Here is a 95,602-nt window from a genome sequence, read left to right as displayed (position 1 = left end):
TATCGGGCACCTTGGGGGCATGAGCGCGACGCCCAAGGCCAACCACGACGCGGAAGAAGAAGTCCGCCGCCTCGCGCTCGCTGTGCTGACGCTGATGCGTCAGATCGCGCGCCTCTGCCTGGAGAAGGCGCCGGCTCTGGACCGGTTGGCCCTTCTCCAGCAGACGGCCGAGAAGGTTGCGGAGGACGTCGCGCATGTCAGTGGCCAACCGCGCCGATGAAGGCCGCAAGGAGATGCGTGCCGCCGATGCCAAGAACGGCAATTGCCGGAGCCAGCAGGCCGCTAACTGTCAGTACAAAAAGGAGATCCACCCGATGCCGCATGACTCAGGCCGCCTTCCGCTTGTCGATGGCCTCCGCCAACTCCTCGACGGTGATCGTCTTCCCAATGAGCCGCGCAGCTTCCACCACGGACAGCCAATAGGGTGCCGGAATGCGTCCCGCGCGGTTCCACTGCTTGACGCTCTCGTACGGAGCCCCGACGGCGTGAGCGAAGTCGATCAGGCGCGGCCAGAGGCGAATTGCGGCTTCATGGGTGTTCATGCCGACACGGTATAAAAGCTACCCCAAAGGCGCAAGCCATTTTTTGGCCCATGGCGCTTTCGGCTAGGTTCGCTTGCGCGACCCCGAATCAGTCAGTACATCGGTCAGTGCTTAGGTTAGAAAAGATCCCGTCAGGCTGTAGATTGGAGCCACCCGCTATGAAGCCGCGCGCAACCGCCGAGGCAAAGGAGCAGATTCGTGCCCAGAACGCGGCGATGGGCCAGCGGCTCAAGTTGGCCCGCATTCAGGCCGGCTATCTCGAAGCCAAAGACGCCGCAGATGCCTGCGGATGGAACTACAACAATTACAAGGCACACGAAGCCGGCATCAACGGCCTGCGTCTTCCCGTGGCGGAACAGTACGCATCGGCCTTTAACGTCTCGAAGCACTGGCTTCTCACCGGCGAAGGGGTAATGAACCCGGTCGGCACCCGGCCCCTGGTGCGGCAGATCGTGGCGCTTTTGGAAGAGTTGGACGAGAACGGCTTGCGCCGAGTTCTAGGCTATGTCGAGGGCTTGGCTAACGCTTCGGCCCCAGAACATCGTTGATCAAGTCTGGATACTCCTGGCGCAGCACTTCCAGGTCGCGGCGCCCTTCGAGCAACTTCCGCAGCAGCGGAACGGCTTCTTCATCATAACAAAGACCCATTTCGACGAGATGGCGCACCGCGGCGGATCGGTTGGGAATCGGCCGCCGCGCGGCGCGCCATTCATCTATGCGCGCGGCGAACGCCTCGTCACAGCGCATCTCAAAGCGTTCGGCCATCTTTCTCATGCCTCAACGTATAGAATTGTACGCGCTTCCGTACGAGCGGAAACGTGTACGCGCGGCGGACTGTACGGACAAATTAACCAAGCCACAAGCCATCAACTGTAGGATCATACTCCGGTATGCTCCTACGTTTTGGCTGCGAAATTATTGCGCTGCTTTCCTCGCCCCGATCATTTCCGATCGCCGCCTGGAGACTTCGTTGCGCGGCGATATTTCAAACTAGTTAGGCGAGAGACAAAAAGGGCGCACCATCTAGCGTTGGTAGAACAACGCTACCAATGGTGCTATAACCTCGGCGCGATTGTACGGACACGCGGACAGGCGGGACAATTGTTGGACGTTGACGGAAGCTTTGCCTTTAGGCATGCTTTCCCAGAACGAAAACGGAACACGGCGGGCAGTAGGAGTGGTGACGTGGTCGATGAGGCGGAGAGCACTGAATTGGCGGCGTACGTGGCGGAAATGCGCTCGCCAATACGCGACTGCGCCACTCTGCTGACGCGAATCACCGGATTGCTGCATCCTGAGTTTGGCATGCCCGCCGGGGAGTCCGAGGTGCATCTGGACGCCGTCGAGATCATCCAGGAATATCTGCAGCACAAAAATCTCGCGGAACCCCATTGACACCCTGACGGTATAAAAGATACCTTGCCTCTGTCGCGGCACTTCCGCGGCGTTTCCTCCTTAGACTTCCCCCTTGGCGCCACACATGGCCGCCAAGGGGGCTCTGGGGGCAACGGAACAAGTGTTCACAGAGGACTAGGCATGACTGTTCCGCCGGTCTATTACGTCAGCCCCTTCGCCACGACGGATCTGGAGCCGTCCCGCGGCTGGTATGTCGGCCGCCTGACCGACAATGGCCAGCCCAACGGTCCGTTCATCAGTCGCGAGCGGGCCGAGTCCTGGCGCGCCGACGCCGTGCACGGTCTGATGCTCGACCGGAGGGCCGCGTAATGAACCTGCGCCCCGTCAACACCGTGACCAGCCACAACACCTGGACGTTCCACCCCTTCCTGATTGACACCGTGCAGGGACCGATGGGAGTGGACTTCGGCAAGGCCCGCCGCGCCTTCGGCATTCACCGGGACGACCGCGGCTGGAATCTCACGCACCTGCCCACCGGTGCCCTGATCGGTTTGGCGCCCAGCCTCGACGACGCGATGCGCGCCGCCGACGGCATCGAGGGCGCCTGGGACTGGTCGATTGTGGGCGTGCCGCGCGCCGCCGAGCTGGCGGTGATCAAGGAGACGCTGCGCTCCTACGGCGTGGAGCATCCGGCCGACCGGCCCGCGTGGACGCCGACTCTCGCACGTGCCGCGTGACGCAGACTGTCTGAAAACTCCAATCTGCACAGGATCTCCGCTCGATGTCCGCCCTGCGCGATCTCCTCACCATCTCCACCGTCTGGGCGGTCGCTTCCGTGGGCTGGCTGGCCACGGTCCTGCCCGCGCACTGACCGCGCCTGAAACCTCCATACCTGCGCATCAGCGCGTGCCGGCCGGTATGGGTGACCCCAGCCGGCTTAAAGCATCAGGACTGGATGACTTCGCCGTTCAAGACGGTCCGTAAACGTCCACGAATGGCCCCCTCACCCCCTTACTCGCCCTGACCAGCGGGTGGGGGTTGAGGTGTCAGAGAGAGCCGCGGCGAGTCAACCCCGCGGGGAAAACTGCGCAGCGCGCAGGACCAGTGGTGGGGCATGTGGCCGGCGTCGGCGCGGAGATAGAAGCCGGCTCTCTCATCCAACGCGCATACGGGAGTCCGTCATGAAGTGACCAACGAGCCAGTGTCAGGCCGAAACAGACACCGCCCCTTCCAACCATCCCATGACGAAGGCGCATTCGCAGGATGCCAGCGGGGCTCGACACCGCCCCGCCGGCTGCCGAGAGCAGGACCGCCTGCTGTCGCCAGCCGAACACCAAGGAGAGGACCTCCTATGAGCTACGCAACGATGGACCACGCCGCGTGGGCGGAAGGCGCGATCGCCGCGGGCAAGCGGATGCTGGCGGCCAGCCGCGCGCGCAAGACCCGCAGCGACAACACCAAGGGCTACGCCGCCGCGCCCGATACACTGAGCGAATTCCAGGCCAAGGTGATGGACATCCTCGGCATGGTCGGCGGCGGCATCTACAACGCCCCGATCGCCTGGGACGCGATTCAGTGGATCGGCTGGGGTCAGGGAATGGCCGTGCCGTGGCACGAGGGGAATAGCTTCGCGACCTTCGACGGCGACCGCCTGACCAAGCTCGTCTTCCTCTGCCATGAAGCCCGCATCCGCTGCGAAATCCGCACACACGCTCCGCGCATGTTCCTGCTGTGCTTCTGGCCGCGCTTGGCGGAGGGCCGCCTGGGCGAGCGTCATCCAAACCTCGACGAAGCCGTGGCTGCGTTCCGCGATTACCTGCCGGCCGACCACCGCGTCGTTCACCGCGTCACCTCCGCTCACCCGGTCCCGGAGGCCGCGTGATGCGAGACCCCATCCATACCGACGTCATCCCAGCCGTCGTCGTGAGCATTCGCGAAGCCGGACGCGATGTCCTCGGAACCGTCTTCGTCGCCGGTCTGATCCTGGTCGCCTGCGCGGTCCTCCTGGACGACGCCAAGGCCATCGGCACCGCGGTCTTCTCTGTCCTTCCCTGAGGTGATTGTCATGACCGTCCGTGAGTTCCTGGCCGACCTCGTTGGCATCTGCGTGATCATCGTCCTCCTCGGCGCCCTGTGATCTGACCCATGTCCATCACTATTCGCTCCTCGGATCCGTTCCAGCCGCCGAAGAACCCGCCCCGCAAAGGCGCGCGCCCGACGGCGCTCGCTGTTCTGACGGAGATGCTGGCCATTATCAAAAGGCGCGGGTGGAAGCATTACAGCTTCGAAGACATCCGGGACGGCAGGGCGCAGTGGTGGCTCACCGAGGCGGAGACAACGCCGTGGCCCATTGACATGAACCACGCCATCGATCTGGCGCACCGGACCGTGTACGGCCACCCACAGGTGCCCGCGATCTACAAGTTCTGGACCCCCATCGAAAGCACTCTCGACAAGGTCGTCGGGGAGTCGCGTCTCCGGTGGGAATGCGCTCAGGGACGCACCCACGACGACGTGGTTGCGGCGATTGAGGCGGGGATCGAGTTGATGGCAGCCAACCCGCCGCGCGCCGAACGCAGACCGAAGCGAACGCGCCCCTTCGTGGCCCAGGAGATCACAAAGGCCGTCGTGCTCAAGCACCTGTCCGTGTCGCCGGCCTTTCCGGAAATCCACTTCAAGGGCGACCAGATTGGCACGTGGACCAGCACGGTGAAGCGTGAGGAGATCATGGGCTCCTTCGTCAACGTGCGGAAGTGCACCGCGACCCTGCCGGACTTCCACGGAGAGAAGGTCGTCCGCATTGCGAAGACCTTCCAGCAGATGCGCGACGACCTCGCCACCGCGGTGACAAGGATCCTGCAACGCAAGGCCAGCGGTTCCCGCCGGGAGGCTGCGTGATGTCTGGATTCGCCCGGCGCCCCAAACCGCCGCCCCTCATCGATAAGAGCGGGCTCCCCATTCAGCCCTTCACCGGCCGCGCCAACAAGCCGGACGCATGGTTCCGCAGCAAGGAGCACGGCGCGTGGATCCGGACCATGCCCTGCATGGTCTGTGGCAGAGCCAGCCATGTTGCCGGAGCCCACGTGCGCAAGGGGACCGACGGCGCCGGCGAGGAGCAGCCGTCCGATGTGTACATGAACCCGCTGTGCGACGGGTGGCTCGACAATTGGTCGTTCTATGGATGCCACAACCGGCAACACAAGATCGGCGAGGTGACGTTCTGGACTCCTCACGGAGGCGTCGAGCAGGCGGTGCATCACGCTCTGGGACTCGCACTCAAGTCACCGTGCGAGCGCACCCGGAAAGCCGCCGCGGCGATCAAGGACGGCAAACCCTGGCGCGATGCTTTCACCTGAGGACAGCAAGCCCCTGAGGGCCACGGAGATCGAACAACCAGAGTTTGATGGTGATCCACCGGCCCGCACCGCATCGCCGGGCGATCGGCAGGACGCAGAGGCCTGGTGCCGCATCGCGGTTGGCATCATCCCCTTCGCCGCGACCCTGAGCGACCTGGTCGACTGGTGGCGGGCCGACGTGACGACGGAGTGGCTGGTCGGACTGAAGCGACTCCACCCGGACCTATTCGAGCGCGTGAACCACGCGAAGGACGAACACAAGGCGGCGCTGAGCGCCCGCCACAAACGCGAGGCATGACGTGACCAGGAAACTTCCACCCAGTGCCGTGCTGCCCAACGACGCCGCCATCCACCGTGGCAAACCGCTGTCGGTTCCCGTCCGGAGCGCGCTGGACGCCGTCGAGGCCTACGGACGCTGCCCGCGCACCTTGGACCTCATCAGCCACATCACCCGCCTGAAAGAGCAGGAAGCGATGCACCATGAGTGATGAGACCGCCCCACGCTCTTTGAACGGAACGCCGCTGACCACCATGCGCGGGCCGCTCAGTCTGTCCGGTTATCCTTATGGGCTTTCGACCGCATTGGAGCGGTACGAGGATCTGCGCGCTGCCGGGAGTTACGAAAGGGCCGACCAAGCGGCACGCACGCCGGCCCTCGCCGGTCCGGAACTGACGCGCCTTATGCGCGGCATGCAGCGCCTGACCTTCCGCAGCATCCTCGCCGTGGCCCGCCGGCATTCCGGCGTCTGCCCAGTTTACGTCCGCCAGAAGACGACCGTGCTCGGAACCTTGATGGGCCTCTTCTACTGGAACGACGGGTGCGGCGAAACACGCCGTCGGCTCCTCCTGCTGGCTTGGAAAAAGGGCGTCGCCGCATGACCACCAGCCCCTTATTCCAGATGCCCGGCTACAGTCCGCACCTTCATCTACGCAACATTGCGAAGGTCTGGTGGAGCAAGGGCTGCGCCTGGGACAACGAAGCCGGGTCGCCGAGCCTTGTGCCGCAGCGGGCCGGGCTGTTCACGCGTCTCGCGTCTCGCGCACTTGGGCGGCCGGAGCCGGCGCCGATCATGCGCGAAGCGGATTGGATGCTAGGCGACAGCTGGAAAAGTCCAGCCGTCCGCGTCCTCTTCACCGGAAACGACTATTCCGAGGTCTTCGAGTACGCATCGGACGCCGAGGCTGAAGCGGCGCACGACAAGCTGCTTGCGGCCCTGCAAGCGGCCAAGACACGGCGCAGCGGTCAGGCAGCGTCGGCATCCGACCGCGACCGCAAGGTCCTAATCGCCAGCCGAGACACGTTTGGGTTTGTCCTTCAGCGCATGACCAACGACGACCGCAGCGAACCGGAAACGCCTGAACGGGCGCGATTCCTGGAACGTCATAACGCCATCCTGGAAGCCATGGACCGTATCGACACCGCCTTGGGAGGCGAACGATGACCGCCCCTCAGCCCTTCTCGTTCTCCTGGCGCAATCCCGGCCACTGGGACGTGATCGGCCGCCACAAGCGCCTGTTTCGCATCCGCGGCGAGGGGCGGCAGGTCGTCGTCATCGACGAACGCCCGGACTGCCGGCCCTATCCGGATCCGATGGAATTTCCGTCCGTCGCGGCGGCCACCGCCTGGATCACCGAAACGCTGATGGCGGAGCCCGTCCAGGATGGTTCCGCATGACCTCCAAGGCCGAAGTCCGCCGCCTGATCAAGCAGGCCACCGAGCGCAAGAACATGGCTGCAGCTCTTCTGGCGGCCGGCAAGTTCAACGATGCCCTGTGTGCGCTGTCGCACGTCTACGAGCAGGATGGCGACTTGATGCGCTGCCGCTGCTGCGGCCGGGCGATCCATGTCAGCTATGCCGGCGAGTCGCTACTGCACGGCCTTACCGATCTGGGAAGCTGCCCGTACCAGGGCGACAAGAATCCATGGGACATCCTCCTGGAGGCGGCCGCGGGCCGCCGCGCCCAGAGGCGCCAGACGTCCAGCGACGACCTGGAGGCCGCACAATGAGCCAAGACACGCTCGCCAAGGTCGGCGCGCTGATCGCCAGCCAGAACAACCGCTGCACCCATGAGCCGCTGTTTGTGGTGTTCCAGAAGCGCCGCATCTACGGCCTGGACGAGGACCACACCGACAACATCGTTTGGCTGGACACCGATGGCGATTACGCCACAGCCGACGAGCGGCAGCACCGCATCTTGGAACGGATGCACGAGCGCGGTCGCGATACCGGCCGCTGGGAGCGCGTCGGCTATGTCGATACCGACGAGTTCGTGACCGCCTGCTTCACCGAGGTCGGCGCGCAAGCCTACATCGACGCCAACGGGCACAACCTGCACCAGCCGTTCATCTTCGTAACCAGCCTGTACCGGAACGACGAGATGATCGCGCTGCGGCACCTCATGCTGAACGCCGCCCCGAAGCCGGCGGAGGCCGCATGAGAACCGTCATCGAACGCCTTGGCCACTCCATCGACCACCAAGGCATCATCCACTACGACGATCGGCCAAGCACCTACGAGAAAGCCGAGTCGGTCATCGGCAAGCGCCTGGACCGCCGGCGCAACTACGCGATCCTGCACGGCGACGGCAGGAAGGTCTGCGAGCTGGTGACGTGGTCGGCGCAGTGCAGCGGGTGTGACGGCGGCGGCTGCAAGGAGTGCGGCTATCACGGAATCATCCGTCGCGCGATGTGGCTGCCGGTGGAACTGGCCGATGCCGGCCGTGACGCACTCTGACCTTTCCGACTGGCCATGGAGGGCTGTGAAACATGCGAGTGCGCTTGACGCAGCTCGACGGGAGTCTCCCGAACCTAGCGCTGATGAAGTTGGCGCACTGGCACCGGGAGCGCGGCGACGAGGTCCACTATGTCCGCCACGCCCACCGCGACCTGATGGAGCCGGACTACGACCGTGTGTACGGCTCCGCCATCTTCGCGTTCAGCGCCGATCGCGTCGCCGAGTTCATGCGGACATGGCCGGGCGCCATCGTCGGCGGCACCGGGAGCGAGAGCAAGATGACCATCGAGGAGATCACCGGGCCGGATCATGACGGCTACGATTACAGCCTGTACCCCTGGTATGAGCCGTCGCTTGGCTTCACGCAGCGCGGCTGCCGGCTGTCCTGCAAGTTCTGCGTCGTGCCCGGCAAGGAGGGCAAGAACCGCAGCGTCAGCACCATCGCCGACATCTGGCGCGGCGAGGAGCACCCGCGGAAGATCCACCTCCTCGACAACGACTTCTTCGGCCAGCCGGAGGAGCAATGGCGGGCGCGGGTGGAGGAGATCCGGGCCGGCGGCTTCAAGGTCTGCCTGAACCAAGGAATCAACGTGCGCCTGCTGACGCCGGCCGCGGCGGAGGCTCTGGCGACCATCGAATACCGGGACGATGCCTTCAAGGAACGGCGGCTCTACACCGCTTGGGACAACCTCAAGGACGAAGGCATCTTTTTCAAGGGCATGGACATGCTGGAGGCCGCCGGCATCCCGCCCAAGCATGTTATGAGTTACATGCTGGTCGGCTTTGACAAGAACGAGACGTGGGATCGGCTGTGGCACCGCTTCAACCGCATGGTGGAGCGGGGGATCAGCCCTTATCCGATGGTCTTCGACTGCCGCGCCAGGGACGCCGATCGCTACCGGGAACTGAAGCGGTTCCAGCGGTGGGTTGTCACCGGCCTGTACCGGGCCGTGCCGTTCTCCGACTACGACGCCGGCAAGAAGGCCCAACGAAAGGAGCGAGCCGTGCAGCTCTCATTCCTCGACGCCGCCTGAACAGCGCCGCCAAACCTTCGAATGCCACGTCGCCAGCAAATTGACCGTGGCGCATTGCCTTGCTATTGATGGCTGTGGAACAACAAGGTTTGCGACGGCCGGGAAGAGTCAATGAAGGTGCTTCGACTTTCCGTGGTGGCGTTCGCGCTTGCCACCGCGGCTTTCGGATCTAAAGAAAGCAAGGCATTTGACTGCTCGAAGGCGTATCTCGCGGTCGACCACGTCATCTGCTCGGACCCCAATCTGGTGGAAAGCGTTGATCGGCTTCAGGGCGCCTGGAACACGCTGCGCAAGTCCCTCGACGAGGACCGCCGGAAGACCCTGACCGCCGAGCAGAAGCAATGGATTTCCGACTACACCCAGCGGTGCGGCGTGCCTGGACGGGGCGCTCCGACGGCGGACGTCATCGCCCGCAGCCGGGCGTGTGTCGGTGAGAATCTCGCAGCGCGCACGGCATACCTAGCCAGTCTCGGAAACTCAACATCGGCGCCCGCGGGCGGGGAAGCGGCCAGTGGCACCGTGAGCAGGCCCGCCGGTCCGCCGGCCGCATCGTCAAAGCCGCGTCCCATCATCGAGCACATCGACGACAACCATCTGACGATCATGGGCGAGCCTCCATGGCTGCCGCGGATCACGGGGACGGCGTGGCGTATCCAGTTGTTCGGCCCGATCGACGAAGACGCGGCGCGGCGCTTTTCCGCTTTCCTGGATTCCAACAACGTTCCCGACGGATCGAGCGTCATTCTTAATTCGCCTGGCGGCAACCTCGCCCAAGGAGTAGCCCTCGGGCGCGAGTTCCGGAGGCGCGGCTTCTCGACGACGATTGGTGTACGCCGGCCCACGGACAGCGGCATCAATCCCGGCTACTGTTACAGCGCCTGCGCCACCGCGTTTCTGGGAGGCAAATTCCGCAGTGTTCCTTCCGGCTCGAAGTACGGCGTCCACCGCTTCGCGTTTTCGAGATCCACAGGCCAGGACAGCGATGCCGCCCAGGTGGTGAGCGCTCTGCTGGTGTCGTACCTGGGCGAGATGGGGATCGAGCCCGGGCTCTTCCCCGTGATGACCCGGGTCGCGAGCAGCGACATCAACGTGCTCTCGCAAGAAGACCTCGAGCGCTACCACGTCGTCCATTCAGGGACCGAGCCGAAGTGGACCATCGAGTCCCTGGACTTCGGGCTGTATGTGAAGGGGCAGCAGGAAACCTGGAACGGCACCAGCAAAGCGATCTTCCTCTGCAACGAGGACAAGGAGATCAACTTCACCGCGATGTTCACGGGCGGCGAAGAGTCTTTTGATCTGGCGGCCCGGAACCCTCCGCAGACCTTGACCCTCGATCAGACGCCAATCGTCATCAAAGGATTGAAGGGTGCCCTTCTCGAGCATCGCGGAGAGTTCGTCGCCGGACATTACGTTCTACCCGCCAACGTCGCGGCGATGGTCGCCTCTTCAAACACGATTCGATACGCGTTGCAGCCGCTGAACCCGGACTTCTACTACGGATATGAGATGAAAATCACGGCCGAGGCGAGGAAAATGCTGAAGGGATTGATCGCCTCCTGCCAGAAGTAACGCGGCGAATGGCGTGGAGGATACTTCCGTGGAGCAGTCGACGCATGGAATGCCTCGCCATGGCCGACGACGTGCGGTGGAGGGCATCAGCCTGAGCCAGTGGATCTCCAAGCAGATCGAGGCCGCGCCATGACCTGCCAGGAAGCCTGATCAAGAAGGATCGCGCGTCATGAAGAGAAGCGACATCAAAGATGGCCAGACCTACCAGAATGACGATGGCTCCGCTGCCCGTCGCGTCATCTGCATTACTGACGAGCCCTCCGACCTCCCCCCACACTCGTTCCAGCGCAAGCTAAGGGGGCCGTGGGTAATTTACGAACAGGTGCGGGGTCGCGAGACTGGGAGCGGCAGCGCGTTAAACCTTCGGAGCTTTGCGCTCTGGGCGCGATCAATTGACGGCGGAACTACGCATGCAGACCTCCCTGCCCCCGACAACGAGCAGGAAGCAGAAGTTGATTATGAGCCTCTGCGTCGGGAAGCAGTCGAAGTACTGTCCAGGCTGGAGTCTATTATTGAGACGTTGAGGTCGGGCGAATCGCACAACCTTAGCCGCTGGGCTGCAAGGGTTGGATTACAGGTACGTCTCCGCACCTTGGCCAACAGCGTCTTCAAAAAGTGAGGTAAGGACATGACCGATCACCGCTCGCGGTCTAAGGGGTTTTACTTCGTGCGACTTGGACCTGATGCAGTCGGTGACGGATGGATCGTCTGTATGTGGACGGGCGATTGCTGGCTCATGCCTGGATCAGAAACCCGCGTTCCCGCTGAGCTTTTTCCCGAGATCGACGAGCGGAGAATCGTGCGGGGGGAGCCGCCCCGCTTGAAACGGTCCATCTGAGGAGGCGCGTACGTCATGGCCACCGAGGACGATGTGATCCGTCAGCGCAGGCTTCGTGGTCTTGTCTTGGATGCGCGCAGCCGGGCTAAGCGCTCGGGGCGTGCCTTCGATCTTAGCGAGGATCACGCTGAGACCATGTACCAGGCGCAGGGCGGTCGCTGCGACGTCACTGGCTTTTGGTTCAGCTGGGAAAGGTATGAGGAGGCGTTGGTCAAACACCCCTTCGCCCCCAGCATCGACCGTCGCGACTCCCAATTGGGATATACTGTCGACAACGTCCGGCTTGTATGCACGGCGGTCAACTTTGGGATGGGGCAGTGGGGACAAGAAGTCTACCTGACGCTGGCACGGGCGGCGGTGGAAAAGGACCGCACCGCACCGCGGCAGGGCGACGGGTGGGCTACAGCGCAACGGGAGAAGATTGCCGCGGCGAACGCTCTCGCCGAGCGTCTGGACGGGCAGGAACTCCTACAACAACGTAGGCGAATCGCCGCGTTGAAGCGGGCGCTGACACTTGGCCCCGAGGGGTTGAACCAAGCGGCCAAGAATGCTCAGCTGACCCGCCGGCGCTTGCCTACGATCTGAAAAAGGCTCTCTTACCCAATTCGGAAAGCGAGATAAGCATCATTTCCAACTTGCCCGGTCATGGAGATCACGCTTCCCACCGCCTTCCCAGTAAAGGTCATACTGGAGTCAATGGTTCCATTGCCATCAAAGTCCATATGCGCCGTTGCCCCCTTGTAGGCGTCGGCTCCCGCCATATCGACCCAAGTAAGCTTCGAGATGCCTTCGCGCCATCCCCAGGCAGTGGCCCACTCGTTGGCATCAAAATCGGTGACAGTAGACCATGTAATTCCCGTATTGCGTCCGTCGACGAAAAAGGTATCGGCGCCATTTCCTCCGGTCAGGAAATTCGACCCGGTACCACCGTCGAGGACATCATCGCCTGCGCCTCCACTGGCCGCATCCGTATTCCCCATGAGGTTTAGAAAATCGGCGTCGTCCGTTCCGTTCACGACCTCAGAGTCCTCGTTCCCGAGAAACTGCCACTTAATTCCGCTCACTGGCCCTTGATAGGAGTCGAAGTAGCTGTCGACCCTGATGCCCGACCTGACAATCGACACCACCTTACCGTTATCGTCATTCCGGATAATGCCCGTGGCCTTTGTCACACCAGTTGCGTTGACAAATTCATCAAAGGTCCGGAATTCAATGGTGAACTCCTCATCTGCCTCGGGAATTCTATCGCCATTGACCATGACGCTGATGGTTTTTGCGCTTTCCCCCGGTTGGAACGTAACGTATTGTCCAACATAATTTTGACTTATGTCTAACGTGTTGGACTGCCCGTTGCCGTCCACAATTTTACGGTACCACATCACACTCGTCGTGGATGTCAGGTCGCCTTCGCGAAATATCTCAAATGTGAACGGCGTCGATCCACTATTACCCTCTGGCTTGTCAGCATCCACTGCTCTAATTGAAAATTTCGGATTGAGAGATGACGGCGGCGCTGTGTTGACGTTAGATCCTGGAGGGTCATCATCTTGAATAAAGGCCATTATACTTTTCTTGTTCGCGTCGTAGTCGGCGCCGTCTACTTTATTTATTGCGATTGTAACGACTTCATCGGTTTCGTCGATGGTATCGCCAAGAATGTAGAACGGTACATCAACGAACAAAGATCCAGCAGGTATAGTAACTGCGGCTACCTGTGGAATGTAATCGTATGACGGCTGCGTCGCCAATCCCAGCGTGGAATAGCTCACCGACACCGGATTGGGAAGCGCCGCCGACAAGTTGAAACGGACAAAAAATTTACTCTCGCCGACATTACCTTCATTCACCGTAATGTAATCGGGGCCGTAGATGGGGATAATTCCAGTGCTATTTGATAAATACACGTACGCCATCGTCTCCCCCATAATTCTTTGAGCTTTTTTAGGCTTACGCGAGCAACGTCGATCAGTCAATGGTTGCATAGATCCGCCACCGGGCGTCAAGGTCGCTCGACGCGCGCGCCACCGGGATCCCCTTGGCGCGGAGTTGCCGCGCCACCTTCGCACCGCGACCTAAGGCGAACGGCTGACCGTATGTAACCTTGCCCGGCGTGCGAAATTCCTCGGGTCTGGCGAGGTACAAACGAAACCATTCGTCTGGTTCGGCCCACCAGCCCCGAGTTCGGTCGTCTGCACGATTGGCGCCTGGGGAGTTGTTCATCGTGTCACATGCCGGTATCTTTATTGATGCTCCAGCGGATTATCAGGTAAACCGCAACTAAAAGCAGGGCGTTAGCATGGACAAGGAGAATTTGTCAAAAAGTCAATATTTGTTCGGACAGATGCCCCAGGCGTGGTTACGACTGGCTTTTCAATACAAGCTTGCAGGTGATGCTGCCAAGGAGGCGTTGCAAAGAGAAATTGGAAGCTTAGCTGCAACGGCGGACGCCCACCAGCCGATTTGGCTGCTGTACGGGTATGCTTTTGAGCTGTTTGCCAAGGCATACCGATTGATGTCCAATCCATCACTTGCTCAAGACGACAAGCTTCACCGAGATCTGAGTTTCCACAATCCTCTCGTTGACTTCGAGAAATGCGGGCTCGTGTTCGACGAATCGGAGAAGAGATTACTTAGAAAGTTGGCTTACGCAGTGGAGAAGGGTCGCTATCCTGTACCGAAAAAGCATGAGGATACCATATGGATGAAAAACGACGAAGAATTCGGCATGAGGAATGGGGTCCTGCCGGATCATATGCTCTCAATGGATGGCGACTACGAGGGACTCATAACGCTTTGGGATAAGGTTGTTCATAGTTACGACGGCGCCTACCCAAGCAGCTACGGCTTCGGTCAAACGAGCGTTAATATGCAGACATATTATGGCCGCCGCTCTCTGTTTTTCGCTGGTGAAGTGTCCGCCGTAAATTCGATATCGTTGATGCAGCGCCTTTGGCTCTGGCTCCGCCAATTGTTGACCCGCATTGCCCGGATGACCTTCGGAGCTAAGTGAAACTGCACTGGAGCACCTCACCACGGCCAGAAATGGTCAGGCGCTGGTAATGTGTGCCAGACATATCGTTAGGTAAGTAGAACGGCGCGCTCCGTCTGGCCCAGACCACTAGGGGGCCGTTTCGACATCTCTCCCTCGATGATCTCGCCCCGGCAAACCGACTGATCTGCTACCTGTTTCCTGTGCCTTTGGCACGTGGAGGCGAACATGGGATCAAAGGTGGCGGATTTGGTGGCGGGGTCCGACATTGATTGCATGCACCAGTTCCCGATAGGTCACGTCGACCGCTCCGTGTGCTACGGTGCCGGGCGTTCGGCCCGGCCCTGTTGTGTCGTCTTGGTTGCAGCGCGGCATCATCGACCGGCGCGCGAGCCGGTCCGGTCGGTCGTTACCGCGCCATGCGCGCGGCCCGGCCGACCAGGATCCGGGTTCGATCCGCGCCGCACTTCGAGCACCGCCAGGGAATGCGCTCAGGCTCTGCGGCCCAGCCAAACCGCAGAATCAAGTCGCCCGGCTGCACCTCGGCAAAGTGACCGCAGGCGGTGCATTTCAGTGGGATCAGCACGCCGTGGTAGGAGAGCCGCCCGAGGCAGTCGAGGCGCTTGGTACTCATGGCAGGTCCTCGGAAACGGCCTCCAACGAGCGCGGCAGCCACGCGACCAGGTCGCCGTCCACCCGCTCCCAGCCGTCGCCGCTCTGCATCTTCCACCCGCCGCCGCTCCACCGGGAATCGGCGACGCGTCGCCGGCCCGCGAACCACGCGACGATGCGCGTGCCGTCGCGCGGCGCCTCGGCCGGGCGGCGTCCGAGAATGGCGCCCAAATCGCGCGCCGCTCCGGCTTTCCACCACCGCTGACCATCGCCGACGATGTCGACCAGGGACGCCCCGCAGTGGCACGGCCGGGCGTCCAGCCCCAGGTGCACGTGAACGGTTTCGGTGCAGGCGCTGCACCAGCCCTCCAGGTACAGGATCGGGGCGCCGCAATCGCCCTCGTCGGCGTTCGACGCCAGCGGAACGGGTCGCTGCTCCTCGTCGGTGTGCCGTTCGTCCATGCCCCCTCCTTCGCGCGCTGCCCACTGCCATGATCGATGGCGACGGTGAACGAAGGATGAACGCGAGACGGGTCGGTTGGTGCCCGCGGCGCGTCACAGCGCCAGGCCGGCGACGTTGCCTTGCCACCTATTGGACGCTACGTAGATCGACCTCTGCCTGCGCGAGTTGGCGTGCGGCGGCTTCGACCTGCTGGCGGAGCGCCACCATGGCAGCTTGGCTCTGCGCACCAATGGCCTGCAGTTCGGCTGGCCCGCGCGCAAGAGCCATCTCGATCTCCTGCTTCCTCTTCAGGATATCGGCTTCGACCTTGCTGATCTCGGCCGGATTTACGCCCTGGTTCGGATCAAAAACAAACCTGGCCGTCACAGTCTTGTGCCAAGCCATGATCCGGTTCGTGAGCGCCGGGCCGAAACCGGGAATGTTCAGAATCCTGTCCCGCTTGACGTCCGCTGCGGTTTCGATCCCGTATGACTGCAGTGTCACCTTCCGGCCGTCGCCGATGCCCGGTATGGTTGCGGCATTGATGCGGAAGCGGTCGAGGAACGCCTCGAGCTGCTTGGCACGCCGCCCGTTCTCAAGGCGATTCAGCCGCTGCCTGCGCTCCTCCGGAAGACGATCGTACTCGGCCTTCAAGCATTCCAGTTCACGGAGCTTATTGGAGAAGCGAACGTCTCCCGTTGCTTCGTACCAGCGCTGCCTCATGTCCTCGTAGACGCGTGAGGCATCGCGTTGTGCGGCGCGCAGCTTCTCGATGCCATCTGAATCGGACGAGCCAATTTTCCAGCCGATGAAGGCAGCGGCGATAACGATGAGTATCCCACCATGTTTGTCGGCCGGGCCGAGGCCGATAATGAAGCCCGCGATGGCGACTAGCCAGCCGATGAGCTGCCTGCCCCTCGCCCTGGCCCTCACAGCCCCGGCTGATGAAGACGGCTGTGCCTGGAAGCTGGACGGCGCCGCCAACGGGGGAGGCTGCGGTGGGCGAATAGCTTTGATCTGCTGCCACAGCGCCGAGACGTCGAGGTGAAGAACGGTGCCGGTAGCCTGAGCAGCCGTGATCGTGAAGAACAGGAAGCCGGACTGGCGCTCGACCGTGCACCAGGGGCAGGTCGCAAGAGTCTGCAGGTACTGGTGGGCCGGATTAGCCTGGCATTGGCCGAGCCCTTGCATCAGCGCCTGTAGGCCAACACGCCATTCAAGCGCGGTCGGCCGAAGGGGCGTGACCGCGGAGAATGCGCGCTCGAACAACGGGGCGACAGGCCCGGTCGCCTCAAGGGGGATGGTTCCTGGAGGCTGCTTCATCAGACGCGACGCTGCTCCGGGGCCGTAGGCGAAGCGCCCTCCCTTGATGGCATCCTCCAAGGGCATCTCGCCCTTCCCGAGATAGCTGCCGGAGTATGGATGCCTGCCCATGAACAGCAGCTGGAACACCATGACAGCAAGGCCGAAGGCGTCGTGGTTCGCCGTGCGTCGGGTCGTTCGGAAGGAAATGTCCTGTAGTTCCGGAGGCGTGTGCGTTGAAACGCCAACCTCACAGAGGTAATGGCGCCCGTGGGCGTGGACCTGGAAGGAATCGCAGTCGATAAACTTGACCGTTCCCTCCGCCGATACGAGGAGATTGCCGTGATTCACGTCGCCGATGACGTGCCCGTGCTCGTGCACGGCCGCGAAGGCTCTTGCCACGTTCGCCGCGGTGTGAATCAAAAATGGCCACTGAGCGTCCGGGAACTCCTTCTGGCGGCTCTTGGGCCCGTAGAGCAGATGGACGGGCTTGTGCCCGTCGACCTTGGCCATGAGGAGACCGACCGCTTTGCCACCAGGCCGATCGAACAGCACATCTGTGGGCCACGCACTCAGCTGAAGCAACGCAGGCGTTGAGATTTCGGCCATGTGGGCGAGTTTGGTAGCCTTCTCGTCGGTCAGCGGCTGGTGGTAGATTTTGGCCACGAGCTTGCGATGATCGAGCACCTCGAAAACGTTGCCCTCGCCGCCGGTTCCGAGCTTCGCTCCCAGCGGGATAGCTTGGCCGCGACGGTCGAACATCCTCATGGTCCTACGGCTTCCGCGTCCCGTCCCCCGCATCCAATGACGTTCGGTGGTTGCCGGCGGCTCGCCAGGATGAGGCTCTTGTCATCATCCGTACGACCGTTGACCCGAGGTGACGAGAGGAACTCCTCCAGCGGGTCGCTGAGATTTGCTACCGCGTCCTCCGGAGCTCCTTCTAGGGTTCCGAAGAGGGGATCGAAGAACGGCCGGAACGCGCTCCGATCGGCGAACGACAGGGCCAACATTTGGAGACCGTCGCTGAACATTGCCAAGCGGTCGATGCGTTCCTCCACGGCACGGTGGGCGATCCGGTCGCCCGCGGTCAAGTCGGTCGCGAAGAACGTTACGTTCGCGAACTCGCCCTGCTGGGGCCAGACCGCCACCTCCATGGCGTCGGGTTCCTGCGCGGTCGAGAAGACGATGGCGCCATCTCCCACCTGGAGAAACACGGCGCGGCTCTCGGAAACAACCGCTCCCAGCAGCGTGCACGCGAGTTCGCGGGGAGAGCACTCCATCGCCTCGGCGCGGACAGCGATCTCGGCGGAGAACCGGCGCAGCCAGTCACGGGTGAAGTCTGGTGTCACATCTGCGACAGAACCGCCGGTCTCAAGCAGCGCACGGAGCTCATCCACGAAGAGCGAGCAGGCGAGCCCGGACCCGATGTCAGAATGCGCCGCGCTGCCCGCGCCGTCAGAAACGACGGCGACGAGCGTCTCACAGCCCTCGTCGTCCAGGAGTGTCACGCATACACTGGCATCCTGGCAGGGACGCCCGTCGCGCAGATGGCTTGTCCCGGCTGCCGAGGTCGAAACAGACCGCCACGATAACGACATAGCCCACCCTCAGGCAGTCGATGCCCAGCCGTTCGGCGTGACAGGATTGGAAAATGCGACAACCTCAGCCGTGTCCGATCCGTTGCCCGGATTGGACCGCGAGACCGAACCAAGGGACGAGGACAGCCAGGAGAACAGGTCGCGGAACCGCACCCCTTTCAGCTTCAGCGGGTCGCGCGTGGCGATCTGCGACAGGATCTGCATGTTAGCGCCTTCGACGCCTACAGCGAAAAACATGAGCTTCTTCGTGGCCTCCCCCTCCCGGATCCGGGTGGCGGCATTCGCCCACGCATCGGTCGGTGCTCCGTCCGTCAACAGAAAGACCCAGGGACGGTAATAGGACACCCCGTTCTGCTTATACACAGCCTTGCGCGCCTCAATCATATCGAGAGCCCGCTCGATAGCAGCGCCCATAGGGGTGTCGCCGGTGGCGGAGAGATGGGGCGGCTGAAAGACATCCGCAGTTGTAAAATCAGTGACGGTCCGCACCGGCCCAAAGCCGACGATTCCCACCTCGACGCGCTTCACCGCCATAGGGTCCGCCATGAGCTCATCCTTAAACGCCACGAGACCGGCATTGAGCTCCGTAATCGGTTGGCCGCCCATCGACGCGGAGGTGTCGAGCAGCAAGACGCAGGGGCAACGCGGCTCCGGATTTTCGGCGAACTCCGCCAACGCGAAGCCTGTAGCCTGGAAAGGCACTTGCGGATCGTAGCTCATGGACCTTGGCAGGAGATGTGGCGGACATCCGGAGTATACCTCTTTCGATTTGCTCCGCCACTATCATCATCAACCTCGGATCAACAAGATGGCGCGCCGGCTGGGTATGCGCGGCCGTAGGCTCACCCCTGCCTATCGCTGCTGTCTTGCAACTATCCCAGCCCCACGGATGAGCTCATCGTGAGGTTCTGGCCATTGGTCGCGCGGATGCAGGAGGATCGGAGTATTTGGCTGCGCGTAGCGTAACCACGGGTTCTCCTCTTGGGACGGAATGCGGTGTACGCGTTGATGCTCTTCCCTTGTTACGACGCAACCCACTGCGCATCGGATGAGAAGGCGTTTCAACTCCCCTATCTGCTGCCACTCATCGCCATTCCTCAGTCTCACCCATGTTTGCTGGACAAGGCCTGGGAGATCCTCCAATCGATGGACGTGCTCGTGCTCAATCCCTATGCCTCCCCAATCCTTTCTCCCAAGAAACTGCGCAAACTCTGCAAATTGTTTTCCTTGCGCATCCCTGCCATGTGACACGCCTTCCCAGGCATTTTTTATCCGGTAGTAAGCCGCAGCGCTCCAAAATTGACACCCAACTAGCTTACCTCCAACCTCACTAGCTTTCCATCCTAGATGGCATATCAAACCACTCAGCTCTGCCCATTTTCTTCGATCGAAGTTTGCGGTTAACAGTTCTATGGCTGGAGGAGGAACATTCGTCACTCCTTCACCGACCAGAAGTCTGAGCCTGAGAATGGTGGCTATTGACCGCATATCCTCATTTCGTTCCTCTTCGCCAAACGCGCAAGCATACACATTAACCATGCTCCATCTCCCCGCCCTGTATCTCTTGAGTTTACCCTGCTCAGGCGTTGCGTTGAGACGTCTCAGCGTGTCTCGACAGGATTGTTTCTCGATATCTGAGACAATGCCATCCCAAGGTCTATCGCCGAATGGAACGTTTCATCGAATGCGAGCGGCCGTCTGCGATCGCGAGCACGGGGCATCTGATCGAGCACAAACGCACCGAATGTGAGCACGACGGCGTCACCCGCCGCAGTCAATCTGAGCAGAATTTGGTGATGATTGCGAGCGCCTGCACGTAACGAAGAGCCCCGGACACATCGCAGATCACCGTGCGACAGCCCAACGCCCTCGTCACAGCACCAGCCCCGCCACGTTGTCCTGCCAGAGCTCGGCCTCGCGGATGTAGGTGCGGGCGACGTCGGCGCTCTTGTGCCGGGTCTGCTTCATGATCTGGTGCAGTTGGGCGCCTTGCGCGGCGGCGGCGGTGGCCAGCCCGGCGCGCAGGCTGTGCCCGGAGAGCAGCGCCGGATCCAGGCCGATGCGCCAGGCCGCCGCCTTCACGACGTCGGCCACGGTGCCGGGGTGCAGGCCGCGCTCCAGCACCCGCCCGGCCTTCGAAACGGCGCGCAGCAGCGGCCCCGGGCCATCGCCGCGCACGGCGAGCCAGGCGTCGAGCGCGGCCACCGGGCAGGTCGCGGCGCTGCGCCCCTTCGGCACGGCGACCTCCTGCCCTTCCCCGCCCTGGTCGGTCTTCGAGGCGCGGATGAGCAGCAGCAGGCCGCGTTCGTCGCGACGGACGTCGGCGCGCTCGAGCGCGACCAGTTCGCTCCGCCGCAGCGCCGCGGCGAATCCCAGCAGTAACAGCGCGCGATCACGGGCACCGGCCGGCGTCCCTGGCAACGCCGCCACCATGTCCCGGAGTTGCGCCGGGCGCAGCGGGGCGGCTTGCCGCGGCCGCGAGCCGTGGACGCGGGCGACGCCGGCCAGGACGGCGCGCAGCCGGGCGTCACGGGTGTCGAGCGGCGTGCCGATGGCGCGGTGGTTCGCGGCGATCGCCGCCAGCCGCAGCCGCAACGTGCTCATCTTGCGGCCGGCGGCGGCCTCGTCGGCGAGGAACAGCGCCACCGCCGCCGGGTCGTTCGCCCACGGATCGAGGGCGCGCGCGGCGCACCAGCCGACGAAGGCGTCCCACGCGGCGCGGTAGGCGCGCGCGGTATTGGCCGCGCGGGCCTGGGCGGCGTAGGCGCGGGCCCGGTCAACGGAGCGCTCGAGAGCGCCGGACGCCGTTGGCGGCGCCGGGGGCACAGGCACCGGAAGCGTCATGCCGGCGCGTCCGCACAGTCGGCCGCCGTGGTTGGATCCCGCAACAGGGCGGCGACCCCGTGATAGCGTTCCGGGATGAGCTCGCTGGAATGGCACGCTTTTAGGCCTTCGAACACCAGGTAGACCGGGAAATCCTTGCGCAGCGCTCCATCCCGCTTCCGCGTGGTCTTCCACGTCTCGATGCGCGTCTTCACGAGGGCTTCGGCCTCGGCGACCGGCAGAAACGCCACGCGGATGTCGCCCGGCCCGCCATTCGCGACCAGCGCCACGTGCGTCGCCCGCGGTCCGGGCTTGGTGTTGAACGCGCGCCCGCCCGCCTTGGCGAAACCCTCGGAATGCGCGGCTTGCGCCATGTGCCGGTAAGCGCCCGACTTCACGGAAATGCGGTACTCGGTGCCGTCCGCCGCCCAGGCGATGATGTCGATGTTCGGGGTGTTCTGCTCGACGGCGTTGACGTTCATGCTGTGCAGACCGGCGGCGGTGAGCAGGTAGTCGACGTACTTTTCGGCGGCGCGGCCGTTCTGGGCGGTGTCTGCCATGCGGGCTCTCACGGGGGCGGGGTGGACGACGGACGCGGAGCGGCATTCTGCCAAGCTTCAGCCCCGCTGTCATCCCTCATCAGCCGCGATAATCCGCCTTGTCGCGGCTAATCCGGCGGCCGGAATTCGGGCGCGCCAGCGGTCCAACCGCCCCAAAACGGAGCCGCTCCAGCACGCCCCTCCGCTCTCGGAAGTATATTCTCCAATTTGTATCATTGGGCAATCGGCCGCGCCTCCCGCCGGCGCTTGACGCCCAGTCCCTGCCTCCCCATTGTGGAGACACACCGCACCGCCCGCGTCGGACGACGCCGGCCTGCCCAACGAAGGAGACCGAGCATGTGTTTGCTGTGCGCCATTCCCGTCCCCTGCTCCGCCGATGTTCGCAAATGGCTCGCTTGGAACAGTGTCCCGACCCATCCCGACTTCCCGTTCGGCGACTGGAAACTCGACACCGATCAATACTGGATGCATGTAACCGACCACGGTGACCGCTCCTCCCCTCACGGCTGGGAGATCGATCACATCCTTCCCCGCGCCTTGGGCGGCTCGGACAGACCCTGCAATCTGCGGGCGCGCCATTGGTACGGCAACGTGCGGGCCGGGGCTGCCGTCCGCGGCTTGCTGGACGACTGACGCGCGATACCGGGGCGCCTCGCCAAGCGCCCCGCTCTGCTGCCGCAACACGGATCCGACAGCCGCGCGACGCCCCACCTGTCGACATGTCCGAATTGCCGAGTCGCGTCCGAGTCGCTGGCGCTGCGGGCTTCGGCCCCTCCTTCTGTCCAAATGTCCGAAAAGGCCTTTTCCTGGATTCCTAAGATTCCTCTAGATTCCTAGGGAGCGATTCACGCTGTAGAATCAAGAGGCTGCGAGGCAGGTTCGGACGTTTGGTCGGGTGATTCGGACATCCCGTCAGCCTCTATCGGACAGTTGGCCAGCCACTACCGGACATCTCGTCAGGGCTCCGGCCTTTTTCGGACGTCTCGTCAGGCCGCACGGCCGTTTTCGGACATCTCGCCAGTGACATCGCATTTTCGGACATTTTGACAGGCTTTTCGGACTTGCCGAATCACCGCTTGTCCGAAGAAGATGGCGGCATGAGCGCGAACAGCCCGGTCAAATACCCCAGCCAGTTCCCCAAATCGACTGGTGCGGTGGAAATCAGCGAGCCAGAGGGCAGCCTGACCCTGGCCGACCGGCGGCTGTTCAACCACTTGCTGGCCGCGGCCTACCGCGATCTGGGCAAGGTCGACGCGCACACTGTCAAGATGTCCGAAATACGGTCGTTCGCCGCCGCGGCCCGGGACGGGATCGAGGACACGAGCAACCGGCGCATCAAGGCCAGCATCACCCGCCTGCAGCAGACCATGGTCCAGTTCAACTACCTGGATTCGTCGCGCGGTGAGGTGTGGCGGTCGTCCCAGCTGCTCGGTGAATGCGAGTTGGTTGAGCGCACGGGCGAGTTGACCTACAGCTTCCCGAAGGGGCTGGCGGAGCGGCTGATCGAGCCGGCGCTGTACTCCTACATCTCCCTGAAGGTCGTCTACCAGTTCGAGTCCAAGTACGCGCTGATCCTGTACGAGATCCTGAAGCGCTACGCCGACCGCAACGCCGAGGCGCCGTTCTGGCCTGTCAAAACGTCCGAATTGCGCGACCTGTTCGGCTGTCGCGACAAGCTGAAGGACTGGAAGGATTTCAACGTCCGGGCCATCCAGCCGGCGATCGAGGAGATCAACGATCTCGCCGAGTTCCGCGTCCGCATGTCGGAGCGCCGCGAAGGGCGCGGCCGCGGGGGCGGAAAGGTCGTCGAGGTGACATTTTGGATCGACCGCAAGGACCCCGCCGCCGCGGCAGCCGCTGCCCGTGAATTGGATAAGGCGCGCGTGCAGCGTCGCGGCGAGCGGAAGATCAAGGTCGAGGAGCAGGAGGAGGCCCGCCTGGTGCGGCTGGCCCTCGCGTGGATGCAAGGAGCCGACATTCAGACCCGCATGCGGTGGGTCAAGCACGCCGAGGCCGCGGGCGTTGCGCTGCCGAAGGGAGCGACCGCTCCTGAAAATCTCGCCAAATGGGTTCCGGTTGTCGCGGCGGCCATCGCCGAGACCGAAAACCTCCGCTGACATCCGGCTTTCCAATACGCTCGCCACCACAGGGGAGACCTTCATGCCAACGATTGCCATCGCGACCACCAAAGGCGGTGCTGGCAAAACCACGCTCACCATGTGCCTGGCCGACTATCTGCGGCGGGCCGGAGCGTCGGTGCGATGCCTGGACACCGATCCGAACAAGAACCTCTCGGCGTGGGCGCACATAGCGGGTGAGATCGAGTGCCGCGGCGTTGGCGAGGACGATGTGATCAGCGCCGTGGACGAGGCGAGCGCGGCGGTGGACTTCGTGCTGATCGACGTGGCCGGCGCGCAGGCGAAGGCCCTCGTTTACGCCATCGGCGCCGCCGATCTTGTCCTGATCCCCGTCCAGGCGGACAACAAGGATCTCGGCGAGGCCCTGCGCACCCACGGCCATGTAACGAACGCCATCGCCATGGCGCGGAAGCACAACCCCGCCGCTTCGATTGCGCACGCCGCGGTGATGATGCGCGTCAACCCACAGGCCAAGGTGACCAGCCACACCCGCGGGCAGCTCGCGGCGCTCGGCGTTCCGGTGCTCGACGCGCAGCTGCCGCAGCGTGCCGCCTACCAGGGGGCCAGCTACACGGGCTCGCCGCTGGATGACATGTCCATCCGTGAGGACGTGACGGCGGTGGTTCGGGAAGCGCTCGCGATGCTGGAGGACGCCCATGCCGCCGCGTAAGAGCCAGGCCGCGGGAATCGACGTCGACATCGTGAAAAAGGCTACGCGGAAGAAGGAGCTTCCGCCGGTGTCGAAGGCCTACCTGGAAACCGCGCTCGCGCCGCTGGCGTCGCAGATGCCGAGCCAAGCGGTGGCCGCGTCACCGGTGGCGTCCGGGGAGGTGCTGCCGCCGCAACGCGACGAAACGCCGGCTATTCCGGACAGATTTTTCAACGTTGAACAATTCGAGGAGCTGGCTGTCGACGCGTGGCAGCGCGGGAAGGCCGAGGCCGTGCGCCTCGGCAAGATCATCCGCGTTGGCCTGAACAGCTTCGAGCATGGCGCGGTGATGCAGGCGCTGGACCGTGTCGCCGCCCTGGTGGGCGAACACCCGTCCAAGCTGCGCCGGCTGATGCGCGTGGCAGAGGTGATCGACCAGAAGCTTCTGCCTGGCAAGCAGGAAGAGTGGGAGAGCGAACCCGCTAAGGCGGACGCGGCGCAACGCTTGCTGAAGAAATTGTCGGCGTTCGGCGATGAGGCTGTCGACAAAGCGGTGGCCGACGGCATTCTGAGCCCGACCGCCACCGTCAAGGCGATGGACGCCTATGGGAAGGCGCTCCGGAGCGCGACGACGGCGGTGACGGTCGGCAGCCAAGAGGACGCCGACCGCGCCGAGCTTGCCCGCCTCGAGGCGGAGCGGGCGCGCCTGGATGAGCGCATCGCGGCGCTCCGCGCCAAACTGGAGACGGTCCCGACGTAATCGGGACCGTTCCACTCATTGTGGACACCGCCATGGCCTGTGGCAGGCCGGGTGCGGCAGCCTGACGCAGGCCGTTCGGCAGGCAATTCATTTGCGTTCAAAACAATTCTCCGCTATCTGCCGGCGCATAGGCCGTGCAGGAATCACCATGTCAGAGTCACTCCTCCCCATCCCGCTCGTTGGTATTGACGCGATTGACGCCGAGCACCGCGAGTTCGTGCGGCTGCTCGACCGCTTCAACGGCGAGGGGACGCCCGACGGCGAGACCATCGGCCAAATGCTTGCCGAGACGCTGCTGTACACGGAGACCCACTTCACCAATGAAGAGATAGTGATGCAGGAGGCCGGCTATCCTCTCCACGCGGACCACAAGGCCATGCACGACCGCGCCGAAGCCGAGATGCATCGATTGGCCGAGGACAAGGCTTCCGAAGAGGAAATTCGTCACGTTCTTGGCCGTTTCATTCTGAATTGGTTCCTGCTGCACATCCGGAGCGCGGACCAGAAACTGGCGAACTGGCTCCAAGAAACTGGGACCGAGTACAGGCCGAGCGCGATGGAGCCGCTCACCACTCCGTGCATCACTCGGGTCAGGTCGGCGGCCTGATCTGGTTGGGCACTGGGCCACTCCGCTGCCGAGTGGCCCGTTGTACGACTGCCCTTTCCGGCCCGGGTAAGCTAATCACCCCGGCCACCTACGCGTCTTGGAATAGAGCCGCTCCGCCTCGTTCGCCTTCCACGCGACGAAGAGGAGGCCGGCTGCGAAGCCGATAATCAGCCCCGCAGCAATTCCAAGCGCAGTCATTTTGCCACGCCCTTGACCTTCTCGATCGTCCTGTACGCACCGATGCCGAGCATCGGGAACAGGAGGGCGAGGAGCGTCTCGGTGTCGATCTGCGGCAGGCGCGTGCCGGGCGAGTAGACCGACAGCGTCCAGCCGACCAGTGGATAGGCGATGGTCTGTACGCCCAGGCCGATCGCGCAGAGCCACCCGACGAAAGGACGCCAGCCCGACACGAACACCGACGGGTTGGCCGCCTCCGCGGCGTTCACCTGCAGCTGCGCCGCATCGCTCGCAGACAGCACGTCGATGAGCTTGGTCTGCATTTCGGCCGCCGCCTTGGCCTGGGCCTGCGGATCGGGGATGCGGCCGATCAGGTCCTGGATGATCGGCATCAGCAGGGGAAGAAGTTGGAGCATAAAGCCCTCCTTTCGGGCATGAGAAAAGCCGCCGAGCGGGCGCCGGGCGGCTGGTGGATGACGCTTGGGTGCGTTACGCTGGGACCGGTTCGCGAAGACGCTTCGGGCGTTAGTGGCGGGGGAGCTTGGCTCAGCATGCACACGCCGCGAACCGCCCCCTACGCCCCCACCAGGCCGAGCGCCATCATGGCGGCCCGGTGATACTGCTCAGGGCTATACCAGTCGGCCGGACAGTCCTGCGGGGTCCGGCCGTTCTCGTGAGTGACGATGGCGCGGGCCATACCGATCAGCGTCTCCGGAAAGCCCCAATCGACCGGTGCGTCCGGATCGACACCGAGGCGGCGGGCCACCGTGTTCACGTAGGCGTTGGTGTCGTTCTCCTTCGGCGGGGCCCAGCGGTTGATCGCCTGCCGGATGGTGACGATCCGCTTCCCCTGCTCGTCCGCCTTCCTGCGGTAATTCAGCAGCACCCGCATCAGGGCGCGCAGGCCGTAGACCGGATCGTCGAACTGGCAGAAGGCCGCATCGCCCTGGGTGGCGGACAGGCCTTGCCAGTCGTCGCCGTGGCGTAGGTTGCCGGGGTTTCTATTGCGGATTCCGCGCGGCAAAGGCTTCGGTGCGTACATTGTCGATGACCTCCTCTCGGGCATGAAAATGGCCGCACGCGGCGGCCGGGTTGATGTCTTGTCGCGGGGCGCGGGCGACGCCCTGACCGTTGGCCTATGGCTCCAAGGCCACCTTTGTCTTGACAGTCTCAGCAGACCAGCGAAGCTAGACCTCATGATTCGCTTATCCGCCCTCGCCGCTCTCATCACTCTGGCCGCCTGCACAGGCCCGCAGTCGATGCCCGCCCTGTCCGGCATGAAAGACGGCCGCCCGCTCTGGACACTGAGCGGACTGTCGGACAACAACCAGGACCAGATGCGCCGTGATGTTGACCGATACACGACCGCATCTTGCGCGACGAAGCCGGAGATCGTGAACGTATCGGCGGTGCCGAGCGGGATCACCTCGGCGTTCCTAAGGTGGAACGTGATTTACATCTGCGACACGGCCAAGGTGCCATGAACGCCGGAGCGCTGTGATTAGAGGGCGCCGGCGAGCGCGGCGCCGACGCCAAGGCCGGTCAGAAACTCGCCCCACTCCGTTGCGCAGGTCAGCCGCCAGTGGAATACTGGCAGATAAAGGCCGAGTAGGTAGGCGACTGCTGCCCACGCGCCGATGATCGGCAGCCACAGCGCGGCCGGATGCTCTGGCGCGAGGGGCAGCGCGATCAGCCACATACGCGCGGCCCAGGCCGTTGCCATATAACCCATACGCTCGGCGCGATTGATGCCAGCGAGTCCGTCGTCGACCGGACCCGACCACGCCACGGCCAGGTTTTGCCCTGCCCCATGTGGGATCACTGCCATGCCAACATAGGCGAGCGCCCCCGACGCCATGGACGGCCATGCCGCGCCGGTGAGCGCGTACGAGACAGCGCCAACGGGAAATCCCCAGAACAGCACGCGGGCCCCCGTCGTGCCGAGCCAACTGTGCCATTGGCCGCGTTCCCGGCAGGCGCAGGCCAGCAGCAACGCAACAGTGGCGATGGTGAGTGTGTTCATGCGTGTCCTCCATAAAAAATCCGCCCACCGGCGGCCAGGGAGAGCAGCTTGGCGCGGCAAATCATCCGGCGTCGGCCGCTTCGCGCGCGGGGCTCTCGTCGTCCGGATCCTCGGCCGTGGGCGCCGGCGGCACGTAGACCGGGATCACCGGCGCCGCGGCGGGCAGCACCGGCCACTCGACCGGCCCGGCCATCAGCAGGCGCGTCACCGCCGGCGGCAGCTCGTAGGCGTCGGCGAAGGCGGTGCGCTCGGAGTTGCTCAGGCTCGACAGCGCGGCGGCGGCCAGCGTGGCGATGCGGTCGCGGGCGCTGTGGCCGATCGCGGCCATCGCCACGGCCGCGTAGAGCCAGTCGCGCTTGACGGCGCCGTCGGCGTCGAGGTGGTCGCCGGCCTTGTAGGCGGTGTCGATCAGGCCGATGAGGGCGGTGCACAGGTCGGGGCTTTGCATGGCGATTCTCCTTGGGTGCGGGCGGCCGCACGATGGCGGCCGGATTGGTGTCTTGTCGCGGTGGATCAGGGCGTCAGCTTGTCCCAGCCCTCATCCTCTTCGATGTGCGTGCGGCAGTGATCCGGTTGTCCGGTCAGCAGACGGAACAGGGCGTCGACCAGCCACCGCAGCGGCGCGGTGGCGGTCCGCCAGCGCGGCCCATAGTCGCCGCGCTGCGCCTTGCCGAGACGGCTGGAAATCGTCTCGTCGGCCGCCCCGCCGGTCAGCGCGCTCGCGAGCTGGTCGACGGCGACGGCCAGGTTGAGCAGGAAGGCGCGCGGGGTCACAGCGCCGCCGCCGCGCGGAAGAAGGCGTCGACCTCCGCCGCCGTCATGCCGCGGGCCGTGCCGATGGCGACCGACAGCGGGTGAGCGCGTTCAAAGGTCGTCGCCCCACTGAGCAGCATCTCGGCGGCGAACTTCTGGTCGTCCGGCAGGGCGTCGAGGATTCCGGCGAGCGCCGCCGGAATGGCGCCGGTCTTCACCGCGGCCAGAGCCTCGGCCTGCGAGATGATGCCGACGGTCGCAAGCTGCTGGAAGAACTGGCGATCGCTGATGCTGGTGGGGACCGGCGGTGGCGCGGGCGACGCCTCGGTCGGCTGCGCCGGCCACACGACGGCGGTCGGGTCGGAGAAGGTGTCGGTGAGATCGCGGAGCTGCTGGCGGTAGGCGCGCCAAGCCTCCTTGAGCGCGGCGTCGAGCGGCGCGTCGGGCATCTGCGTCCAGTCGCAGGCGACGAGCAGCTGGTCGCGCCGGGCGCGCACGCCGCTCCAGTCGGCGGGGGCGTTGTTAATTCGCATGGATCGTGACCTCCTGGCGCTGCGCGGGAAAGGCGTCGATGACGAAGCGGTGGTCGCCCGGGTAGACGGTCGTGTATTCGAGCACGCCGTCGTCGATGACGTGGCGGCCGAGCGGTGAGTAGACGACGGTGCCCGGCGGGATGCCGCTGATCGTCGCCACGTCGGATCCGTCGGCGCGGATCGTCGTCGTGTCGACGGTGAGGTCGAGGAGCGGGCGCTCGCGCGCCTCGCCGCTCGCCGGGTCGACGTACTGCGTCGCGCTGTCAAGCACGCCCAGGTAGAGCGGCACGGTCTGGAGCGGCAGCCCGGATGGCGGCAGGGTCAGCGTGCCGAGGACGCGGCCGGTGGCCGCGTCGTAGGGGCTGACCTGGATGGTGACCTGGAGGGTTTCCGTCTCGTCGCTCATGCTCATCACCGTTTGCAGGCCATATGATAGATACCGCGATTAGAGACCCAGACGTTCGGCGAGCCGGCGCCTTTGCCCTTCGCCGCCATGATCTTGTATCGGACGGTCATGCCGGCCGGCGGGTAGTCGACGGCAACCGCCGTGAAGCAACCGGCGTTCGACGGCCAGGAGGTGCCCACCGCGAGGTTTTGCAGGAAGATCGATTGGCTGGTGATGCGCGTGATGTTGTTGCTGTCGCCCCAGTTCACGCGCTCGATCCAGCCGGCGCAGTTGTTGTTGGTCGACGACCCGCCGTCATCAATGCGCGCCACGAACGACCCGACGAGAAGGACCGGCGAGCCGTCGCTGACGAAGTCGGCCGTCGAGCCGTACCACCACGCCGCCGGGTTGTCGGTGAAGACATTGCCGACCCAAACCTCCTCCGGGTAGTAGCCGGCCGAGGGCACCGTCACCGCGTTGCCCGCCAGCTTCAGCGTGCCCAGCTCGGCGTTGCCGATCAGATTGCCGGTGATCGTGCCGGCGACGATGCGGTTGGCGTTCAACGTGCCGGTGCTGATCTGGTCGCCCAGGATGGTCGTCTGACCCGCCGGAGCCCACGGTTGCGGTCCCGTCGCGTTGATACCGCAGACGCCGAAGAAGACGTAGGCAACGAACATGTAGCTGTTCGCTTGGCCCGAGAAGGTGTTGTTCTTGCGGATCACCGGTTCCGCGTAGGCCGCGTTGCTCGGTGCGGTCCCCTTGACCCACAGCCGCTTCCACCCCGACAACAACTGCCCGCCTCCGGCTTCGGCGTTGTTGGTGCAGGCCGCCGTGAGCGCCGTGGTGCCAAGACCATTCCCCGCCGAGTCATACCAAGCGATGTAGAGGTTCCCAGAGCAGCGATGATTGCCGGTATAGGCCGAGAACTCGTAGGTCTGCCCAGGTTCGATGGGGAGCCGGGGCCACCCGGCGGCGGCGTTCGGGTGTCGGTAGTAGGCATCAAAGACACCTCCCGACGTTCCGCTCAGTTGCTCGATGTAGAGCGCGTGAGAACCGACCGGGAACCATCCGGGCAAATCAATGCCGTAGTTATGGGGAACGCCATTGTTGGTGCCAGTATACTGCCAACCCCAGGTGCCGCCCGCGAAGTCACTGTTGACCAGCATGTTCGCGGTGGCGAAGGTGGCGAGCGCCGACACGCCGAGCGAGCCGGCGGCGATGCGGTCGCCCGACATCGTCCCGGCGATGATGCGGTCGCCCTGGACGCTGTTGGCGGTGAGCTTGCCGCCGTCGATGGTGGTGCCGTTGAAGTAGCCGTCGAGGCCGTTGGTGCCACCGACCAGGATCCGGCCGGGCTCGATCGTCGTGAACGGACCGGAGCCGGTGGAAATCCCGAAGACGTTGCTGTCGCACCACAGCGTCGACACCTCGGCCGGGACGGTGCTGTTGCCATCCTTGCGCATTTCGAGGCCGTTGCCCTCGCCCAGCCCGCCCCAGCCGATCAGGGCGTAGGGGTAGCGGTTGGCGTCGGCGGTCTTGGCGGCGCTGGAGGCGCCGATGCGCTTCAGCGCGGTCAGCAGGCCGTCGTCCGCAACCCGATGGGCGTCGTAGCTGGCGATGAAGATCAGGCGGTCGCTGCCCTGGGCGTTCAGCCAGTTCATCATGTCGCCGGCAAGGCTATAGTTGCCGTAGAGGTCCCAGGAGCGGAACTCGATGAAGGCGTGCGTGCTGCGGTCGAACGCCCAGGCGTTGAGGCCGCGCGTCAGGTTCTCGCCGCGCCGCGCGTTGTTGATGTAGACGCCGTTGGTCGGGCCGGCCGTGACGTTGTTGCTGTGCCCGACGACGCGGATTGCGTCCATCTTCGCGAAGCCGAGCGCCAGGCGGTCGCCGGTGATCGTGCCGGCGGTGATCTTGTCGCCGGCGATGGTGCCGCCGGTGATCCGATCGCCGTTGATCGTGTTGGCGCCCATGTGGTTGGTGGTGATCGTCCCGTCGACGATCAGCTCGCCGCCATACAGCCGCTTGACGATGGCGCCGCCGAAGAACCACCGGCCGGTCGCCGTGCTGCCGATACGGTAGAGCAGACGGGCAAACGCCGCGTTGGCTGGAGCAACGAGCGTTGCGGCGATTTCCTGCGGGCCGGTGTTCCCCACCGACTGGTCCCAGTTGCCCGCGTTGTAAATCCACTGCCCGTCCCAGGTGAGCCAATCCACATAGATCGTCGCAGTCCCCGTCGCCGACCCGTTCCTCTGGAACATGCCGGAGATGCGGTAGGATTTACCCGGCTCGACGCGAAAATTGCCGGAGGCGACATGGCACCAGTCGTTTCCAGGCATATCCACCTGGAAAATCCGCGTGGCCCGCCAGTCACCCGTCGCGTTGACCCTGGTCAGCGAGCCATTGGCGTTCCAGTTGCCCCACGACATTTCGTCCAGGTTGTTGTCCGGGACGAGGTTGGTCAGATCGCCGAGCGCCAGCTTGGTCGCGGTGATGCTGTTCGCCGCCAGCTTGTCAACGGTGACCGCGCCAGCAGCAATGGCATTGGCCGTGACGGAGTTCACCGCCAGCTTGTCGGCGACGATGGAACCGGTGACCAGGCTCGCGCCGGAGATCGCGGTCGAGCCGCCCGGCTGCCAGGGTTGGGGCTCCGTGGCGTTCGCGCCGCAATACCCGTAGAAGGGATGCGTCCAGAAGGCCCAGCTGTCGCTCTGCCCGGCGTCGGTGCCGCTCTTGCGCATGATGAGGCGCACGGTCGCGGCGTTGCTCGGCACCTGGGCCTTGACCCAGAGGCGAACCCAAAGCGACAACTGCTTCCCGTTCGTCCCCGGCGTGGTGCAGGGGGCAGACGGAATTTCCGTGATGTAGTTGCCGTTGGCGTCATCGAAGATGAGCAGCGCCACCACGGAGCAGCGGTGCGCGAGGGCGTAGAAGCTGAACTCGACATACTTTCCAGGCTCGACGGGAACGCGCTCGGAGAGGCCGCCGACACTCGGGTGCATATACTTGTAATCGATGATCCCAGCACCGCCGCTGGTCTGGTGGACGAACAGCGAGTGCCCACCGACCGGATACCAATTGGCGTCGGGACCATCCTGACCGAAGTCATGCGGGTTGTTGTTCTGGTTCCAGCTGAGATTCCAATAGGTCTTGCCGGCGGACAGGTCCGCCCCGGCCATCAAGTTGCCGGTCGAGAAAACGGCGAGCTTGTCGACCGTCAGCGTGCCCGCCGCGACCTTGTCGCCGGTGACCGCGAGCGCGCCGATCTTGTTGGCGGTCACCGCGCCATCGACGATTAGCTCGCCGCCGTTCAGACGCCGGCAGTAAGGGGCCGCGACCGTCGCCCAAACGTTGGTGGCGCTGGTCCCGCCACGGCGGATCAGGTGGAAGCGAGCGCGGCGAAGATCAGACGGCGCCGTCCAGGTGAAGGCGTAATCGACAAGACTGCCGTTCGGATACCAGAAGCCGAGGCGATACCAGTAGTCGGTCTCTTCGTTGTGAACCCACATCTCGATGGAGATGTCGCTGGAGTTCGACCAGCCCTGGAACCCGAACCGATACTGGTCCCCAGGGATCATCGTGAAGGGTTGCGAGCAGATGTTGCCTTCGTAGGAGCGGAACTCGTAGCCGTAGGCCGTGCGCCACCCCGAGACCGCCGCCAACCCGACGCGGCCCGCAGCGGGTCCCGCCCAAGTGCCGGCGTAAACCCAGGAGTTGGCGTCCAGGAAGGCGTTGTCCGGGATCAGGTTCTCGGCGTCGGAGATGACGATGTGCCGGGCCGAGATGGCGTTTGCCGCCACCTTGTCGCCGGTGATGGCGCCGTCCACGATCAGCGAGCCGGGGACGCACTCTTCCAGGCGGAGGTCCTGGACCTCCATGTAGCCAGCCGCGCCGGAGCCGTAGTTCAAAATGAACAGCGGGCTGATGGTCTTGACGTTGCTCGGGATCGGCAGGTCAGTCCCGGCGCCAAAGCGGCCGACGTAGGTCGTCCAGCCCGTGCCGGGCGTCACCGCCGACGCGGCGTAGAACCACTGGCTGCCACCGCGGCCGCCGTTGCCGCCGCTGTCCAGGTTGTTGCCTTGGAAGTCGAACGCCGCGACGCCCATGTAGAAGAGGCCGGTCGCGTCGGAGGACCGGCGCGCGAGGCAGCGCACCCGGTAGGACTTTGTCGGGTCGACCGCGATGCGCTGCCGGGCATACATCCACGTCCCGTTGACGTGGCCGCCCAGGGAGCGGACGACGTTGTTGCCGGCCGCGCCATCGCTCACCATCGTGAAAAGCGCCTGGGCCGATCCGCCGTCCCAATACTGCCACGCCGAAATGTCCAGCAGGCTCGGGTCGGCGTTGAGCGCCGCGCCGGTCGAGGCGACCAGCAGCTTGCTGGTGGTGATCGCCTGGGACGCGACATGGTTGGACTGGATCGTCCCGTCGACGATCAAGCTGCCGTTGTTCTTCATGCGGACGGTTGGATGACCGACCGCCATGTAGTTGACGGACTTCCGGTAGCAGACCCGCGCGTAGAAGGTGTTCGCCGGAACCGTGAAGGAGCCGGAGATCGTGGAGTTGTCCGGAAACGGCTTGGAGGTGATCAGCTGGGCGTTGGAGAGGAAGCCTCCGTTCTTGTCGAGGAAGTCGATGAACAGGTCGACCAGGCCGGTGTTGTTGGTCGTGATGTAGGACGACACATAGTATTCGCGCAGAGGCTCGACCTCGAAGCGCGGCGAGTAGTGCCATTCGTTGGGCTCGACGCGCAGCGCGCCGTTCGGTCCCCAGTCGGCGCCCCAAGTCGTGAGCAGCGACACCGGCTGCCCGCTCGCGCGATACCAGCCGGCGGCGTTGTCGTCGAACAGATTGTTGGGCACCAAGTTCGTGAGATCGGTCACGCCGATCTTCGACGCCGTGATGGCCCCGGTCTGGATCTCCCGCGCCGAGATCACGCCGGCCGCGACGGTGCCGGCGGTCACCGCGTTGGTGGCGATCTTGCCGGCCACGACGGCGCCATCGACGATCATCGAGGCGGTGGCGGCCTCGCACAGCTCCACCTCGGAGACTTTGGCGACGCCCTTCCAAGGCGCGGTGCCGTCCTGGAAGACCACGAGTTTCAGGAGCGCTGTGTTCGCCGGGACGACGATGGTGCTTTCCTGAACACTCACACCCGTTCCGGCCGGGCTCGCTCCCCAGGACACCGAGGTCATGGCGAGGAAGTTGTTGGCATTGTCCCAACACTGAACCCCGGCGTAGACCGTCTGCGTGGTGTTGGTCACCGCACCGCGGGCGCGGAAACGCAGCGTGCGGTTGGCCCCCGCGTAGGGTAGCGCGGGTGACCAGACGTGCCTGCGCGCGGACCCGGTGTAGGACCCATCCCACAGGACGACGTAGGAGAAGGTGCCGAGTTCGTTCGCGTTGGTAGTCTTCTCGAAGAACCAGCCGCCCGCGTCCGGCGTCCAGAAGGACTGGTCGAGGAACAACGGATCGGGGCACAGGTTGTTCGGAACGACGGCCAGCTTGGAAGCGACCACCGAGCCCGCCGCCAGCTTCGGCGTGCTGATGGCGCCGTCGGTGATCTGGGTCTGCGTGATCTGCCCGGTGATCTTGCCGGCCGCCATGGTGGCGTTGGTGATGTCGCCCGACAGCTTGGCGGCGTCGATCCCGGTGCCGAGCTGGCTGTTGGCGATCTGGCCCTGGAGCTTGCTGACGTTGATCTGGGCGTTGGTCAGGTCGCCCGTGACCTTGGCCGCGCTGAGCCCGGCGATCTGGTTGTCGGCGATCGTGCCGGACAGCTTGCCCGTGCTGACGCCACTGATCTGGCCGTCACCGATCTGGCCGGAGAGGTTGCTCGCGCTAACCGCGTCGACCCACTTCGCGCCATCCCAGGTGTAGAGGCGGCCGCCGTAGCTGATCGTCGTCGCGCCGCCGCCGAGGCTGCCGTTGTTCAGGTTGCCGGCGGCAAGCGGGTTGGCGGTGACGGTCTTCACCGGCTGGGCGTCGGACGCGAAGCTGCCGGCCGACAGGGTCGCGGTCGTCGCGCTGTACGGGCCGGTGAAGCCCGACGGGTTGCCGCTGATATCGAGCGCTTCGAGCCAGTAGTAGCGCGTCGCCCCGGCGGTGTTGACCTCGTGTGTGAAGGACGAGGCGTGGCCCTCCCAGACCAGCGTCTTCGTCGCGGCGTCGCTGCTCGTGTTGGCCCAGACGCGCACCTGGTCGAAGTCGGCGTCGCTCGGGTTCACCCAGTCGACGCGGATCGCCTGGAATAGCGCGGTCGTCTGCACGCCGGTCGGCTTGGCCGGGCCAACCGCGTCGCCGGTGACGCCGAGCACGACCTCCGCCGACCAGCCCGAGGTCTGGCCGAGGAAGTCCTTGGCGCGGATCTTGACGCCGTAGGTGAAGCCCGCGCGCACGGTGAGCGCGTAGGCCGTCGTGTTGCCCGCCGGAATGCCGGTCGGCGTGGCGGCGTTGCCCGGCCAGCCGGCGGTCAGCCCCTCACGCACCTCCAGCTCGTAGCCGTCGAGGTCAGATTCGCTGTTGGCGGTCCAGGTGATGTTCAGGCGCGTCGACAGCGTGCCGTCGGCCAGCGGCGCGTTGTTCTGCGCCAGGGCCAGCCCGGTCGGCGTCGCCGGCGCCCCGGCGTCGAAGTCGCCGGCGACGATGGCGCCGGTCGTGACCGCGGCCGGGCCGACGAAGTTGCCGAAATTGTCGCTGGCGTCCTTGGCGCGCAGCCACAGGTACCGGCGCGCGTTGGCCGGCAGGTCGGTGATCGTGTACTGCGACAGGAAGGTCGTGGTGACCGGCGTCGCCGGCCGGGCGCTCGTCGCCGAGACGTAGACCTCAACGCCGGCGAAGTCGTCGTCGGTCGGGTTCGTCCAGGACCAGTTGAGCAGGCGCAGGCCGGGCGAGGCGGTCAGGCCGGTCGGGTCGGCCGGCGGCGTGGTGTCGGCGACGACGGTCAACGGGAACCAGGCCGACCAATCCGACTTCTGGCCCTTGACGTTGACGGCTCTGACACGGACGTGCGTGTAGCCGGGCCCGCGCGAGCCCGTCCACTCGTAGCTGTAGGACGTGCCGGTGGCCGGCATCTCGAAGCCGCCCTGCAGCGCGGCGCTGCCGACCATGACGATGTAGGAGCTGACGCGCTCCTCGACCGGGTTGGCCGCCCAGTGCACGTCGACCTTACGCCGCACCGTCGTTTCGCCGAGGTTGTGCTCGTTCAGCGTGGCGTCGCTCAGCGCCGGGGCGCTCGGCTTGGTCAGCGGAATCGCCGAGGTGATGACGGCGTCCGCGGTGTAGGCCGAGGGCTGGTCGAGCAGATCGACCGCGCGCACCTTGACGTGGTACTCGGTGCCGGCGTCGACCCACCAGGTCTTCACCGTGTCGGTGGTGCGGTCGACCGTCCACTCGGTGTCGCTGGTGCGCTTGTGCGCGACCTCAAAATGCTTGATGTCGCTGTCGAAGCCGGGCACCCAGGCGGCGCCGAGCGCGACCAGCGTCGTGCCGGCGCGCTCGTCCTCGTAGACGCTGGTGTTCAGCGTCAGCTGGGTCGGCGTCTGCGGCGGCGCGGCGAACTCCTCGTCCGTCGCGGCGACCGTCGACGACGCCATCACCCAGCTGGAGCCGCGGTTGTCCTTGGTCAGCGAGCGGACGCGGAAGCGGTAGCTGCCGATCTCAAGGTCGTTGATCTCGTAGCTGACGGTGACGATCTTGCCGGCGTCGACCCACAGGCCGGACGGCGTCTCGTACTGCACCTGGTAGGCGGACACGATGGCGCTGTTCGGCGGCGACCAGCTCAACAGGAAGCGGGTGCGCAGCCCGCCCGGCACCGAGTAGGTCTGCTTGGTGACGGTGACGTTCTGCGGGGCCGGAACTGCGTCGCCGGTGGTCAGGCGCGTGTAGGCCAGCGGGTCGATCTTGAGGCCCAGCTCGATGCGCGCGTATTTGGTGCTGTCGTGCTTGAGCGCGGTGATCTTGTAGAGGTGCGCCTCGCTCTGCTGGTTGGCGACGACGCGCCACAGCGACGACGATACGTCGGTGCCGACCAGCGCCCACACCTTGCCGACCTCCGGCGTCATCGAGTAGGGCGTGTCGAGGTCGAGCGTCAGCAGCGTCTTGGCCTGCCCGTCGGTGACCACCGGGCGGGACTCGACGGCGCCGGTGGGCAGCATCACAGAAAGCTGATAGCTGTGTCCGGCAGCCAGATCGACGGGAGCGTCGAGCGTGACCCGGTGCGCGTCGGTGACGCCCGCCAGTCGTCCGCCGAAGCGCACGCCGGCCCGCACCGGGTCGCGGATCTCCACGATGTCGCCCGGTTTCACGTCGGCGTGGTCGAGGGCGGCTGTCCAGGTCGCGGTCTCGGTCTCATAGCGTTCGCTGTTGAGGACCCACAGACCCTGGCGGCGCGCCTGGCCGCGCGAGGTGCAGCCGTAGGCCGTCACGTCAGCCTGCCGCCAGCCGTAGAGCGCGATCAGTTCCGGATCCTCGACCAACTCGACGGCCGGCTTGTAGCCGTCGGCCGGGTCGTACCATGTCACCGCGACGACCGAATGGCGGGCCTTGAGCGCCGTGCCCTCGTAACTGATCAGGCCGTCGATGACGTTGGCCGGCGTGACCAGCTTCGCCGGATCCGCCGGCATGTCGGCGGCTGCGTAGACCGTGCCGCTCGCCCAATAGAGCATGCCGCGGAAGCTCGATGCGATCGACTGGAGGACCTTGTAAGCCTCCTCCCGCGTGTTGAGGACGCACGAGCAGCGGAAGCGCGGTTCCGTGCCGCCGAAGCCATCGGGAATGCTAGCGTCGCAATATTTGGCGATCTGGTAGAAGCTGCCCTTATCCGGCGCCAATCCGCCGAACACCGCGCCGAGGCCCGCCCGCTCATCAGTCAACAGGTCGTAGAGAACCCAGGCCGGGTTGTCGGTCACCGCCAGTTTGAAGCTGCCATCCCAGATACCCCCCGACGTTCCGGGCCCGCTGATCGCGTATGTGCGGGCGACCGGGTCGTAGTTGGCCGGCACGCGGATCTTGCGCCCCCACACCTCGTAGGTGCGGTCTGGAATGCTGGAGCCGAACTGCTTGGCGTCGATCTCCACCGCCATCAGGGCAGTGTCGGGGTAGACCAGCCAGCTGTCGGTGATCTCGGTGTAGCTGACGACGTACAGGTCGTTGCGCAGCGTGACGGTCGTGGAGTCCGGCGTGAGGCGCCGGACCCGGAAATCCCACCGCCCAGTCGCGCCGGCCGGCTTGCTCACATAGACAGCCTTGGGGAAGGTCGACGTGGTCTTGCCGCTGATGGTGTCGTTCAGGACCTCGGTCCAGGCGCCGCCTTCCGGGCGGGTGTCGATCGCGTACTGGACCGCCGCACCATGCAGGTTGCCGTTGCTGGTGTCCTGCTGCGTCAGCGCGTCGACGGCCATCGTGACGCGCAAGCGGTCGATGGTGCCATTCTCGATGGTCGTGATGAGCGGACCGGGCGAGCCCGCGACGGTGATCTTGCGGTTGTTGAGGTTGACCTCGTGCTCGACGTCGCTGAACCCGGCGACCGGTGCCTGCCAGGTCGTGCCATTGCGCGACTGCCACGAGACGCCCGCGAAATTGTAGGTGCCGTCGCTCGCCTGCAGCGGCGTGCCGTTGATGTAGATCGACTTCGCGCCGTCCACCAAGCCGCCAATTTCGCCCTCGGCGATGACGTCGAGGAAGCGGGCGATCGTGTTGGATTGCAGGTTGTTTGGATCCTCGACGGCGCCCGCCCCGGACGACCCGCCGCTTTTGCCGCCACCGGCGCCGAGGATGCCGCGTAGATTCATTTCCGTCATCGGACTCACCACATTCCGCCGGAGTGGCCAGGGCCACCATCGTTGTCGGGGGCGCCGACCGCCGAGCCGCCGCCCACGCTGCCGTCGCTGCTGCTGATGAAGGAGCCGGTCGAGCCGAAGGTCGCCTCACCGCCATAGGGGGAGCCGCCGGCCATCTGCTGCACTGTGAAGCGCGGCGGCCTCGGCCAGTAGCCGTCGACCACGGTGCCGGCGCCGGTGAAGGTCAGGCCGGCGGCCCCCTGATCAAGCGTCAGCACCTCGCCGGCCGCGACCTGCGAACCGTCGGCTTTGGTGAGGGTGCCGTTGCTGATCGAATAGAGGCGGAAGCCTGTCACGACGGAGGCCGAGGGCTTCAGCACGATCGGGCCGTACGTCGGCCGATCGGTGTCGACCGGGCCCGGCGTCTCCATGGTCGGCAGGCTGTCGCCACCGGCGCTGCCGCCCTCGGCCGGCGTGCCGACCGGGCCGCCGCCCATGATGATCGCGGTATCGAGGCCCGCCGAGACCAACGTCGTGCCGACGCGATAGCGTCCGTAGACCAGCGGCACCGGGCCGCCCTGCTCGTAAATGTTGAGCTGCCCGCCGAGTAGGTAGCTGTTCGTCTTGTCTGTTTCGGTGGCGTTTGGCGCCTTGGGCATCGGCGAAAGCATCTGTGAGATGCCGCCGACCATCATCGAAATGCCGAACAGAGCGACCGAGCCATAGGTGATGCCGGTGCCAGCGATGGAGCCTCCGAGCGCGCTCAGCGAGGCGCCGCCGGTGTATACCGCCGCAACAACCGCGACTACAGCGATCACGGCGCCAAGAATCGTCTTGCCCGCGCCGCGCCCGGCGCCGGCCGCGACCGGGACGAAGTGGATCGCCTCGGCTCCGGTGCGCAGGGTCAGATCGGACTCGCCGATCTCGTATCCCCCCATCGTGCGTCCGCGCTTCACCGCCGCCTTGGGACCGTAGACGATGCGGTAGTAGCCCTCGCGAAGCGCAGCGCGAAAGCCGGGCACCTGGGCGATTAGCATACGCGCCGCCTCGGCGGCCGAGCAGACCTGCAGGACGAAGGGGCCGCCAAACTCACGACGCAGGCGGCCATGCAGAACGATGGTCGTCATGCCTCAAGCCTCATCCAGTGGGTGATGTGCCGCTTCCACGGAAAGGCGGGTTCGCGGCGCGACAGGCGGCGGTCGAGGTGGTGAAGCACCAGGCCGTCCTCGATCAGCACGCCGGCGTGGTTCGGCACCGGGCTCAGGACCTGGGCAAGGAAGCCATCGCCCGGCCGCGCCTCCCCGGCATCGATGACGCGGAAGCCGTGACGGGCGAAATGGTCGAGGTAGTGGTTCTCGCCCGCCGTCCACCATTCGTAAGTCCGGGCATGGTCGGGCAGGGTGACGCCGCGCTCCTGATGGTAGTAGGCGCGGATCAGCGCGTAGCAGTCGGTGACGCCGTGCACAAAGGGGCGGCCGACCAGTGGCGTGTCGAGCAGGAAGTCGCCCCACAGGATCGGATCCAGCGCCCCGACGCCGTCGGTCACGATGATGCCCCACGGCACGTCCATCGCGATCTGCTGCCCCATGTCGCCCTGGCTCGGCCAGGGGTCGTGTCGCTCCGCGATGTGGGAGTGCAGGACGGCGCGGACGTCGTCGCGTAGCAACTCCTCCGGCGCGATCTCGAAGTGGTCGAGCGGATCGGGGTGCACGTTGCGGCACGGCACGTAACCGGCGGCTGTGACCAGGCCGCAGCTCTCGCGCGGGTGCTCGGCGACGGCGTGCGCCTTGGCCGCGGAAATGACAGCGGGGTCGAGGATCATGAGCCCCTCACGCGTCCGGCGCCGGGGAAGGCGCGGGTGAACAGGAAGCCGTAGCGGTTGAAGCGCAGCCGACAGTCGCTCAGCCGCTTGCCGCAGACGTCCTGGCTCGGGTCGGTCACGGGGTTGCCAAGGCGGTCGAAGTAGCAGCCGGCGCCGGTCTCGGCGAAGGGGCAGCTTGCCTTACTGTAGTCGAAACCGCCGGTCAGACTGTTCCAGCGCCGATAAGTGTGCGTGCAGCTATCCCGGATGACTTGGCGCCCCGGCAGCATGCGCCCCTGCTGGTCGAGCGCAGCCGACAACTCGAACTCGACAACCTGCTTGGTCTGCACGGCCTTGCGTTCGATGACGTACACGTCTGGCGGGAAATGATCGCCAGGACTCGGTGTCGCGCCGGTGTCGAGGAAGCGAGCCATGGTCCGCCACCGCGTCACCCGGCAGCCAATCAGGTCATCGTACGTGGCGATCAGCGATGACAGCAGCATGTTGGCGTTGGTCAGGCGCAGGCGCGGTGTCGGAAGCGGGCCGCGTCCGGACCATTCCCATCCCTCGGACTCCAGGTCGAAGGGCTGATAGTCGTTGCCGCGCCACTTGATCGGGGCACCATTGCCGGAGTTGTCCGTGAAATGGTAGGTGCCGCCGCCATAGACAGCAGTGTCGAGGTCATACAGCGTGACGATGGGATCGGGCGCGTCGGAGTGCGCCTCGGCTGCAAGAGCCGGCGGCAGGGTCGGTGTTGTCATGTCGGGGGCCTTAGAGGTCGAAGACTTGGGTGAGCTTCGCGCTGACCGAATAGACCCGTGTGCCGACGGGCGCTTTCGTCCAGCTCTCGACGATGAACTTCAGCGGTTGCGGGCTGCCTTGGTCGAACGGCGTCCACCAGAACGCTTTGTAGCCACCGGTCGCGACGAAGAAGGCCTCGATCGCGTCCGCATCCGTCGCGCGTAGGGCGTCCCACCGGAGATCCCACGACTGCGGCATCGTGTTGAGGCCGTCCGCAGTCCGCTGGGTGTAGCCGTCGCCGAACGACGCCTTCAGGATGCGCGGCTGAACGGACTTCTGGCTCTGAAAGCTTGGAGCCCGCGGAGGAGAGAAGGTCTGAAGGGGCATGGCTCCGTCCCTTATGCCGCTGGGCTGAGCATGCCGCCGTTGCGGGACTGCTGACGGAGCACCGCGAGGACACGCGCGTCCACCTGGCTCTGCACCTCACGACCGATCTGCTTGGCGAGGTCGGCGTTTTGCTCCTGGGAGCCAGCCGAACCGTTGACGGTGATCGGCATATTGATCGTGACGCTGCCGGAGTTCTCGTTGGCCGGGGCGCGGACCCCACTGTTGAACCGGTGCCGCGGGTCGCTTTCGGTGATGACCTCCTCGTCGCGCCGCAGGATGGCCGGCACCTCGTCAGGGGCGAGACCGGCAACACCGCCGGTGTGGTAGCGGCGAGCACCATCGAAGACGGCAGAATTCACCCACCGTCCCGCGCCGGACATGTCCACCAAGCCGCCGGTGTGGCGGGTCGGGGCATAAAGCTGCATCACGGCGTCACCGGCGGCCTGTGCCGAGGACTGCCAGCCGGCAAGCGGGTCGGCGCCACCGGCGCTTCCCGTGGCAAAGCCGAGCAGGCTGCTGATGCCGCCGAGCGCCCAGTTCTTGAACGGCGTGATGGCGGTGATTTTCAGCAGATCTGTGGCAATGCTGGCCAGGACGCCCGACACCACCGAGCGGAAGCTCACGGCCGAGGCGCCACCCTGGGTGAAGGCTTGGGTCAGAGCATCGCCCACGCGGTCGAAGGCGTTGGTGAAGACCTCGCCGTACTGCGTCCATCGCTGAATCTCGACGCCCGCCTTCGCGTTGGCCTCAGCGATCTTCAGAATGTTGTCGTATTGCCGCTTTTGGTCGTCGTTGAGCGACGCGTAGGAAAGTTTTTGCGACCGGAGCCACTCGTCGGCCTCGAACCGCGCCCGGGCCACAGCCTCCTGCTCCGGCGTTGCCCCGATTAGACTGCGGTCGAGCGCCAGCTTGCGGCCTTGGCTTTCGACCTGCTGGGTATAGGTGGAAAGGTTGACCCCATCGGCTGCGCTTTGTTGCTCTTTCAACTTCGCGACATTGTCCGCAATCGCCTTCGAAAACCGACCAGTTGCATTGCCCGCCGCATCGTATTCTGGCGGGACTTCCCGCATAGCCTGGGCCACCGCCTTATTGTAGATCTCGGCGGACCGCCAAGCGGCAACACCTTGCTGCATGCCAGTGACAAGGCGCTGGTTCGCAGCTACGTCGAGGTTGATCTGGGCTGCGAAATCCGCGTGGATTTGGCGGCGTGCGGCGGCTTCCTGCGCCTCCAGCGCGGCGCGCGTGGCTCCGGCGAGGCCATGGAGCGAGGCCGCCGCCACTTGGTTTTCGATGTTCGCGCGCCTCTGCGCCGCTTCGCCCTTCCCCGCAGCCTCGGCCAGACGGTCGGCGGCCTCGGACTGCAACCGCATCTGGACGGTCGCCTGATTGATGCTACCCGCGACCTGGGCTTCCGCGCTCGCGTTCATCTGCTTCCAAAGATCCTGCAACGGCTGCGGCAGGGTCTTCAAGAACACGCCGAAGTTTTTGGTGGTAAGGGCAGCTGACGCGGTTTTCGCGTCGAGATCGGGGTACTGGGCGATCACCTCGGCAAACTGCCCGCGCGCCTGGGCCTGGGCCCGCGCGGTGTCGGTGATCGCCCCGGCCAGAAGCTGCTGCGCGGTCGCCTGACGCTGGACCAGTGCCACCTGATCGCGCACCTCGCCAACAGCCACATCGACCAAGCCGCTGCGTAGTTCTGTTGCGCTGGTCGGGCCGGTTGCCGGTAGTGGCTCCTTCCCGTTATTCGAGGCTTGGTTCACCACTTGCGCAAAACGTCGCTCGAAGCCGGCGGGGGCGTTAAAGGCGGCGGCTTGACGCTGGAGATCCGCCATAGCCCCGGCCGCCGAACTCAGCTGCTCCCGGTACAAACCCATCAGGCGCGACGCTTCTCCACGAGTGATGACGTTTTCCGAAACAGCCTTGTCGAGTAGCTTTTCAGCGTTGGTCAGGTTCGTGGACGCAGCAAGAGCCGGGTCGATGGACCTCGCGAAATCACCGGTAGCATTCGACAGGCGAACGAACTCGGCGCGAACCTTGCTTGCCCATGCCTGGATCGCGTCATCCTGTTCAAGCTGCTGGAGCGCGGCCAACTCATCCGCATCATCCTGACGCAGGCCACTCGTCAGATAGATGCCGTTGGTCTGGCGCAGTTGCAGCATTTCGATGCGCTTCTGCCGAGACGGTTCTCCGGCGTTTTCGCCGACCCATTCGACTCCATCGTTAGCCTGCTTCTTGATCCACTCCCATGCCTTTCCGAGAGCCGACATGCGCTCGGCCGCGCCTTTGGCTCGATCCTCAATCCCCTGGAGGAGAAGGGCTTGAGCACGTTCCAGATTGCCTTGAGCCTGGTAGTTTTTTATCAGTTGCCGCTGGGCATCATCGAACGCCCCATACTTCGCCGTCAGTTCGTCAACAGCCCGCGTCGGGTCGGCAAACAACCTGGCTAGATCATCGCGGGCGGCGTCCAGATCCTGGCCGGTTGCCAGTGCCCAGCCTCTGGTGGTGGCTGCCAACTCCGTGAGGACTGTGCCCCCGATTTTTCCCGTCCCGAGGTAGGCGTTCTGGATAGCTCGGGCGCTCGCCGTGGAAATGCCCGCGGCGTTGCCGATTCCTTCAGCCTGTTTCAGCAGCCCCGACGTCGTCATGCCGACCGACTGACCGACAAGCGCGTTGACGCGCTCCACCTCCTTGACCTCGGAACGATAGCTGTGGACTGCGTAGATGACGCCCGCGTATCCCGCCGCAAGAGCGGCGAACCCAGCGGCGATGGCCAACGTGCCGGCGGCGAATGCCGGCATCTCGGCGCCGCCGGCTTGTAGAGCCTGGACGACCTGGCCGGATTGTTGCGCAAAGATCATCATGGGCGGCTGGCCCATGATGAGGCCGGACACGATGTCGTTGATCTGTGGCGACAGCGCCGCCATCTGCGCTCGTGTCAGACCAAGGGCATTGGTCATCCCTTTTTGACTGACCGTCGAGGCCTCGATCATCGCCCGATTGCGACTGATCGCGGCCGTGAGGTCATCGTATTCTGCTTTTCCACCGGTCAATTTCCCGGCCGCGAAGGCGGCGTCGAGCTTGGCCTTATCCTCGTCGAGACGCCGGAGCGCTGCGGCAGCTGGGTCAACGCGCGCTTTCAGGGCGTCTAGGGCCTGCGCCTCTTCCCGCAGCGCGGCGGCAGCGTCGACTTTAGCCTGCTGCTCCATCGCGCGCGTCTCAGCGTCGATTGCGTCGCGTCGCAAGCTCCGCGCAATCGCCGCTTTTTCAGCGGCGGCGGCTTCCTGGAAGACCGCGGCCGAAACCGCTGCAGAACCGGTCGGCGCAGCCTGAACCCCGGCGTAGGTGTTCCACATCGCTTGGCCTTCGGTCTGGGACCGGGCAAGAGCCGCCTGCTCCCGATACGAGGCCATGAGGGCAGCCTGGGCCTCCTGCTCCTTCTGCAAGGCGGCGGCGCGGGCATTGGAGGCCTTGATCGCAGGATCATAGGCGTCCGAGACGGACTTCAGGATGCGGGCGCGCTCGTTTTCCGAAGCGTTGACGGCGTCCAGAACCGCCTTCGCGCTTGTCATCGCCTCGCCGTAGCGGCGGATCTCGGCGTAGGTCGCATCGTACTGCCGGCGCAGGGCGTCGAGGCCCGCGGCCGCTTTTGCGGATCGCTCTTGGGCGTCGATCACGTCCTGGAGCGCGGCGACCTGCTGGTAGGTTGCTTCACGCGCCTCCAGCACCTTCGCCTTGTAATCGGCAGCGGACAGCGTCCCCTTCTTGAACGAGGACTCAAGCGCCCTTTCCGTTTGCCCGGACGCTTGGATGAGGCCTACCACCTCACGCTCAGCCTCGGACAGGCTTCCCGTCAGCCGGTTGATCATGTCGGCCGCTTGCTTGTGGCTCGCCGCGCCACGCGTCTGAGCCTGACCGACGGCATCGATCTGGCGGGCGATCTTCGTCAACCCATCAGCGGCGGGGAGCAGGTCCTTCGTGACGCTGGCAAACGCGCGCCCGATGCCGACACCGGCATCCCGAACCTTAATGTTCGTCTCGGCAGCTGCGACCTGCGCCTTGCCCAGATCAGACGTGAGTGAGGCGAGAAGCGATTGCGCCTGAGCAACACCCGCCCGCACGCCTTCGGACGACACCGTAAGATCGAGAAGGCGAGATTCAATGGCCATGGGCGCGCTCCGAATACGAGAAGGGCGCACGGCATGCCGGGCGCCCTAGGGACACTCACTCAAAATCCGATAGATCACAAAACGCGAGCCACCATGCCCTCCTCTACCAAGAGGTTATTTTGGCTGGCGTCGTTAGAATTGCTTGGGTGTCGTGTTGGCTGCGATGCTGCTTTTCGTCGGGACAGCGGTGGTCGAAAGTGTTGGCATGTCGGCTGACACGACCAAAACGTGCGTGTCGCGCGGTTATCAACACAGCACAGACGGATTCCGGCGATGCTAAGAGTCGCTCAAATGATGAGTGCGGAAGCCACGCGGACACCCGAAGCGCCACCATAACCTATGTACCATGCCCCGCTCCGCCTGTCACGCTCAAGGTGAGTGTCACAAGGCTGTCAATTGAGGGGCGCGCTCTTCGTTGCCGGCAAGGTCAAGTCACAGCGTCCATGCGCTCGGCTTCGCCGATCATGCGCCACAACATCTCATCAGCTGGATCCGACAGGAACTCCTCGTGCATGTCCGCCCCGTGGACCGCAGCGTTGAACGCGGCGATGCTGAGGCAGTTCACGGCGAATCGATACCGGAGCTTCAACGCCATTCCCCTGGGCGTTTTCGCTGGTGTGTTTTCGATAACCTCGCCATAGCCCCGCGCCACGCGAACCTGCGGTTCGAGCTCCTCGTCGCTCAATCCATTGAAGTTTACGCCAGCGCCAATGGCATTAGAGGCTTCTACGTAGCCAGACCATGCCGCGAATAGCCTTGCGTCCGGGTGCGCGGACATGGCAACGGCGTCATGGCTGAGTGCTCCAGTCCCGACCACGGGGGCCGCAGTCTGCCAATATACTGCTGCTCTGCGCCAGTTACATCCATCGCAATCCATCGGGTGCGCTCCTAGGCGTCGATTCGACGGGACTAGGTGTAACGCCTATTTTCGGTCGCTCACAAGCCAGAAAATACGTGTAGCACCTATTTTGATCGTGTGAGGGCCTCGATTGGTGTATAAGTAGGGCATGATCACCGCTGCCCAGATCCGTGCCGCGCGCGCGTTGCTGAACATGAAGCAGGCATCTTTGGCTGCCGCTGCTGGCGTGTCCCTGGCGACTCTGAACAACATTGAAAGGGGCGTTTCGGCTCCTCGGGTCAGCACTCTCGTTGCACTTCAGCGAGCCCTGGAAGATGCTGGCGTCCGCTTTATAGACGGCGATGGTGAAGGGCCCGGCGTTCGGCTGAGCAAGGCCGCGGCATCCAAATTTGGCCAGTTTTTTACCCCGCGCGAGGTGATCTCCCATATCCTCCATTTTTCCGGTCATGGGCACGACCAGCAAAACCTTGTCGTCGATCCGGCAGCAGGATCGGGCGGGATGCTATTCCACGCTCAGAAGTTTTTCGAAGAACAACAGGGGGCAGAGCCGAAATGGGATGTGATCCTCGGGAACCCGCCCTTCGTCCTTATTGATGCGTGCGCCATGGGGAACCGCGTCGAGGCCGGACGCCTCGGGGAGATCGATCTCGCGCGCCCAGACCTCGACACGACATCAGCTACGTCCCAACTCCTGCAAGAACTCTTGCATCAAGAGAATCTTCAAGCTGCCAGACTTTTTATAACCCCCGTCAACCGCGACCGAACGGCACCGCACGCCCGCAAAGGCAACTACAATCACAGCCTTGGCGCACTGACCAAAGGCGCTGCCGGGCTTGTATTGGTTGATCGCGCCCCGTTGGTCTATCGACCGGACCATCGGCCACGTATGGGCGAGGTGAAAGCGGTGGTCGAAGCCGCTCTGGCGAGTGGCCGCCCCGTCGAAGTGGCCACACGACCACTTTCCGTAGACACCGCGACTCTCCCGGCGGGCGAAGCGATCAAGGCCATCGCCTCTGTGGACTATGAGCCGCTCCAGGACCTCTCCCAGATTGAGCGGTTAGCATCCCATCTGGCGCCGTAGGCGCTGATGATGGCTCCGACATTGGAATGGCGGATGCCGCGGATCCTGATCAGGGCAAAAGAGTGATGAACGACGAACTCACTCCCACCAAATAACTTGCGCTCGACTTCCTGCAAAAGCAGGAGATGACCAGTTTCGACCCCCATCGCTATATGAGGTGCTAACGCCGGGCCGCCGCGCCTGGAGGTGTGCGCCGACCACTTCCGTGCATTGACGCGCTCTGGGCACAAAGTGACGCGAAGGGGTCTACGGCTTGTCACTCGGGGAACGTTGTACTCGGCGCGCCATATCTAGGAGATGGGCCGTCGTCAAGCATACAATATCTGGTTGGAGGGGTTGCCTACCCCAAATGATGGGACTAGGATGCGCACCAACATACAGTCCCAGCAATGCGATTGCCACCCACCACAACAACACCGATGCCTGGATGACTCAGAGGACCAAAGAAGCGGATTGCGAGCCGTGTGAGGCCTGCGCCCAGATGGCAAGCCCAGTATGCGCGGCTTTTGCACCTCCGTTCGGGGATGCAACGCTCGGTCTTCATTCAACGCGTGGTCAACAGACCTCCCACGGCGCTTTTTCTTCGGGACTGTGAGCCATGCTGGTGTTCATTGACGAAAGTGGTGATCCCGGCTTCAAGACTGAGAAGGGATCGACCCCGGTGTTTGTGGCCGCAATGGTCATCTTCCGGACCGATGAGGACGCGCAAAGGACGGAGATCGCTATGCGGAAGCTGCTAATCGACCTCCGCTGTGCTCCGGAGTTTAAGTTCAATAAATGTGATTACGAGCGAAGGGACGCCTTTTTCCAGGCCGTCCGCAACCTGCCGTTTTCTGTTCGCGCAATTGTGGTGGAGAAGAACGTCATCTACTCTCCGCGGATCAGAGCCGACAAGGAACGGTTTTACGAGTTTTTTGTGGCGCAGATGATGACACACGATGGCGGCGTTCTGCAGGACGCTAAGGTCATCATCGACGGCTCTGGAGATCGAGAGTTCCGCAATAAGCTTAATACACGTTTGCGGCGAGAGATGGGGCCTGGCAAGCTGCGCGCCGTCCGGTTCAAGGATTCCACCGCAGATCCATTGCTGCAACTGGCGGACATGTGTGCCGGTGCGATCGCCAGATCACATCGAACAAACCGAGAGGATTCGGATCGGTGGCTGCGCGCTTTGCGCCCCAAGGTCTCTGATATTTGGCGATTTAAGTAGAGGAGAGGTGCGCCCCCAGACCCTATCTCGACGCATGTCGAGCACGCACACCACGCTGGTGACAGTTCGGGTCGCTGGGGGCGACTTGGCACGACCATATATGCCCAACTTTCCTCTTGACGTCAAGGCTTGCGCTTGAACAAAAAGGGAACATTGTGACGTTTTCGACGTACCCATTTGCGGCTGGACTCCGGCCCTAGCCATTCCGCTCACTTTGCCATTTTGGCGTAATGGTCAGCGCGGGCCGGCGGAACCCCTGCTCCATGCCCGTGAACTCGCGCCATGCAAACTGGACGGTGGCGAACCGCGCCCAGCGGCGCCGCAGGTACTCGGCCACCGGCCGGTAGACGCCCAAAGGCGCCTTTGCGGACCATGGCTCTCCGCTTCGTTTTTTCCCGGCCTCGATCCGGCCCGCGTAGAAGACCTTGTTGGTGATGGTGATCACCTGGCCCTCTTGAATCGCCTCCGGACCCGCGATCTCGGATCCGTCAGCTAGGACGATGTGGCTTTCAGCGTACCGGCCCGATTTCCAGGGAGAAGCGGTTTCCAGCAGGTTGAGCGCCTCAGCGGCGATCACACCGGAATAGCCGAAGCGGAAATAGGCCACGCCACCGGCGGCGATCGCCTCGATCGGCACGCCTTTGACGCCGTCGATCCATTGGTCGACGTGTGACGGCTGTGATTCCCCAAGCGCGCGCGCCAGCTCTTCCTTCACGCGCGCGACCAGGAGCCGCTGGATTTCCGCTTCTGCTCCGTCAAACGCCAGCTGAACGGAGCGCTCGAACGCCTGGAGGCCCTGGCTGTTGCCATAGGTCCCCTTGACGAAGGAGCGGAGCGCGGGATCGATGGCCATCCGTTTACGCTCTGCGCCGGGACTTCAGCGTTGCTTCCAGCAGAGGACCGGTCGCGAGACCGTCGGGATACAGCTCCTTCGCCTTGGCGATGGCTTCCCGCGTTTCCCGCACCTGCTTCTTCGTCCACCGGGTCTGGTCGCCCTCGTCCTTCATTTCGGCTTCGAACGCCGACATGACGCTGAACGCGTCCAGCATTTTGCTGGACTGGTCCATGGCGCCAGCCATCTCCGGCATGAAACCTAAGCTCATGCCGCCTTGGAACAGGCGCCACAGCCTCACCATCTCCCAGGCCCAGCGCGGCACCATCCGACGGGGGTTGGCGAGGTAGATCACGTCGCCAACCTCCCAAGGCCCGATCACTCCGTCGGCGAAGGCGTCCGGCTCGACTGCGACGGCGACAGCGAGCCGGAGAAGTTTCCCTCCCGCCCCCGCAGGGTGCCGAGTTCGGCGATCTTCTGTTCGATCGCGGCCATCTCGTCCGGCGGCAGGATGTCGAGAGACTCTTCGGTCGCCAAGCCATGCTTGATCTCGAAGGTCTCGGCGCCTGGCAGTCCTTCGATTCCCTTCAGGTAGAAGCGGACGGTGAGCAGCGACAGCGCGTTCTGCGCGCGCATGCGGGCCACGTGGACCTCGCGGACCTTGGGATGGTCGGACACCCGATCGTGCAACCCCTCGAACAGACCGAGCAGATTGTCGGGAACGCCACCCCCGCTTTCGCGCAACGCCTTTTCGACGGCCGCCAGATCTGGATCATCGGTGGGGATGAGGCCGGCTTCCGTTCCGGCAGCTTTGATCGCGGCGAACATCGCGCGATCGCTCGGCGCCACCGGCAAGCGCATGGCCTCCTCCGCCATTGCGGCCCGCGTGCGCGGCGTAGGCACGCGCAGCAGGTACACTGGCTTGGATTTCCGCTCCGCCATAGCGCGCTCGGCCCGCGTGACGAAGCCGGTCAAGACCTCTACGGTCTCGCGCTTCGCCTTCAGCGCCTCGGCCTTCTCAGCCTTATCCTGTTCACTGGTGGCGCGGTCCGCCTCAATGGCCGCCTCGTCGACGGCGCGCTCGGCGTCCGCAAGGGCGTCGCGGGCTTTGGCGATGCGGTCCACGGCGGGATCGAACCTGTACAGATCCTTCGCGGAAATGGGTGAACTCACGGGATGTCTCCGAGATAGACGGGGATGGGATCGCGAAAGGGCGGCGGGGCGCATCCCGGACGCTCCGCCGCCCGCACCTCGCGCGGGTGGTCGGCCTGACGGCCAACGAGGGTCCTGGTCCGGGTCAGGGTAGCGGGATTACGGCGCCGGGATGTAGGTCGGCGGGCCGGAGGACTTCAGCGAGATGTCGAAGGTCTCGGCCTCGTTGCCGCCCTTGCGGCTGTAGGAGTCCACGACAAAGGTGCCGACGAACGAGTCACCGTGGCCGGAGATCAGCTGCATCTCCAGATAGCCCGAGGCGTCCTGCGCCATCGCGGCGTCCCACACCTTGCGGGCGCCCGGCGTGAGGCTGTCGAAGATGCCCGAACCGGAGACCGACAACTCCTTGACGCCACCGCCCGGCAGGTACTCACGCCAGCCGTTTGAGGCGACGTTGGTGATGTCGACCGCACCGCCGTTGAGCTGCATGCTGGTATCCCGCAGGCCGCCGATGGTCAGGAAGGTCGGGGTCGCGGCGCCGTCGCTCACCTTGATCGTGAACTGGCGACCGGCCTTCGCCTGAATTGAAACGCTCATGGTCTTGTCACTCCTGCCTTACTGGGCCGGCACGCGGACCACCGCGACGGAGACGCTCGTCACCGCGGAGTAGCCGACCGCCACCTGGTTGCTGCTGTTGTTGAAGGCCTTCTGCGGGAAGGGGCCGATCAGACGGTCGTCCCCGGCGGGAATGGCAACCGTGCGGTTGGCCTTGGTCATGACGCCGAGGCCGGGAACCGTGGCGGTCGTGGTCTGCGCCGTGATGGTCACGGTGACGGAGGACCCGCCGCCGTTCTTCACGTGCAAGAAGGTGCGGTCGTCGGCGTTGGGGAACGCATCGCCGCCGGCCGCAGCGGCGGCGTAGGTCAGTGCGGCGCCGACCTCGCTGATGGATTGAACACTCAGGGTTGCCATGGGGCTTTCTCCATGTGAAAAAGCCGCCACGGCAGCATGCCGGGCGGCGACGAAACTGGATGATGCGGAGCCTCAGGGTGCGCTACTGCGCGACCCACCAATCGACTTGGACGGGCACGACCCAGAAGGCATCGGTGTCGTCTGGGCCGCCCGTCAGAATGGCGACATCCTGGACGTGAACGAGCCCGCTGATCGCCTCATCGGCCTCCGCGTACGGAGCGAACAGCGCTTCGACCTGGGCCGCGATCGCTTCCGCCGGGCCCGCCTCAACGTTGGCCGGCGTCCACACTTCAATGTGCAAGAAGCCGTCGAGGGCGGTGAAGCCCGCATACCGACGCTTGGGATGGCGGAACAGACGCGTCCGGAGCGCGGGGGCGTTGGTTGCCGGCTGGAAGGTGACGTTCTCGCCCGTGATCGGCGGCAAGGCCGAGGCTGCCGCTTGCAGGACGCCTTCCAGGGCGGCGCGTACGGCGCCATCGTCGATGGCCGCCATCAGCCGTTGCCCCTCGCCTGGATCTCGTAGAGCAACGGCGAATTGCCCTGCATGATCGGCGTGATGTTCTTGATGATCCAGGGCGCCGCATACGGGATCACGACATCCGTCAACGACGGCTGGCCGGGGAACCCGGCGGCGACCAGCATCTCGCGCAGAATGATGATGCGCAAATCGCCAATCTGAACGTTCCCGGTCACCTCGTGAGACTGGTAGCCCGTGACCCCGGAGCGCACGACGAAGTCGCGCGCCCAGGTGGGGGTTACGGCATCGCCAACGGCAACCGGTGTCACGAGCGTCGGCGTGATCTGGATGCCCGCCACCTGGTTGCCCGAAGCCTGCACCGCGTTCAAAACCGTGTACGCCACGCCGCCGACGGCCAGCGTGTCGCCGGGGCGGATTTGCCCAACCAGCCACGCGCTCTTGACCGCAATCACGCCGGCGCCCGCCGTGGCCGCCGCCGCGATCGCCAAGCCTTGGTGCGTGGGTGGGTTCTGCGATGCACCGGATCCGAGCAGCGACCGGAACACCACCGGTATTCCAAACGAACAGTCACACGTCCAGATGAGCCGAGCCGGGTCGCGGCGCACCGGCGGCGCCTGGATCGTGTAGCTCGCCCCACCATCGAGCGCGATCACGCCACCGACCATCGGGGCGGGAATGTCCGACACCGGAATGTCGAACGACACGTTTTCCCGCCACACCTCCACATCGCTGCCGAAGCGCAGCGTGTTGGTGGTGTTGCTGCGCATATTGCCCTGGTGCTGCACTACGGAACAGGCGACCGGAGCACCCGCCGGGGGCGTATAGGTCGCGGGCGTTCCGTGGAAGCCAATAGCGATTGAGATGGCGAGGGCGGAGAAGTCCATGAGCGGACCCATAAACGCGAAGCGGGCGCCCCGGCTTTCCGAGGCGCCCGCACAAATCGAAGCACCATAGCATGTGTAGCACGGCACTCTTGGCCATGCAACCTGACCTGCGCTGTAGCAGGGACGCGCCCGCGTCAGCCCCAGACCACAACAGTGCACCTCATGCACTTTTCGTCTTGACCAGGCGGTAAAAAGTGCATATGATGCACTCATCGAAACGGGGAACGCAAATGCCGACGATCATCGAACTGTCCAACAGCAAGGTTCAGATGTTCGCCGGCGATCACGTTCCTCCGCACTTTCACCTTCGCGGCCCGAACTCCAATGCGATGGTCCGTCTCGACACTCTGACCGTCATGCGCGGCAAGGCGCATCGTCGGGATCTGGAAGAGGCCATCGCGTGGGCTCGCGCCAACATTGATAACCTGCTGTCCGAGTGGAGCCGTCTCAATGAGCGCTGACACCGACTACGTGACCGTGGGCGATCCGATGCCGGTCATCGCGTCGCTCCGCCACCTTGGCGATCACACCGTCCTCGTCACCTGGGCGGAAGGCCCGCGCGCCGGCCGGGAAGAGACGGTGGATCTGGGCAACGCGGTCCACCATTTCCGCGAGTTCGCCCCGCTCATGGATTCCGGCTTCTTTGCGACCGGCTCTTTGATCGACAATGGAAACGTCATTCGTTGGGACACAAGCCGTGGCCCAATCGAGATGCCCGCCACCTTGGTCGAGCATTACGCCATCATGGCCACCTACGATCACTGGAGCGCTGAGCGGTTCCGCGCGTGGATGGAGCGGCACGGCCTGAGCCTTGACCGAGCTGCCGACGAGCTGGGCATCGGCCGCCGCCTCGTCGCCTACTACCGAAGCGGCGACAAGGAGATCCCGCGGACCATTGCGTTGGCCTGCGCCGGATACGATGCGGCCACGCACCAGCACGCCGCCTGATCCCCGGATCAGGACACCGCGTGTGCGGTCGTGGGACCGCCGAACAGTCGAGCGAGGATGTCCGGGTCGAGCTTCTTGGGATCAACGTATTTCGTGATCTCGCGCAAAAGCGTTGCCTGCTCCTCCACCTGGTGCTGAAGGGATCTGACATCGGCTTCCATCTGGGCGATCTTCCGGTCCGCCTCGGCCAACTTCTGCTCCAACTCCAACTCCCGCTCGGTCGAGCCCCGGCGAACCATGGAGACGGCTGAAGCCAGTGGCTTGACGATGTGCGGGAGCCAGTAGATCAGCCACGCGATGTTGGCCCCCATGCCGAGCACCGCGAGGCCCATGACCCAGGGGCCGCCACTCTGCGTGGCGCGGATCAGGTACACGAACGCGGCGATGAAAGTCTCGATCTGCTCGGGGGCAATGCCCCCCTGGTCGGCGTGCCCGGCGGCGGCGATGAGGACACCGGCAGCGGCGGATAGAGCGAAGGTCAGGCGAGCGGCAATGCGCATGGGTCAGGTCTCCAGGATCACCGGCCGCGCCGGCAGGTTGGTGGCGAGTTCAGCGTGAGTGGCCACCGCCGCCGACGGCCGCGCCAGCAGGCGGGAGACCAGCTCGTCCACCTTGCGGGCCAGATCGGCGGGCGACCCATCATTGACGATCGTCTCGTCCGGCACGATGCCGGACATTTCCTGTTCCGAGACATGGGCGGCCGCAGCAAGGCCCGGACGCTCAATGCGGACGATGGTCCCGCCGAGCGTCCGGACCGCCGTGGCTTCGTTGAGGAACCGGCAGTCATCCGCGACCACCCGCCCAGTCGATGCACGCCGCCTCCAGGCGCTTGCCCAGAGATCCGGGTGGATGAGCATCCTGCCCCATTCGGTCCCCAAAGTCCGCATCGCGTGCCGCGGCGTGGCTCCGCACAGAAGGTCGCTCGACACCTCTTTCCGGTCGCCCTCGATCTCGTCTTCGGACAAGCCGAAGGCACGCATCATGTCTTTCAACGGCCCGGCGAATTTCTCCCGCCGGAACCCGTACATAGCGGTCAGCCTGTCGGCGACGGTGGACTTGCCGGAGCCGGCCAAGCCGGTCAGGGCGATGACGATGGACGGCCCGATCATCCCAGCATCTCCAGAGGGCAGGTTGTTGCGGTCAGGACCTCCGGATCCGGTAGCAGCGCCGCCGGCACCACGCCGGGCTGCATGTAATGGACGCGTTTTCCCATGGCCTCGAAGGCCTTGATCTCCTCCGCGACGCCGTAGCTCTCGGTCCAGCCCGGGAGCTTGCAGACGATCAGGCCGTTGGCCGCAGCCATGAACGGCGCGTCCGCCTTCAGCCAGATGGCGTGGCTCAACGGGTCGATACCGCCGTGAATCGAGATCGGGTGGGAGTGCGCGATTGGGCTCAGGACCGCGATTCCGGACCGGAGCAGGATGGCCGCTTGCTCGCAGGCGGCGCGGAAGGCCGCGTCGATGCCGCCGGCATAGAGGCTGTACGGCGTGGCCAGATACCAGAAGCTCATGCCGCTACTCTCCAGGCCACCCAATCTCGGCCCTCGGCGTTCTTTCGCTCGTCCAAATAGACGGGAACTTGGAAGGTCACGCCGCGTTGCGCGTGGGTGAACCACAATGCCTGGATGGGCTCCTGATACCTGGCGCGCAGGTAGAGGCGCGCATACTCGTCGTAGCCCTTGAGGCTTCCGTTCACGATGCAGCCCGGCATAGGCAGGTACTGGTGCCAGTGGCCCAGTATGACCGTGTCGAAGTCGCGGCCGATCTGCGCTTCGCTGTTGCGCAGCTTGATCGTCCCGCGCGTGACCGGCCCCAAGAGGCCGATCATGCCGTCACCGCCTTTGACGCCCATGCTGTCGCCGTGGGTCAGCATGTAGCGATGGCCGTAGACACTGAAGTGCGCGTCCGCCTCGCCGGGAATGTGGAACTGCACCCTCGGATCGTTCGCGAAGTGCCGCTCCAGCTGGCAATACAGCAGCCACTCGAAGCTCGTGTGCACGCGTCCCTTGGCGCGTGGCTTGTGTGTCATGCGGCCATGGTTTCCTACGACGCAGGGAACGAACACACGCCCGAACCGATCGGCCAAGCGCTCTAGCGCCCAGATCAGAACGCCCTGCAGTTCGATCAGCGTCGGTGCCGTCAGCAGCTCGTTGGAGACGGCCAACTCCTCGTGGATGTCTCCGGAAATCATATCGCCGCCGAGGCAGACGACGATGCCCGGGTATTCCGGCCGAACCATGTGCGCGAAGCACAAGTCGATGGTGCGTTCCACCAGACGGCGCACGCGCTCGCGGGCGACCGTGATGTTGAACTCGTTGACGCCGCCGACCTCCACCGGCCTGACGACTTCGCCGAAATGCCAGTCCGACCAGATTGTCACAGGGACTCCGGGGGCGCTCCCGCCGTGCGTCTCCTCCACGAGCCAAGCCGGCGGTACCGGCGTTCCGGCCGTCAGGCCGAGAATCGCGGTGCGGACCTTCTCCGCGTCCAGATCGTCGCGGAGCACTTGGCGGAGCTGGCGCTCCAGGTCGCGAATGCGGTCGTCGTAGGCGATGCGCTCGCGGGTGCTCAGAGGCTCACTCGCCGCCTCCGGCGCGGCCGGGGTGGTCGGAGCAGCAGACGGTAACGGCTCCAGGCCACGCTGCATGGCGGCGGTGATCCGCACCCGGGGCTTGGCCAGAATTGGCGACAGGCCCCGGGCTTGCGCGGCTTCCAACCTGCTTTCGAAGGTCGGCACCGGGATTCCTAGCTCCGCGGCGGCTTTCTTTCGGGATCGCCCGTGCCTATGCCACGCATCCATGGCCTGCTGGGCTAACGTGTCGGACAGCGGAGGAGTTGGCATGGGCGCGTTCCATCAAGCGGTGGTTGACAGGGGATCAGGGAACGGCGGTGGTGATGAGGGAACGAACTCTGCGATCTCGGGCCCCTCGGCGTAACGCCAGCCCCGGCGTTCCAACTCGACGGGGGCGACAAGCCCAGACGAGAGAGCGGTCGCCAGAGCGTAGGGCATGCCGTCGTACGGACCGCCAAACACCCGCGCCCCCATCAGGCCAAGCGGGTTCACGACAATGGGACCTTCGGTCGAGGCGAGCATGCCGTTTACTCCGTCGGCTGTTGGAGAAGGTCCTGGCGGGACTGGGAAACGCTCATCGCCTCAAGCTTGACGGCCTTGATGGCGGAGCCGCCGTCGACGATCAGAAACCCTTTCTCCACGGTGTGCGCGAGATCGCGCCATTCCGTGTCGGTCACGAAGGGCGGGTGGGGCATGGCGCGCATGGTCGCCGCCAGTTCAGGATGCACTCCGCCGAATCCCCGCCATGAGCGGTTGCTGTGCATCTCCGCGGCGGCGTGAATGATGCCCCAGTCCTCGTGCGACAGACCGTCGGGGGGCGACCCGGCCTTGATGCGCTCGTCCAGCAGAGGCCGCTCGATGTCGATCCGGTTGCCCCTCTGAACGATTCTGTGCCCGGATTTCAGCGTCACCGTCGTCGACGCAATGTCCTCGGGCTTGTAGAGCGGCAGCGGGCCGTCGGTCCGGAGCGATCCGACGACGATCTTGCCGCCCTCAATCTCGACGCCCGGCACGATGCGGGCATCAGTGATCGCACCATCGACGATCTCGGCCGCGGGCGCTACGATCGTTCCGCCACTGATGGTGTCGACGCTGAATCTCGCCGGATCAATCTTAACGCCGTTGACCGTGGCATTGCCGATATTGATGGTGCCGGGCGTGATGGTGGTGGCCGTGATGGCGCCGTCGACGATCAGTTCGCCGGGCCGGGGAGCGCGCAGCAGGCAATCGTGCGTCTCGACCCGATGGCCGGGGATGCCGCAATCGGTCACGCCGTGCAGGCTGTCGTTGGGATCGGCGATACGCGCCTTGTCGAGCATCTCCTGGGTGATCTCGCCGATGACGAGGCGGCCCGCGGTGACGGTGTTCGGCACCACGGTCGGCTGCTCGCAGCTGGGCAGGCGGAGGCCGCTAATGGATCCGTTGACGATCTTGTCGGCGACGATTGTGTCGGCGACAATGCGCGGCGCGTGCTCGCGGAACACGGAATCGTCGAGGTCGTGGGCATCAGACGAAGACATAGAGAGTCGCTCCGTTGATCGGGATATACGAGGATGGGTCGGGGGATGGCGCTACAGCGCCGGCGTGACGAATAAGGTCCCGGTTCCGCCCGAGCGGCCGATCACGGCGATCTTCTGTCCGTCGGTGAAGCCGAAAAGTTCCGGAGCCTCGGTGCCCAGTGGGAACCCGTTGGCGGTGGCGTCCGGAGCATCGCCACAGGCCACGAAGCAGGTAGCCGTCGCGAAGAGGCGCACCGCGCCTGCGGCGATGGCGGGCGACACCTGATTGCCGGCACCGATGGGAACGGTGATGGTCTGCCCCGGGCAGATCGCCGGAAGAGACTCAAGGTTCTGGTTGGTGGGTGTCTGGACGGTCATCGCCGGTCCTCCAGGAAAGGAACGGACCGGAGCGGCGCTGTGCCGCCCCGGCCCAGCCCGGTCAGAACGCGGCGCTCAGGCGCACACGGACGGTGGTCGCGGTCGACGCCTTGGCCTCGGTAGCGACGCCGATCTTGGTGTTGCTGGTCGCCGTCTTGGTGCACCGCTTCGCGGTGTTGTCCCAGTAAACCGCGCCGCCCTGGGCGATGTCCTGTCCGCTGCCCGCGCCTTCGGCGGTCAGGTCGAAGACACCCTCCACGCAGGCCTCCACGACCGCGCCATTGGTCGCGTTGGACGAGGCCACGCCGAAGATCGAACCGACCAGCAGACCGTTGCCGCTGGCCACGTCGTAGGGGGCGGTCAGAGTGAGGGTGCATCCCTCCTGCACGTAATTACGCATGCCGATACTCCCGGAAAAAGGAAAAGGGCGACCATCCGGCCGCCCTATGGGTCACCACGCGGGAGCCGATCAGGCGCCCGGGTTCTTGTAGAAGCCGCGGTGGTCGATGATGGCCGCCGCGAAGTCCAGGCGAGCCTCCATGGCAAGGCCGTCCACGCCCTGGACCTTCTCCATGTCCGTGGTCTGCACGCCCTCCTCGCCTTCGAGGTACGCGAATTCCAGCGTGTCGAAGGCGTTGGGGTCGCAGACGCCGTACCAGGAGGTGGCCGAGGCGCGCGACAGGCGCCCGTCGGTGACGTAGCCGAGGTCGGTCATGTACGCCGGCACCGCATCGTCGGCCTTGGTCGCGGTGACCTTGCCGGCGATGATGGTGTCGGTCACCTGGCGCAGCTCGCGCGGCACCAGGAGCCACCGCAGCATCAGGTTCAGATCGGCGCCGTTGTCGTCCTGTTGCTTGCCCATAGCGGCGTCGGCCGTGGCGATGGACTTCACGGACAGCGCCGTTCCGGCCGCAGCCAAGTTGCCGTGAGAGGCGTCGAACAGCGGATTGCCGTCGGCGAGCACCGGGTTGCTGGTGATCAGACCCCACACAAGGTCGTTCTGCAGGCGGGCCGCCGCCGCGCCAAAGGCCACCGGGATCTGGGTGAAGGCGCTCAGATCGTCGTTGATCAGCATCTGGCGGGTCACCCGAAGCTGGCGCGCGTAGGTCTCCAGCTGGATCGACGCCCCGGTGTCCTTGAAGCTGCCGGCCTTGATCTCGCCCGCCTCGTTCACCTTCAGCAGCGACGGCGCCGCGCCCAGGCGGACGCGGGAGGTCGCGCGGAAGTCGGCCAGCGTGGTGCGCCGGGCGAACGGCGTGAAGGTGAGCGCCACGCTCTCGTAGCTGGTCCGCAGCGTGCGACGCAGCGTCGCGCCCAGCACGTAGGGGAAGTCCGAGGTGGTGTGCATGGCGCGCCGGACGATCTCGGCACGGTCCAGGCCACGGGCGCCACCGCCGACGAACTCGCGGGCCAACTCGACCATGCTGCAGCCGACGAAGCCGCGGGCGCGCTCGGTCAGCTTGTTGCGGTTCGGATCCGTGCGGTACAGCAGGTACTCGACCACGGAGTCGGCGCGGGTCTGACCCTCATCGCGCACGATGGTGATGCTGCCGTGCGTCTCCGGCTGCTGCGCGTGACGCTTGCCCATCTCCTCCAGCACCACGGCGCGGAAGTCAGCGACCGAGGTGCCATCGGTGATCGCACGCGACAGCATCTCGTCGCCGACGCCGAAGGCCGGGTTGGCGGCGATGGAGCGGATTTCCCGCAGGCGCGCGTCTTCGGCCGCCCGGATGGCGGTCAGATCCGGGGCGGGGGCCGGCGCCGGAGCGGCGGGCTGCGGCGGGGCCGAGCGGTTCTCGATCGGGGACTCGGACGGCGTGGGCTCGGCCGCCGGATTGGTCTGCACGGACATGCGGGTGTCTCCTTGGCTGTCCTGGTGGGGGGAGTGCGCGGCGACCGCGCGGGAAACGGCGTCGGTCACGGCTGTGGCAATGCCGGCCGTGTCGATGGTCACGTTGACGGTAGCGGCGGGCTGGGCGCCCTCCGCGTGGCGGGCCTGAGCGGGAGCGGTGTCCGGCAAGGCGCGCGTTCCGGCCGCGCCGTCGGCACCGACCGGGACGAAGGACACCTCTAGAAGCTCCCACTTCGTGATGGTGCGGGTTTTCGGCTTGGTGGTTTCGTCAACCTCGTAGCCGAGGACGCGGTAACCGACCGAGACGTTGCGGATGATGCCGTCGGCGACATCCTGGGCGAACCCGGCAACGTCGTCGCGGGACGACAGCTTGGCCGTCAGGATCAGGCTGCCGCTCTCAAAGCGGGCCGTGCCGGGGACGGCGGCGCCCATGATGTCCTTCACCTCCCACTGGCTGTGGGCGTTCAGGATCGGCACGCTGCCGGCCTCGAACCGGGTCAGATCCACCGCGTCGGCGGTGACCAGCAGCACCTCGTCGTACTGCTCGCCGGTCCACCAGTCATAGCGGCGGACGGTGGCACCGGTGGAGGCCACCAGCTCGACCGTGCGGTCATCCGCGTTGAAGGAGGCCGGCTCCAGGTTGGCGGCCCGCATCTGAATGGGCTGGTCCGGCGTGCCGCGCTGCTGCGAAGCGGCACCGCCCGGCGCCGCCCCTTGGGTCGGTGTCGTCATGGTTTCTCCGGTTGCTGGAGTTAGCCGCGCTGCTCGATCAGGGCGCGGAGCGTGGCGGCGTCGGGATCGCCCTCAGCCTCAAGCATGTCGAGCGCGGCGCGGGCGAGCGTCATGGCGCGGTCGCCCGGCGGCGCATCTTGGACGTTGTTCGCCGCACCGGTCTTGGTGACCTTGCTCGGGTCGATGTCGAACACCAGGCCAGCGTCGCCGACGGCCTTCTTCCACTCGATGTGCTGGGCGAGCAGTTCGCGCCAGTTGTAGCCCCGGCGCGCGATCGCCTGCTGCGGCGCCTGGAAGCCGGCGCGCACCTCGCCCAAATCGGCGAGGAAGTCCTTGAGCGGGTCCGGGGACACGAACTTCGGGGGCTCCCAGGCGACGCCGTAATGACGCTGCGAGATGCGGCCCGCCAGATAGGCCGCGTCGATGAACCAGCGCCACGTCGGCTCGCACCACATCGGGATGAAGTCGAGCCACTGAAGCTGATCGATCATCGCGTGGAAGTCGTTCAGACCGGCCCGGTAGCTGGAATAGTTGACGTCCGATAGGTCGGCGGTCAGCAGCTCGTACGTCATGCACGCGCCGGCGGCGACGCCGCGCAACTCGCTTTTGATGTAGCCCGGGTAGTCCGGGTTGGTGGTCGGCTGGTGAAACTGGACTTGCTTGGCGCCGGTGGCGCGGAACAGCATACCGGGCGAAACGGTCTCGACAAGCTGGCCCGTTGCGTCGACCGCGCGCGGCCCAAGCTGACCGTCGTTGCCGTCCCCCTCCCCAATGACCGCGCCGACGAAGCACGCTTCCAGCTTCTTCCGCATCTGCTCCGAGACGCGGTAGTCGCCCAGATCTTCCAGGGCGATCAGGACGGACGTAAGCCAGGGCACGCCACGCTGCTGCCCGATGCGCAGCTTGTCATAGAAGTGCGCCACCTCGTCGGCCGGCACCGACTTCGGCTCAAGGCCGCCGCCACGGATCAGGCCAACGCGTTCGCCGGGATGGTCTGGAAAGAGCCAGTAGGCCACCCGGCGCTCGCGCCCGTTGCTGGTCTCGATGCCCTGGACGATGCGGCCATTGGCCATGATCTCGTTTTTCGTCTCGTCCAGATGATCCGGCTCCAGCATCTGGAGCTCGAGCGGCACATACAGGCCGTCGCGGCGGAAGCGCATCCGCTTTCTGGTCAGCGCCTCACCCCCTTCGAAGAAGGACCGGGCGGCGAGACGTTGCAGGCCATAGTAATCGTGCGTACCGGCCGCGTCGCACTCCTTCCGCCAGATCTCGAAGGCGTCATTGATCTCCTTGTCGAGCTTCTCGTTCTTGGTATCCGCGCGCGGGGTGATTCCGGTGCCGACCAGCTTGGTCGCCAAGGTTCGGACGGCTTTCGCCGCGTACCCGGAATTCCGTACGGCCTCGCGCGAGGCGCCGCGCAGCACGCGCAAAGACGACCAGGTTTCGGCGTTCGCGCCCGTGTTCGGCGGACGCCGGCCTTCGCGGCGGCGGCTCGGCTGGGCCGCATCGTAGGCGCGCGCCATCACATCGATGGCCGCCCGATGACGCATGCGCTGGAGCTGCGCCGCCGGGGAGACGACCCCGATGGCGCGATCGAGCCAGTTGGCTTTCATGGCGCTACCGGCGGAACTGCAAAAGGATGGATGGCGCGCGGGCGGCCGGAGCCGCGGCGCTGAGCGGGTTCGGCACGCCGAGCGCGTTCGCGGTGACGGCAATCCGGCGCTCCAGATCGGCGCCCGACGTGAACTCGGTCACGGTGCCGCTGTATTCGACACGGCGCGCACCGGTGGCCCAGGCCTGCACCAGCTTGTCCAGAAAGGCTTGGGTGAGGGCCATGGGCGATCTCGCTGGTCAGGAATCGGCGGCAGGCGCGAACAGACGAGGCGCCAAGCGCCATTCTGCGTGGCACTCACGGGCCGGAAACGGAAAAGGCCGCGATCCTTGCGGATGCGGCCTTCGCTCAAATGCCAATACGTGACACCATAGCCTACATACCAGCTTGATCTTGGCAGGGCAACCGATTTCGCGCGTGCCGACGCTATCGGCGCAGCCAATCCTTCCGTGCATTGCCCAGCCAACTGTTCTGGCGGACCGTCGCGGCCTCGGCCGTCTTTGGCGGGGGATTGGCCAGCCGCACCCGCGGGGCCTCTTCCTCTTCATCAGCAGCCATCGGCGTCTGTTCGGGCAGCGGCTGCATGGTCGCCACGCCCATGAGCTCGGCCGCCGCGCGTTGCATCATCTCCGCATCCAGGTAGTGGTTCTCGCCGTGCTTCACCCATTTGCCTTTGCCCGACGGCAGCGCCATGCGGCTTTCCGAAACGATCTGGCGGGCGTAATCCTCGTCGATGTCCTCCGGCAGGTGCCAGCCGCCGGGCTGGTCCGCCGGCCATTCCAAACGCCCGTGCACCCAGGTCTTGAACACGTCCGTGTCAAGGTGGTGGCCAGTCACGCCATAGGTCCTGGTCTTGCCCTTGGTGTCGACGTCGAGCTTGAAGGTCATGATGGGCCTCGGCAGTTCCGCCTTGCCCTGGATCGGGCGCGCCCGGTGGAACCCGAACCGCCGGCAGAAGTCCGCGACTGCGTGCGTCGGCCGTTTCTCCTTGTCGCCCGGACGATAACCGTAGTCGATCAGGCACAGAGAGATCGTGAACCCTTGGTACTCAGCCTGCAGCACGTCGGCGAGGTCGTTCCAGACGTGATCCTGGTCGGTTTCGCCGAACAGCGCGTCCGCCTTGATGAGCCAGCTCTCCCACCGGGCGCCCCAACCCCGGACGACGTAATAGAGGCGGTCTTTCTGGACGTCGACGGTGAGGCTCAGCTTCTGCACGCCATAGGGCACCTCCCCCGAGGCGTAAGGAAGGCGGCAGGCCAGCACCACGTCATGCTTCGGCGCGTCTCCAGACAGGCGGTACAACTCGCCGAAGCCGGTGTTGATGGTCGCCTGGATGGCCTTCTTGTTCTTGGACCGGGCGGCCTTGACGAACTCCTTCGCGCGATCGCCCCACGACACGAAATTGGACGCAAGGCCGGACACCCAGAAGCTGGCGATGTCGGTGTCGGGCAGTTCACCGACCACCGTCCCGTCCTTCTCTACGCGCTGCCCGGGGGCCACGAAGACGGCGCGCTCGTTCATCCACACCTTGTGGGAATCATCGATCACCAGCCCGTGCGTGTTGCTGTCGCACGCTGGGTTCGGACAGGTCATGCGAGCAGAGCGGGCCGCTTCCGCCGGTGTAACCTTGCGCCCTTCCGGCTTGTTCCAGGTGAGGCGGGACAGCCGCGGAATGAAGTATTCCCCGCAATGCGGGCACGGCCACGCCCATTCGAAGCGGGTTCCCTCCTGCCACAGCTTCCACGTTGGGCTGGTCAAGTCATCGGGGTCCGAATACTTCCAGTGCTCCAGCCCTGTGTCCGGGTGCACGTAGGTGTCGACGTTGCCCACAAGAGGGGTAGAGATCACCCCGACCTTGCCGTTGGCGTAGGAGTGCAGGCGGGCCCCGCCGAGGGTTACCGGGTCGCCTTCGTCCTTGACGTCATCGCCCATGCGGTCACGTTCGTCCACCAGCACCATGCCAGCGGGCTGGCCGGCGAGCTGGGAGGCGGAGCCGGCCCAGGCCAGACGGAGCACCGCACCGTTGATGATCTTGCGGACCTTCTTGTGCGCCTTTCCCCAGATCGTCTTCCGGAACAGCGATTTGCACGACTTCACAAGCGAGATGAATTGCGGCTCGAAGGTGTCTTCCACGAAGTTGCGGTCCGGACCCACATACATGATCGGGACCGGGTCGTCGTCCATGCGGCGGCCGATGATGATCGCGAACGCGAGCGTCTTGCCCATCTGCGACCCCATGACGACCACGATCATCTTCCAGCGCGGGTTATCGAAGGCCCGCATGATCGGAATCACGTAGGGAGTGCGCGAGGCGTCATAGGGGCCGGGGATGCCCGACGTCGGCGGCATCTCGACGCTCTCTGCGGCCCATTCGTCGGTGAACCGTTTGGGTGGTGGGCGCAGGAGACTAGCCCACCGCCCCAGCAGTTCTGCGGCCCCCGGGGACATCTGGCTCATCGGTCAGCCCCGCTCCGCCGGATCCGCGTCGCCATCCTCATCGCCGTCGGCATCCGCCTGTTCATCGAAGTCGCCCTGAGCCGCGGCGGTGATCTTGCGTGCCATGCGCTCCAGCACCGTGCGGGCCTGATCCTGGATGATGTCCGCGCGCTCGGCGAGCGGCTTACCTTCGAGCATCGGCGCGACGCGGCGACCCAGACCCATGAATTCGGCGCGGAACATCGACACCATGGTTTCGGTCGCCGCCAGGACCTCCACCTTCGGAATGTGTTCCTTGTCGTGCGCCAGCACCTCGCGCTTTTTCATCTCGGCGTCGTAGTACATCTTCGCCGCCTGGGACGCGGCGAAGCTCGGAATCTCGGCAAGCAGGGTTTGCGTGCCATCCGGCATGAGCAGGACCGCGCCGGCCAGATCGGGCGGCAGGTCCGCGGGCGATTCCGGCGCCGTGGGCGTTGGGACAGGAGTTTTCCGGGTCGGCTTGGCCGCGGCGGCGGGCGGCGCAGCGGCCGGGTTCACGCTCGATCGCGGCTTGCTGGCGTCAAGGTTGGCCTCGCGCCAGGCGTCGGCCGCCGCCACATCGATCTTCCCATCCTTGATCGGGAATCCGTCCCGCTTCGTCCAGCGGCTGACGGTCATCTTCGTCACGCCGCAGTGGGTGGCGTACTCGGTCCCGTTCATGAATTTCTTAGCGGCCATGCGCGCTCCTTCGGTCAGACGCCGACCACACCCGCGGGCATGCAGGCATGGCGAAGGCCGCCGGACGAACGCCGGTCGGCCTTCTCGGAATGTCGTGGGAGTGCCGGTTCAGGAGGCACTGCGAAGCACCTAGCATGGTGTATCATGCCGCCCGCCTCGGCCTCAAGGAAGGCTGGCCGGCTCCGGACGTTCGGCGAGCGCCTTGACCACGCCGGAGACATCCCCGAACCACTTGCTGGTCCCGTGCAGAGTCCCGGCGATCATTACGGGGACCGGCTCAGCGGTGACCCCCCAGTCATCGCCCGCAATAGCCCGCGCGATCTTGCTCCCGGTCTCCGCGTCGCCGGCCGGCGTGATGACCACCCCTTCCCCGCCGCAATACCCCTTGATCAGCACCCAGGCTTGGGCGGTCGGCAGGGTGACGGCACAGCCCTGCCCGGCAAACCAGTTGACCACCATGCGGCGGATCTCACCGGCCTGCACCGCCAGCTGCTCACGCATGTAGTCTTCCTGCCCTTTGTCCACGTGGCGCTTTTTCAGCCATGTGTCGTCCCACCAGTACGGGTGAAGCTTGCGGGCCAGGGCCATGTCGAACGCCGCGGCGTCACCGCCCGGAACCGGTTCAAGCTGGGTCTGCAGCCGGTCGCGCTCCTCCCGGATCTCCCGGACCTCGGCTTCCAGGTCCTTTATGTGCTGCACGACGCTGCCGGACCGGGGGGCGTCGTTTGAATGGGCGCCAAGTTCTTCCCCAATCTGAGCCGCCATCATCTCATCCACGCCGAATCCTTCGGGATCGACCTCGGCCACCAGCTTCCGGAACTCACCCAGGGCGTCCTGACGCACGACCCATACGATGGTGGGCCGCAGGAAGGTGCGTTGCCGCTGGATTGCCGTGAGAATGAACTCGCGCGGCTCTTTGATGCGCTCGGCATCGTCCACAACGACGCACGACATCGGTGCGGAGCCGATCGTCACAGGGCTGGCGGAGATGACCTTGCAGCGAAGGCGCCCAGTTCGCCGCCAGAGATCGGCGGCCAAGGGACACGGGGCCACGAAGACCGTCGGGATGCCCTGATCGTGCATGGCGTTTGCCATGGCGACGGCGGCTGCGGACCGGCCTGACTGCATCGGTCCGGAGATGAACAGGTGACGAGTGGTCATGACTTACCTCACCCCGAGCATTTCCAGGATCGGCCGCAGCGTGGCGCCCGACACGGTGAATTGCGTTTCGCCGAAATCGGCTTGGCTGTCCGGATCGACTTGGGACCGAACCTCATCCGCCAGCTTCATGAGCGCCGGCCGGAGCTGGCGAGCGTCGAGGCCTTGAGCAGCGGAGACGTGCCGGGCCGTGACCTTGGCGCCGCCGGTGGCCTTCACCTTGGCGACGGTCTCCTTCAGCACGTCGGCCGCCTTGTGCCCCTGCTTCTTCACGACAGCGATTGCCGTGGTGGCGGAGACGGCGCCGGCCTTCACCATCTGCTGAACGGCGGTGTCGGCATTGGCTAGCGCCAGAATGTCACGGACATGCTGCTCGGATTTTCCGACCGCCGCGGCAACCTTGCCGACGTCTTGCCAGAAGCCCATAAGGCGCTTGTAACCCTCCGCCAACTCGGCCGGCGCCCAACCGCGCTTCAGACCCGAGCGGAGCATCAGGGCCACGCGGTCCGCGTCGTTGCCCGTGAAGTTCACGACGTCGACGGTCAGATCGGCCGGCGCGCCACGCTCAATGGCACGGAGCGCGGCCCGCCGTCGGCAATGGCCGTCGATCACCACAAGGTCGTCGCCGCGCTTCCACACCTCCAAGGGGGGGCACCGGTGGCCGGCGAGGAAGAGTTGAGCGTACTCCTCGATCAGCGCCTCGAAGGAATCGCCCTGCTGGCGGATGTTGAAACCGTCGTCCTCCGCCAGCATGGCCGGTGGGACAGCAAACAGGTTCCCGGTCTTGACACCAGGAAGGTCTTTCAGACGGGCCATGGTGGTTACGACCCTTTGCCGTCGCGATCGCGCCCAGCCATCGTGTAGCCGTTCCCCATATCGACGGGCTCACCGCCGATCATCTTCTGGACCACATCGGCCGGGATGACGCTCCCCCTGCAGTACTTGCCGACGCGGCCCTTGATGACGCGATGCGTTCCGTCCTTCTGCTCTTCGGTCACGAACCCCATTGTGAAGCCCCTCTTCCACTCGGCATGCCAAAACCGACTCCACGAGGTCGGCTGTGGCCTGCCGGCCGGGGAGGACACACCTCACCCGACGCGGCCGAATGGGTCAGGCGGTCAGTCCTTTGACGGTCCACATGACCGACATCTCCAGAGCCTTCATGCCGTCGTCGAAGTATGACGGCGCGTTGCCAACCGGGAATTCTTCGTCCAGGCGCGCCCAATCCAGCGCCGGGGGCGGGGCCTGCCAGTCACTGATGCCGGCTTGATCGTTGCGTGCCACGGCCGCCTCGCTGGCTGCGACGTTAGCCTCAATGGCCGCGGTGCGCGGGGCAAACCGCAGCGCACGCGCCTTCTCGAACAGTGCCTCCAGTTCGGCGGCTTTCCCCTTGATGGCGTCGTGCAGCGTCTTTTCCTCGTCGGACAGCTGGCGGTACTGCGGGCGGAAACGGCTCGGCTTGATGTCGCCGGCTTGGCGGGCGTCGGGCTCGCCTTCGAAAATGTGGGCCATGGTCTGCGTCGTCTCCGTGATTGCGTTGGTACCGGACCACGCTCCCGGCCGGGGTTTCAGCGGAACCCCCGGCATGCCCTCAAGCCCCACTCTCGCGAGTAAGGGGCCTGGAGCGCGCCGAGGCGCGAACTGTGGACGAAGGGCGCGCGGCTCAGGCCGGCTTCATCGTCAGCGGGACCAGCAGGACGAAGATGCCGCCCAGGAGACCGGCATCCACGATGCACGACATGATCCGCCCGGACGTCAGGTCACCCACCACGATGACTGTTGCCGCCAGAAAGGCGCCGCCGAGGCGTAGGGCGAGGCGCATTAGCCGTCGACCCGTTGCTTGATGGCCGGCGTCGCCCGCAGAACCGCGTCGGACAGTTCGTCCAGACCACGCTTGTTCTGCTCCGCCCAATCCGCGCGCAGAACGACCAGGGCCTCGACGGCAAGGGTCGGGACAGCGGAGGAGAAGAAGCCGGACTGCAGGGCCTTGTACGTGCTGCCGGGGATGTCCTCAGCCGAATAGACCTTATTGCCCCCCGGGTCCTTCACGCTCGCGAAGTCGCCGTCCTTCACGGGCACCAATTTCACCCGGTCGCCCGCTTGCTCGTTCACTTGCTTCATCAGCGCGGAATTCAGCCCGTTGATGAACAGAGCACACTGAGCTTCGGCGCCATCGCGGATGCGGAGAATCGCCTGCGTGCCGCCAATGCGATCGGTCGCCGCCTTTGTGTAGTCCTTGTCCATCTTGATCCAGGTCGCCCAGGTCACCTCGGAGCCGGATCCCGCATCACCGGTCAGCAGCTTGGCCTTGTTGCTCCGCAAGTCCTTCACGGAGTCGATGCCGGACGTCTTGTTGCACAGCAGGTGGGCGTATTCCTTGTACAGCGCCCCAGCCCGCACAATGGACAGCGCCGACGACGGGTTGCGGTCCTTGTAGACGCCGTAGGCGTCGGACTGGACCAGGGCGGCGTCGCAGGCGCCGTCCTCCATCTTGCGCAGGTTGTCGATGGACCCGGCGGTCTCGATCACATCGACTTTCAGCGAGCCCTTGGCCTGCTGGGCGATGACGCTGCCAGCGAAGAAGTAGTTGCCCTTGGCAGAGCCGGTGCACAGGCGCACGCCGGGCAGGTCGGCGGCGCTCGCGCCGGCGAAGGTGGCGACCACCATGAGGGCGGCCAACAGAATGCGCGTCACGCTCTTCTCCTTTCGATAATCCGTTGAGTTGTTCAGGCTGTCGGGTAGGCGTCGTGCAGCACGCCGTCGAGAAGGCGACCAGCAACCCTCTTGCCGGCGCGGTTCATCCAGACGGGGTTGCCGCCTTCAGCGTTCAAGAAGTGTCCGTTCTGACCTTCGTTGGTCAGGCGGATCCGCGGCACTCCGTCAACGCTTGGATATCCCCAGTCCGCAGGTCCGCGCGGCACCCATTCGCCCCATTGCTTCATGAGGAACGGGACTCCCGTGGCGATGCACTCGTCTCGGAGCGAGCGGAACCAATCCGGATGCGACGGGCGCGCGTGCACACCACTTTCGCCGCCAGCGATGACCCAATCGACGCGCCGGTAACTGGACAGGGCGGCGTCGGCCGGAATCCCTTGCAGCCATGGGCGCATCGCAACCGGTCCCAGAAGCGGCTCCATGCTGACGAACCGGACCGCGGCGGGCGTCGCCAGCAGATGCGGGATGCGTGTCTCGGCCATTGCCTGACTCTCGACCGTTGCGCCGAGCCAGACGTTCGGAAGCGGCCAAATCTGCTCCTGGCCAACGCCGTGGATGATCTCACCCGTGCCGCCCCAACCCTTAGGCTTATCACCGTTGTGGGTCAGGAACCCGCTCTTGCCGGGCGCCATGGCGAAGCTGGAAAGGAAATTCTGCGCCACCTTCGGCCGCTTGGTCAGCAGCAGCCAATCCAGGTGCGGCGTCTGCACGATCATCCGAAACAGGTCCAGCCGCCACTCGTCCGGCACTTCGGCGTCAAAGACGTCGGCGAGCGAGGCGCAGAACACCCTGTAGCGGATGCCCAGCTTGGCGGCCTTGCGGTTCCAGGCGAGCGGCTGCTTCCAAGTGCTGGCGGAGGTGCGGTGACGCGGCTGACCGACGCCCCATGTCACGCCGAGGCAGGTCACCGCGCGCTCCGTCTCGGCGTAGCAGTTGTCGCACGCGAGGCTGACCTTGGTGCAGCCGATCCACGGATTGAACGTGTGGTCCGTCCACTCGATTGCACTGTTCTCGGCCACGCTCACCTCCATCGTTCAGGGTTGACTTTATACCCTCAGGGGATACGATGCAACCCGAAGAAAGGCATTTTGCCTAGGGACAGGTGACGAAAGGACGGCGCCTCGTGCAGGGACCAGTTCTTGGCCAGGGGGCCACAGCCGTGCTGACGGGGGCTCAAGTCCGGCAGGCGCTCGCGGCGCTGCGATGGTCCGAAGATGACCTCGCGGCAGCGACCAGCTTGCATCGGAACACCATCAACGATCTGACCCGCCTCGACGGCGAGTTGATCAGCGCGAAGATGGGCACCGTCATAACGGTGAAGCGCACCCTGGAGGCAGCCGGATGCGATTTCGTCGCCGCCGGCGAGTCGGGGACGGCCAACGGAGCCGGCGTCGTCCTACGGCCGGACGCAAAGATCAAGGAGCGCATCCCGCGTGGGCGTGCCAAGCGCCAAACGGCCGACCGGATCGCCACGGAAAATGGCGCGATCTGACCGATGGCCAGCCAGCAGCCGGGAGCAGAGCATGCGCGAGACCACCATCAGCCTGCGCGACGGGAGCCACGCCGTCCTTCTAACTGGCGGCGCGGATTACGTGATCACTGTCGACGGTGCGGACCTCTCTTTCGAGACGCACCCGATCTGTGTTCCAGTCTATGGCAATTCGGCTTCCAAACAGCGAGGCAGCCTTGATTTTTCCGCGGGTGGCTGCGGGATGAGTTTTAATAGGACGCGCGTCAACCCGGATGGAACGCGCGTGTGGGAGACTGAACCGGACTTCCTGACTAGCTTCGGGCGCCTTTTCTTGGGCAGCCGGCACTAAGCGGTGAGGCCGGTCACGGAAGCCACGCAAGCGTGACGCTACGGACTAATGCGCGCAGCACAGCGCGCGGATGAATCAGCGAGTTGCATCATGACCGCCTTCGATTTCGGCCTGTTCGATTTGCCGACCAAGCTCGACACTCACGACCCCGGCGGAAAGGTGAAGACCGCCCTTCCGCCCGGCCTGCGCGGCGATGCCGTGTTTTCCGAGTGCGGGCGCTATCGCAGGGTCCTACGTCGGTGGATTGGCGACGTATTTCCAGCCCGGCACTGGCTCCTGATCGGAATGAACCCGAGCACGGCCGACGCGACCGCCAACGATCCGACAGTTACGCGCGAATGGGGCTTCACCGTCCGGGAAGGCTACACCGGGTTCGTGAAGTGCAACGTCGGCGACTACCGAGCCACGGCACCAGCCCACCTCAGCAAACCGGGCGTGGTGGCGTGCTCACCGGACAACCTGCCGACCATCCTTCAGGCGGCCGAAAGCGCCGAGCGCGTTGTCGTATGCTTTGGCAAGGTCCCGCGCCCGCTTGTGTCTGCGGCCCGGGAAACGGTGGAGGCGCTCCGTCAGCGCGGCATCGACCTTTGGTGCTTCGGCAACAATAAGGACGGCTCTCCCAAACATCCGCTCTATCTCGGCGGGAAGACTTCCTTGGTCCGTTTCTGATCAGAAGAACCGCCACACCATGAAGCGCAGTGACCTGTCGGAGCGCGAACTGGAATTCCTGCAGTTGCTGGCACAGCACCAAGACACCGGCACTTTGATCTCCACAGAGATGCATGGCATCCGGGTCAACACCATGCATCGCGCCGGGCTGGTCACAGGCGATTGGCGCATCACACCGAAAGGCAGAGCGGTCATTCCAGAGCATGCCTATTCGCTTCAGGACTGCGACGGGTGTGGCGGCAAGGGTGGGCGCCCATCGCGCCAATTTCTGGGGGCCACGCTGTTGTGCGGAACCTGCAACGGATTCGGGAAACGGTATCAGCCGATCACGCCAGCGACTGAGTCTGCATTCTAGGAAGGCGCTTCCATGACCAATCGACAGATTTCACTCGCGCGCCACGCCCTCGGATTGGACGGCCGGCGCACGGTCTCCTACCGGAACCGCTTTGTTTCCGGAGAACTCCACCACGATCACCCAGAGTGGATCGACATGGTCGCGCAGGGCTATGCGCAGGTGCGGTGGGGCAAGCACACCGGAGACGACGACCTCTTTTGGCTCACCCGCAAGGGGGCCGAGAGGGCACTCCTGCCGGGCGAGCGGCTCGATACGGAAGACTTCCCAGCGGCTGCCTGAAATGGCTTCGAGTCATCCCAATCCCTGGAGACCTCCCGCCCATGCGTAAGTGCCTGGTCATGCCCAGACTGTCCACCGCTCTAGCCGTCGGCCTGGGGCAACTGCTGAACGACAGACCCGCCGACATGCGCGAGGCTGGTCAGGTCGTCCGCCTCACCCGCAGCGCACCGGAGCCCGACTTTGTTCTGGGCGGCAACCGCAAGGAGCGACGGTCCTACGGCGCCGGACCGAGGAAGCGGCGCCTGTTCCGCCCCTGAACCATCAACCGAACGACCGGAGCCCCGACATGGCCGATCACGTCAACATCGCTCACCCGGACAGCAACCGAGAGGCATGGCGCCATATGCAGGAAGTTGCCGAACTACGCGCCCGCCTGGAAATCGTGGAGAAGCGCGCAAGGGCTTTGGAGATGGACTTGGACTCCATCTTCAACCGCATCGAGCGTGGCGAGAAAGCGGAACTGCACTACCCCAACGGGGACATCGTCTACATCGCCGCGGTGCCCAAGAGCTACACCGTCACCAAGGCCTCCTGAACTCTCTGTCAACATCCGGAAGCCCAAACCATGTCCGCCAAATGCCCGAACTGTGGCGTTGAGTTCAGCCCCGAGTTCGTCACCGACGCGACGAAGGACAGCCGCTTCGCCATGTCCTTCCACCCCAAGGACGGTTCGCTCATGCAGGCCAAGACCATCGGCCGCTCTCTGGCCGCCCTGGACGGGCTTATGAAGGCCGTGTCCAAGGAGGTTGGCGCGAAGTCTGAAGTCCTGATCGAGAAGATCGAGACCGCTGAAGACGGAGCGATCACTGCTCACTTTCTCATCGCCCGCAACATCGGATGATCGCCTGCCTCTCTATTAATGGAGCGCCGCCGTGCTTGGCCGTGAATGCTTCGACCTCCCGCCCGGCTCCGTTGAGCAGATCGCCTGCATGCGGGACGCATCAACGTCCGTCTGGTGGGTCGGCCCTTTGCTCGGCTCGATCAGCGCCATAGGGTTCGTGTGGGCATGGATTACCACCTTCGGCCCGCGGGCGAAGTGACCAACTCCAAAGGAGCTCAGCATGGCCGACATCGTCGAACGCCTGCGCAACCGCTGCGCCCTGTCCAACTGCAACGGCGCTGACACCGATATGCTCGGGGCCGCCAATCTGATCGAAGACCTGCGCCGTGGCATCGAGAAGGCCGAGGCCGAGCGCAACGAGGCTGCAAAGATGCTCGTCACCTCCTCCGAAGCCGGAGCGCGTTTGCTGGCCGAGCGCGACCGGATGAGGGCCGATCTTGAAGCCGACCGCACCGCCTTCGGCTTTGTCCTCCAGCGCATGACAAACGACGACCGCAGCCAGCCAGACACGCCGGAGAGGGCGCGCTTCATGGAGCGGAGCAACGCCATTCTTGATGCCATGATCCGGCTCGATGCCGCTCTTGGCCAGCCACCTATATCTGAGGAGCGCCGGCCGTGACCGAAGTAGAGCTTCACCCCGTCCAGACGGTAGACCGCAAGGGCGGGAAGATTTCCAAGGCAGTCACGCTGCGGGCCTACGAGGTCTACAAGGCCGTGTACGGGCCCCAGGAAGCCATGATCACCGGCGGGTGCCGCGGCGGCTTCTCGACTGGCGAGCTGATCGCCTTCCTCTACGCTCACTCGTTCCCCAAGAGTGAGTGGGGGCAGCGGGTGGACGAAGCGCTCCGCGGCAAGGTCAATATCTAGGAAAGGAGGCTCGCTGTGGATATCGACGATTTCGGCCGCGCCATCCACCCGGAGCCCAAGTCCTTCCGGGATCGCGTTGCCTTCGCCCTTTGTGCCCACGACATCCGCGGCGGTGAAGGACGCATGAGCGATGAGGAGTTGAAAGCGCTGGAGCGCGTGCTTGAGCGAATCGGCCAACTCTACGGCTCAGACAAGGCGCTCGGGCAGTTCCTGGGCATGACGCCACATTGGGCCGCTCAGGCCATCCTACACCTTCGCGGCTTCGTGTCTCTCGAACGCGGGCTACGGGAGACCGAGGGCAAGGCGATCATGCACGCCCACCTGATCGCGGCCGATTGGCCGCACTACCGCCAGTCAGCGGACGCCGCCATCGGCGTGATGCTGGAGCGCCCTGAGGCTGTCGTGCAGATGGTCACGGACGCCGCTGAAGCCGACGATCGGTAACGCCCCGGCGCGTAACACGATGCACACCCACGTTACAGAGGCGCGTTACGCGCGACCGGAATGGCAGAAACATTTTATTATTTCATTTCAGAGCGTTGCGACATGCTCTAGGACCATGGTCCTGCGCCGTTACGGGCTGTAACGTTGGTTTCAACGCTGGAAAACGCTCGAAAACGGGTAGCGGCCCCGCCCGCGGGGGTTTGGTCTGGGAAGGACCCAACGTCGCCAGGATAGGGCGCACGGGCGCTCGGGCGCGCGCCTGATGCGGTCTAGTTTAGGGCGGTATCTGCGGAGCCGCGCGCGCTGGAGGCGCTCCGTGCGCCTCTGCCGGGCTTCTGCACGGACGGCGCCAAAGGCAGAGATCGGGCCGGTCTCCGGACGCCTAGGCGCCGATGGCCGCCAATCGATCGGCGCACGGCATGGCCAGCCAAGCAAGCGCGCCAGGGTGCCCGGCTCGCGCAGGGTCCAGTCCGGACGGCAGATCCGGAACGCGAAAAGCCCGCGCGGCGGAAGGCCGGCGGGCGTGGGATGCGCGGACAAAGAAAAGCCCGGAAGGCGCGGCGGCCGTCCGGGCTTAGTTTGGCGCCTTGCCCAAGCTGGGGAAGGACGAGGCGCTATGCAGAGGGGAAACTATGCGGCCATGGCCGCGGGTGCCTGATAACCGGAAACGCGGGCGAGCGGAACGCGGAAGGTCAGCGACGCCACGCCAAGCCAATTCGACACCGTGACGGTATCCCGATTGACGCGGGCGACGGGATACCACTGGCCGCCATACTGCACCGTGCCGCCCTTGCTGAACTGTGCCTTAGACGGGATGCCGCCGGCTGCGTCGACTTGGGCACGCCAATAGGCCGCGCGTTCCGCATACTCCGCCTTGCGCTTCTCCAGGAAGGCGCGCCGATCATCGCTCATCGGGCCGGCTGGCTCCTTCCGGCTCGTGCCGTTCAAGCGACGTTCGATGTCGCGCAGGTTGGTTTCCGCCTCCTTCAACCGGTTGGCCAGATACCGCAGATCGGTCCGGCCTTCGGCCGTCTGTTCGGCCGTCGCCGCGCGGCGCCGCAGACCGTCTGCCTTGCCGCTCAACTCGAAGGATTTCCGCATGCCGCTTTCAATGCGCCGCAGGTCGCGACGGTGGCGGCCTTCGGAGTGGTGCCCCACCAAGATCGGCTGCCCCATGGGAATGAAGCTGGCCAGGGACTTCGCAGCCCTATACCGCCGGCCCGCTTCCGCCGTGACTCGTTCCGCGCGCTCCTCCAACCGGTCCGCCCGTTCGGCAGCGCGTTCCCGGATAACGTCCAGACGTTCGGCGAACGAGCGGCGTCCACCATTGGCGTTGATCTCCGCCACAAGCGCCGCAGTCGGATCATTCCAGGTGGACCACTTGCCGCCCCACCATTTCGCGCCAATGGCTTTGATGCAGTCCGCATACCCCTTGGTATCCCCGGAGATCTCCCAAACTGGCCGCGGCGCCTTCCCGGGCTTGCCGGGGCGCGTCATGCTGGCCGCGATGTAGATTCCCACCTCGTCAAGCGAGACGATGCCGGACCGCGCGGCAACCCGTTCCGCCGCGTGTTCGATCATGCGGCGCAGATACCGGCCGGACAGGATGGACAGCAGCCCAACCACGCACAGAGCGGCCATCCCATGACGCGCGGCAAAGGCCGCATAGCGCGACACCTCCGGCGCTGCGTCCGGGTTGGCGTCGCCGTCGTATCCTTCCAAGTAAAGCGGACAGGTGGGGGCGGCATGGTGCACCATGGCCGCGCCAAGGGATTCGGGCTTGCTGGCCATTGGTGCCGCGCCTTCGGTATCGCCACACTCCGCCGCGACTTGCGCACAGACCAGCTCACGCGCCTTGCCGGCCGGCGGCATGGTTCCGCCTTCATAGTCGCCGATGGCGCGGACCATGGCCGCGGCGGCATCCTGTTCCGAACCGCCGCGCGCCGTAATGGCGTTTCGCACGGCATCGGCACGCGCACGGCCATAGGCCGTATCCGCCAGGGCAGCCGAGCAAATTTCCATCCGGCCTGATACCGTGCGGTCGACATCGCCGCGGATGACATGCAACGGGTTGTCAGCGCCTTCGCACGAAACGGAAGTTTCGGCCACCTCCTCGGCAGCCGCTTCCGTGTGAACGGCTTCCGCGGCGGCATCATTGCCCGTAGCTTCAACCCGCGCGCTCCAGGAAGCCGCAGCCGCGATCTCCGCATTTGCAGGGACCGCGCCGCGGAACCAAACGCGATGTTCCTCACGCAAAGCATCCTGTTCGGCTTGGGTCAGCACATGGACTTCCGTCACGGTCGGGACATCCGCAACCGGCCGAAGGCGCCACCCCTTTTCCGTATTCACCCATTCCCAATTGCCGGACAGGGTGGATCCGCTCTCCGTCGCATAACCGGCCGCGTTGTTACGGCGCACAGACTCGGCATAGGCAACGGCGCGAGAGGTGTCGACCGTCCCGTCTTCGAATGCGTGGGAAGCGTTGGTGTGCATCGTCACGCCGTCGGCGAAGGTCACGCGGACCGTGGCCAGTTCCGGAAGCTTGACCAGCTTGGGCTTGCGCGGCTTGCGCGCGGCCTTCGGCTTGGCAAGCGGAGCGGAACCGGCCGCGGCAAGCTGTGCCTGTAGCTCGGCAATTTGGGCCAGAAGAGCGGCGGTGTCAGTAACGACGTGCGACATGTTCGAGATCCCCAGCTTGGGCGCCTTGGGCGCCGCGTTGTGTGGGGAATGTATGGCGTTTTAGCGCTTCCCTGTAAATCCTGAATGCCATACATTCTGCGCATGAACGCTATGCATCTTTGTGGTGCATTCGCCCGTTGCCAGCACGCACCACAACGCCATACATTTGGGCATGAAGAACGCGGCGACGCCGCTTAGCGGAGATCAGACAGTGACCATCCTCTACATGCACACTCCCGAAGGCGGGTTTCTCGCTGGCGACACGGAAACCGGCCTGACGTCCTACGCCTACCCTACCAGCTCGGACGCCACCAAGGCCAAGCGCAACCCGGCCAAGGTCGCGGCGGAAATGATGGCAAACGAAACGGCGTCTTCTCGCCGCGCCGTGCCTGATGCGGCCGCGCGTGACGCGGAGTGGATGGGAAGGCTTCGGGAACACAATGCCACCAAAGCCGCGATGAATGCTGCAGCACCGCGAATGCTCGCCACTCTGGAGCGAATCGCCGCATCGGATCCGAACCATAGTCAGTTTGCCGTGCTCGTCATCGCCGCGGCACGCGCGGCTGTTGCTGAAGCCCGTGTGGAGTGCTGACGTCATGGACAACCCGAAATTCGTAGTCGTCTACGCGGTCGACGTTGCCGACAACAAAACGGAGATCCGCCGGATCCCCTACAGCGTGAGCGCGTGGCAAGGCGAGTTGCAGAGTGCCGACATGCACAACCGCTTGCGCGGTCCTGGGAGTTATGGCGGTACCCGACTTCTGGTGGACGTGGTCCGCTAATCGCCCGCACCGGCCTTCGGGCCGGCTCCCCAGCGGTCCCGATGGCATGCCGGGCTGCTCGGAAACCGGATCGATACCCCGGTAGGGGACACCCCGGCGCGGCTTTTGGGTCACCCCCACCGCGGTTTTTCAAACCCAGTCAAACCACTTTGGCGCCGTCACTCGGCCGCCTATCGCCTGGAGTCCGCCCAATGCGCAGCACCGTGAAGTTTGCCGACCTTGCCGCCCTTCCCAAGCATGACCGCGCGGACGCGCTGCAAAGCCTGTATCCCTTCGGCGGTCTCATGGAGCGCGACGGCCGACACATGCGCGACGCGGACCGAAACAAACTGATCCGCGCGGCGCTCAAGGAAGCGGAGAAATCCGGCACCATTCCCCAGGGCGTCAAGATCTCCGTCCGCTCTCCCCACCATGGTTCCGTGACGGTCGAGATCCAAGCGGTGCCGTTTCTGATCCTCAACCCGGAGAATGTCCGTTGGCAGGCGGACCACCCGCACGAATGCGCGGGCTTTCACGCGCCGTACGAGGCTCAGCAGCGGATGACCGATGCGGCAAAGGCGCTTTCCGACATCCTGCAGGCGATTGCGTCGCAGTGGCGCTATGACAAGTCCGATTCCATGACGGACTATTTCAATACGAATTATCACCTCGATGTCAAATTCGCGTGGGAACTGGAGCAGACGCACAAGGCTTGGATCCTGTCCGTTCCGCGGTCCGTCACCATCAAGCCTAAAGCGATCATAGCCAAGCCCGCGCGCGTAGCCACACGGCGCACCGAAGTCCGGGCCGAGTCGCTGGAGGAGGCGCGCGCCGAGGTGTGCACCGAAGTCCGCGCGGCTGTGAACGGGCCGACGATTGTCGAGACCAGCGCACCCCCGGTTTCCGCCGGGGCTGCTCCCCTGCGGATTGAGCCCTACTCGGAAAAGTCCATCATCGTGAAGGGCGAAACCCTGGCCCATAAAGACCGGATCAAGTCCGCCGTTTCCGGGCTTGCCCCGTTCTGGCATCGCCAAGCCAGCGGATGGATCTTCCCCCTGTCTCGTGAAAGCGAGGTGCGCGCCTCCCTGGTCGATCTGCTGGCCGGTTCCGACACTCCGCCCGCCGGCCCGGATGACGGGCCCGGCACGGGCAAGCCGGAGAGTGCGGAGAGTCCCTACGCGGCGGAATCGACGCATGCCGCACCCCCTCCGGAGGTTTTTGGGACTCAAAATAAACTGTTCGCCTTGGCGGATCGGATCGAAGCGCGCGCCCAGGAGGTGCTCTCCCGCGATCGCCTGACCAACACGCCACGGCGCGCCAGCATGGCGGCCAGCGTAGAAGTCGACGCGCAACGCCAAATCACTTTGGCGCGCACTCTCCGCGCCATCGGTGAAGCGCAGCAGGACGGCACCGCCGGCGCCTTGGCGAAGGTGAGCACGGCCAAACAATCCGAGTTGTTCCGCTCCCTCATCCGCCGCGCCTGCTATAGGGCGGATTCCGGGCTGAGCTACCCGGAACAGATTGACCGGAAGGGCCGGAAGGCAACCGCGGCCGATCTGGTGCATATCGAGTTTCCAGCGGATGACGACGGCCACCGCTTGCGCGCTATGGGGATCCTGACCACTGGCCAGCTGCGGGAAGCTGCGGCGCGGTTCGTGGAACTCTCCAGCGATGCGCCGAAGGCCGATCCGATCAAAGCCGCTTTACGGGATCTGCTGGGCCGCAAGATTCCCGGTTTCTTCCGCACCCCCGCCAGCTTGGCGCGGCGCGTGATTGACCTGCTGGACCTGCGGCCCGGCCATTCAGTGCTTGAGCCTTCCGCCGGTGCGGGCGATATCGCCGACGTCATGGCGGAGACCGTGGGCAAAGACGGCGTGACGGTGCTGGAGATTAACGGCACCCTGCGCAACCTCCTGAACGCCAAGGGCTACACCCTGGCGGGATGGGACTTCTTCGAACATGAAGGGCAATACGACCGTATCGGTATGAACCCGCCCTTTGAAGGCTTGGCAGATACCGACCATGTTCGGCGCGCCTTCGGCATGCTGAAGCCCGGCGGCCGATTGGTAGCTATCATGGCGGAAAGCCCCTTCTTCCGCTCCGATCGGAAGGCAGAGGAGTTCCGGGCTTGGCTCGACAGCGTGGGCGGCACCTCGGAACGGCTTCCGGCCGGTTCCTTCCAGGAAAGCGGCACCGGTGTTTCAACCCGGATCGTCGTCATTGATGCCTGAGCACCCCCGGCGCGGTTTTTCGGACGCGCACCCCCGGCGGGGGTTTTTGGGGAGTGGACAAGCTCCCGCCAGCCCTCTACTGACCTTCCCGCAACCTTTCAGCTTTGGACACGCAAAATGGCACACATCGCTTTTCTGAACCTGCCCCAGTGCCCCAAGGTGTCGTTCTGGCTTGAGGATGGCCATCCCATGTGCGAAGCCGGCGAGAAGCCCGGGCCATATGGCGACATCTTCCCCCGGATCTTCAACGCTGCTGGGGATGACGCTGGAGCATTGCAGCAAGCGGCCAATCTGGCGCTGTCCATCCTGCGCGGGAGCTTGGCGGAAAGGCTGCGGGATGATCCGCGGTTCCGGGCCGTGGGCAATGGCCAGCCGGCGAATGTCGAAGTTCCGGCCGATGCACTGCGGGTTTTCACTCCATATGGTGAGATCGCTGGGTGGCGGAACGCGGAGTCCGTGTTCATCGCCGTGAGCGGTACGGCGTTCCGCCTGTCCGATCTGGACCACTTCGGGCTGAGCCTGGACGAGGAAGGCGCCTACACCCTCAAGGCCATCGCGTCGCTGATCTGGACCGTTTACGCCCTGAAGCGGACGCACCCCCGCTGAGGGTTTTTGGAGCCCGGGTGAGGGTTTTCGGTGTGGCGCCACGCACCGCGCTTGCGCCATACATTCCGCCATACTAGGTTTTCGCCATGCCTGAGACGATGACCTTCGCCGAACTCTCCGCCCGCGCCAAGCGCGCCGGTCTTCCCGCCCCCGTCATGACCCCCGACGGCGTGGCCGTGATTGCCGTCATCGTTGAGGCGGAGGATGAACCTTGCGAACCCTCTCCCCAGGCCCCTCGACGCAAACCTCAACCCACGCTGCCGGCCGAAGACTATGCGGCGTGGGCCGACAGCGTGGGCGGATGGCAAGCCGCGGCCAACTGGCTGAATGAGAAGCTGGGCACCAGCTACACCAGGTCGGACACCCGCCGATGGGCGCACCCAGAGGAAGCCAGCCACCGGCCGATTCCGAAAAAGGTCATTCGGCTCTTGGCCGAGCGGCAACCGGCGTAACACGCACCCCCGGATGAGGGTTTTTGGCGCCCGCTCGCCTATGGCTTACGGATCGTGATCCCTTCGGACCCGGCATCGATGCCATAGAGCACGTCTCGCACCCGCTCCGGGTCCATCCCAAGCTCGGGCTCTTTTCTCACCGCTGAAAAGAGCACAAACCCTTACTGTTCGCACGGCGACTTCTCAGTCAAACTGGCCCGCAAGCGCCTGTATCGGGGCAACCTCCGAAATATCGGCGAATTTTCGACCCTAATCTACAGTTCATTACTACATAGGGCCCGGCGAAATGGCTTTCGGCATTTCTCCGGTTTTAAAACTGTAAAAAACCGCTATCCATGCAATTCTGTTCCGGTCGTGAGACCAATTCATAAAAAAAGCATCAACTACTTGAATGCCGGGCCGAGAGAGCAATTGTATTCTCCTCACGTTTGGCGGAGCGATGAATCTAGCATATTCGCACTCGGCAGAAGGCTTACACTCCCTGGTGCCCTTAGCATCGGTGAAGCCAAGATGCACTCCCTGGACCTGAGCGTCATGGGGAATAGCAGCTACAAGTGCAGAACACACCGCATGTTCCGCCCCACCGAACCCTGGGATGGAGGGGCTGGGGATGTCCGTATAGTCGCGACTTGAGACCAAGTCATTTAAGGATCCAGCAGAATTTCGTATTTCCTTACGCCACTTCTGACTGGACTTGCGAACGATGCCGACCACAAAATTTTCGCGATTTCCCTGCACCGAAAAGTCGTTACTTGGGCATGACGGCGTCGAAGATTGAACGTAATTGCCATTCGGTATCGGGACTTCGATGACTGTTGCGTATTCTCCAGCTACACAGGTCCTTTTAGGATCGTACTCGCACCAGCGCACGGTGCGTGATCCCGCGTGGCCGTTATGGGCAATGCCAAGAATTATACATCCCGGGAGCAATGAACTCGCAATCAATCTGATGAGACGCATCATGCACTCACATTGCAATCGGGGGCGGCTTCCCATCGATCGTTTTGAAGAATATAACCAACCGTGCATCACGCTGCCGATCGTGCGCCCAGTTCATAAATGTCGTCATGTAACTCTTAACCCCTTGCTCTTCTATTGCGGCCACCGGCTCGCGAAGGAATCGGGAGTAGCCAACGCCACAGTCCAGCCCAACTTGGCATTTATTCATGGAGCCACCGCTCTCCCCAGCAACAATCCGATATCCAACAACTTCAGCGTTGTTCGGTACTATTACGGACAGAGTAATGCAATTCCCTTCGTTTGTTTTTTCGGAAAAATTCCTCCAGATGCCCGTTGCGATATCACCACCTAGCTTGTCCTTAGCTTCTTTAGATAAAAAATGCACGGTGGCTTTGGCAAGATCGGCCGATGCGTCCGCCATTTTCTTGGCATCAACCATTTTGGCCAAACTGTCTTTCAAGATACCTACGTAGTCGAATACGCGTCCATCTCCGCATTTCGGATTAGGAGTGTTTACCAGCTTTTCCGTAGCTGGCACTGATCCAGTGGCATCAACGGCAAACAACCCTGCACAGCTAGCTGGGGGAGCGTCTACGCTGCAAGCCGCTTTGGTTTCAGCCTGCACATGAGTGACACTAAAGGCCAGCCACGGAACGGTAATAAATACCATCATAGATTGCAATGGCGCGCGCACTCCACCCTCCACAAAAAAGAATCGGTGTCGCTTATGAAGTACTAAGCCCCGCAGCTTCCACGCAGTAGTCGCTATCAGTAGCCGGAGCCATCGAGGCCTTCAGTTACAACCACTCGGTTACACGGCACCGCCCACAAAGTTGCTCTTTGCCATTCATCATGCAACAGCATCCGTCAGCTTTCCACAAGCTATTGGTGTACCCGCGCACCTCCAAATATGTACAATCGCTTTGCCGAGCAAAATCACTGGCACATGTAAGGCGGTCGCAAGGGCGAGAGCGATCCAACGCACGCAAAGTTGCCGCAAGCAACCAGGAATGTTTGGAAGCACTCCCCATGATGATGCTCGGCGCAAGGACCCGGGCGAGCGTGCTCTAGGCGGTAACGGTAAAGCGGATGACGCCAGATTGGGGGGCTATCGAGCATACCCAACCCCGAGCCCGCGCGCCACGAAGCGGCTCCGCCCGAGACCGCATCCAACAGCCCGTCACAAGTTCGCATCGTCCGTGATGTGCCAGAAGTCGGCCAGGGCAGTTAGACCCGCGCGCAGGTCCTCCAGACGATAATCTCGACCGTCCATGCCTGCTGCCTCGATGACAGCAGCCCCGGCCTTGGTCACCACCACACCGCCGCCGACCGGCTTCAGGCTCTCCCCCGTGGTGGTCAGCTTCAGCGCCTGCGCTGACTTCTGCCGAATGGCGATCTTGGCCCCCAGTAGAGCTTTCTGGACCTGCAAGCGCGCGTCGATTTCCTCCTCACGTCCCCCACCACCGCCGCGCTGCTGGCCATAGCTGCTGGTCATCTGCGCCGGCATCGCCGCACGCGCCCACAGGGCCCGGAACCGAATGCCGGCCTGGAACTGGCGGTCATTGATCTGCGCGCGCATGAACAGGGCTTCGATGCCGCACTCCGCCTTGACGCGACGGCGATCGGCGATGGGAACACCACCGCCCGACAACTCCGACGTCTCCAGGTAGGCTCCGCCATGCTGGGTGCGGTAGTCGGATCCGAGATCGCTAGTCTTCGAGGGCGCGACCTTCTTGTAGAGGCGCCGATCGACGATCTCCCCATCCGGCTTTGGCGGGTTGGCGAACCTAGCCCGCATGTCCTCGATCATCTGCTTGGTGCTGAGCACCTTGTCCGTCGGCGGAACGCTCCCCTTCATCTCCGGCTCAACCGGAGCAATGACAGCCGAACCACTCTTCCCAGCCACGGTGCCACGACGGGCACCAGCCGCACTCTGACCATTCTTCACTGCAACCGCACCCATCGAGTTACCCCCGCGTTGACGAAAGTTTTACGGGCGGATATCTTCCGCATGCGATTGCTCTTTGATCGTCAGCACATTACGCCGCCGCTTCGGGGTCCAGCCGGAGCGGCGGTTTTTATTTAGCCACTCTTCGCGCAATTCTCCGTGGCGCGCCGCTTGGTTTTTATCTGCTCCGCATGGACATCCTCGCGGAATGCCGCGCGGTTGAGTTCCTGAAGGCGGGTCGCAGCCGCCGCGCCGTCCTCGCTCTGGTAGGCGAGCAGTCCCTCGCGGTTCCAGATGGAAAAGCCGAATAGCACTGACCACGACAGCCAGTAATAGCCGGCGGCATAATGCCCATTTGGCCGCGGAAGCGCGGGCGCTGACAGGGTGACGCCGTTCAATTCGCGCGCTTTCACGACCGGTTGCGCGGCCGCGGCGGCGCGCAGTTCGCTGGCAGCTTGCCGCCTCTCGGCAGGGTCTCCGACAGCACCGCTACGCCGTAGAACGCCAACAGCGGCCCCACGATCAACCACACCGTCCATTCCATGGCATCCTCAGGCCGCTTCCAGCTTCGCCAAGCGCTCGCGCAACCCCTTCATCTCCTCCTTCAGCAGCTCCTTCACGGTCGCCTCAACGCGATCAATGTCGGCGCGGAGCGAGACAACCGCCGGGTCCTCCTTGATCGGACCGCGGAACTTCTCACGGACCTTCGCGACCAGCGCCCACGGCAGGCCAAGCGTCTCCCCGACTTTGCGGTCCGACCCGCCATCGAGATAACGGCCATCCTCAAAGCACTCGTCCAGCTTCTTTACGATCGCAGCAGCCTCATCCAGTGTGGGCTCGCGGACGGCCTCTGCAGGCTTCTGGGCGGTGTTCTGCTTCATGTTTTCCGGCTCCTGACGCAAGGTGACGACGTTCTGTTCTGGGTGCGATTCGGCGCGCGACGCTCGCTTGGGCTTTGCGCAGGCTGGGCACTTGGTCCGCTGCGATATCTCCCAGCCCTTCTGCTCAAATGCCTTGATCACCATCTCCGGCGCGGCATCAGACGGGAATCGGAGATCCTCATGCGCACCGGATGCGGTGCATGTGGCGCGGCGGTATGTGATCGGCTTCGCATCCACCATCCGGACGAAGCGGGTGATCCCCACCCGTTCAAGAAGCCGGTCGATGCGCACCTGAGTCCCCGTCCGCGCCATCGCGATCATCCCTCCCGCCCATCATTCGCCGAGTGCTGTGCGGCGTCCCGGCGCTCCATTTCCGCGAGATCCGCCTCGAGACGAGCGACCTCAGCCCGGGCCTCATCACGCTCGCCCTCGGCTTCTCTGCGCAGCTGGTGCGGCGACTTTCCATCGCCGCGCTGCACAGTCACGATGTAGCGGGAGGCGCCACCGCTCACCTCGATCTGCTCTAAAGCCGTTTCGGTGTAGTTCGCGGCGTGATGCTCACGGAGCCACGTCGCCAGCTCTCCGGCGATGACCGCAACCATTCGGCCGGCGGTGTCCAGCGTGAAGCCGTGGTCAGCCGGCCCCATGCGCAACACCGACAGATCCGCGGTCAGCAGCCTTTTGGCGCGCTCATTCGCGGCGAGCAGGGCGCGCACTGTTGCGATGAGGCGAGGAACATCGGTGTTGTGCGCGGCCTCGATGAACGCCCGGTTCGCGGCGACCTGGGCCGGCTCGACCCAGTCGCCTCCAGCGCCGGACCGCCACAGATCGATGCTCTTCGCTCGGCATTCGGATTTCTCTTCCTCGCTCGCCACCCCGCCATGGCAGCAGTCCACCACCAAGGTGAAAGGCCGTTCCGCGCTCGGCGTGTGCGCCCAGACAAGCCCCCAGTCCGGATACCAATGCCCGGCGGCCTCCGCCTCAGGGCCGCCCATCCACGCGCCACCGGTGGCAGCGGCATGCCGCGCTTCAATCGCATCCAGGTCCTCGGCGGTCAGGATCGCGTCAACCATGGGACACCCCCGGAGCATCGCCAGAGACAGCCAGGCGCCGCTTCAGGTCGGCGATGATGCCGCGGTACATCCGTCCGTCGTCGCCCATTTCCCTGACCAGCGCATCATACCTCGTTGCGCCGGCCTCAATGCCGACGTCCCACCCGTCCGCATGGGCGCCGCACAAAACATCGGCAACCACCTGCGCTCCGCGGCGCGTCCAGAACCGAGCGTTGACGGTCGAGACGATCGCCCCGGGGACATGCTGGTAGTTCACCACATACCAGAGCCATTCGCGCTCGACCCATGCGACGCGTTTCTGCTGTTGGATTTCGTCGTCCATTACGCGGCCTCCTGCGTGCAAAGGGAGTCGATGTTGGTACGGATGACGCGGAAGGTCAGGGCGACGATGGCCGGGTTGGCATCCCAGGCGCTGGGGCCGTTGATCGAGTCCCACAGGGCGCTGAACGCATCGCGCGGCGTGCCTCCAAAGGTCTCGCCGTCTGCGCTCCAGTTCAGATGGCACTTCTGAACGCCTTCCGCCTGCGCGTCGTCCGGGCTGATGTCCTGCAGCTGCTGGACCCGCACCCCCTCGACCACCAGCGTGATCCGGCTGGCCCAGCGGGGCATGTGGATGGAGGGGCGCCACTTCGTGCCGGCCGGCGCCGCGCGCTCGTCGGTGGCGCGGTAATAGATGCCAGGGGCGATGTTGGCCCAGGCCTCCCGCACCCACAGCCGGTCGCCAACCGCGTACCGGACCTCCTGCAGGGTGACAACGCGGCCAATGGTGACGCGCGGTCGCGGATCGCCCTCGACATGCAGCAGGCCAATCGGAAGCGCCTCGCCGTGCTCGTCGAGGAACGTTTCCGGCTGTGGCTTGAGGATGCGGCGCGTCTGTGTCTTCCGGCCGTCCAGCAGGGCGCGCACCATCGGCGCGCTGAAGATGATGGGGAGGTCACGGGCGGCGCGGCGCGCCACACCCCCTTGCACCGCGTCTCTGCTTTGGGCCAAAGTCGCTTCAGCCATATCGAACCCCTTACGTTCGGTGGTGGTCAGGGCTGGAGGAGTGTTCCCGCACTCCCCGGCCCGATTTGTTTGTGCCCCACGGTATCATGGTGAAAAGGCCGTCAAAACGAATTGCCACACCGTTAGGGCGAATCCCGCGATCACTATTCACAGCTGCGCCATTTTAAATGGCGCGCACGATCGAAACCCGCTTATTACTTCACCAACCCGACCCGCTTTCCGTACAGCTTTCCGCCAACCTGCTCGACGAAAGCGCGACCGATGTCGTCCATTGCGGCCAGCGTGCGCTCCGGGATCCACAGGCCGCGCCCCTGATGCCATGCCGCAGCCCCCATCCGGTGAAGGTCGTCGGCATTGGCTGGTGGACGAGGCTGGTGACGCTCCAGGGAGGTGCGGATCCGACGAGCGGCGGTCATGCGCGCACACCCCGGGATCGCAGACGGCGGATCACCGACACCGTCTCCCGACGATCGATCTCGACGGCACCGGCCTTCAGCGCCATCTCGCGACGGAACTTCGGCAGGTCGTAGTGCGGGGTTGATGCGTCTGCCTGGAACCACTCGCGTCTGCAGCCGATGCGCTCCGCCATCGCGTGCAGCTCGTCCAGCGTGTCCGCCAGCATGTGGCACATGGTCATCCGGCCCAGCTTGTGGAGCGGCTTGTCAACGTACACAGTCATGCCGCAGCCCTCCGGCCAACGCGGTGCTGGTATGGCGTAATTGTGCCGCCCCGAATCCCCTCGGCCCGGAGCTTGCGAGCGCACCCCTCGCATTCCGGCGGGAAGTCACACGGCGGACGCATGTCCGGCCCATAGGCGCGGCAGGAGGCTCCGAGGTCGATGTTCCAGTCGCAGTCAGGCTGCACACGGGGCGGGAGGTTCTCCGGCGCACATTTGGCCGGATCGGTCCAGCAGCGCAGGCGCTCGGCTTTGGTGGCGGCGGTCACAGTGCAGCCCTCCGGGCAGTCGTTAAACAGACGATCTCAGCGGTTGGGGCGAGGTGCGGCAGGATCTCGGCAACCAAATCTGGCGGCGCCTCGCAATTCGCCTCACCCGGCTTCGGACCGAACGATGCCGACCACGGAATGCCGCTGCGGTAGCCGGTCAGTCGGTTGCGCCACTGGCCGCGCTCCACACTCTCCCCAGCAGATGGCGCTGACGGCTCCGTCTGCTGGGCAGCCGTGGCCCGAATCATCTCGTCGGAGAACCCCGAGAGGCTGAACGGAGGGCGGGCGCCGCGGTCGCGCATCTTGCCGAACCGCTCGCGCAGCACCTGGCCGGCAAACGTCGCCGTTATGCCACCTTCGGCCCACTCCTGGGCCGTGGCGTGGTCCGTGGCGTGCGGCTTGCGGCGCTTGGCGGCTTTCCCCCACATGGCGACAATGGCTGCGTCGAATTCCGCGATCAAATCATCCGGCTCGGTGTTGTTCGCGGCGCTCGCCGCGCCAACAACAGGAACGAAGTGACTGTTGTTAGATTTCTCTCTCTGTCCCTGTCCCTGTCCCTTGGATGCCGTTTCCTCGGGGACGTCCTCGGGACAATCGCCACTTGTCCCTGGGGACAACTCCTCATCGTCCTCGGGGACAGGGGACGGACCTGGGGCATGGCGCTTCAGGTAACCCTTCGTCGCAATGTACTCGTCGAGCGTCGGAATCGGGTGGTTCGTCTTGTGCCGCTGGTTACCCTTTTTGATGCGCGCGCACTCGGAGCGCCACCGCTGCTCGATCTTGCGGTTCCAGGCCTCCATGACGCCGTCAGCGACCACCTTATGATGCAGGCGGCCGTCGGAGCACAGGAACCAACCGTGCAGCGCCAGAGCCTTGATCTTGATCCACGTCTTCATGTCGCGGCCCAGCTCGGCTAGGCGGCACAGCTCGACGTCATCACTGGGTAGCGTCCCGGCGGGAACCTGATCCCAGGATTTCAGCCACAGCGTCACACCGGCGCGCCATTCGGCATCGGAGGCGCGGGCGTGGAACGAGGAACCGAACAAGCGCGCGCGAAACATCGGAGTGAAGGGGAAATCCTTCAGGTCGACGTCCGCGGGAACCAAGGGGGCAGGAAGAGAGTCCGTCATCATGCGGTCCTCTGGGATTTGGTGAGCTTGGCGTAAGCGCGAGCCACGAGGGCAATTGCGCACTGCCAAGTGGTTTGGGGGTGGTGCGGCGCGCCGATGGCAGCCAGCACGTCACAGGGCTTCTTGCCGGCGAGCTTGGCCGTCAGGCAGTGCTCCACGGCGATGTCGTGGGGGTTGTCGCTGCGCATGGTCAGGCGGCCTCTAGCAGGGCGTCCGATGCGCTCTGGGAAGCCTCCGGTGCCTGCACAGCCTCATTGCCCCAGACCGACCAGCCAGGGCGTCCCTCGCCGCGGCAGAACATCTCCAGGAAGGGCCCGGGGCTGCACGACTCGATCAGGTCGTACTGCTCATCCGGCTTGCGGGAGTGCTCCCGCTTGCGGGTGGCCAAGAAGTTGACCTGCCGCCGCCCGGGGGCCAACGTGCGGGCGTTCTTGCCGCGCACGCCGAACAGGATCAGCTCCGTCACGTTGCGGAAGTAGAAGCCCACCCCGCGCCCGTCCGAGCCGCCATCCTTGCGCACCTTGTGCCAGACGAGGTTGGTCTTATAGGTGAAGCCCCAGGACTGCATGACCTGGAGGCCTTCGGCAAGCAGCGCATTCGGCACCCACAGGTACAGATGCGCGGTCGGCGCCACGACGTCCGCGACCGGCAGCGCGCAGATCGCCGGAAGCCGCATCGTCTCATAGCGATGCAGACGCCCATGCTCTGGCGCCACCTTCCCCGTGGCGTTATCAAACTGCCACGGCGGATCGGCTAGCACGGTCGAGAACTTGCGCCCGCCGGCAAGAGCGCGAAGGTCGAACATCACGCGGCCTCCGCGAACTTGGCGGTCTCGTTGCCCCACACGTCCCAGCGCTCGCAGGCCGGTCGGCGGGAGAAGAGTTCGACCTTTGGGACATCGGGGAACATGCACTCCAGCGCGTCCCGCATCTCCTCAGGCTTGCGGGAATGCTCCCTGATCTCCGCCAGGAGGGCATTCATCTCAAGCTCGGCATCCACCTCAATCTCGGTGATGATGCCGTTGCGCTCGGACTTGCTCCGGACTTTCGGCCGCCCGATCGCGCCCGTAAGGAAGGGCTCGCAGCAGCCGCGGAAGCCGTAGCCGGTGCCGAAGGCCTGCTTGCCTTTCTTGGTGATCTTGGCCCAAGAGCCGCCGCTCTTGGGCTCGAAGCCCCAGGCCTTCAGGACGTCCGTGGCGTAGCCCGGAGCGACGAAGTTCCACAGCGACCACATGACGATGAAGCAGTTTGGCGCGGCCAGGTGCCCAACCGGGAGCGCCTTGATGGCGTCCAATTCCATGCAGGAATATTTGGACTGCGGCGCTTTCGCGATGCCGGAGATCTCCGAGTACATGGCCTGCTTCCAAGGCGGGTCGACGTAAATGAGCCCATAGATCAGCGGCCGAAGATTGCCGAAGGGCCATTCCATCACGCGGCCCTCCGGTCATCGCTCTCGGCCGGTAACTCGGTCGGAGCACTGAGGAACAGGCCAGCGGCCTCAAGGCGCGTCCGGATGATGCCGGCGATCCACCCGCCTTGCTCGGCACAGGCGGCAAAGTCGTCGGCCGCGTCCTCGCGGGCAGCGCCGGCCGCGATCTCTTCATCCAGCGCTTCGAAGGCGCGCAGGAACGCCGCGGTCATGATCGCGCGCCGGTATTGCGGATCCTGGACGATCGGGGCCAGCCAGTAGAAGCAGCCGAGGACAATCGGGAGCGGCGCCTTGCTGACACTGTTCCGGGCGAAGGCGTGGCGGCCGGCGACATCAGCCACTTCGGCCAGCCGTTCGCGGATCGGGCGGGAGAAGCCCACGAATGGCTCATCGAAAGCGATTTTGAGATCTGTCAGGACGCCGGAATAGAACGCCCGCTGACGGGGGGTGGGGTTCCCGAACTCCAGGATCGTGCGGACGACGCTGTTCAGGATGCAGGCCGGGATGGATCGTTCGACGCGCAGCGTGAATTCCGGCGAGAGGCGAACGAAGGCCGGGACCTGATACGCGATCGGGACCGGCGCGTTGCGGGTCTTCATGCCACACCCCCGTCCTTCGGGCCCGTTGGCTGGGCAGCGATGTTGTACGACAGGGCCTCCGCCTCGTGCGCAAGATTGCGGGCCTTGGATCGTTGCGGCTCGGGCAGGTCCTCGGCGATCGCAAACAGCTTGGCCGCGAGCACAAAAGCCCGCCGCGCCGGCGTAGCCGCCTTCGGTTTTTCCTCTGGCTTAGGCCGAGGCTGGAAGTGCACGATTTTGGAGTCGCTCACGCGGCCCTCCGTTCGTCGGGTGTTGCGCCATTTTGCGTGGCATTGGCAGGGGCGTCCGGAAGCTCCGGCGGCAGGATGCGAACCCTGAGCGCGCCAGCCCAGGCGAACAGTTTGTCGCTGGGCGGGAAGTTCTGGCCGCTCTCCCACGCGCTGACGGTCTGGCGCTGCGTCTTCAGAATCAGCGCAAGGTCCGTCTGCGTCATGCCCCGCTGTTTGCGGGCCTTGACCAGCGCGTTGACGGTGGCGAGATAGTCGCTGGCAGCGGACATGGCTTACTCCAGCATCCCCAGGGCTTCTTTGTAGAGCTCGAGGATCGCTTCCTGCTCCTGCCGGTCCGCCTTGTCCATTTTGCGCAGTCGGATGATCTGGCGGATGATCTTGGTGTCAAAGCCGGTGCCCTTGGCCTCGGCGTAGACCTCCTTAACGTCCTCCTGCAGGCCGCGCTTTTCCTCCTCCAAGCGCTCAATGCGCTCGACGAACGCCTTCAGGCGTTCGATCGCGATTCCGCCAACGTCGGTGCGGTCGTTGGCCCCGGAGTTGTGACCAATGGGCGCGCTCATGCTGCGACTCCTTGCACAGAGCCCCGCAGCGGGATTCCCCACCCGCGCAAGGCCGTTTCAACTTCTTCGAGGGTGCGGGCCGTCGCCACCGGCGCACCGGCGCGGCGAAGATCCGCATGACAATCCTTCTGGGCCTTGGAGAGCGATCCACTGGCCGACTTCAGCTCGATCCAATAGGACCGGCCCTGGTAGACGATCTCGATGTCCGGCGTCCCAGCCTTGGTGCCCATCGCCTTCAGGCGCGCGGCCTCGGCCTTGGAACGCTTGCCGCCGTTGGGCACATGGCAAAACCAGGCGTCCACCGGCAGGACGATCTCCAGGTGATTGGCCACACCGATGTGGAACTGCTCCTCCGGACGCTGCTTGGGCGCCGCACGCATCTCGCTCTGCACGCGCTCGGCCGTGAGGAACGCGCTCACCTGACGGAGCGCGCCGGGGCCGAGCGACGCGAGGGGGATGGCGCGGCGCGACATCAGCGGCCAGCCCGGCGCCAGGAGCGCCCGCCGGTGCCATGCGTCGAGGAGATCGTCTGCCCGAACTGCGACGCGTATGCGGCCGGTGGGCAGACAGTCACCTTTTTGGCCGCCACGGCGGCGGTGATCTGCTCCAGCATGTCGGCCGGCACCGCGCGATCGTCGTAGTCGTGGCGCACCCGCTCGAAGCGGAAGGTCTCGCCGATTTGCTTGCTCCAGATCGAGCCGTTGGACGCGTTGCGAGGCTGGGCGGACATCAGCGGATCCCCACACGCTCGCCGAGGTCGGCGCACATGGCCGCGGCCGTGCCCAGGCCCCCGGCGAAGAGAGGGCGCGGCGGGAGACGGCGGTGGGCGGTCACCCTGATGGTGACATCCTCCCACTTGGCGTCTCCATGGACCCTCGCCCAGGCCTCCAGAAAGTCGCCCTCAACACGCGGCCAACCATCAGCGGCGGCTTCCTCCCGGGCAGCGCGCACCGCGGCCGCGGCCTTGTCGCGCTCCGACAGGTTGGGCGACAAACCGAGCCGGTTACGATGCACGTTGATCTGCGTCTTGCTCAGCTGGACGCGGATGGCCATCTCGCTGTCGGTCATCCCCAGAGCATGCCAACGGCGGATCTCCTCGTCGCGCACCTGCCCCACTTGGGCCGCGAAGACCGGAATGCCGTGCTTGTCACGCACGCGCGCGACCGTGTTGGCGCTGACGTGGTACAGCGCCGCGATCGCTTTGTCGGACAGGCCGGCGGCACGATGCTCCAGGAACTTCCGTTTGCTGATGCTCCAGCACTTCTTCTTCGCCTTCACGGCAGGAACTCCGGGTTGGTTTCGGCGGCGATCGCGTTGCCTGCCGAGCGGTCCGAGAGGTGCAGCGCCAGCATCACGGCATGGCCGGAGCCTTTGGCCGCACCAAGGAATGGGGGTGGGGTGGTCCGATTGGTCTGAATCTTCGACGCGATGACGGTTGGCACAGCGCTCCGGTCCTTCCCGGGCGAAGGCGCCCCGAGCGACGCCGTCTCGTTGGTGCCGTCGTGAACAGCGTGCATCACACACCCTCCGACGGGCGTTTGCGCAGCGGCCACGGCTTGCGGTGCTTCTTCACCCAGGAGCGGACGCGCACGACTCCTTCGCGGAGTTTGATGGCCCGCGTTACCAGGCGCTCGCACCGTTCCTCCAGCTTCACGGCAGTTTCGTCCGTCATCACGCCGCGGCTGACCGCATCGGCGAGGACATGCCCGATCTCCGCCGCCCGGTAGGTGACGTCCATGCTCTCCGGAAGCGGAGCGTCCATGTCGGCATCGGCCTCTTCGGATACCGTCACCGGCACCAGGTCGTAGCCGTGCATCGCCGCCAGCTGGCGCACGACCACCGGATCGCCAATGGCCTGCTCCAGCGCGAAGATCACATCCACCCGCGCCTGATCCGCCATGTGCGGGTTCGCGTAGTTGCTGATCGCTGACTTGCTGACCCCCACCTCGGCGGCCGCCGCCTCGATGCCGCCGGCGAGCTTCACCAAGCGACGCACCGCGGCTTTGATCTGCAGCACCGGATCGAGCAAATCGCGTTCGTTCTGTTCACATTCTGTTTTCATGGAGCGCACCCAAGAGCATTCCAGTGTTCGGATCGCGTGA

Annotated in this window: 122 protein-coding genes; 49 read left to right on the top strand and 73 right to left on the bottom strand. The window is 64.8% G+C overall.

The genetic code is table 11. From position 1 onward, the window contains the following. A partial coding sequence (locus M2351_RS34385; protein ID WP_264660521.1) for a hypothetical protein occupies positions 1-220 on the top strand: 220 nt, incomplete at its 5' end. A gap of 106 nt (positions 221-326) precedes the next feature. On the opposite strand, the gene M2351_RS34380 is transcribed toward M2351_RS34385, so the two are convergent. Continuing rightward, positions 327-542 (bottom strand): hypothetical protein, encoded by a 216-nt coding sequence (locus M2351_RS34380; RefSeq protein ID WP_264660520.1) that lies wholly within the window; start codon positions 540-542, stop codon positions 327-329. A gap of 158 nt (positions 543-700) precedes the next feature. On the opposite strand from M2351_RS34380, the gene M2351_RS34375 reads away from it, so the two are divergent. Further along, entirely contained in the window at positions 701-1,090 is a 390-nt protein-coding gene (locus tag M2351_RS34375; protein WP_264660519.1) for a helix-turn-helix domain-containing protein, read from the top strand. On the opposite strand, the gene M2351_RS34370 is transcribed toward M2351_RS34375, so the two are convergent. Beyond that, complete coding sequence (locus tag M2351_RS34370) at positions 1,062-1,307, bottom strand: hypothetical protein (RefSeq protein WP_264660518.1); 246 nt, start codon at positions 1,305-1,307, stop codon at positions 1,062-1,064. The genes M2351_RS34375 and M2351_RS34370 overlap by 29 nt on opposite strands. A 420-nt stretch (positions 1,308-1,727) precedes the next feature. Between M2351_RS34370 and M2351_RS34365 the strand changes: the two genes are divergently transcribed. The 18 genes from M2351_RS34365 (at position 1,728) to M2351_RS34280 (ending at position 12,014) form a co-directional block, all read left to right on the top strand. Further along, the gene (locus M2351_RS34365; RefSeq protein ID WP_264660517.1) at positions 1,728-1,937 is read left to right on the top strand and encodes a hypothetical protein; all 210 of its coding nucleotides are present in this window, start codon (positions 1,728-1,730) and stop codon (positions 1,935-1,937) included. Between the two features lie 141 nt (positions 1,938-2,078). Then, the gene (locus tag M2351_RS34360) at positions 2,079-2,267 is read left to right on the top strand and encodes a hypothetical protein (RefSeq protein WP_264660516.1); all 189 of its coding nucleotides are present in this window, start codon (positions 2,079-2,081) and stop codon (positions 2,265-2,267) included. Next, positions 2,267-2,635 carry a hypothetical protein gene (locus M2351_RS34355; RefSeq protein WP_264660515.1) on the top strand — a complete coding sequence of 123 codons (369 nt, stop codon included), beginning with the start codon at positions 2,267-2,269 and terminating at the stop codon, positions 2,633-2,635. Before M2351_RS34360 ends, M2351_RS34355 begins: the two co-directional genes overlap by 1 nt. Positions 2,636-3,249: 614 nt before the next feature. Beyond that, positions 3,250-3,780 (top strand): hypothetical protein, encoded by a 531-nt coding sequence (locus M2351_RS34350; RefSeq protein ID WP_264660514.1) that lies wholly within the window; start codon positions 3,250-3,252, stop codon positions 3,778-3,780. Beyond that, the gene (locus M2351_RS34345; protein ID WP_264660513.1) at positions 3,780-3,953 is read left to right on the top strand and encodes a hypothetical protein; all 174 of its coding nucleotides are present in this window, start codon (positions 3,780-3,782) and stop codon (positions 3,951-3,953) included. Before M2351_RS34350 ends, M2351_RS34345 begins: the two co-directional genes overlap by 1 nt. Positions 3,954-4,043: 90 nt before the next feature. Continuing rightward, positions 4,044-4,796 (top strand): DUF6197 family protein, encoded by a 753-nt coding sequence (locus M2351_RS34340; protein ID WP_264660512.1) that lies wholly within the window; start codon positions 4,044-4,046, stop codon positions 4,794-4,796. Then, entirely contained in the window at positions 4,796-5,254 is a 459-nt protein-coding gene (locus M2351_RS34335) for a hypothetical protein (RefSeq protein WP_264660511.1), read from the top strand. The genes M2351_RS34340 and M2351_RS34335 overlap by 1 nt, the downstream gene beginning before the upstream one ends. Continuing rightward, positions 5,241-5,552, top strand: a complete 312-nt coding sequence (locus M2351_RS34330; protein ID WP_264660510.1) for a hypothetical protein — start codon at positions 5,241-5,243, stop codon at positions 5,550-5,552. Before M2351_RS34335 ends, M2351_RS34330 begins: the two co-directional genes overlap by 14 nt. 1 nt (position 5,553) lies before the next feature. Then, on the top strand, positions 5,554-5,742 hold the full coding sequence (locus M2351_RS34325; protein ID WP_264660509.1) for a hypothetical protein: 189 nt from the start codon (positions 5,554-5,556) through the stop codon (positions 5,740-5,742). After that, on the top strand, positions 5,735-6,133 hold the full coding sequence (locus M2351_RS34320; protein ID WP_264660508.1) for a hypothetical protein: 399 nt from the start codon (positions 5,735-5,737) through the stop codon (positions 6,131-6,133). Before M2351_RS34325 ends, M2351_RS34320 begins: the two co-directional genes overlap by 8 nt. Then, on the top strand, positions 6,130-6,696 hold the full coding sequence (locus M2351_RS34315) for a hypothetical protein (protein WP_264660507.1): 567 nt from the start codon (positions 6,130-6,132) through the stop codon (positions 6,694-6,696). Before M2351_RS34320 ends, M2351_RS34315 begins: the two co-directional genes overlap by 4 nt. Beyond that, positions 6,693-6,929: a hypothetical protein gene (locus tag M2351_RS34310; protein WP_264660506.1), complete on the top strand. Its 237-nt coding sequence runs from the start codon at positions 6,693-6,695 to the stop codon at positions 6,927-6,929. Before M2351_RS34315 ends, M2351_RS34310 begins: the two co-directional genes overlap by 4 nt. Continuing rightward, positions 6,926-7,261, top strand: a complete 336-nt coding sequence (locus tag M2351_RS34305) for a hypothetical protein (RefSeq protein WP_264660505.1) — start codon at positions 6,926-6,928, stop codon at positions 7,259-7,261. The genes M2351_RS34310 and M2351_RS34305 overlap by 4 nt, the downstream gene beginning before the upstream one ends. Continuing rightward, positions 7,258-7,692, top strand: a complete 435-nt coding sequence (locus M2351_RS34300; protein WP_264660504.1) for a hypothetical protein — start codon at positions 7,258-7,260, stop codon at positions 7,690-7,692. Before M2351_RS34305 ends, M2351_RS34300 begins: the two co-directional genes overlap by 4 nt. Beyond that, positions 7,689-7,988 carry a hypothetical protein gene (locus M2351_RS34295; RefSeq protein ID WP_264660503.1) on the top strand — a complete coding sequence of 100 codons (300 nt, stop codon included), beginning with the start codon at positions 7,689-7,691 and terminating at the stop codon, positions 7,986-7,988. Before M2351_RS34300 ends, M2351_RS34295 begins: the two co-directional genes overlap by 4 nt. 32 nt (positions 7,989-8,020) lie before the next feature. Then, complete coding sequence (locus M2351_RS34290) at positions 8,021-9,022, top strand: radical SAM protein (protein ID WP_264660502.1); 1,002 nt, start codon at positions 8,021-8,023, stop codon at positions 9,020-9,022. Between the two features lie 111 nt (positions 9,023-9,133). Next, entirely contained in the window at positions 9,134-10,591 is a 1,458-nt protein-coding gene (locus M2351_RS34285) for a lysozyme inhibitor LprI family protein (RefSeq protein ID WP_264660501.1), read from the top strand. A gap of 853 nt (positions 10,592-11,444) precedes the next feature. Beyond that, positions 11,445-12,014 carry a hypothetical protein gene (locus M2351_RS34280; RefSeq protein ID WP_264660500.1) on the top strand — a complete coding sequence of 190 codons (570 nt, stop codon included), beginning with the start codon at positions 11,445-11,447 and terminating at the stop codon, positions 12,012-12,014. An 11-nt stretch (positions 12,015-12,025) separates the two neighbouring features. On the opposite strand, the gene M2351_RS34275 is transcribed toward M2351_RS34280, so the two are convergent. Next, a complete protein-coding gene (locus tag M2351_RS34275; protein ID WP_264660499.1) occupies positions 12,026-13,342 on the bottom strand; it encodes a Calx-beta domain-containing protein in 1,317 nt (438 codons plus the stop codon). A gap of 383 nt (positions 13,343-13,725) precedes the next feature. Here M2351_RS34275 and M2351_RS34270 point away from each other — a divergent pair, with 383 nt between their 5' ends. Further along, positions 13,726-14,439 (top strand): hypothetical protein, encoded by a 714-nt coding sequence (locus M2351_RS34270; RefSeq protein ID WP_264660498.1) that lies wholly within the window; start codon positions 13,726-13,728, stop codon positions 14,437-14,439. A 388-nt stretch (positions 14,440-14,827) separates the two neighbouring features. On the opposite strand, the gene M2351_RS34265 is transcribed toward M2351_RS34270, so the two are convergent. From M2351_RS34265 to M2351_RS34245, 5 genes are all read right to left on the bottom strand, one after another. Continuing rightward, positions 14,828-15,052 (bottom strand): hypothetical protein, encoded by a 225-nt coding sequence (locus M2351_RS34265; protein WP_264660497.1) that lies wholly within the window; start codon positions 15,050-15,052, stop codon positions 14,828-14,830. Continuing rightward, positions 15,049-15,492: a hypothetical protein gene (locus tag M2351_RS34260; RefSeq protein WP_264660496.1), complete on the bottom strand. Its 444-nt coding sequence runs from the start codon at positions 15,490-15,492 to the stop codon at positions 15,049-15,051. The genes M2351_RS34265 and M2351_RS34260 overlap by 4 nt, the downstream gene beginning before the upstream one ends. A 127-nt stretch (positions 15,493-15,619) precedes the next feature. Beyond that, a complete protein-coding gene (locus tag M2351_RS34255) occupies positions 15,620-17,536 on the bottom strand; it encodes a protein kinase domain-containing protein (protein ID WP_264660495.1) in 1,917 nt (638 codons plus the stop codon). Between the two features lie 2 nt (positions 17,537-17,538). Continuing rightward, positions 17,539-18,372: a PP2C family serine/threonine-protein phosphatase gene (locus tag M2351_RS34250; RefSeq protein ID WP_264660494.1), complete on the bottom strand. Its 834-nt coding sequence runs from the start codon at positions 18,370-18,372 to the stop codon at positions 17,539-17,541. A gap of 9 nt (positions 18,373-18,381) precedes the next feature. Beyond that, complete coding sequence (locus tag M2351_RS34245) at positions 18,382-19,092, bottom strand: vWA domain-containing protein (protein WP_264660493.1); 711 nt, start codon at positions 19,090-19,092, stop codon at positions 18,382-18,384. Between the two features lie 276 nt (positions 19,093-19,368). On the opposite strand from M2351_RS34245, the gene M2351_RS34240 reads away from it, so the two are divergent. Together M2351_RS34240 and M2351_RS34235 are read left to right on the top strand one after the other, a co-directional pair. Continuing rightward, positions 19,369-19,620: a hypothetical protein gene (locus tag M2351_RS34240; protein ID WP_264660492.1), complete on the top strand. Its 252-nt coding sequence runs from the start codon at positions 19,369-19,371 to the stop codon at positions 19,618-19,620. 419 nt (positions 19,621-20,039) lie between these two features. Continuing rightward, complete coding sequence (locus M2351_RS34235) at positions 20,040-20,192, top strand: hypothetical protein (RefSeq protein ID WP_264660491.1); 153 nt, start codon at positions 20,040-20,042, stop codon at positions 20,190-20,192. Positions 20,193-20,244: 52 nt separating this feature from the next. Here M2351_RS34235 and M2351_RS34230 read toward each other — a convergent pair whose 3' ends face one another. Both M2351_RS34230 and M2351_RS34225 read right to left on the bottom strand, forming a co-directional pair. Further along, positions 20,245-21,216 (bottom strand): tyrosine-type recombinase/integrase, encoded by a 972-nt coding sequence (locus M2351_RS34230; RefSeq protein ID WP_264660490.1) that lies wholly within the window; start codon positions 21,214-21,216, stop codon positions 20,245-20,247. Next, complete coding sequence (locus M2351_RS34225) at positions 21,213-21,755, bottom strand: hypothetical protein (protein ID WP_264660489.1); 543 nt, start codon at positions 21,753-21,755, stop codon at positions 21,213-21,215. The genes M2351_RS34230 and M2351_RS34225 overlap by 4 nt, the downstream gene beginning before the upstream one ends. Positions 21,756-22,091: 336 nt before the next feature. Between M2351_RS34225 and M2351_RS34220 the strand changes: the two genes are divergently transcribed. The 5 genes from M2351_RS34220 to M2351_RS34200 all read left to right on the top strand — a co-directional run bounded on the left by M2351_RS34220 (position 22,092) and on the right by M2351_RS34200 (position 25,909). Continuing rightward, positions 22,092-22,388 carry an HNH endonuclease gene (locus tag M2351_RS34220; RefSeq protein WP_264660488.1) on the top strand — a complete coding sequence of 99 codons (297 nt, stop codon included), beginning with the start codon at positions 22,092-22,094 and terminating at the stop codon, positions 22,386-22,388. A 464-nt stretch (positions 22,389-22,852) separates the two neighbouring features. After that, positions 22,853-23,872, top strand: coding sequence for a replication initiation protein (locus tag M2351_RS34215; RefSeq protein WP_264660487.1), 1,020 nt, complete (start codon positions 22,853-22,855; stop codon positions 23,870-23,872). A gap of 43 nt (positions 23,873-23,915) precedes the next feature. Beyond that, positions 23,916-24,563: a ParA family protein gene (locus tag M2351_RS34210; protein ID WP_264660486.1), complete on the top strand. Its 648-nt coding sequence runs from the start codon at positions 23,916-23,918 to the stop codon at positions 24,561-24,563. Beyond that, a complete protein-coding gene (locus M2351_RS34205; RefSeq protein ID WP_264660485.1) occupies positions 24,550-25,302 on the top strand; it encodes a hypothetical protein in 753 nt (250 codons plus the stop codon). The genes M2351_RS34210 and M2351_RS34205 overlap by 14 nt, the downstream gene beginning before the upstream one ends. Before the next feature lie 148 nt (positions 25,303-25,450). Continuing rightward, complete coding sequence (locus M2351_RS34200) at positions 25,451-25,909, top strand: bacteriohemerythrin (protein WP_264660484.1); 459 nt, start codon at positions 25,451-25,453, stop codon at positions 25,907-25,909. A gap of 194 nt (positions 25,910-26,103) precedes the next feature. Here the strand turns inward: M2351_RS34200 and M2351_RS34195 are convergent, their stop codons facing one another. Both M2351_RS34195 and M2351_RS34190 read right to left on the bottom strand, forming a co-directional pair. After that, complete coding sequence (locus tag M2351_RS34195) at positions 26,104-26,502, bottom strand: holin family protein (protein WP_264660483.1); 399 nt, start codon at positions 26,500-26,502, stop codon at positions 26,104-26,106. 158 nt (positions 26,503-26,660) lie between these two features. Then, complete coding sequence (locus M2351_RS34190; RefSeq protein ID WP_264660482.1) at positions 26,661-27,128, bottom strand: structural protein; 468 nt, start codon at positions 27,126-27,128, stop codon at positions 26,661-26,663. A 154-nt stretch (positions 27,129-27,282) separates the two neighbouring features. Between M2351_RS34190 and M2351_RS34185 the strand changes: the two genes are divergently transcribed. Further along, positions 27,283-27,570, top strand: coding sequence for a hypothetical protein (locus tag M2351_RS34185; RefSeq protein ID WP_264660481.1), 288 nt, complete (start codon positions 27,283-27,285; stop codon positions 27,568-27,570). A gap of 17 nt (positions 27,571-27,587) precedes the next feature. Here M2351_RS34185 and M2351_RS34180 read toward each other — a convergent pair whose 3' ends face one another. The 12 genes from M2351_RS34180 to M2351_RS34125 form a co-directional block, all read right to left on the bottom strand. Next, positions 27,588-28,109, bottom strand: a complete 522-nt coding sequence (locus M2351_RS34180; RefSeq protein ID WP_264660480.1) for a hypothetical protein — start codon at positions 28,107-28,109, stop codon at positions 27,588-27,590. Between the two features lie 61 nt (positions 28,110-28,170). Continuing rightward, positions 28,171-28,557 carry a hypothetical protein gene (locus tag M2351_RS34175; protein ID WP_264660479.1) on the bottom strand — a complete coding sequence of 129 codons (387 nt, stop codon included), beginning with the start codon at positions 28,555-28,557 and terminating at the stop codon, positions 28,171-28,173. 65 nt (positions 28,558-28,622) lie between these two features. Next, on the bottom strand, positions 28,623-28,883 hold the full coding sequence (locus M2351_RS34170) for a hypothetical protein (RefSeq protein WP_264660478.1): 261 nt from the start codon (positions 28,881-28,883) through the stop codon (positions 28,623-28,625). Beyond that, positions 28,880-29,395, bottom strand: coding sequence for a tail fiber assembly protein (locus tag M2351_RS34165; protein WP_264660477.1), 516 nt, complete (start codon positions 29,393-29,395; stop codon positions 28,880-28,882). Before M2351_RS34165 ends, M2351_RS34170 begins: the two co-directional genes overlap by 4 nt. Next, positions 29,385-29,801 (bottom strand): hypothetical protein, encoded by a 417-nt coding sequence (locus tag M2351_RS34160; RefSeq protein WP_264660476.1) that lies wholly within the window; start codon positions 29,799-29,801, stop codon positions 29,385-29,387. The genes M2351_RS34165 and M2351_RS34160 overlap by 11 nt, the downstream gene beginning before the upstream one ends. A gap of 5 nt (positions 29,802-29,806) precedes the next feature. Then, positions 29,807-39,577 carry a TipJ family phage tail tip protein gene (gene gpJ, locus M2351_RS34155; protein WP_264660475.1) on the bottom strand — a complete coding sequence of 3,257 codons (9,771 nt, stop codon included), beginning with the start codon at positions 39,575-39,577 and terminating at the stop codon, positions 29,807-29,809. A gap of 5 nt (positions 39,578-39,582) precedes the next feature. After that, positions 39,583-40,683, bottom strand: coding sequence for a tail assembly protein (locus tag M2351_RS34150; protein WP_264660474.1), 1,101 nt, complete (start codon positions 40,681-40,683; stop codon positions 39,583-39,585). After that, positions 40,680-41,378, bottom strand: coding sequence for an NlpC/P60 family protein (locus tag M2351_RS34145; RefSeq protein WP_264660473.1), 699 nt, complete (start codon positions 41,376-41,378; stop codon positions 40,680-40,682). The genes M2351_RS34150 and M2351_RS34145 overlap by 4 nt, the downstream gene beginning before the upstream one ends. Further along, positions 41,375-42,118, bottom strand: a complete 744-nt coding sequence (locus M2351_RS34140) for a phage minor tail protein L (protein ID WP_264660472.1) — start codon at positions 42,116-42,118, stop codon at positions 41,375-41,377. Before M2351_RS34140 ends, M2351_RS34145 begins: the two co-directional genes overlap by 4 nt. 10 nt (positions 42,119-42,128) lie before the next feature. After that, positions 42,129-42,485: a phage tail protein gene (locus tag M2351_RS34135; protein ID WP_264660471.1), complete on the bottom strand. Its 357-nt coding sequence runs from the start codon at positions 42,483-42,485 to the stop codon at positions 42,129-42,131. Between the two features lie 11 nt (positions 42,486-42,496). After that, positions 42,497-46,651, bottom strand: coding sequence for a phage tail length tape measure family protein (locus M2351_RS34130; protein WP_264660470.1), 4,155 nt, complete (start codon positions 46,649-46,651; stop codon positions 42,497-42,499). Positions 46,652-47,078: 427 nt separating this feature from the next. Next, complete coding sequence (locus M2351_RS34125) at positions 47,079-47,429, bottom strand: hypothetical protein (RefSeq protein WP_264660469.1); 351 nt, start codon at positions 47,427-47,429, stop codon at positions 47,079-47,081. Between the two features lie 229 nt (positions 47,430-47,658). Here M2351_RS34125 and M2351_RS34120 point away from each other — a divergent pair, with 229 nt between their 5' ends. Both M2351_RS34120 and M2351_RS34115 read left to right on the top strand, forming a co-directional pair. Then, the gene (locus tag M2351_RS34120) at positions 47,659-48,591 is read left to right on the top strand and encodes a helix-turn-helix domain-containing protein (RefSeq protein ID WP_264660468.1); all 933 of its coding nucleotides are present in this window, start codon (positions 47,659-47,661) and stop codon (positions 48,589-48,591) included. 598 nt (positions 48,592-49,189) lie between these two features. Next, positions 49,190-49,801 (top strand): DUF3800 domain-containing protein, encoded by a 612-nt coding sequence (locus M2351_RS34115; protein WP_264660467.1) that lies wholly within the window; start codon positions 49,190-49,192, stop codon positions 49,799-49,801. Between the two features lie 196 nt (positions 49,802-49,997). Here the strand turns inward: M2351_RS34115 and M2351_RS34110 are convergent, their stop codons facing one another. The 7 genes from M2351_RS34110 to M2351_RS34080 all read right to left on the bottom strand — a co-directional run bounded on the left by M2351_RS34110 (position 49,998) and on the right by M2351_RS34080 (position 54,119). Then, positions 49,998-50,654, bottom strand: coding sequence for a helix-turn-helix domain-containing protein (locus M2351_RS34110; protein WP_264660466.1), 657 nt, complete (start codon positions 50,652-50,654; stop codon positions 49,998-50,000). A gap of 4 nt (positions 50,655-50,658) precedes the next feature. Further along, entirely contained in the window at positions 50,659-50,988 is a 330-nt protein-coding gene (locus tag M2351_RS34105) for a hypothetical protein (protein ID WP_264660465.1), read from the bottom strand. Positions 50,989-51,011: 23 nt separating this feature from the next. Further along, complete coding sequence (locus M2351_RS34100; protein WP_264660464.1) at positions 51,012-51,758, bottom strand: hypothetical protein; 747 nt, start codon at positions 51,756-51,758, stop codon at positions 51,012-51,014. Between the two features lie 186 nt (positions 51,759-51,944). Then, complete coding sequence (locus M2351_RS34095; protein ID WP_264660463.1) at positions 51,945-52,382, bottom strand: phage tail tube protein; 438 nt, start codon at positions 52,380-52,382, stop codon at positions 51,945-51,947. Between the two features lie 18 nt (positions 52,383-52,400). After that, the gene (locus M2351_RS34090) at positions 52,401-52,757 is read right to left on the bottom strand and encodes a hypothetical protein (protein WP_264660462.1); all 357 of its coding nucleotides are present in this window, start codon (positions 52,755-52,757) and stop codon (positions 52,401-52,403) included. Between the two features lie 82 nt (positions 52,758-52,839). Next, on the bottom strand, positions 52,840-53,250 hold the full coding sequence (locus tag M2351_RS34085) for a DUF4128 domain-containing protein (protein WP_264660461.1): 411 nt from the start codon (positions 53,248-53,250) through the stop codon (positions 52,840-52,842). Further along, complete coding sequence (locus tag M2351_RS34080; protein ID WP_264660460.1) at positions 53,250-54,119, bottom strand: head-tail joining protein; 870 nt, start codon at positions 54,117-54,119, stop codon at positions 53,250-53,252. The genes M2351_RS34085 and M2351_RS34080 overlap by 1 nt, the downstream gene beginning before the upstream one ends. A gap of 230 nt (positions 54,120-54,349) precedes the next feature. Between M2351_RS34080 and M2351_RS34075 the strand changes: the two genes are divergently transcribed. Both M2351_RS34075 and M2351_RS34070 read left to right on the top strand, forming a co-directional pair. Next, entirely contained in the window at positions 54,350-54,580 is a 231-nt protein-coding gene (locus tag M2351_RS34075; RefSeq protein ID WP_264660459.1) for a DUF4160 domain-containing protein, read from the top strand. Then, a complete protein-coding gene (locus M2351_RS34070) occupies positions 54,570-55,067 on the top strand; it encodes a helix-turn-helix domain-containing protein (RefSeq protein ID WP_264660458.1) in 498 nt (165 codons plus the stop codon). Before M2351_RS34075 ends, M2351_RS34070 begins: the two co-directional genes overlap by 11 nt. Positions 55,068-55,075: 8 nt before the next feature. Here the strand turns inward: M2351_RS34070 and M2351_RS34065 are convergent, their stop codons facing one another. The 19 genes from M2351_RS34065 to M2351_RS33975 all read right to left on the bottom strand — a co-directional run bounded on the left by M2351_RS34065 (position 55,076) and on the right by M2351_RS33975 (position 71,756). Beyond that, on the bottom strand, positions 55,076-55,567 hold the full coding sequence (locus M2351_RS34065) for a hypothetical protein (protein ID WP_264660457.1): 492 nt from the start codon (positions 55,565-55,567) through the stop codon (positions 55,076-55,078). 3 nt (positions 55,568-55,570) lie between these two features. Next, positions 55,571-56,176: a nucleoside/nucleotide kinase family protein gene (locus M2351_RS34060; protein WP_264660456.1), complete on the bottom strand. Its 606-nt coding sequence runs from the start codon at positions 56,174-56,176 to the stop codon at positions 55,571-55,573. Further along, positions 56,173-56,577 carry a DUF1937 family protein gene (locus tag M2351_RS34055; protein WP_264660455.1) on the bottom strand — a complete coding sequence of 135 codons (405 nt, stop codon included), beginning with the start codon at positions 56,575-56,577 and terminating at the stop codon, positions 56,173-56,175. The genes M2351_RS34060 and M2351_RS34055 overlap by 4 nt, the downstream gene beginning before the upstream one ends. Further along, complete coding sequence (locus tag M2351_RS34050; protein ID WP_264660454.1) at positions 56,574-57,803, bottom strand: hypothetical protein; 1,230 nt, start codon at positions 57,801-57,803, stop codon at positions 56,574-56,576. The genes M2351_RS34055 and M2351_RS34050 overlap by 4 nt, the downstream gene beginning before the upstream one ends. A gap of 362 nt (positions 57,804-58,165) precedes the next feature. Further along, positions 58,166-59,158, bottom strand: a complete 993-nt coding sequence (locus tag M2351_RS34045; RefSeq protein WP_264660453.1) for a hypothetical protein — start codon at positions 59,156-59,158, stop codon at positions 58,166-58,168. 51 nt (positions 59,159-59,209) lie between these two features. Next, positions 59,210-59,515 carry a hypothetical protein gene (locus M2351_RS34040; protein WP_264660452.1) on the bottom strand — a complete coding sequence of 102 codons (306 nt, stop codon included), beginning with the start codon at positions 59,513-59,515 and terminating at the stop codon, positions 59,210-59,212. A 61-nt stretch (positions 59,516-59,576) separates the two neighbouring features. Next, the gene (locus M2351_RS34035) at positions 59,577-59,915 is read right to left on the bottom strand and encodes a DUF2190 family protein (RefSeq protein WP_264660451.1); all 339 of its coding nucleotides are present in this window, start codon (positions 59,913-59,915) and stop codon (positions 59,577-59,579) included. A 69-nt stretch (positions 59,916-59,984) separates the two neighbouring features. Beyond that, positions 59,985-62,099, bottom strand: coding sequence for a prohead protease/major capsid protein fusion protein (locus M2351_RS34030; RefSeq protein WP_264660450.1), 2,115 nt, complete (start codon positions 62,097-62,099; stop codon positions 59,985-59,987). Between the two features lie 20 nt (positions 62,100-62,119). Then, a complete protein-coding gene (locus M2351_RS34025; RefSeq protein WP_264660449.1) occupies positions 62,120-63,622 on the bottom strand; it encodes a phage portal protein in 1,503 nt (500 codons plus the stop codon). 94 nt (positions 63,623-63,716) lie between these two features. Then, positions 63,717-63,935, bottom strand: coding sequence for a phage head-tail joining protein (locus M2351_RS34020; protein ID WP_264660448.1), 219 nt, complete (start codon positions 63,933-63,935; stop codon positions 63,717-63,719). A gap of 202 nt (positions 63,936-64,137) precedes the next feature. After that, positions 64,138-66,168, bottom strand: a complete 2,031-nt coding sequence (locus M2351_RS34015; protein WP_264660447.1) for a phage terminase large subunit family protein — start codon at positions 66,166-66,168, stop codon at positions 64,138-64,140. A 3-nt stretch (positions 66,169-66,171) separates the two neighbouring features. After that, positions 66,172-66,864, bottom strand: coding sequence for a helix-turn-helix domain containing protein (locus tag M2351_RS34010; protein WP_264660446.1), 693 nt, complete (start codon positions 66,862-66,864; stop codon positions 66,172-66,174). A gap of 162 nt (positions 66,865-67,026) precedes the next feature. Continuing rightward, positions 67,027-68,025, bottom strand: coding sequence for a hypothetical protein (locus M2351_RS34005; RefSeq protein ID WP_264660445.1), 999 nt, complete (start codon positions 68,023-68,025; stop codon positions 67,027-67,029). A gap of 3 nt (positions 68,026-68,028) precedes the next feature. After that, the gene (locus tag M2351_RS34000) at positions 68,029-68,838 is read right to left on the bottom strand and encodes a ParB/RepB/Spo0J family partition protein (RefSeq protein ID WP_264660444.1); all 810 of its coding nucleotides are present in this window, start codon (positions 68,836-68,838) and stop codon (positions 68,029-68,031) included. A 5-nt stretch (positions 68,839-68,843) separates the two neighbouring features. Then, entirely contained in the window at positions 68,844-69,029 is a 186-nt protein-coding gene (locus M2351_RS33995; protein WP_264660443.1) for a hypothetical protein, read from the bottom strand. Positions 69,030-69,132: 103 nt separating this feature from the next. Beyond that, positions 69,133-69,534: a hypothetical protein gene (locus M2351_RS33990; protein ID WP_264660442.1), complete on the bottom strand. Its 402-nt coding sequence runs from the start codon at positions 69,532-69,534 to the stop codon at positions 69,133-69,135. A 151-nt stretch (positions 69,535-69,685) separates the two neighbouring features. Then, complete coding sequence (locus M2351_RS33985; RefSeq protein WP_264660441.1) at positions 69,686-69,844, bottom strand: hypothetical protein; 159 nt, start codon at positions 69,842-69,844, stop codon at positions 69,686-69,688. Then, positions 69,844-70,716, bottom strand: a complete 873-nt coding sequence (locus M2351_RS33980) for a TAXI family TRAP transporter solute-binding subunit (protein ID WP_264660440.1) — start codon at positions 70,714-70,716, stop codon at positions 69,844-69,846. The genes M2351_RS33985 and M2351_RS33980 overlap by 1 nt, the downstream gene beginning before the upstream one ends. A gap of 32 nt (positions 70,717-70,748) precedes the next feature. Then, complete coding sequence (locus M2351_RS33975; RefSeq protein ID WP_264660439.1) at positions 70,749-71,756, bottom strand: phage Gp37/Gp68 family protein; 1,008 nt, start codon at positions 71,754-71,756, stop codon at positions 70,749-70,751. A 140-nt stretch (positions 71,757-71,896) separates the two neighbouring features. Between M2351_RS33975 and M2351_RS33970 the strand changes: the two genes are divergently transcribed. The 11 genes from M2351_RS33970 (at position 71,897) to M2351_RS33920 (ending at position 76,012) form a co-directional block, all read left to right on the top strand. After that, a complete protein-coding gene (locus M2351_RS33970; RefSeq protein WP_264660438.1) occupies positions 71,897-72,229 on the top strand; it encodes a hypothetical protein in 333 nt (110 codons plus the stop codon). Positions 72,230-72,260: 31 nt separating this feature from the next. Beyond that, on the top strand, positions 72,261-72,557 hold the full coding sequence (locus M2351_RS33965) for a hypothetical protein (protein ID WP_264660437.1): 297 nt from the start codon (positions 72,261-72,263) through the stop codon (positions 72,555-72,557). A gap of 90 nt (positions 72,558-72,647) precedes the next feature. Then, the gene (locus tag M2351_RS33960) at positions 72,648-73,226 is read left to right on the top strand and encodes a DUF1643 domain-containing protein (RefSeq protein WP_264660436.1); all 579 of its coding nucleotides are present in this window, start codon (positions 72,648-72,650) and stop codon (positions 73,224-73,226) included. Positions 73,227-73,245: 19 nt separating this feature from the next. Continuing rightward, positions 73,246-73,581 carry a hypothetical protein gene (locus M2351_RS33955; protein ID WP_264660435.1) on the top strand — a complete coding sequence of 112 codons (336 nt, stop codon included), beginning with the start codon at positions 73,246-73,248 and terminating at the stop codon, positions 73,579-73,581. A 12-nt stretch (positions 73,582-73,593) separates the two neighbouring features. After that, on the top strand, positions 73,594-73,860 hold the full coding sequence (locus tag M2351_RS33950) for a hypothetical protein (protein WP_264660434.1): 267 nt from the start codon (positions 73,594-73,596) through the stop codon (positions 73,858-73,860). 41 nt (positions 73,861-73,901) lie between these two features. Further along, positions 73,902-74,117 carry a hypothetical protein gene (locus tag M2351_RS33945; protein ID WP_264660433.1) on the top strand — a complete coding sequence of 72 codons (216 nt, stop codon included), beginning with the start codon at positions 73,902-73,904 and terminating at the stop codon, positions 74,115-74,117. Between the two features lie 29 nt (positions 74,118-74,146). Beyond that, positions 74,147-74,395, top strand: a complete 249-nt coding sequence (locus tag M2351_RS33940) for a hypothetical protein (protein WP_264660432.1) — start codon at positions 74,147-74,149, stop codon at positions 74,393-74,395. A 30-nt stretch (positions 74,396-74,425) separates the two neighbouring features. Beyond that, complete coding sequence (locus M2351_RS33935; RefSeq protein ID WP_264660431.1) at positions 74,426-74,701, top strand: hypothetical protein; 276 nt, start codon at positions 74,426-74,428, stop codon at positions 74,699-74,701. 220 nt (positions 74,702-74,921) lie between these two features. Then, entirely contained in the window at positions 74,922-75,320 is a 399-nt protein-coding gene (locus tag M2351_RS33930; RefSeq protein ID WP_264660430.1) for a hypothetical protein, read from the top strand. Continuing rightward, positions 75,317-75,568, top strand: a complete 252-nt coding sequence (locus M2351_RS33925; RefSeq protein ID WP_264660429.1) for a hypothetical protein — start codon at positions 75,317-75,319, stop codon at positions 75,566-75,568. The genes M2351_RS33930 and M2351_RS33925 overlap by 4 nt, the downstream gene beginning before the upstream one ends. Positions 75,569-75,583: 15 nt before the next feature. After that, positions 75,584-76,012, top strand: a complete 429-nt coding sequence (locus M2351_RS33920) for a hypothetical protein (protein ID WP_264660428.1) — start codon at positions 75,584-75,586, stop codon at positions 76,010-76,012. Positions 76,013-76,642: 630 nt separating this feature from the next. Here M2351_RS33920 and M2351_RS33915 read toward each other — a convergent pair. Next, complete coding sequence (locus tag M2351_RS33915; RefSeq protein WP_264660427.1) at positions 76,643-78,691, bottom strand: DUF3560 domain-containing protein; 2,049 nt, start codon at positions 78,689-78,691, stop codon at positions 76,643-76,645. Positions 78,692-78,902: 211 nt separating this feature from the next. On the opposite strand from M2351_RS33915, the gene M2351_RS33910 reads away from it, so the two are divergent. The 5 genes from M2351_RS33910 to M2351_RS33890 all read left to right on the top strand — a co-directional run bounded on the left by M2351_RS33910 (position 78,903) and on the right by M2351_RS33890 (position 82,741). Further along, the gene (locus tag M2351_RS33910) at positions 78,903-79,283 is read left to right on the top strand and encodes a hypothetical protein (protein WP_264660426.1); all 381 of its coding nucleotides are present in this window, start codon (positions 78,903-78,905) and stop codon (positions 79,281-79,283) included. 4 nt (positions 79,284-79,287) lie between these two features. Then, a complete protein-coding gene (locus M2351_RS33905; RefSeq protein ID WP_264660425.1) occupies positions 79,288-79,473 on the top strand; it encodes a hypothetical protein in 186 nt (61 codons plus the stop codon). 191 nt (positions 79,474-79,664) lie between these two features. Continuing rightward, on the top strand, positions 79,665-81,683 hold the full coding sequence (locus M2351_RS33900) for a DNA methyltransferase family protein (protein WP_264660424.1): 2,019 nt from the start codon (positions 79,665-79,667) through the stop codon (positions 81,681-81,683). Between the two features lie 117 nt (positions 81,684-81,800). Further along, positions 81,801-82,289, top strand: a complete 489-nt coding sequence (locus M2351_RS33895) for a hypothetical protein (RefSeq protein ID WP_264660423.1) — start codon at positions 81,801-81,803, stop codon at positions 82,287-82,289. Positions 82,290-82,375: 86 nt separating this feature from the next. After that, on the top strand, positions 82,376-82,741 hold the full coding sequence (locus M2351_RS33890) for a hypothetical protein (protein WP_264660422.1): 366 nt from the start codon (positions 82,376-82,378) through the stop codon (positions 82,739-82,741). 967 nt (positions 82,742-83,708) lie between these two features. Here the strand turns inward: M2351_RS33890 and M2351_RS33885 are convergent. The 22 genes from M2351_RS33885 to M2351_RS33780 all read right to left on the bottom strand — a co-directional run. Continuing rightward, positions 83,709-84,395, bottom strand: coding sequence for a hypothetical protein (locus M2351_RS33885; RefSeq protein WP_264660421.1), 687 nt, complete (start codon positions 84,393-84,395; stop codon positions 83,709-83,711). 486 nt (positions 84,396-84,881) lie between these two features. After that, positions 84,882-85,559, bottom strand: coding sequence for a hypothetical protein (locus M2351_RS33880; protein ID WP_264660420.1), 678 nt, complete (start codon positions 85,557-85,559; stop codon positions 84,882-84,884). A gap of 224 nt (positions 85,560-85,783) precedes the next feature. Next, complete coding sequence (locus M2351_RS33875; RefSeq protein WP_264660419.1) at positions 85,784-86,188, bottom strand: hypothetical protein; 405 nt, start codon at positions 86,186-86,188, stop codon at positions 85,784-85,786. Between the two features lie 12 nt (positions 86,189-86,200). Next, a complete protein-coding gene (locus M2351_RS33870) occupies positions 86,201-86,851 on the bottom strand; it encodes a hypothetical protein (protein ID WP_264660418.1) in 651 nt (216 codons plus the stop codon). After that, a complete protein-coding gene (locus M2351_RS33865) occupies positions 86,848-87,603 on the bottom strand; it encodes a hypothetical protein (RefSeq protein WP_264660417.1) in 756 nt (251 codons plus the stop codon). The genes M2351_RS33870 and M2351_RS33865 overlap by 4 nt, the downstream gene beginning before the upstream one ends. Beyond that, on the bottom strand, positions 87,596-87,925 hold the full coding sequence (locus tag M2351_RS33860) for a hypothetical protein (protein ID WP_264660416.1): 330 nt from the start codon (positions 87,923-87,925) through the stop codon (positions 87,596-87,598). Before M2351_RS33860 ends, M2351_RS33865 begins: the two co-directional genes overlap by 8 nt. Next, complete coding sequence (locus M2351_RS33855; protein WP_264660415.1) at positions 87,925-88,608, bottom strand: hypothetical protein; 684 nt, start codon at positions 88,606-88,608, stop codon at positions 87,925-87,927. Before M2351_RS33855 ends, M2351_RS33860 begins: the two co-directional genes overlap by 1 nt. A 194-nt stretch (positions 88,609-88,802) precedes the next feature. Beyond that, a complete protein-coding gene (locus M2351_RS33850; protein WP_264660414.1) occupies positions 88,803-89,024 on the bottom strand; it encodes a hypothetical protein in 222 nt (73 codons plus the stop codon). Then, positions 89,021-89,287: a DUF4031 domain-containing protein gene (locus M2351_RS33845; RefSeq protein WP_264660413.1), complete on the bottom strand. Its 267-nt coding sequence runs from the start codon at positions 89,285-89,287 to the stop codon at positions 89,021-89,023. Before M2351_RS33845 ends, M2351_RS33850 begins: the two co-directional genes overlap by 4 nt. Positions 89,288-89,549: 262 nt before the next feature. Beyond that, the gene (locus M2351_RS33840) at positions 89,550-90,686 is read right to left on the bottom strand and encodes a YdaU family protein (RefSeq protein ID WP_264660412.1); all 1,137 of its coding nucleotides are present in this window, start codon (positions 90,684-90,686) and stop codon (positions 89,550-89,552) included. Then, positions 90,683-90,871 (bottom strand): hypothetical protein, encoded by a 189-nt coding sequence (locus M2351_RS33835; protein WP_264660411.1) that lies wholly within the window; start codon positions 90,869-90,871, stop codon positions 90,683-90,685. The genes M2351_RS33840 and M2351_RS33835 overlap by 4 nt, the downstream gene beginning before the upstream one ends. Before the next feature lie 2 nt (positions 90,872-90,873). Continuing rightward, positions 90,874-91,488, bottom strand: coding sequence for an MT-A70 family methyltransferase (locus tag M2351_RS33830; protein ID WP_264660410.1), 615 nt, complete (start codon positions 91,486-91,488; stop codon positions 90,874-90,876). Next, positions 91,488-92,111 (bottom strand): MT-A70 family methyltransferase, encoded by a 624-nt coding sequence (locus M2351_RS33825; RefSeq protein WP_264660409.1) that lies wholly within the window; start codon positions 92,109-92,111, stop codon positions 91,488-91,490. Before M2351_RS33825 ends, M2351_RS33830 begins: the two co-directional genes overlap by 1 nt. Further along, positions 92,111-92,710, bottom strand: coding sequence for a hypothetical protein (locus M2351_RS33820; protein ID WP_264660408.1), 600 nt, complete (start codon positions 92,708-92,710; stop codon positions 92,111-92,113). Before M2351_RS33820 ends, M2351_RS33825 begins: the two co-directional genes overlap by 1 nt. Beyond that, complete coding sequence (locus tag M2351_RS33815; protein WP_264660407.1) at positions 92,707-92,940, bottom strand: hypothetical protein; 234 nt, start codon at positions 92,938-92,940, stop codon at positions 92,707-92,709. Before M2351_RS33815 ends, M2351_RS33820 begins: the two co-directional genes overlap by 4 nt. Continuing rightward, positions 92,937-93,209: a helix-turn-helix transcriptional regulator gene (locus M2351_RS33810; RefSeq protein ID WP_264660406.1), complete on the bottom strand. Its 273-nt coding sequence runs from the start codon at positions 93,207-93,209 to the stop codon at positions 92,937-92,939. Before M2351_RS33810 ends, M2351_RS33815 begins: the two co-directional genes overlap by 4 nt. A gap of 3 nt (positions 93,210-93,212) precedes the next feature. After that, positions 93,213-93,500 (bottom strand): DUF2312 domain-containing protein, encoded by a 288-nt coding sequence (locus M2351_RS33805; protein ID WP_264660405.1) that lies wholly within the window; start codon positions 93,498-93,500, stop codon positions 93,213-93,215. Then, entirely contained in the window at positions 93,497-93,973 is a 477-nt protein-coding gene (locus M2351_RS33800; protein ID WP_264660404.1) for a VRR-NUC domain-containing protein, read from the bottom strand. The genes M2351_RS33805 and M2351_RS33800 overlap by 4 nt, the downstream gene beginning before the upstream one ends. Then, on the bottom strand, positions 93,973-94,230 hold the full coding sequence (locus tag M2351_RS33795; RefSeq protein ID WP_264660403.1) for a hypothetical protein: 258 nt from the start codon (positions 94,228-94,230) through the stop codon (positions 93,973-93,975). Before M2351_RS33795 ends, M2351_RS33800 begins: the two co-directional genes overlap by 1 nt. Continuing rightward, positions 94,230-94,778: a hypothetical protein gene (locus M2351_RS33790; protein WP_264660402.1), complete on the bottom strand. Its 549-nt coding sequence runs from the start codon at positions 94,776-94,778 to the stop codon at positions 94,230-94,232. The genes M2351_RS33795 and M2351_RS33790 overlap by 1 nt, the downstream gene beginning before the upstream one ends. Next, a complete protein-coding gene (locus M2351_RS33785) occupies positions 94,775-95,017 on the bottom strand; it encodes a hypothetical protein (RefSeq protein WP_264660401.1) in 243 nt (80 codons plus the stop codon). Before M2351_RS33785 ends, M2351_RS33790 begins: the two co-directional genes overlap by 4 nt. Further along, positions 95,017-95,602: phage regulatory CII family protein (locus M2351_RS33780; protein ID WP_264660400.1), on the bottom strand; the 586-nt coding region annotated here is incomplete at its 5' end. The genes M2351_RS33780 and M2351_RS33785, both read right to left, overlap by 1 nt.

The organism is Azospirillum canadense (genome assembly GCF_025961225.1).
GTDB lineage: Bacteria > Pseudomonadota > Alphaproteobacteria > Azospirillales > Azospirillaceae > Azospirillum > Azospirillum canadense.
This window is presented reverse-complemented; position numbering and strand designations above follow the sequence as displayed.

What these genes read in the sequence shown, in the direction of transcription:
- M2351_RS34380 (WP_264660520.1), bottom strand. Translation starts at nt 542, where the DNA reads ATGAACACCCATGAAGCCGCAATTCGCCTCTGGCCGCGCCTGATCGAC.
- M2351_RS34375 (WP_264660519.1), top strand. Translation starts at nt 701, where the DNA reads ATGAAGCCGCGCGCAACCGCCGAGGCAAAGGAGCAGATTCGTGCCCAG.
- M2351_RS34370 (WP_264660518.1), bottom strand. Translation starts at nt 1,307, where the DNA reads ATGGCCGAACGCTTTGAGATGCGCTGTGACGAGGCGTTCGCCGCGCGC.
- M2351_RS34360 (WP_264660516.1), top strand. Translation starts at nt 2,079, where the DNA reads ATGACTGTTCCGCCGGTCTATTACGTCAGCCCCTTCGCCACGACGGAT.
- M2351_RS34355 (WP_264660515.1), top strand. Translation starts at nt 2,267, where the DNA reads ATGAACCTGCGCCCCGTCAACACCGTGACCAGCCACAACACCTGGACG.
- M2351_RS34350 (WP_264660514.1), top strand. Translation starts at nt 3,250, where the DNA reads ATGAGCTACGCAACGATGGACCACGCCGCGTGGGCGGAAGGCGCGATC.
- M2351_RS34345 (WP_264660513.1), top strand. Translation starts at nt 3,780, where the DNA reads ATGCGAGACCCCATCCATACCGACGTCATCCCAGCCGTCGTCGTGAGC.
- M2351_RS34340 (WP_264660512.1), top strand. Translation starts at nt 4,044, where the DNA reads ATGTCCATCACTATTCGCTCCTCGGATCCGTTCCAGCCGCCGAAGAAC.
- M2351_RS34335 (WP_264660511.1), top strand. Translation starts at nt 4,796, where the DNA reads ATGTCTGGATTCGCCCGGCGCCCCAAACCGCCGCCCCTCATCGATAAG.
- M2351_RS34330 (WP_264660510.1), top strand. Translation starts at nt 5,241, where the DNA reads ATGCTTTCACCTGAGGACAGCAAGCCCCTGAGGGCCACGGAGATCGAA.
- M2351_RS34320 (WP_264660508.1), top strand. Translation starts at nt 5,735, where the DNA reads ATGAGTGATGAGACCGCCCCACGCTCTTTGAACGGAACGCCGCTGACC.
- M2351_RS34315 (WP_264660507.1), top strand. Translation starts at nt 6,130, where the DNA reads ATGACCACCAGCCCCTTATTCCAGATGCCCGGCTACAGTCCGCACCTT.
- M2351_RS34310 (WP_264660506.1), top strand. Translation starts at nt 6,693, where the DNA reads ATGACCGCCCCTCAGCCCTTCTCGTTCTCCTGGCGCAATCCCGGCCAC.
- M2351_RS34305 (WP_264660505.1), top strand. Translation starts at nt 6,926, where the DNA reads ATGACCTCCAAGGCCGAAGTCCGCCGCCTGATCAAGCAGGCCACCGAG.
- M2351_RS34300 (WP_264660504.1), top strand. Translation starts at nt 7,258, where the DNA reads ATGAGCCAAGACACGCTCGCCAAGGTCGGCGCGCTGATCGCCAGCCAG.
- M2351_RS34295 (WP_264660503.1), top strand. Translation starts at nt 7,689, where the DNA reads ATGAGAACCGTCATCGAACGCCTTGGCCACTCCATCGACCACCAAGGC.
- M2351_RS34290 (WP_264660502.1), top strand. Translation starts at nt 8,021, where the DNA reads ATGCGAGTGCGCTTGACGCAGCTCGACGGGAGTCTCCCGAACCTAGCG.
- M2351_RS34285 (WP_264660501.1), top strand. Translation starts at nt 9,134, where the DNA reads ATGAAGGTGCTTCGACTTTCCGTGGTGGCGTTCGCGCTTGCCACCGCG.
- M2351_RS34280 (WP_264660500.1), top strand. Translation starts at nt 11,445, where the DNA reads ATGGCCACCGAGGACGATGTGATCCGTCAGCGCAGGCTTCGTGGTCTT.
- M2351_RS34275 (WP_264660499.1), bottom strand. Translation starts at nt 13,342, where the DNA reads ATGGCGTACGTGTATTTATCAAATAGCACTGGAATTATCCCCATCTAC.
- M2351_RS34270 (WP_264660498.1), top strand. Translation starts at nt 13,726, where the DNA reads ATGGACAAGGAGAATTTGTCAAAAAGTCAATATTTGTTCGGACAGATG.
- M2351_RS34265 (WP_264660497.1), bottom strand. Translation starts at nt 15,052, where the DNA reads ATGAGTACCAAGCGCCTCGACTGCCTCGGGCGGCTCTCCTACCACGGC.
- M2351_RS34260 (WP_264660496.1), bottom strand. Translation starts at nt 15,492, where the DNA reads ATGGACGAACGGCACACCGACGAGGAGCAGCGACCCGTTCCGCTGGCG.
- M2351_RS34255 (WP_264660495.1), bottom strand. Translation starts at nt 17,536, where the DNA reads ATGTTCGACCGTCGCGGCCAAGCTATCCCGCTGGGAGCGAAGCTCGGA.
- M2351_RS34250 (WP_264660494.1), bottom strand. Translation starts at nt 18,372, where the DNA reads ATGTCGTTATCGTGGCGGTCTGTTTCGACCTCGGCAGCCGGGACAAGC.
- M2351_RS34245 (WP_264660493.1), bottom strand. Translation starts at nt 19,092, where the DNA reads ATGAGCTACGATCCGCAAGTGCCTTTCCAGGCTACAGGCTTCGCGTTG.
- M2351_RS34235 (WP_264660491.1), top strand. Translation starts at nt 20,040, where the DNA reads ATGGAACGTTTCATCGAATGCGAGCGGCCGTCTGCGATCGCGAGCACG.
- M2351_RS34230 (WP_264660490.1), bottom strand. Translation starts at nt 21,216, where the DNA reads ATGACGCTTCCGGTGCCTGTGCCCCCGGCGCCGCCAACGGCGTCCGGC.
- M2351_RS34225 (WP_264660489.1), bottom strand. Translation starts at nt 21,755, where the DNA reads ATGGCAGACACCGCCCAGAACGGCCGCGCCGCCGAAAAGTACGTCGAC.
- M2351_RS34220 (WP_264660488.1), top strand. Translation starts at nt 22,092, where the DNA reads ATGTGTTTGCTGTGCGCCATTCCCGTCCCCTGCTCCGCCGATGTTCGC.
- M2351_RS34215 (WP_264660487.1), top strand. Translation starts at nt 22,853, where the DNA reads ATGAGCGCGAACAGCCCGGTCAAATACCCCAGCCAGTTCCCCAAATCG.
- M2351_RS34210 (WP_264660486.1), top strand. Translation starts at nt 23,916, where the DNA reads ATGCCAACGATTGCCATCGCGACCACCAAAGGCGGTGCTGGCAAAACC.
- M2351_RS34205 (WP_264660485.1), top strand. Translation starts at nt 24,550, where the DNA reads ATGCCGCCGCGTAAGAGCCAGGCCGCGGGAATCGACGTCGACATCGTG.
- M2351_RS34200 (WP_264660484.1), top strand. Translation starts at nt 25,451, where the DNA reads ATGTCAGAGTCACTCCTCCCCATCCCGCTCGTTGGTATTGACGCGATT.
- M2351_RS34195 (WP_264660483.1), bottom strand. Translation starts at nt 26,502, where the DNA reads ATGCTCCAACTTCTTCCCCTGCTGATGCCGATCATCCAGGACCTGATC.
- M2351_RS34190 (WP_264660482.1), bottom strand. Translation starts at nt 27,128, where the DNA reads ATGTACGCACCGAAGCCTTTGCCGCGCGGAATCCGCAATAGAAACCCC.
- M2351_RS34185 (WP_264660481.1), top strand. Translation starts at nt 27,283, where the DNA reads ATGATTCGCTTATCCGCCCTCGCCGCTCTCATCACTCTGGCCGCCTGC.
- M2351_RS34180 (WP_264660480.1), bottom strand. Translation starts at nt 28,109, where the DNA reads ATGAACACACTCACCATCGCCACTGTTGCGTTGCTGCTGGCCTGCGCC.
- M2351_RS34175 (WP_264660479.1), bottom strand. Translation starts at nt 28,557, where the DNA reads ATGCAAAGCCCCGACCTGTGCACCGCCCTCATCGGCCTGATCGACACC.
- M2351_RS34165 (WP_264660477.1), bottom strand. Translation starts at nt 29,395, where the DNA reads ATGCGAATTAACAACGCCCCCGCCGACTGGAGCGGCGTGCGCGCCCGG.
- M2351_RS34160 (WP_264660476.1), bottom strand. Translation starts at nt 29,801, where the DNA reads ATGAGCGACGAGACGGAAACCCTCCAGGTCACCATCCAGGTCAGCCCC.
- gpJ (WP_264660475.1), bottom strand. Translation starts at nt 39,577, where the DNA reads ATGACGGAAATGAATCTACGCGGCATCCTCGGCGCCGGTGGCGGCAAA.
- M2351_RS34150 (WP_264660474.1), bottom strand. Translation starts at nt 40,683, where the DNA reads ATGACGACCATCGTTCTGCATGGCCGCCTGCGTCGTGAGTTTGGCGGC.
- M2351_RS34145 (WP_264660473.1), bottom strand. Translation starts at nt 41,378, where the DNA reads ATGATCCTCGACCCCGCTGTCATTTCCGCGGCCAAGGCGCACGCCGTC.
- M2351_RS34140 (WP_264660472.1), bottom strand. Translation starts at nt 42,118, where the DNA reads ATGACAACACCGACCCTGCCGCCGGCTCTTGCAGCCGAGGCGCACTCC.
- M2351_RS34135 (WP_264660471.1), bottom strand. Translation starts at nt 42,485, where the DNA reads ATGCCCCTTCAGACCTTCTCTCCTCCGCGGGCTCCAAGCTTTCAGAGC.
- M2351_RS34130 (WP_264660470.1), bottom strand. Translation starts at nt 46,651, where the DNA reads ATGGCCATTGAATCTCGCCTTCTCGATCTTACGGTGTCGTCCGAAGGC.
- M2351_RS34125 (WP_264660469.1), bottom strand. Translation starts at nt 47,429, where the DNA reads ATGTCCGCGCACCCGGACGCAAGGCTATTCGCGGCATGGTCTGGCTAC.
- M2351_RS34120 (WP_264660468.1), top strand. Translation starts at nt 47,659, where the DNA reads ATGATCACCGCTGCCCAGATCCGTGCCGCGCGCGCGTTGCTGAACATG.
- M2351_RS34115 (WP_264660467.1), top strand. Translation starts at nt 49,190, where the DNA reads ATGCTGGTGTTCATTGACGAAAGTGGTGATCCCGGCTTCAAGACTGAG.
- M2351_RS34110 (WP_264660466.1), bottom strand. Translation starts at nt 50,654, where the DNA reads ATGGCCATCGATCCCGCGCTCCGCTCCTTCGTCAAGGGGACCTATGGC.
- M2351_RS34095 (WP_264660463.1), bottom strand. Translation starts at nt 52,382, where the DNA reads ATGAGCGTTTCAATTCAGGCGAAGGCCGGTCGCCAGTTCACGATCAAG.
- M2351_RS34090 (WP_264660462.1), bottom strand. Translation starts at nt 52,757, where the DNA reads ATGGCAACCCTGAGTGTTCAATCCATCAGCGAGGTCGGCGCCGCACTG.
- M2351_RS34085 (WP_264660461.1), bottom strand. Translation starts at nt 53,250, where the DNA reads ATGGCGGCCATCGACGATGGCGCCGTACGCGCCGCCCTGGAAGGCGTC.
- M2351_RS34080 (WP_264660460.1), bottom strand. Translation starts at nt 54,119, where the DNA reads ATGGACTTCTCCGCCCTCGCCATCTCAATCGCTATTGGCTTCCACGGA.
- M2351_RS34075 (WP_264660459.1), top strand. Translation starts at nt 54,350, where the DNA reads ATGCCGACGATCATCGAACTGTCCAACAGCAAGGTTCAGATGTTCGCC.
- M2351_RS34070 (WP_264660458.1), top strand. Translation starts at nt 54,570, where the DNA reads ATGAGCGCTGACACCGACTACGTGACCGTGGGCGATCCGATGCCGGTC.
- M2351_RS34065 (WP_264660457.1), bottom strand. Translation starts at nt 55,567, where the DNA reads ATGCGCATTGCCGCTCGCCTGACCTTCGCTCTATCCGCCGCTGCCGGT.
- M2351_RS34060 (WP_264660456.1), bottom strand. Translation starts at nt 56,176, where the DNA reads ATGATCGGGCCGTCCATCGTCATCGCCCTGACCGGCTTGGCCGGCTCC.
- M2351_RS34055 (WP_264660455.1), bottom strand. Translation starts at nt 56,577, where the DNA reads ATGAGCTTCTGGTATCTGGCCACGCCGTACAGCCTCTATGCCGGCGGC.
- M2351_RS34045 (WP_264660453.1), bottom strand. Translation starts at nt 59,158, where the DNA reads ATGTCTTCGTCTGATGCCCACGACCTCGACGATTCCGTGTTCCGCGAG.
- M2351_RS34040 (WP_264660452.1), bottom strand. Translation starts at nt 59,515, where the DNA reads ATGACCGTCCAGACACCCACCAACCAGAACCTTGAGTCTCTTCCGGCG.
- M2351_RS34035 (WP_264660451.1), bottom strand. Translation starts at nt 59,915, where the DNA reads ATGCGTAATTACGTGCAGGAGGGATGCACCCTCACTCTGACCGCCCCC.
- M2351_RS34030 (WP_264660450.1), bottom strand. Translation starts at nt 62,099, where the DNA reads ATGACGACACCGACCCAAGGGGCGGCGCCGGGCGGTGCCGCTTCGCAG.
- M2351_RS34025 (WP_264660449.1), bottom strand. Translation starts at nt 63,622, where the DNA reads ATGGCGCGCGCCTACGATGCGGCCCAGCCGAGCCGCCGCCGCGAAGGC.
- M2351_RS34020 (WP_264660448.1), bottom strand. Translation starts at nt 63,935, where the DNA reads ATGGCCCTCACCCAAGCCTTTCTGGACAAGCTGGTGCAGGCCTGGGCC.
- M2351_RS34015 (WP_264660447.1), bottom strand. Translation starts at nt 66,168, where the DNA reads ATGAGCCAGATGTCCCCGGGGGCCGCAGAACTGCTGGGGCGGTGGGCT.
- M2351_RS34010 (WP_264660446.1), bottom strand. Translation starts at nt 66,864, where the DNA reads ATGGCCGCTAAGAAATTCATGAACGGGACCGAGTACGCCACCCACTGC.
- M2351_RS34005 (WP_264660445.1), bottom strand. Translation starts at nt 68,025, where the DNA reads ATGACCACTCGTCACCTGTTCATCTCCGGACCGATGCAGTCAGGCCGG.
- M2351_RS34000 (WP_264660444.1), bottom strand. Translation starts at nt 68,838, where the DNA reads ATGGCCCGTCTGAAAGACCTTCCTGGTGTCAAGACCGGGAACCTGTTT.
- M2351_RS33995 (WP_264660443.1), bottom strand. Translation starts at nt 69,029, where the DNA reads ATGGGGTTCGTGACCGAAGAGCAGAAGGACGGAACGCATCGCGTCATC.
- M2351_RS33990 (WP_264660442.1), bottom strand. Translation starts at nt 69,534, where the DNA reads ATGGCCCACATTTTCGAAGGCGAGCCCGACGCCCGCCAAGCCGGCGAC.
- M2351_RS33985 (WP_264660441.1), bottom strand. Translation starts at nt 69,844, where the DNA reads ATGCGCCTCGCCCTACGCCTCGGCGGCGCCTTTCTGGCGGCAACAGTC.
- M2351_RS33965 (WP_264660437.1), top strand. Translation starts at nt 72,261, where the DNA reads ATGCGCGAGACCACCATCAGCCTGCGCGACGGGAGCCACGCCGTCCTT.
- M2351_RS33960 (WP_264660436.1), top strand. Translation starts at nt 72,648, where the DNA reads ATGACCGCCTTCGATTTCGGCCTGTTCGATTTGCCGACCAAGCTCGAC.
- M2351_RS33955 (WP_264660435.1), top strand. Translation starts at nt 73,246, where the DNA reads ATGAAGCGCAGTGACCTGTCGGAGCGCGAACTGGAATTCCTGCAGTTG.
- M2351_RS33950 (WP_264660434.1), top strand. Translation starts at nt 73,594, where the DNA reads ATGACCAATCGACAGATTTCACTCGCGCGCCACGCCCTCGGATTGGAC.
- M2351_RS33945 (WP_264660433.1), top strand. Translation starts at nt 73,902, where the DNA reads ATGCGTAAGTGCCTGGTCATGCCCAGACTGTCCACCGCTCTAGCCGTC.
- M2351_RS33940 (WP_264660432.1), top strand. Translation starts at nt 74,147, where the DNA reads ATGGCCGATCACGTCAACATCGCTCACCCGGACAGCAACCGAGAGGCA.
- M2351_RS33935 (WP_264660431.1), top strand. Translation starts at nt 74,426, where the DNA reads ATGTCCGCCAAATGCCCGAACTGTGGCGTTGAGTTCAGCCCCGAGTTC.
- M2351_RS33930 (WP_264660430.1), top strand. Translation starts at nt 74,922, where the DNA reads ATGGCCGACATCGTCGAACGCCTGCGCAACCGCTGCGCCCTGTCCAAC.
- M2351_RS33915 (WP_264660427.1), bottom strand. Translation starts at nt 78,691, where the DNA reads ATGTCGCACGTCGTTACTGACACCGCCGCTCTTCTGGCCCAAATTGCC.
- M2351_RS33905 (WP_264660425.1), top strand. Translation starts at nt 79,288, where the DNA reads ATGGACAACCCGAAATTCGTAGTCGTCTACGCGGTCGACGTTGCCGAC.
- M2351_RS33900 (WP_264660424.1), top strand. Translation starts at nt 79,665, where the DNA reads ATGCGCAGCACCGTGAAGTTTGCCGACCTTGCCGCCCTTCCCAAGCAT.
- M2351_RS33895 (WP_264660423.1), top strand. Translation starts at nt 81,801, where the DNA reads ATGGCACACATCGCTTTTCTGAACCTGCCCCAGTGCCCCAAGGTGTCG.
- M2351_RS33890 (WP_264660422.1), top strand. Translation starts at nt 82,376, where the DNA reads ATGCCTGAGACGATGACCTTCGCCGAACTCTCCGCCCGCGCCAAGCGC.
- M2351_RS33880 (WP_264660420.1), bottom strand. Translation starts at nt 85,559, where the DNA reads ATGAAGGGGAGCGTTCCGCCGACGGACAAGGTGCTCAGCACCAAGCAG.
- M2351_RS33875 (WP_264660419.1), bottom strand. Translation starts at nt 86,188, where the DNA reads ATGGACGGTGTGGTTGATCGTGGGGCCGCTGTTGGCGTTCTACGGCGT.
- M2351_RS33870 (WP_264660418.1), bottom strand. Translation starts at nt 86,851, where the DNA reads ATGATCGCGATGGCGCGGACGGGGACTCAGGTGCGCATCGACCGGCTT.
- M2351_RS33865 (WP_264660417.1), bottom strand. Translation starts at nt 87,603, where the DNA reads ATGGTTGACGCGATCCTGACCGCCGAGGACCTGGATGCGATTGAAGCG.
- M2351_RS33860 (WP_264660416.1), bottom strand. Translation starts at nt 87,925, where the DNA reads ATGGACGACGAAATCCAACAGCAGAAACGCGTCGCATGGGTCGAGCGC.
- M2351_RS33855 (WP_264660415.1), bottom strand. Translation starts at nt 88,608, where the DNA reads ATGGCTGAAGCGACTTTGGCCCAAAGCAGAGACGCGGTGCAAGGGGGT.
- M2351_RS33850 (WP_264660414.1), bottom strand. Translation starts at nt 89,024, where the DNA reads ATGACCGCCGCTCGTCGGATCCGCACCTCCCTGGAGCGTCACCAGCCT.
- M2351_RS33845 (WP_264660413.1), bottom strand. Translation starts at nt 89,287, where the DNA reads ATGACTGTGTACGTTGACAAGCCGCTCCACAAGCTGGGCCGGATGACC.
- M2351_RS33840 (WP_264660412.1), bottom strand. Translation starts at nt 90,686, where the DNA reads ATGATGACGGACTCTCTTCCTGCCCCCTTGGTTCCCGCGGACGTCGAC.
- M2351_RS33835 (WP_264660411.1), bottom strand. Translation starts at nt 90,871, where the DNA reads ATGCGCAGCGACAACCCCCACGACATCGCCGTGGAGCACTGCCTGACG.
- M2351_RS33830 (WP_264660410.1), bottom strand. Translation starts at nt 91,488, where the DNA reads ATGTTCGACCTTCGCGCTCTTGCCGGCGGGCGCAAGTTCTCGACCGTG.
- M2351_RS33825 (WP_264660409.1), bottom strand. Translation starts at nt 92,111, where the DNA reads ATGGAATGGCCCTTCGGCAATCTTCGGCCGCTGATCTATGGGCTCATT.
- M2351_RS33820 (WP_264660408.1), bottom strand. Translation starts at nt 92,710, where the DNA reads ATGAAGACCCGCAACGCGCCGGTCCCGATCGCGTATCAGGTCCCGGCC.
- M2351_RS33810 (WP_264660406.1), bottom strand. Translation starts at nt 93,209, where the DNA reads ATGTCCGCTGCCAGCGACTATCTCGCCACCGTCAACGCGCTGGTCAAG.
- M2351_RS33805 (WP_264660405.1), bottom strand. Translation starts at nt 93,500, where the DNA reads ATGAGCGCGCCCATTGGTCACAACTCCGGGGCCAACGACCGCACCGAC.
- M2351_RS33800 (WP_264660404.1), bottom strand. Translation starts at nt 93,973, where the DNA reads ATGTCGCGCCGCGCCATCCCCCTCGCGTCGCTCGGCCCCGGCGCGCTC.
- M2351_RS33795 (WP_264660403.1), bottom strand. Translation starts at nt 94,230, where the DNA reads ATGTCCGCCCAGCCTCGCAACGCGTCCAACGGCTCGATCTGGAGCAAG.
- M2351_RS33785 (WP_264660401.1), bottom strand. Translation starts at nt 95,017, where the DNA reads ATGCACGCTGTTCACGACGGCACCAACGAGACGGCGTCGCTCGGGGCG.